The 114,899-nt window shown below is 67.8% G+C and carries 101 protein-coding genes, 1 tRNA gene and 2 pseudogenes (2 of these 104 cut by a window edge); 32 read left to right on the top strand and 72 right to left on the bottom strand.

The window, feature by feature from the left end:
• The 4 genes from RVF83_RS12780 to RVF83_RS12765 form a co-directional block, all read left to right on the top strand.
• A protein-coding gene (locus RVF83_RS12780; protein ID WP_005194039.1) for a 4Fe-4S binding protein crosses the window boundary here: on the top strand, nt 1–1,326 show its 3' portion. Its footprint begins 270 nt before the window's first position; only the last 1,326 of its 1,596 coding nucleotides appear in the window; its start codon lies beyond the left edge, outside the window; the stop codon is at nt 1,324–1,326.
• Nucleotides 1,247–1,720: a hypothetical protein gene (locus RVF83_RS12775; protein ID WP_039879806.1), complete on the top strand. Its 474-nt coding sequence runs from the start codon at nt 1,247–1,249 to the stop codon at nt 1,718–1,720. Before RVF83_RS12780 ends, RVF83_RS12775 begins: the two co-directional genes overlap by 80 nt.
• A complete protein-coding gene (locus RVF83_RS12770) occupies nt 1,717–2,661 on the top strand; it encodes an EamA family transporter (protein WP_341261941.1) in 945 nt (314 codons plus the stop codon). Before RVF83_RS12775 ends, RVF83_RS12770 begins: the two co-directional genes overlap by 4 nt.
• A gap of 166 nt (nt 2,662–2,827) precedes the next feature.
• Nucleotides 2,828–3,634, top strand: coding sequence for a maleylpyruvate isomerase N-terminal domain-containing protein (locus RVF83_RS12765; protein ID WP_005194032.1), 807 nt, complete (start codon nt 2,828–2,830; stop codon nt 3,632–3,634).
• A gap of 36 nt (nt 3,635–3,670) precedes the next feature.
• On the opposite strand, the gene RVF83_RS12760 is transcribed toward RVF83_RS12765, so the two are convergent.
• Complete coding sequence (locus RVF83_RS12760; protein WP_005194030.1) at nt 3,671–5,311, bottom strand: DEAD/DEAH box helicase; 1,641 nt, start codon at nt 5,309–5,311, stop codon at nt 3,671–3,673.
• Between the two features lie 300 nt (nt 5,312–5,611).
• A pseudogene (locus tag RVF83_RS12755) lies at nt 5,612–6,175 on the bottom strand (helix-turn-helix domain-containing protein).
• Nucleotides 6,176–6,232: 57 nt separating this feature from the next.
• Between RVF83_RS12755 and RVF83_RS12750 the strand changes: the two are divergent.
• Both RVF83_RS12750 and RVF83_RS12745 read left to right on the top strand, forming a co-directional pair.
• Complete coding sequence (locus RVF83_RS12750) at nt 6,233–6,961, top strand: AzlC family ABC transporter permease (protein ID WP_005194026.1); 729 nt, start codon at nt 6,233–6,235, stop codon at nt 6,959–6,961.
• The gene (locus RVF83_RS12745) at nt 6,958–7,281 is read left to right on the top strand and encodes an AzlD domain-containing protein (protein ID WP_005194024.1); all 324 of its coding nucleotides are present in this window, start codon (nt 6,958–6,960) and stop codon (nt 7,279–7,281) included. The genes RVF83_RS12750 and RVF83_RS12745 overlap by 4 nt, the downstream gene beginning before the upstream one ends.
• 86 nt (nt 7,282–7,367) lie before the next feature.
• Here RVF83_RS12745 and RVF83_RS12740 read toward each other — a convergent pair whose 3' ends face one another.
• Together RVF83_RS12740 and RVF83_RS12735 are read right to left on the bottom strand one after the other, a co-directional pair.
• Nucleotides 7,368–8,672: a family 1 glycosylhydrolase gene (locus RVF83_RS12740; protein WP_005194022.1), complete on the bottom strand. Its 1,305-nt coding sequence runs from the start codon at nt 8,670–8,672 to the stop codon at nt 7,368–7,370.
• Nucleotides 8,673–8,674: 2 nt separating this feature from the next.
• Nucleotides 8,675–9,619, bottom strand: a complete 945-nt coding sequence (locus RVF83_RS12735; RefSeq protein WP_005194021.1) for an esterase/lipase family protein — start codon at nt 9,617–9,619, stop codon at nt 8,675–8,677.
• Between the two features lie 174 nt (nt 9,620–9,793).
• On the opposite strand from RVF83_RS12735, the gene RVF83_RS12730 reads away from it, so the two are divergent.
• From RVF83_RS12730 to RVF83_RS12720, 3 genes are read left to right on the top strand one after another with little or no spacing between them, the layout of a single operon-like run.
• Nucleotides 9,794–10,153, top strand: a complete 360-nt coding sequence (locus RVF83_RS12730) for a nuclear transport factor 2 family protein (RefSeq protein WP_005194019.1) — start codon at nt 9,794–9,796, stop codon at nt 10,151–10,153.
• Nucleotides 10,154–10,199: 46 nt separating this feature from the next.
• The gene (locus RVF83_RS12725; RefSeq protein WP_005194018.1) at nt 10,200–11,123 is read left to right on the top strand and encodes an LLM class F420-dependent oxidoreductase; all 924 of its coding nucleotides are present in this window, start codon (nt 10,200–10,202) and stop codon (nt 11,121–11,123) included.
• Complete coding sequence (locus RVF83_RS12720) at nt 11,120–11,959, top strand: mycofactocin-coupled SDR family oxidoreductase (protein ID WP_005194017.1); 840 nt, start codon at nt 11,120–11,122, stop codon at nt 11,957–11,959. Before RVF83_RS12725 ends, RVF83_RS12720 begins: the two co-directional genes overlap by 4 nt.
• A gap of 594 nt (nt 11,960–12,553) precedes the next feature.
• Here RVF83_RS12720 and RVF83_RS12715 read toward each other — a convergent pair.
• The 8 genes from RVF83_RS12715 to RVF83_RS12680 form a co-directional block, all read right to left on the bottom strand.
• Nucleotides 12,554–13,606: a ferredoxin--NADP reductase gene (locus tag RVF83_RS12715; protein WP_039879804.1), complete on the bottom strand. Its 1,053-nt coding sequence runs from the start codon at nt 13,604–13,606 to the stop codon at nt 12,554–12,556.
• A gap of 121 nt (nt 13,607–13,727) precedes the next feature.
• Nucleotides 13,728–14,549, bottom strand: coding sequence for a MaoC/PaaZ C-terminal domain-containing protein (locus RVF83_RS12710; protein ID WP_005194013.1), 822 nt, complete (start codon nt 14,547–14,549; stop codon nt 13,728–13,730).
• The gene (locus RVF83_RS12705; protein ID WP_005194012.1) at nt 14,546–15,724 is read right to left on the bottom strand and encodes a lipid-transfer protein; all 1,179 of its coding nucleotides are present in this window, start codon (nt 15,722–15,724) and stop codon (nt 14,546–14,548) included. Before RVF83_RS12705 ends, RVF83_RS12710 begins: the two co-directional genes overlap by 4 nt.
• Nucleotides 15,724–16,167 carry a MaoC family dehydratase gene (locus RVF83_RS12700; RefSeq protein WP_005194011.1) on the bottom strand — a complete coding sequence of 148 codons (444 nt, stop codon included), beginning with the start codon at nt 16,165–16,167 and terminating at the stop codon, nt 15,724–15,726. Before RVF83_RS12700 ends, RVF83_RS12705 begins: the two co-directional genes overlap by 1 nt.
• Nucleotides 16,164–17,276 carry an acyl-CoA dehydrogenase family protein gene (locus RVF83_RS12695; RefSeq protein WP_005194003.1) on the bottom strand — a complete coding sequence of 371 codons (1,113 nt, stop codon included), beginning with the start codon at nt 17,274–17,276 and terminating at the stop codon, nt 16,164–16,166. Before RVF83_RS12695 ends, RVF83_RS12700 begins: the two co-directional genes overlap by 4 nt.
• A 3-nt stretch (nt 17,277–17,279) precedes the next feature.
• Nucleotides 17,280–18,263, bottom strand: coding sequence for a bifunctional MaoC family dehydratase N-terminal/OB-fold nucleic acid binding domain-containing protein (locus tag RVF83_RS12690; RefSeq protein WP_005194001.1), 984 nt, complete (start codon nt 18,261–18,263; stop codon nt 17,280–17,282).
• On the bottom strand, nt 18,260–19,426 hold the full coding sequence (locus tag RVF83_RS12685; protein ID WP_005193999.1) for an acyl-CoA dehydrogenase family protein: 1,167 nt from the start codon (nt 19,424–19,426) through the stop codon (nt 18,260–18,262). Before RVF83_RS12685 ends, RVF83_RS12690 begins: the two co-directional genes overlap by 4 nt.
• A 102-nt stretch (nt 19,427–19,528) precedes the next feature.
• Complete coding sequence (locus tag RVF83_RS12680) at nt 19,529–21,244, bottom strand: AMP-binding protein (RefSeq protein WP_051989223.1); 1,716 nt, start codon at nt 21,242–21,244, stop codon at nt 19,529–19,531.
• A 152-nt stretch (nt 21,245–21,396) separates the two neighbouring features.
• On the opposite strand from RVF83_RS12680, the pseudogene RVF83_RS12675 reads away from it, so the two are divergent.
• Nucleotides 21,397–23,059 (top strand): annotated as a pseudogene (locus tag RVF83_RS12675) (class I adenylate-forming enzyme family protein).
• Between the two features lie 87 nt (nt 23,060–23,146).
• On the opposite strand, the gene RVF83_RS12670 reads toward RVF83_RS12675, so the two are convergent.
• The 5 genes from RVF83_RS12670 to RVF83_RS12650 all read right to left on the bottom strand — a co-directional run bounded on the left by RVF83_RS12670 (nt 23,147) and on the right by RVF83_RS12650 (nt 28,930).
• Nucleotides 23,147–23,803 (bottom strand): PaaI family thioesterase, encoded by a 657-nt coding sequence (locus RVF83_RS12670; protein ID WP_005193994.1) that lies wholly within the window; start codon nt 23,801–23,803, stop codon nt 23,147–23,149.
• The gene (locus tag RVF83_RS12665; RefSeq protein WP_005193992.1) at nt 23,800–24,669 is read right to left on the bottom strand and encodes a MaoC/PaaZ C-terminal domain-containing protein; all 870 of its coding nucleotides are present in this window, start codon (nt 24,667–24,669) and stop codon (nt 23,800–23,802) included. Before RVF83_RS12665 ends, RVF83_RS12670 begins: the two co-directional genes overlap by 4 nt.
• A gap of 2 nt (nt 24,670–24,671) precedes the next feature.
• A complete protein-coding gene (locus RVF83_RS12660; RefSeq protein WP_005193989.1) occupies nt 24,672–26,885 on the bottom strand; it encodes an acyl-CoA dehydrogenase in 2,214 nt (737 codons plus the stop codon).
• A 25-nt stretch (nt 26,886–26,910) separates the two neighbouring features.
• A complete protein-coding gene (locus RVF83_RS12655) occupies nt 26,911–28,074 on the bottom strand; it encodes a steroid 3-ketoacyl-CoA thiolase (RefSeq protein ID WP_005193988.1) in 1,164 nt (387 codons plus the stop codon).
• A gap of 241 nt (nt 28,075–28,315) precedes the next feature.
• Nucleotides 28,316–28,930 (bottom strand): TetR family transcriptional regulator, encoded by a 615-nt coding sequence (locus RVF83_RS12650; RefSeq protein ID WP_005193986.1) that lies wholly within the window; start codon nt 28,928–28,930, stop codon nt 28,316–28,318.
• A gap of 163 nt (nt 28,931–29,093) precedes the next feature.
• Between RVF83_RS12650 and RVF83_RS12645 the strand changes: the two genes are divergently transcribed.
• Nucleotides 29,094–30,632 carry an FAD-dependent oxidoreductase gene (locus tag RVF83_RS12645; RefSeq protein WP_005193985.1) on the top strand — a complete coding sequence of 513 codons (1,539 nt, stop codon included), beginning with the start codon at nt 29,094–29,096 and terminating at the stop codon, nt 30,630–30,632.
• 27 nt (nt 30,633–30,659) lie between these two features.
• On the opposite strand, the gene hsaA is transcribed toward RVF83_RS12645, so the two are convergent.
• The gene (hsaA, locus tag RVF83_RS12640; RefSeq protein WP_005193984.1) at nt 30,660–31,826 is read right to left on the bottom strand and encodes a 3-hydroxy-9,10-secoandrosta-1,3,5(10)-triene-9,17-dione monooxygenase oxygenase subunit; all 1,167 of its coding nucleotides are present in this window, start codon (nt 31,824–31,826) and stop codon (nt 30,660–30,662) included.
• 203 nt (nt 31,827–32,029) lie between these two features.
• Between hsaA and RVF83_RS12635 the strand changes: the two genes are divergently transcribed.
• From RVF83_RS12635 to RVF83_RS12620, 4 genes are all read left to right on the top strand, one after another.
• Nucleotides 32,030–33,193, top strand: coding sequence for a Rieske 2Fe-2S domain-containing protein (locus RVF83_RS12635; protein ID WP_005193983.1), 1,164 nt, complete (start codon nt 32,030–32,032; stop codon nt 33,191–33,193).
• Nucleotides 33,171–33,431, top strand: a complete 261-nt coding sequence (locus tag RVF83_RS12630; RefSeq protein WP_005193982.1) for a hypothetical protein — start codon at nt 33,171–33,173, stop codon at nt 33,429–33,431. Before RVF83_RS12635 ends, RVF83_RS12630 begins: the two co-directional genes overlap by 23 nt.
• Nucleotides 33,432–33,465: 34 nt before the next feature.
• Complete coding sequence (locus RVF83_RS12625; protein ID WP_005193977.1) at nt 33,466–34,254, top strand: SDR family NAD(P)-dependent oxidoreductase; 789 nt, start codon at nt 33,466–33,468, stop codon at nt 34,252–34,254.
• Nucleotides 34,255–34,543: 289 nt separating this feature from the next.
• Nucleotides 34,544–35,995, top strand: coding sequence for an MFS transporter (locus RVF83_RS12620; protein ID WP_005193970.1), 1,452 nt, complete (start codon nt 34,544–34,546; stop codon nt 35,993–35,995).
• A 265-nt stretch (nt 35,996–36,260) separates the two neighbouring features.
• Here RVF83_RS12620 and bphC read toward each other — a convergent pair whose 3' ends face one another.
• From bphC to RVF83_RS12600, 4 genes are read right to left on the bottom strand one after another with little or no spacing between them, the layout of a single operon-like run.
• Nucleotides 36,261–37,187 carry a biphenyl-2,3-diol 1,2-dioxygenase gene (gene bphC / locus RVF83_RS12615; protein ID WP_005193966.1) on the bottom strand — a complete coding sequence of 309 codons (927 nt, stop codon included), beginning with the start codon at nt 37,185–37,187 and terminating at the stop codon, nt 36,261–36,263.
• 34 nt (nt 37,188–37,221) lie between these two features.
• Complete coding sequence (locus tag RVF83_RS12610; protein ID WP_005193964.1) at nt 37,222–38,400, bottom strand: acyl-CoA dehydrogenase family protein; 1,179 nt, start codon at nt 38,398–38,400, stop codon at nt 37,222–37,224.
• Nucleotides 38,401–38,438: 38 nt separating this feature from the next.
• Entirely contained in the window at nt 38,439–40,178 is a 1,740-nt protein-coding gene (locus RVF83_RS12605; protein ID WP_005193962.1) for an FAD-binding protein, read from the bottom strand.
• The gene (locus tag RVF83_RS12600) at nt 40,178–41,050 is read right to left on the bottom strand and encodes an alpha/beta fold hydrolase (RefSeq protein WP_005193960.1); all 873 of its coding nucleotides are present in this window, start codon (nt 41,048–41,050) and stop codon (nt 40,178–40,180) included. Before RVF83_RS12600 ends, RVF83_RS12605 begins: the two co-directional genes overlap by 1 nt.
• A 208-nt stretch (nt 41,051–41,258) precedes the next feature.
• Here RVF83_RS12600 and RVF83_RS12595 point away from each other — a divergent pair, with 208 nt between their 5' ends.
• Nucleotides 41,259–41,762, top strand: a complete 504-nt coding sequence (locus tag RVF83_RS12595) for a flavin reductase family protein (RefSeq protein ID WP_039879802.1) — start codon at nt 41,259–41,261, stop codon at nt 41,760–41,762.
• A 56-nt stretch (nt 41,763–41,818) separates the two neighbouring features.
• Here the strand turns inward: RVF83_RS12595 and RVF83_RS12590 are convergent, their stop codons facing one another.
• The gene (locus RVF83_RS12590; RefSeq protein ID WP_005193955.1) at nt 41,819–42,712 is read right to left on the bottom strand and encodes an IclR family transcriptional regulator; all 894 of its coding nucleotides are present in this window, start codon (nt 42,710–42,712) and stop codon (nt 41,819–41,821) included.
• A gap of 175 nt (nt 42,713–42,887) precedes the next feature.
• Here RVF83_RS12590 and RVF83_RS12585 point away from each other — a divergent pair, with 175 nt between their 5' ends.
• The 3 genes from RVF83_RS12585 to RVF83_RS12575 all read left to right on the top strand — a co-directional run bounded on the left by RVF83_RS12585 (nt 42,888) and on the right by RVF83_RS12575 (nt 45,663).
• On the top strand, nt 42,888–43,376 hold the full coding sequence (locus tag RVF83_RS12585) for a nuclear transport factor 2 family protein (RefSeq protein WP_005193953.1): 489 nt from the start codon (nt 42,888–42,890) through the stop codon (nt 43,374–43,376).
• A gap of 124 nt (nt 43,377–43,500) precedes the next feature.
• Nucleotides 43,501–44,436, top strand: a complete 936-nt coding sequence (locus RVF83_RS12580; protein WP_005193951.1) for a 3-oxoacyl-ACP reductase — start codon at nt 43,501–43,503, stop codon at nt 44,434–44,436.
• Nucleotides 44,437–44,499: 63 nt separating this feature from the next.
• Nucleotides 44,500–45,663, top strand: a complete 1,164-nt coding sequence (locus RVF83_RS12575) for an NADH:flavin oxidoreductase (RefSeq protein ID WP_005193949.1) — start codon at nt 44,500–44,502, stop codon at nt 45,661–45,663.
• Nucleotides 45,664–45,773: 110 nt separating this feature from the next.
• Here the strand turns inward: RVF83_RS12575 and RVF83_RS12570 are convergent, their stop codons facing one another.
• From RVF83_RS12570 to RVF83_RS12560, 3 genes are all read right to left on the bottom strand, one after another.
• On the bottom strand, nt 45,774–47,834 hold the full coding sequence (locus tag RVF83_RS12570; protein WP_210735628.1) for an FAD-dependent oxidoreductase: 2,061 nt from the start codon (nt 47,832–47,834) through the stop codon (nt 45,774–45,776).
• A 138-nt stretch (nt 47,835–47,972) separates the two neighbouring features.
• Nucleotides 47,973–48,398, bottom strand: coding sequence for a DUF5994 family protein (locus tag RVF83_RS12565; protein ID WP_005193946.1), 426 nt, complete (start codon nt 48,396–48,398; stop codon nt 47,973–47,975).
• 209 nt (nt 48,399–48,607) lie between these two features.
• Nucleotides 48,608–48,683 (bottom strand) — tRNA-Ala (locus tag RVF83_RS12560).
• 90 nt (nt 48,684–48,773) lie between these two features.
• On the opposite strand from RVF83_RS12560, the gene RVF83_RS12555 reads away from it, so the two are divergent.
• Complete coding sequence (locus tag RVF83_RS12555) at nt 48,774–49,523, top strand: hypothetical protein (protein ID WP_083877489.1); 750 nt, start codon at nt 48,774–48,776, stop codon at nt 49,521–49,523.
• A 60-nt stretch (nt 49,524–49,583) separates the two neighbouring features.
• Here the strand turns inward: RVF83_RS12555 and glpR are convergent, their stop codons facing one another.
• The 5 genes from glpR to RVF83_RS12530 form a co-directional block, all read right to left on the bottom strand.
• Entirely contained in the window at nt 49,584–50,771 is a 1,188-nt protein-coding gene (gene glpR / locus RVF83_RS12550; protein ID WP_005193943.1) for a gephyrin-like molybdotransferase receptor GlpR, read from the bottom strand.
• Between the two features lie 126 nt (nt 50,772–50,897).
• On the bottom strand, nt 50,898–51,551 hold the full coding sequence (locus RVF83_RS12545) for an SIMPL domain-containing protein (protein ID WP_005193942.1): 654 nt from the start codon (nt 51,549–51,551) through the stop codon (nt 50,898–50,900).
• Nucleotides 51,552–51,564: 13 nt separating this feature from the next.
• Complete coding sequence (locus RVF83_RS12540) at nt 51,565–52,221, bottom strand: GNAT family N-acetyltransferase (protein ID WP_005193941.1); 657 nt, start codon at nt 52,219–52,221, stop codon at nt 51,565–51,567.
• Between the two features lie 38 nt (nt 52,222–52,259).
• Nucleotides 52,260–53,564: a gephyrin-like molybdotransferase Glp gene (gene glp, locus RVF83_RS12535; RefSeq protein ID WP_039879800.1), complete on the bottom strand. Its 1,305-nt coding sequence runs from the start codon at nt 53,562–53,564 to the stop codon at nt 52,260–52,262.
• A gap of 111 nt (nt 53,565–53,675) precedes the next feature.
• On the bottom strand, nt 53,676–54,617 hold the full coding sequence (locus RVF83_RS12530) for a UTP--glucose-1-phosphate uridylyltransferase (protein ID WP_005193939.1): 942 nt from the start codon (nt 54,615–54,617) through the stop codon (nt 53,676–53,678).
• A 134-nt stretch (nt 54,618–54,751) separates the two neighbouring features.
• Between RVF83_RS12530 and RVF83_RS12525 the strand changes: the two genes are divergently transcribed.
• Nucleotides 54,752–55,330 carry a 5-formyltetrahydrofolate cyclo-ligase gene (locus RVF83_RS12525; protein ID WP_005193937.1) on the top strand — a complete coding sequence of 193 codons (579 nt, stop codon included), beginning with the start codon at nt 54,752–54,754 and terminating at the stop codon, nt 55,328–55,330.
• 101 nt (nt 55,331–55,431) lie between these two features.
• On the opposite strand, the gene RVF83_RS12520 is transcribed toward RVF83_RS12525, so the two are convergent.
• The gene (locus tag RVF83_RS12520) at nt 55,432–55,749 is read right to left on the bottom strand and encodes an FmdB family zinc ribbon protein (protein WP_005193935.1); all 318 of its coding nucleotides are present in this window, start codon (nt 55,747–55,749) and stop codon (nt 55,432–55,434) included.
• 239 nt (nt 55,750–55,988) lie between these two features.
• On the opposite strand from RVF83_RS12520, the gene RVF83_RS12515 reads away from it, so the two are divergent.
• Nucleotides 55,989–57,539, top strand: coding sequence for an alanine/glycine:cation symporter family protein (locus RVF83_RS12515; protein WP_005193933.1), 1,551 nt, complete (start codon nt 55,989–55,991; stop codon nt 57,537–57,539).
• A 35-nt stretch (nt 57,540–57,574) separates the two neighbouring features.
• Here RVF83_RS12515 and nhaA read toward each other — a convergent pair whose 3' ends face one another.
• A complete protein-coding gene (gene nhaA, locus RVF83_RS12510) occupies nt 57,575–58,801 on the bottom strand; it encodes a Na+/H+ antiporter NhaA (protein WP_005193931.1) in 1,227 nt (408 codons plus the stop codon).
• Nucleotides 58,802–59,023: 222 nt separating this feature from the next.
• Between nhaA and RVF83_RS12505 the strand changes: the two genes are divergently transcribed.
• The 3 genes from RVF83_RS12505 (at nt 59,024) to RVF83_RS12495 (ending at nt 60,994) form a co-directional block, all read left to right on the top strand.
• Nucleotides 59,024–59,695 (top strand): SAF domain-containing protein, encoded by a 672-nt coding sequence (locus tag RVF83_RS12505; RefSeq protein WP_247602445.1) that lies wholly within the window; start codon nt 59,024–59,026, stop codon nt 59,693–59,695.
• Nucleotides 59,696–59,895: 200 nt separating this feature from the next.
• Nucleotides 59,896–60,732, top strand: a complete 837-nt coding sequence (gene mscL, locus RVF83_RS12500; protein ID WP_005193927.1) for a large conductance mechanosensitive channel protein MscL — start codon at nt 59,896–59,898, stop codon at nt 60,730–60,732.
• A gap of 133 nt (nt 60,733–60,865) precedes the next feature.
• Nucleotides 60,866–60,994, top strand: a complete 129-nt coding sequence (locus RVF83_RS12495) for a hypothetical protein (RefSeq protein WP_255220615.1) — start codon at nt 60,866–60,868, stop codon at nt 60,992–60,994.
• A 98-nt stretch (nt 60,995–61,092) separates the two neighbouring features.
• Here the strand turns inward: RVF83_RS12495 and RVF83_RS12490 are convergent, their stop codons facing one another.
• From RVF83_RS12490 to RVF83_RS12460, 7 genes are all read right to left on the bottom strand, one after another.
• On the bottom strand, nt 61,093–62,838 hold the full coding sequence (locus RVF83_RS12490) for an ABC transporter ATP-binding protein (RefSeq protein ID WP_247602449.1): 1,746 nt from the start codon (nt 62,836–62,838) through the stop codon (nt 61,093–61,095).
• 214 nt (nt 62,839–63,052) lie between these two features.
• A complete protein-coding gene (locus RVF83_RS12485; protein ID WP_005193923.1) occupies nt 63,053–63,715 on the bottom strand; it encodes an MspA family porin in 663 nt (220 codons plus the stop codon).
• A 71-nt stretch (nt 63,716–63,786) separates the two neighbouring features.
• On the bottom strand, nt 63,787–64,431 hold the full coding sequence (locus RVF83_RS12480; protein WP_005193919.1) for an MspA family porin: 645 nt from the start codon (nt 64,429–64,431) through the stop codon (nt 63,787–63,789).
• A 694-nt stretch (nt 64,432–65,125) separates the two neighbouring features.
• The gene (locus RVF83_RS12475) at nt 65,126–65,794 is read right to left on the bottom strand and encodes a MogA/MoaB family molybdenum cofactor biosynthesis protein (protein ID WP_005193917.1); all 669 of its coding nucleotides are present in this window, start codon (nt 65,792–65,794) and stop codon (nt 65,126–65,128) included.
• A gap of 92 nt (nt 65,795–65,886) precedes the next feature.
• Nucleotides 65,887–67,350, bottom strand: a complete 1,464-nt coding sequence (locus RVF83_RS12470; protein WP_174351865.1) for a S1C family serine protease — start codon at nt 67,348–67,350, stop codon at nt 65,887–65,889.
• Nucleotides 67,351–67,521: 171 nt separating this feature from the next.
• On the bottom strand, nt 67,522–69,027 hold the full coding sequence (locus RVF83_RS12465) for a sensor histidine kinase (protein ID WP_005193912.1): 1,506 nt from the start codon (nt 69,025–69,027) through the stop codon (nt 67,522–67,524).
• Nucleotides 69,027–69,713, bottom strand: coding sequence for a response regulator transcription factor (locus RVF83_RS12460; protein ID WP_005193903.1), 687 nt, complete (start codon nt 69,711–69,713; stop codon nt 69,027–69,029). Before RVF83_RS12460 ends, RVF83_RS12465 begins: the two co-directional genes overlap by 1 nt.
• A gap of 255 nt (nt 69,714–69,968) precedes the next feature.
• Here RVF83_RS12460 and RVF83_RS12455 point away from each other — a divergent pair, with 255 nt between their 5' ends.
• A complete protein-coding gene (locus RVF83_RS12455; RefSeq protein WP_039879807.1) occupies nt 69,969–74,072 on the top strand; it encodes a bifunctional nitrate reductase/sulfite reductase flavoprotein subunit alpha in 4,104 nt (1,367 codons plus the stop codon).
• Between the two features lie 265 nt (nt 74,073–74,337).
• Entirely contained in the window at nt 74,338–75,123 is a 786-nt protein-coding gene (locus RVF83_RS12450; protein ID WP_005193899.1) for an endonuclease domain-containing protein, read from the top strand.
• 68 nt (nt 75,124–75,191) lie between these two features.
• Here RVF83_RS12450 and RVF83_RS12445 read toward each other — a convergent pair whose 3' ends face one another.
• From RVF83_RS12445 to RVF83_RS12420, 6 genes are all read right to left on the bottom strand, one after another.
• Nucleotides 75,192–75,512 carry a Rieske (2Fe-2S) protein gene (locus tag RVF83_RS12445; RefSeq protein ID WP_005193897.1) on the bottom strand — a complete coding sequence of 107 codons (321 nt, stop codon included), beginning with the start codon at nt 75,510–75,512 and terminating at the stop codon, nt 75,192–75,194.
• Complete coding sequence (gene nirB, locus RVF83_RS12440) at nt 75,509–78,007, bottom strand: nitrite reductase large subunit NirB (RefSeq protein WP_005193895.1); 2,499 nt, start codon at nt 78,005–78,007, stop codon at nt 75,509–75,511. The genes RVF83_RS12445 and nirB overlap by 4 nt, the downstream gene beginning before the upstream one ends.
• A complete protein-coding gene (locus RVF83_RS12435) occupies nt 78,007–78,354 on the bottom strand; it encodes a hypothetical protein (protein ID WP_005193893.1) in 348 nt (115 codons plus the stop codon). Before RVF83_RS12435 ends, nirB begins: the two co-directional genes overlap by 1 nt.
• Nucleotides 78,355–78,464: 110 nt before the next feature.
• Nucleotides 78,465–78,815, bottom strand: a complete 351-nt coding sequence (locus tag RVF83_RS12430) for a DUF2834 domain-containing protein (RefSeq protein WP_005193884.1) — start codon at nt 78,813–78,815, stop codon at nt 78,465–78,467.
• 5 nt (nt 78,816–78,820) lie between these two features.
• The gene (locus tag RVF83_RS12425; protein WP_005193881.1) at nt 78,821–80,437 is read right to left on the bottom strand and encodes an FAD-dependent oxidoreductase; all 1,617 of its coding nucleotides are present in this window, start codon (nt 80,435–80,437) and stop codon (nt 78,821–78,823) included.
• Nucleotides 80,437–81,360, bottom strand: coding sequence for an AurF N-oxygenase family protein (locus tag RVF83_RS12420; protein WP_005193878.1), 924 nt, complete (start codon nt 81,358–81,360; stop codon nt 80,437–80,439). The genes RVF83_RS12425 and RVF83_RS12420 overlap by 1 nt, the downstream gene beginning before the upstream one ends.
• Nucleotides 81,361–81,549: 189 nt before the next feature.
• On the opposite strand from RVF83_RS12420, the gene RVF83_RS12415 reads away from it, so the two are divergent.
• Together RVF83_RS12415 and RVF83_RS12410 are read left to right on the top strand one after the other, a co-directional pair.
• The gene (locus RVF83_RS12415; RefSeq protein WP_005193876.1) at nt 81,550–82,320 is read left to right on the top strand and encodes an SDR family oxidoreductase; all 771 of its coding nucleotides are present in this window, start codon (nt 81,550–81,552) and stop codon (nt 82,318–82,320) included.
• Between the two features lie 123 nt (nt 82,321–82,443).
• The gene (locus RVF83_RS12410; RefSeq protein WP_039879793.1) at nt 82,444–83,394 is read left to right on the top strand and encodes a hypothetical protein; all 951 of its coding nucleotides are present in this window, start codon (nt 82,444–82,446) and stop codon (nt 83,392–83,394) included.
• A 55-nt stretch (nt 83,395–83,449) separates the two neighbouring features.
• Here the strand turns inward: RVF83_RS12410 and RVF83_RS12405 are convergent, their stop codons facing one another.
• The 4 genes from RVF83_RS12405 to RVF83_RS12390 form a co-directional block, all read right to left on the bottom strand.
• The gene (locus tag RVF83_RS12405) at nt 83,450–84,058 is read right to left on the bottom strand and encodes a trimeric intracellular cation channel family protein (protein ID WP_005193868.1); all 609 of its coding nucleotides are present in this window, start codon (nt 84,056–84,058) and stop codon (nt 83,450–83,452) included.
• A gap of 125 nt (nt 84,059–84,183) precedes the next feature.
• Nucleotides 84,184–84,357: a 50S ribosomal protein L32 gene (rpmF, locus tag RVF83_RS12400; RefSeq protein WP_005193867.1), complete on the bottom strand. Its 174-nt coding sequence runs from the start codon at nt 84,355–84,357 to the stop codon at nt 84,184–84,186.
• A 179-nt stretch (nt 84,358–84,536) separates the two neighbouring features.
• Nucleotides 84,537–85,529 carry a DUF4190 domain-containing protein gene (locus RVF83_RS12395; protein ID WP_005193864.1) on the bottom strand — a complete coding sequence of 331 codons (993 nt, stop codon included), beginning with the start codon at nt 85,527–85,529 and terminating at the stop codon, nt 84,537–84,539.
• Between the two features lie 147 nt (nt 85,530–85,676).
• A complete protein-coding gene (locus RVF83_RS12390; RefSeq protein WP_168432638.1) occupies nt 85,677–86,429 on the bottom strand; it encodes a DUF4190 domain-containing protein in 753 nt (250 codons plus the stop codon).
• A gap of 61 nt (nt 86,430–86,490) precedes the next feature.
• Here RVF83_RS12390 and RVF83_RS12385 point away from each other — a divergent pair, with 61 nt between their 5' ends.
• Entirely contained in the window at nt 86,491–87,426 is a 936-nt protein-coding gene (locus RVF83_RS12385; RefSeq protein ID WP_005201232.1) for an AEC family transporter, read from the top strand.
• A 16-nt stretch (nt 87,427–87,442) separates the two neighbouring features.
• Here RVF83_RS12385 and RVF83_RS12380 read toward each other — a convergent pair whose 3' ends face one another.
• Nucleotides 87,443–88,081, bottom strand: a complete 639-nt coding sequence (locus tag RVF83_RS12380) for a DUF1707 SHOCT-like domain-containing protein (RefSeq protein ID WP_039881270.1) — start codon at nt 88,079–88,081, stop codon at nt 87,443–87,445.
• A 132-nt stretch (nt 88,082–88,213) separates the two neighbouring features.
• Here RVF83_RS12380 and RVF83_RS12375 point away from each other — a divergent pair, with 132 nt between their 5' ends.
• Nucleotides 88,214–88,831, top strand: coding sequence for a hypothetical protein (locus tag RVF83_RS12375; protein ID WP_005201228.1), 618 nt, complete (start codon nt 88,214–88,216; stop codon nt 88,829–88,831).
• Nucleotides 88,832–88,846: 15 nt separating this feature from the next.
• Here the strand turns inward: RVF83_RS12375 and RVF83_RS12370 are convergent, their stop codons facing one another.
• The 21 genes from RVF83_RS12370 to RVF83_RS12270 all read right to left on the bottom strand — a co-directional run bounded on the left by RVF83_RS12370 (nt 88,847) and on the right by RVF83_RS12270 (nt 114,101).
• A complete protein-coding gene (locus RVF83_RS12370) occupies nt 88,847–90,850 on the bottom strand; it encodes a vWA domain-containing protein (protein WP_005201227.1) in 2,004 nt (667 codons plus the stop codon).
• A gap of 11 nt (nt 90,851–90,861) precedes the next feature.
• Nucleotides 90,862–92,307: a sigma 54-interacting transcriptional regulator gene (locus tag RVF83_RS12365; RefSeq protein WP_039881269.1), complete on the bottom strand. Its 1,446-nt coding sequence runs from the start codon at nt 92,305–92,307 to the stop codon at nt 90,862–90,864.
• A gap of 38 nt (nt 92,308–92,345) precedes the next feature.
• Nucleotides 92,346–92,921: a TIGR03086 family metal-binding protein gene (locus RVF83_RS12360; RefSeq protein ID WP_005201219.1), complete on the bottom strand. Its 576-nt coding sequence runs from the start codon at nt 92,919–92,921 to the stop codon at nt 92,346–92,348.
• Nucleotides 92,922–92,925: 4 nt separating this feature from the next.
• Nucleotides 92,926–93,420, bottom strand: a complete 495-nt coding sequence (locus RVF83_RS12355; protein ID WP_005201217.1) for an SRPBCC domain-containing protein — start codon at nt 93,418–93,420, stop codon at nt 92,926–92,928.
• Nucleotides 93,417–93,800 (bottom strand): ArsR/SmtB family transcription factor, encoded by a 384-nt coding sequence (locus RVF83_RS12350; protein ID WP_005201215.1) that lies wholly within the window; start codon nt 93,798–93,800, stop codon nt 93,417–93,419. Before RVF83_RS12350 ends, RVF83_RS12355 begins: the two co-directional genes overlap by 4 nt.
• A 154-nt stretch (nt 93,801–93,954) precedes the next feature.
• Nucleotides 93,955–94,878, bottom strand: a complete 924-nt coding sequence (locus tag RVF83_RS12345) for a TauD/TfdA dioxygenase family protein (protein WP_005201213.1) — start codon at nt 94,876–94,878, stop codon at nt 93,955–93,957.
• A gap of 280 nt (nt 94,879–95,158) precedes the next feature.
• The gene (locus RVF83_RS12340) at nt 95,159–95,989 is read right to left on the bottom strand and encodes an ABC transporter ATP-binding protein (protein WP_005201211.1); all 831 of its coding nucleotides are present in this window, start codon (nt 95,987–95,989) and stop codon (nt 95,159–95,161) included.
• Complete coding sequence (locus RVF83_RS12335; RefSeq protein ID WP_005201209.1) at nt 95,970–97,040, bottom strand: ABC transporter substrate-binding protein; 1,071 nt, start codon at nt 97,038–97,040, stop codon at nt 95,970–95,972. Before RVF83_RS12335 ends, RVF83_RS12340 begins: the two co-directional genes overlap by 20 nt.
• Before the next feature lie 6 nt (nt 97,041–97,046).
• Nucleotides 97,047–97,916 carry an ABC transporter permease gene (locus tag RVF83_RS12330; RefSeq protein WP_005201206.1) on the bottom strand — a complete coding sequence of 290 codons (870 nt, stop codon included), beginning with the start codon at nt 97,914–97,916 and terminating at the stop codon, nt 97,047–97,049.
• A 142-nt stretch (nt 97,917–98,058) separates the two neighbouring features.
• Nucleotides 98,059–98,802, bottom strand: coding sequence for a sulfite exporter TauE/SafE family protein (locus tag RVF83_RS12325; RefSeq protein ID WP_083877571.1), 744 nt, complete (start codon nt 98,800–98,802; stop codon nt 98,059–98,061).
• Complete coding sequence (gene purH / locus RVF83_RS12320) at nt 98,789–100,363, bottom strand: bifunctional phosphoribosylaminoimidazolecarboxamide formyltransferase/IMP cyclohydrolase (RefSeq protein WP_005201204.1); 1,575 nt, start codon at nt 100,361–100,363, stop codon at nt 98,789–98,791. Before purH ends, RVF83_RS12325 begins: the two co-directional genes overlap by 14 nt.
• On the bottom strand, nt 100,360–100,983 hold the full coding sequence (gene purN / locus RVF83_RS12315) for a phosphoribosylglycinamide formyltransferase (RefSeq protein WP_039881268.1): 624 nt from the start codon (nt 100,981–100,983) through the stop codon (nt 100,360–100,362). The genes purH and purN overlap by 4 nt, the downstream gene beginning before the upstream one ends.
• Nucleotides 100,984–101,028: 45 nt before the next feature.
• Nucleotides 101,029–102,618: a DUF6350 family protein gene (locus RVF83_RS12310; RefSeq protein WP_039881273.1), complete on the bottom strand. Its 1,590-nt coding sequence runs from the start codon at nt 102,616–102,618 to the stop codon at nt 101,029–101,031.
• 144 nt (nt 102,619–102,762) lie between these two features.
• Nucleotides 102,763–103,881, bottom strand: coding sequence for a DUF5336 domain-containing protein (locus RVF83_RS12305; protein ID WP_005201201.1), 1,119 nt, complete (start codon nt 103,879–103,881; stop codon nt 102,763–102,765).
• 212 nt (nt 103,882–104,093) lie between these two features.
• The gene (locus RVF83_RS12300; protein ID WP_005201199.1) at nt 104,094–106,061 is read right to left on the bottom strand and encodes an acetoacetate--CoA ligase; all 1,968 of its coding nucleotides are present in this window, start codon (nt 106,059–106,061) and stop codon (nt 104,094–104,096) included.
• Complete coding sequence (locus RVF83_RS12295; RefSeq protein ID WP_005201197.1) at nt 106,058–107,713, bottom strand: AMP-binding protein; 1,656 nt, start codon at nt 107,711–107,713, stop codon at nt 106,058–106,060. Before RVF83_RS12295 ends, RVF83_RS12300 begins: the two co-directional genes overlap by 4 nt.
• 81 nt (nt 107,714–107,794) lie before the next feature.
• Nucleotides 107,795–108,709: an HpcH/HpaI aldolase/citrate lyase family protein gene (locus RVF83_RS12290; RefSeq protein ID WP_005201196.1), complete on the bottom strand. Its 915-nt coding sequence runs from the start codon at nt 108,707–108,709 to the stop codon at nt 107,795–107,797.
• A 5-nt stretch (nt 108,710–108,714) separates the two neighbouring features.
• Nucleotides 108,715–109,215 carry a MaoC family dehydratase gene (locus RVF83_RS12285; protein ID WP_005201194.1) on the bottom strand — a complete coding sequence of 167 codons (501 nt, stop codon included), beginning with the start codon at nt 109,213–109,215 and terminating at the stop codon, nt 108,715–108,717.
• A complete protein-coding gene (locus RVF83_RS12280) occupies nt 109,212–110,357 on the bottom strand; it encodes an acyl-CoA dehydrogenase family protein (RefSeq protein WP_005201192.1) in 1,146 nt (381 codons plus the stop codon). Before RVF83_RS12280 ends, RVF83_RS12285 begins: the two co-directional genes overlap by 4 nt.
• A gap of 49 nt (nt 110,358–110,406) precedes the next feature.
• On the bottom strand, nt 110,407–112,464 hold the full coding sequence (locus RVF83_RS12275; RefSeq protein WP_005201190.1) for an acetyl/propionyl/methylcrotonyl-CoA carboxylase subunit alpha: 2,058 nt from the start codon (nt 112,462–112,464) through the stop codon (nt 110,407–110,409).
• A 59-nt stretch (nt 112,465–112,523) separates the two neighbouring features.
• Entirely contained in the window at nt 112,524–114,101 is a 1,578-nt protein-coding gene (locus RVF83_RS12270; RefSeq protein WP_005201189.1) for a carboxyl transferase domain-containing protein, read from the bottom strand.
• A gap of 213 nt (nt 114,102–114,314) precedes the next feature.
• Between RVF83_RS12270 and RVF83_RS12265 the strand changes: the two genes are divergently transcribed.
• Nucleotides 114,315–114,899, top strand: the 5' end (the start) of a protein-coding gene (locus RVF83_RS12265) for an indolepyruvate ferredoxin oxidoreductase family protein (RefSeq protein WP_005201187.1). Its footprint extends 2,994 nt past the window's final position; only the first 585 of its 3,579 coding nucleotides appear in the window; the start codon lies at nt 114,315–114,317; the stop codon falls past the right edge of the window.

Below are 114,899 nucleotides of genomic sequence, written 5' to 3'. Positions count from 1 at the left end.
CGTTTCCCGGTTGACCCCGCGCGCCGGCTGCCGCTCGCCCCGATCGACCGGCCACGTCAGCTCGCGGTCGACGCAAAGGTGTCGATCGGCATCGTCGGGTCGGGTCCGTCGGCGATGTACGCCGCCGACGAACTACTGCGGCAGCCCCAGGTGTCGGTGACCATGTACGAGCGCCTCGACCGGCCGTTCGGCCTCGCACGCTTCGGCGTCGCCCCGGATCACCTGCACACCCGCAAGGTGATGCGCCTGTTCGACGACATCGCACGCAACCCGAACCTGGAAATCCTGCTCGACACCGAGGTGGGACGCGACATCACACTCGACGACCTGCGGTCCCGCCACCAGGGCGTCATCTGGGCCGGCGGCGCCCCCACCGACAAGACGCTGGACCTGCCGGGGATCGATCAGGCGGGTGTCACCTCTGCCACGTCGTTCGTCGGTTGGTACAACGGCCATCCGGACTTCACCGACCTCGACGTCGACCTGTCCACCGACCGCGTGGTGGTCATCGGCAACGGCAACGTCGCGCTCGACGTCGCTCGTATCCTCGTCGCCGACCCGGCGGCACTCGCCGACACGTCCATCTCGCCGGCCGCGCTGGCCGCGCTGGCCGAATCGTCGGTGCGCGAGGTGGTCGTGCTGGGACGACGCGGACCCGCCCACGCCGCGTTCACCCTGCCCGAGCTGATCGGGCTCGTCGATTCGGGTGTCGCGGTGACCGTGGATCCCGCCGATCTCGAATCCGCCCAGGTGGACGGCGAACTCGACGCCACCATCCGCGCCAAGCTCGACATCCTGGCCGAGTGCGCCGCCGCCGAACCGAAGGGGCGTCGAATCCGCTTGGCGTTCTTCGGTTCTCCGCTCGAGGTGACGGGCGACCACGGACGCGCGACCGGCGTCGTCGTGGGCCGCAACCGCCTGACGGTCGACGATGCGGATGTCGTGACCGGGATCGAACCCACCGGTGAGACCACCACCGTCGACGCCGGACTCGTGCTGACCTCGGTCGGTTACCGCGGGGTCGCCGTGCCCGGTCTGCCGTTCGACGACGCGACCGGAGTCATCCCGCACCGCGCCGGCCGGGTCATGGACGGTGGGCAACCGGTGCCGGGCGTCTACGTGACCGGGTGGATCAAGCGCGGACCGTCGGGCTTCATCGGGACCAACAAGACCGACTCCGCGGAGACGGTGGCGTCGTTGCTCACCGATCTCGAGACCGGTGCACTCTCCGATAGATTGATCGACCATGGGGCCCGCATACCAGCGCACCACCGTGCGCGCCGATTTGTCCGCTCTGCCGGCCGACGTCGCGGCGGCGTTGCGTGACCATGCCGAGTCGCGGCAACTGACCGTCACCGACGACCTTCCCGCCTGGAGCACCCGGAGCATCAACCCGCCCGCTTCCTCCGCGATCGGCAGAGTGCTCGGCCGGCGCGCGAACCCCGTCGACCCCGACTCCGAGAACCAGACGCTCGTCGTCCTGCATCCGACGCACCTCGTCATCGTCAACTCGGGGGCGAAGCGCGGGATCTCGGCGCTGTCGGTGCCGCTGGGTATTGCCTCGATCGAGACGCCGGAATCCCCGGACGGATTCGCGGTGGTCGGCTTCGCCGGCGAGAGCGGCCGTCCGGGCAGCTACTACCTGGGCGTCGGGGAACCTCACGGCGAGGAGTGCCGAGAAGCGGTACGTGCGGCGATCGTGGCCGCGAAGAATCCGTGAGCGGCCCTGTCCAGACCCGTGGTCACCGACCGTCCGTCGGTATCGCGCTGGCGCTGATCTCGTCCGCCTGCTTCGCCATCTCCGGGGTCCTGGCCCGGGCGATGATCGAGTCCGGGTGGTCGGCGGGAGCGACCGTGACCGTGCGCATCGCGGTGGGTGCTGCCGTACTCGCGGTTCCCGGGTTGCTCGCCTTCCGAGACCGACAGCCCCTGCTGCCACCGCCGGTGCCCCCACAATCCTCCGCCCGATCCTGGTGGGTGCTGATCGCCTACGGACTACTGGCCGTCGCGGGATGCCAGCTGGCCTACTTCTATGCTGTGACCTACCTGCAGGTCGGCGTGGCTCTGCTGATCGAGTACACCGCACCGGTCGCGGTCCTGGTGTGGATGTGGCTGCGGCACGCTCAGCGACCCACCCGCGTCACCGTGTTCGGGGCCGCTCTCGCGATCGCCGGCCTCGCCCTGGTCCTCGACCTCACCGGGGAGGTCTCGATCAGCGTCGTGGGCGTCCTGTGGGCTCTGGCCGCGATGGTGGGTGCTGCCGCCTACTTCGTGATCTCGGCGGACGAACGAACCGGCCTGCCGCCCCTCGCGCTCGCGGCCGGCGGTCTCGTGATCGGTGCGGTCACGCTCGCCGCGGCCGGGCTCGTCGGAGCACTGCCGATGACGGCGTCGACCTCGGCGGTCCGCATCGGTGACCTCTCGCTGCCCTGGTGGGCGCCCCTGCTGATGCTGGGTGTCGTGTCGGCCGCGATGGCGTACGCCTTCGGGATCGCGGCCGGCCGGATGCTCGGCGCCCGGGTGATGTCGTTCGTCGCCCTGTCCGAGGTGTTGTTCGCGGTGTTGTTCGCCTGGCTCGCCCTCGACGAACTCCCGGCGCCGATCCAGCTCCTCGGTGGCCTGCTGATCGTCGCCGGTGTCGTGTTGGTCCGATTGGGGTGAGGCACCCTGAACCTGGACTCCAGACCTGGGATCAGCGCGAGTCGATGTCGGATGCCGTTGTGCGCGTTCGGTATAGCCACCGGAATCCGGGCCGGTTCCAAAGTATGTGTCGCACGTCGCATTACGCACGAGTAGTCTTGCGCCCCATGTGGGGGAGGAACCACGCGTGACAGGGATGTTCTCGAGGTTTGACTACACCGACGCCGCGCTGACCACCGGGGAACGCTTCCTGGAGCTCGTCGAGGGGGTCGACGAGCCGGAGACGCGTGTCCCGGACACACCGGGATGGACGCTGGTCGACTGTCTGGGACACGTAGCCCTGGCGCCGACGCGGTTTCTCGAGCTCGCGCGCGGCGAGGGGGACTGGTGCCGCCAGGCGGTCGACGTCCCGGATTTCAACGCGAAGCAGATCGCGAACCTACCGACTCGTGAGATCTCGGTCCTCGCCCGCCAGCTGAGAGAAGACCTCGACACGCTGGTCGACGCCGTCTCGCACTTCAACGCGCAGGTCCCGAAGATGCGATTCGACGGTGACCGGCTGATCCGCGCCGACGCCGCATTGGGCATCCTCATCGGCGAGTTCGTGGTGCACGGCTTCGACGTCGCGCGTGCGGTGGGCGCCCGCTGGCGGGTCGAGCCCGAGGTCGTGCTGATGATCATCCGCGGACGACAGCAGATCCTGCCCAGCTGGGTGGACCCGACAATGGCGGCCGGACACCAGGCCACCTACGACATCCGGCTGCGCGGATGTTCGGAACGCTACTTCTACGAGTTCACCGACGGTGAGCTGGTCATCAACCCCGACGAGCCCCGACGCCCCGACGTCCACATCAGCGTCGACCCGACTGCCGCGCTGCTGACCGGCTACGGTCGGCTCTCCCCCACCTGGGCCGCACTGACCGGACGGGCCTTCGCATGGGGAAGCAAGCCGTGGCTTGCGCCACGGCTTGCTCAGAAGTTCCTACCCGCCTAGTTCGGCGGGCTTTGTTCGGTAGGGAACCGCGTCAGTTCAGCGGTTGGTCGGCGAACCGGCCGGACGGCTCGAGGAACGGCGTCCGCCCTGTGCGCGTCCACCGGCACGATGCTGCTGATCGCCGGTGCGGGGCTGACCCGCAGAGCGACCCTGCCCTGCCGAACGCGACTGCCCTGCCGAACGCGACTGGCCGGCCGAGCGGCCGTCGGTGGAACGCTGTCCACCGGAGCGGGACTCGCCGCCCTGACCGCGTGCGCCGCCACGGCTCTCACCGCGCGCAGCACCGTTACCACGGCCCTCACCGCGGGCACGTCCCGGGCGTCCGCCGCCTCGACGGCCACCCTGTGAACGACCACCCTGAGAGCGGCCGCCCTGTGAACCACCACGTTGGGCGCCACGAGCGGCCTCGGCGGCCGCACGCTCGGCAGCGGAGACGCGGGGTGCTCGCTCGCCGACGAGCTCGTCGACGGCGCCGGCCTTGGCGTCGACCTGCTTCGGGGTGACCTTGATCTTGGCCTTGCGCAACAGCTGCGAGACCTCACGACGCTGCTCGGGCAGGCACACGGTGACGACGTCGCCGGAGCTGCCGGCACGCGCGGTGCGACCCGAGCGGTGCAGGTATGCCTTGTGCTCGGCGGGCGGATCGACGTGGACGACCAGCTCGATACCGTCGACGTGCACACCGCGGGCGGCGACGTCGGTGGCCACGAGGACGCGGACGTCTCCCTCACCGAAGGCGGCGAGATTGCGGTCACGCTGGGCCTGACTCAGGTTGCCGTGCAGGTCGACGGCCGGGATGCCCTGCTCGGTCAGCTTCTTCGCGAGCTTCTTGGCCTGATGCTTGGTGCGCATGAACAGGATTCGGCGACCGGCGCCGGACGCGAGTTCGGCGACCAGGTCGGCCTTGCCGGCCGAGGAGACCTCGAAGACGTGGTGGGTCATGGCGGCGACCGGGGACTCGGCGGAGTCGACCGAGTGCAGGACCGGGTTGTCGAGGAAGCGCTTGGCCAGCTTGTCGACGCCGTTGTCGAGGGTCGCCGAGAACAGCAGGCGCTGACCGTCGGACGGGGTGGCGGCGAGGAGCTTGGTGACGACCGGGAGGAAGCCGAGGTCGGCCATGTGGTCGGCCTCGTCGATGACGGTGACCTCGACCTCGTCGAGCTTCACGATGCCCTGGCGCATCAGGTCTTCGAGGCGTCCCGGGCAGGCGACGACGATGTCGACGCCACGGCGGAAGGCCTGTTCCTGACGCATCTGCTTGACGCCACCGAAGACGGTGGTCACGGTGAGGCCGACGGCGGCCGCGAGCGGCTCGACGACAGCAGCGATCTGGGTGGCCAGCTCGCGGGTCGGAGCCAGGATGAGGCCGGTCGGCGCACCGACGTAGCGCTTGACCTCCATCTCGGCGAGTCCGGCGACCAGCGGGATGGAGAAGGCGAGGGTCTTGCCCGAGCCGGTCTTGCCTCGGCCGAGGACGTCCTTGCCGTCAAGGGTGTCGGGGAGGGTGTCGGCCTGGATCGGGAAGGCGTTGGCCTTGCCCTGCGATGCCAGGACCTCGACCAATTTGCTTGGCACGCCGAGGGATTCGAAGGAAACCTGGGGGGCGGCGGTGTCGGCGGGAATGGTCTCGACGATCTGGCTTGCAGTGGCCGAGGGGGTCTCGAGGACAGCAGTCATTATGTGAGCGGAGCTCTTCCTGTGCGTGGCACGCGAGCAGGACGGCAGATCACTGCCGAAGGTCGGTGCCGATGGCGAACACGCGGGTACGCGGGCTCGTTCGCCGTACGAAGTCAATGGCAGGCGGTGGACATCTGATGTGTCCGACCTCGGCGACCACGTGGGTGGGCCCCGACCTGCGAGAGAGGCGTTCTACGACGCGAGATGCATCAATCAAGGCGCATCACTGCGATCGACACTACGCGCCGGTAACGAAAGAAGCGAATTGTTGTGACCGACGTCGCGACCCGGGGCGTTCCGCTAGAACGCCTCACTCAACATCACTGCGACCGTGCCGGGCTCCAGCGCGTCGAAGACGTGCTCGACATCGCCCGGATAACAGATGTAGTCACCGGGGCCGAGAACTTCTGCAGCGTCGCTGGGTCCTAGACGGGCGCGACCTGCACTGATGACGACGTGTTCGAGGATTCCGCGGGCATGCGGGGCGGAGATCCGCGGTTTGCCGGGCTCTGCCCGGATGACCTACATATCGCGACGGGAGCCGGGTGCGGCGGTCGACAGGAGCGTCGCCGAGTAGTCGGCATCGGCGGCCGGGATCACCGGCCCCTCCCCGAATCGGACGACCTCGACGGTCGGCGCCGGCGAGTCCAGCAGCGCCGAGAACTGCACGCCGAGGGCCGTGGAGAGCGCCCACAACGTCTCCACGCTGGGGTTTCCTTCCCCTGACTCGAGCTGGGACAGCGTCGACTTCCCGATTCCTGCACGCCGAGCCAACTCGGTCAGCGAGAGACCCGCACGGGTGCGCTCACGCTTCAGCGACGCGGCGACCAGCGCTTTCGGGTTCACCTGTCCGGCATTGTTCATCAAACCGTCCGATCGTCCATCTTGACGAACACTCGTCGTATGTTCACTATGATAGTCATGCGTTCGGCATGGAGAACACTCGATTCGGCGACTCTGCGCGCCGTGGTCGTGATGTGCGTGTCGGTACTCGTGATCGGCGCCTCGTATGGCGTCGCTGCGAACAGCGCCGGGCTCGCCCTGTGGCAGATCGTGCTGATCGCAACCGTCGTGCTCGCGGGGTCGTCGGAGTTCGTCTTCGTCGGCATGCTCGCCGCCGGCGGCGTGCCCATCGCCGGAGCCCTCGCCGGACTTCTGGTCAACACGAGGAACTTCGGCTACGGACTCGCGGTGGGCAAACACCTGCGCGGACTTTCGGAGATCCTGCTCGGTGCGCATCTGATCAACGACGAGACCGCCGCGGTGACCACCGCGGAATCCGAGCCGCGTCGCGCCCGCGCCGCATTTCTCCTGTGCGGATTGGGAATTCTCGTCTGCTGGCCGGCCGGCGCCGGCCTGGGCGCTCTGCTCGGCAGCCGCGTCGCAAGCCCCGAGGCCGTCGGACTCGACGCCGCGTTCCCCGCCCTGCTTGCCGCACTTGCCGTTCCGGCGCTGCGCACGCGCGCCACCTGGGCGGCGGTCGCCGCCGCCGGTGCCATCGCGCTGGCGTCGACACCATTTCTTCCTGCCGGACTGCCGATCCTCTGCGCGCTGGCGGGTTTCGCCGCCGTCGAAGCCGTTCGGAGCCTCGTGTCACATCGGACCCCCGCACCACCCCGCGCTCTCGTCGACATCGAGGCACCCCGATGACAGCCGGACTGTCCCTTGGCATCGGCATCGCGGTTCTCGCCGTCGGCACCTACGTGATCCGGCTGGCCGGACCTCTGCTCCGTAACCGCCTGTCCGTGTCGGCGAATGCGGAGAAGCTGATGGACCGCGCCACCGTGGTGCTGTTGGTCGCGGTGGCGCTGACCGGCGCGTTCTTCGTCGACCACGACTTCGCCGGATGGGCGCGACCGGCGGGCGTCGCCGTCGGAATCCTCGCGGCCGTCCTGCGCGCACCGATCGCGGTCGTGGTCGTCCTCGCCGCGGCAACCGCTGCCGGTCTACGCGCCATCGGGATCGCCTGACCCACAAGAAAACTCACCCATTTTCCGTATTTCCACCCTCCATCGGGGTGGTGGGAATACGGAAAAGCGGTGGGTTTGCGGAACACTCAGCGGACGGTGGCGGGCTCGGCGCAGCTGTCCGGGACGTCGACCAGCGAGCACGCGACCGGAAGCCGCGTCGGACGGTATCCGGCGGGCACTCCCCCGGCTCGTGTGATCTCCCGATACGCGGCCACGGCGTCGGTAGGGCGTCGGGTCAGCGTCGGATCACTTTGAGCATCAACGGTGTACAGACCGAACCGGGAGTCGAAGTCACCCCATTCGTAGTTGTCGGTGAGGCTCCAGTAGTTGTAGGACCTCACATCGATGCCGTCCTGCTTGGCGCGCTGCACCCAGTACACGGTGTCGCGCAGGTGGTCTGCGCGCCGGTAGCCGTCGGGGCGTCGACCGTCCGGGCCGGTGGCCAACCCGTTCTCGATGACGCGGATCGGCTTGCCCGGGAACTGCCGCGCCACGTGCCGAAGCACGTAGTAGATGCTCTCCGGAGCCTGCGAACTCTTCCAGAACTCACCGAGGGCTCCGTAGGCCACCGACGCATCGGTGACCGAGAAGGAGTAGTAGTGGTCGACGCCGACGAAGTCCAGGGTGTCGCGCATCCGTTGCGGGAAGAGGGATTCCAGCCACGGCTGCAGGCCCACGATCGGATAGTAGGCGAAGTTCGACGACACCTGCGCACCCGGCTGTATGCGATGGATGTGCCGGTAGATCGCTCGATGAGCCGCGACGATGCCGTCGGCCATCCGGCCCATGTTCTGTGGTGCGAGCCCGCCGTACTGGGCCTCGCGTCGAACGTATTCGGTCGGTTCGTTGAAGGTGATCCACAGCGGGTCGGCCCAGGCGTACCGGTCGACGACCCGCCCGGCGAACGCCACCGTGTCGTCGGCCATGCCGGGCCGGTTCCAGCCACCGAGATCCACGGCCCACCCGGGATGCACCCAGTGATTGAGGGTGATCATCGGCCGCATCCCGGCATCCACGACCTTGCGGATCACACGGTCATAGAACGCCCAGCCCGCCGGATCATCTCGCCCACGCGTGGGTTCGACCCTCGACCACTCCACCGACGTGCGGTAGATGCCCACGCCCAGCGACGCTGCGCGATCGATGTCCTCGGCGTAGCGGTGGTAGAAGTCGACGGCGTTGCCGACAGGTTGATCGACCTTGCCCTGCTTGCCGTACCGCAGCCAGTTCGAATCCCGGTTGTATCCCTCGGACTGGAAACCGGATTGGGCGACGCCGAAGTCGAAGTCGGGGCCGAGCGGCGGAACCGCTGCCTGCGCAGGCGAAGTGACGCCGACGAGCAGCAGCACCGCCGCCGCCGCGATCACGGGATGGACGGCTCTGCGCACCACGCTCAGAACGGGCTACCGGTGAACGGTGCGACGCGTTCACAGGGCACGCGACGTGGATGTTCGGGGTCGAGCGCGTTCAACACGAAGTACGCCGTGCGTCGCGACCCGGCCATCCCCGCATGCTCGGTGTAGTCGACCGAACATCCGTCCTGCACAACGATGTTGCGGACGTTCTTGCCACCCGGCGGCAGTCCGTACCAGTACGGGACGACGAGTTCGTCGTGGCGGGTGGCAATGTTGGTGTACTGGATGCCCGGCTCGTAGTACCCGCCGTCGGCGACCTTGCGGAGGAACGCAGCACCCGGATCGAGGTCGAAACACGCTTGGCACAACGGAACCTGCTCGGGTCGCACGCCGAGACCCCGGACGAACGGGCCGATGGCATCGGCAGCGGCGACGGTCGTTCCACGCCACACCGGTGCCAGCGACACGTACTTGTCGACGCTGTCCTTACCGCCGAGGTACTTGACGTAGTAGGCCGGGACCACGGTCCCCTGCGAGTGCCCGATGATGTCGACCTTCGACGCACCGGTCGTGCTCTTCACCTTGGTGATGAAGCCGCCGAGTTCGCGCGCACTCTCGGACATGAGGCCCATTCCGCCGATCGCGCTGATCGGCCACGGGGCTCCCTTGATCGCACCGTACGTCGTCGTGAAGACGCAGTAACCCTCGTTCTTCAGCAGCGGGACATACGTTCCCCAGTTGGTCTGCTGCGATCCACCGGTTCCGTGCACCAGGATCACCGGGTTGGGATGACGGGGCGAGGGCTTGCAGTTCCAATCGTTCGCCCCGGGCAGCGAACCGCCCGGGTTGGTGAGTTCTCCGGGGATACCGGAGAGGAAGTTGTAGGTGACGGGTAGGTCGGCCCGCGCGGGTGCGGCGGTGGCGACGAGCAGTCCGGCCATCGCCGCCACGACCAGCCCCAACAGCAGCTTCGAGGTCCTCATCGCTGGAAGCTAACAAAACGGCCCGCACCGGGTAGGGCGTTTGACGCAGACCGGTCGCGCGACTCCCGATCGACGGACTCCCGATCAACGGGAACCGACTGGCCGCACCGCGCCGATTTCTGATGGCGTGGGACGGTGACTGGAACCCAGAAAGCTCAGTTGGACCCTGCCGCGATGGCCGACGTCGTAGCCCGGTATCTGTCATTCCTCGGCGCGGGCACCGGTGAGGACATCGCGGGCCTCTTCGCCGCCGACGCCGTGGTCGAGGATCCGGTCGGCGGGCAGATTCTGCAGGGACGCGACGCCCTCACGTCGTTCTACTCGCGGGTGACCGCCGCCGAGAACTCTGCGGAGTTGCTGACCCTGCGCGTGGCCGGCAACTCCGCCGCGTTCCATTTCCGGGTGGTCACCACGACCGCGGACCAGGTGATCACCATCGAACCGATAGACGTGATCACCTTCGACGACCACGGTCTGATCACCGGTCTCCGTGCCCACTGGTCGGCCGAGGACGTCCACACCGTCGCACGATGAGAGAGTCACGTCGCACAATGAGAGGTCGACGGGAGGCGATGCGGACATGCGCCTAGGGATCACCAGTCCGGTCCTGGTCCAGCACCCGAGCACGCGCTCGGAGTGGGAACGGACGGCGACCATCGACGACGTCGCCCGGATCGCGCGACGTGCGGACGAACTGGGCTTCAACCACCTCACCTGCAGCGAACACATCGCCGTACCCGTCGAGGTGGCCGAGGTCCGGGGCGGAACCTATTGGGATCCGCTGGCCACCTTCGGATACCTGGCGGCCGCCACCAACCGGCTGCGCCTGGTCACCAACGTTCTCGTGCTGGGTTACCACCACCCGCTGGAGATCGCGAAGCGATACGGAACCCTCGACCGGATCAGCCGCGGCCGATTGGTGCTGGGGGTGGGCGTGGGCACGCTCAAGGAGGAGTTCGACCTCATCGGGGCACCGTTCGACGACCGCGGCGCCCGCGCCGACGACGCGATCGCGGCCCTGCGCGCCTCGTTGTCGAGTGCCCGGCCGGAATACCACGGCCGCTTCTACGACTATGCGGACCTGGTGGTGGAGCCGCACGCCGTGCAGGATCATGTGCCGATCTGGGTCGGCGGCCGCACCGGGCGATCGCTGCGTCGGGCCTGCGCGCACGGCGACGGCTGGGCCCCGTTCGGCCTCGGCACCGACCAGTTGCGCACGATGCTGGCGGACGCCCCGATTCCTCCGTCGTTCGACGTGGTCCTGTCCTCGCCCCGGGCGCTCGATCCGCTCGGGGCGCCCGACACCGTGACCCGGACTCTGAACGATCTGCGCGACGCGGGCGCGACCATCGCCGGCACGTCCGTGGCCGCCCGCGACGCGGGACACTACGTCGATCAACTCGACGAGCTCCACCGCCTCGCCCACCTCGAAGGCGTGGACTTCGACGGACCGGCGGAACCACCGGGATCGGACACACACCACGAACAGGAGTCGAGGACATGACGAACACATACGAGGGTCAGGTCGCCCTGATCACCGGCGCCGCCCGCGGTCAGGGACGCAGCCACGCGGTTGCCTTCGCCGAACGTGGGGCCGACATCGTCATCTGCGACCGCTGCGAGGACAGCTCCGCCGTCCGCTACCCTCTGGCCACCGACGCCGACCTGGCCGAGACCGCGCGTCTGGTGACCGCGACGGGCCGTCGATGCATCGCCGTCCGGGCCGACACAGCCGACCGTGCCGCGATGGATGCACTGGTGGCACAGGCGCATTCCGAGTTCGGCCGCATCGACATCGCGGTCGCCAACGCCGGCGTGTCGGTCGCGGCACCCGTGCAGTCCATGACCACCGACCAGTGGTCTGAGGTCATCTCCTCCAACCTGACCGGGGTCTTCAACACCGTCGGCGCGGTGGCGGGCGGGATGATCGAACGGAACTACGGACGGATCGTCACCATCTCGTCGATGCTCGGCCGGGCCGGCAACACCAACATGACGGGATATGCGGCATCCAAGTGGGGTGTCATCGGTTTGACCAAGAGTGCAGCCCTCGACCTCGCCGGCCACGGAATCACCGTCAACGCCATTGCGCCCGGCAACATCTCGACGCCGATGATCCACAACGACGCGCTGTACTCGATGCTGCGCCCCGACCTGGAATCCCCGACGATCGACGACGTCGCACCGGTCTTCGAGTCACTGCACGCCCAACCGGTCCCCTGGCTGGACGCCGCGGAGATCACCCGGGTCGTGTTGTTCCTGACCGACCCGGCCAACGCCCACATCAGCGGAACCGTGATCCCGGTCGATGCCGGCAACGCCGCTCGCGTCACCGGCTGACGCCGGCTCCCTTCAGGCGCATCCGGAGCCTGCGGAGGACGCGACGCCGCTGCGGCTGTAGGACCACGGCCGATGTCGTTCACCCTGATCGACGTCGCACGCGACCTCGATCAGGGTGCCGTGAACTGGACGCGGGTGCGGATGCTGTGCAGCGGGCCGGGCAGGACAACTTCGCGTCCCCGTCAGTGGGTTTCGAGGGCAATGTGCCCTTCGACGGTGCTCACGGGGACGGAGCCTGCGGAGGATGCGTCTCGAAGGGCCGGCGAGGACATCCAACACGCGAGTGAAGGAGACACCACCACGAGGACCCCAACCATGATCGATACGCAAGTGGTGGTCCTGGGGTGTTGATACCCGCCAACGCACCCACCACGCCGCCATCGTTGCTGCCGACGGCCGCCCACTGGCCGACCGTGAGTTCCCTACCACCAGTAGCGGCTACCGCCACGTCGAACGCCGTTCCGCGGAACACAAGACGAAGAAAGACATCATCCGCTGCCTCGAACGCTACGTCGCCCGCGAAGTCTTCAACGACCTCACCACCGACCTCGGGCGGATTGACAAGCTATAGGACCATCTCGTCGGTCCGGGACCTCAGAACTCGACGTCGAGACGATCGCTGAGCGGACGAGCCTGGCAGGCCAGGATGTAACCGTCGGCGATGTCGTCCTCGTCGAGGATCGAGGCATTGCCCATGTCGACCTTTCCGTCGACCAGAGTGCAAGCGCACGAACCACATTCGCCCTCGCGGCAGGAGAACGGGACGTCGACGCCCTGGGAGAGCAGGACGTCGACGAGGGTCGCCGACCGCGGCCAGCGGTACTCGTTGGATTCTCCGTCGAGGGTCACCGACACCGTCGCCGAGTCGGCATCGTCGGCGGTGGGGTCCGGCAGCACCACCTCGGCGAAGGGGTCCCCCGACAGGGAGGTGAACACCTCGGCGTGGACGCGATCCCGCGGAATGCCGGCCTGGGCGGCGGCGCCGTGGACGGCATCCATGAACGGTTTCGGACCGCACATGTACACCCGGTGATGCGCGAAAGCCCCTGCGAGACCGGCCAGTTTCTCCGCCGACGGCTGACCCTGGACACTCTCGAGCCAGTGCACGACGGTCAGACGATCGCGGTGCTCCTCGGCGAGCTCGCGGAGCTCCGCCGCGAAGATGACGGCGTCCTCGCTCCGGTTGGCGTAGAACAGAACGACCTTTCCCCGGCCCTGAGACAGCGCCGACTTGAGGATCGAGATCACCGGCGTGACGCCGCTCCCGGCGGCGAACAGCAACAGGTCGTCGTCGAGATCGGCGGGGGTGAACACACCGGCCGGCGGCAGGACCTCGAGGATGTCACCGACCTCCACGTTGTCGCACAACCAGTTCGAGGCATAACCGCCGGCGGTCCGCTTCACGGTCACCTTCGGCCGGGCATCGGTGAACGGGGAGCTCGCCAGCGAGTAGCACCTCGCGACCGACCCGGTCTGATCGCTCGGGACACGCAGCGTCAGGAACTGGCCCGGCTTGTAGCGGAAATCGTCGCCCCGGTCACCGGGGACCTCGAAGACGAGCGACCGCGCATCCACGGTCTCCTCGACGATGGCCGCCACGGTCACCTTGGCGGAACGCGACCTGGCCGACGCTTCAGCGGTTGTCATCGCGGATCATGCCTCTCCATACGTGAATCGAACTGCGAGAAAACCTAGGTCCGTGGGACCGTTCCCGGACACCCCCTTCTCGCTGACCGGGATCGTGCCCGCGGCACCCTCGCGGAGCTTTTCAGGCACCGAAGGTCGCGCGGCCACCGGTGATGGTGGGCTCCCCGTCCTTGCGGAGTTCGAACTCGTATCCCGAGCCGCCGTCCCAGACATTCAGGTGCGCGGACTCGCCGGGATGGATGGGTGCCGCGAACCGCCCTTCGAGCCTGGTCAGGTCTGCGGGATGCGCCCCGACCGCACGCCCCAGCTCCACCGCCGCCATACCGAGCGTGCACAGCCCGTGCATGATCGGGCGCGGCTGCCCGATCCGCGCGGCAGCCGCCGGGTCGATGTGGATGTGATGCCGGTCGCCGGTGAGCCGGTACAGGGCGGCCTGGTTCGGAGCCGTCTGTATCGGACGGCTCGCAACCGGCTCGCCCTCCGGACCTGCCGGACGCGACGGGCCGCGATCACCGCCGAACCCCCCGGCGCCGGGCGCGAAGATCGACCACGTCGCGGTGAACTGATCACTGCGCACGACGACCTCGAACACCGCGGCCGCACCCTTGTCCCAGACTCGTCCGACCGACGCGTGCAGGGTCAGTTCGCCGCGGCGCGGGAGCGGTGCCGCCACCGACAGTTCCTGGGACCCGTGTACGGCTGTGGCGGTGTCGAAAGCGCCTCGTCCACCCAACTCGTCGGGCGCCCACTGCGCCAGGGTCAGCGCGAACGTGGGCAGCACCCGGAGACGATCCTCGAACACGAGATCCAATTCGTCCGCGGCGGCTCCGACCGCGATTGCGTAGAGGATGGCGTCCCGCTCGTCGTAGGTGACGGTGCGGGTGCCGAGGTCGATCCCCTCCCAGCGCGAGGTGCCGCGGATCGCGGCGTCCTGCGTACTCATGCGGCACCCAGGATCAAGCCGCTCGTGGGTACGGCGGTACCCGCGGTCACGAGCACGTTCTCGACACCCTCCGGTTGGTTCGTCGAGGTACCGCGGATCAGGCGGACCGCCTCCGCTATTCCGTTCACGCCATGCAGGTATGCCTCGCCGACCTGGCCGCCGTGGGTGTTGGACGGAAGACGCCCGCCGATCTCCAGGTTGCCGTCGGCGATGAAGGCGGCCGCCTCACCCGGTGCGCAGAACCCGAGTTCCTCGAGTTGCGGCAGCACCAGCGGGGTGAAGTGGTCGTAGAGGATCGCGGCGTCGACGTCGTCCGGACTAAGACCGGCCTGCGCGTACAGCTGCCGGCCCACGAGACCCATCTCCGGGATGCCGGTGATGTCCGGCCGGTAGTAGCTGGCCATCATGTGTTGGTCCTTGCCACTTCCCTGCGCGGCACCCTTGATGAGAGCCGGTGCGGAGGAGAGCTTCCGGGCGCGTTCGGCGGACACGACGACAAGGGCCTGGCCGCCGTCGGTCTCCTGGCAACAGTCGAGCAGGTGCAGCGGCTCGGCGATCCAGCGCGAGTTCTGGTGGTCTTCCAGGGTGATCGGCTTGCCGTAGAACCACGCGGCGGGATTGTTCGCGGCGTGCTTTCGCGCCACCACCGCAACCCGGCCGAAATCCTCACTGGTGGCACCGTATTGGTGCATGTAACGCCGGGCGAACATCGCCACCCACTGGGCGGGCGTCGCCAGTCCCTGCGGGGTCAGCCACGCATACGCCGCGCGGTCGGCGGTCGAATCCATCGGGCGGTCGTGCTGCCCGGTGCCGAAACGCATGCCGGAGCGCTCGTTGAACGCACGGTAGACCACGACGACCTCGGCGACACCGGTCGCCACGGCCATCGCCGCCTGCTGCACGGATGCGCAGGCCGCGCCGCCGCCGTAGCCGACCCGGGAGAAGAACTTCAGCTCGCCCAGTCCGCAGTTGCGGGCAACGAGGATCTCACCGTTGGTCTCCATCGTGAACGTCGTCAGACCGTCGACCTCGCCGGGGTCGATCCCGGCGTCGGCGAGCGCAGCGGTGACGGCCTCGCAGGCGAGCTGCAGCTCGGAACGCCCGGACTTCTTGGAGAACTCGGTGGCGCCGATACCGACGATCGCGGCGGCACCCGAGAGCGGACTCACTGCCATCAGGCGTCCCTTCCTTGCGCGGCGGGGTAGACGACCGTCACAGTGCCCGACAGGTGGTTGCCCAGGCTGTTGGCGCCCACCACCTGCACCTCGACGTGCCCGTTCGCCTTCGCGACGACCTCGCCGGTCATCGTCATCGTGTCGCCCGGATAGTTGGGCGCGCCCAGCCGGATCTTGACACGACCGACCGTGGCGGACGGCCCCGCCCAGTCCGTCACGAACCTGCCGGCCAACCCGTTGCTGGTGAGGATGTTCATGAACACGTCCTTCGACCCGCGCTCGCGAGCCAACTCGGGGTCGTGGTGCACATCCTGGAAGTCACGGGTGGCGATGGCGGTGGACACGATGAGAGTCCTGGTCAGCGGGATCGCGAGTGCGGGGAGCGTCTCGCCGACCGCGATGTCCTCGTATCTGCTGACCCCCAGGGCGACGCCGGCCGTCACGCGACCACCTCCGCACCGGTGGCGAGCTTTGCGCCCAGCCGTGCCAGATCGGACGCGGAACCGCCGAGCGTGGCACCGATCTGCTTTCCCCACAACAGGTGTCGATGCACCGGATAGTCGGTGTCCACCCCCATCCCGCCGTGCAGGTGGGTCGTGCGGTGCACGATGTTCTGGCCGCCCTCGGTGGCCCACCACTTGGCGACGAGGACCGAGGTCCCGGGATCGGTTCCGGCGGCGAGCTTCTGCGTGGCCTGCCACAGGGTCACGCTCATCGCCTCCAACTCGATGTAGCAGTCGGCGAGCTTGTGCGCGACCGCCTGGAACGTCGCCAGCGGTCGGCCGAACTGCTGTCGCCCGTTCAGGTAGGTCACCGACTGCTGCACGGCGCCGGCACCGACGCCGAGAGCGAGTGCGGCGAGAGCGAGTTCGACACGGTCCCGGAGCCACTCGACCGCAGTGCCGTCGGTGGGGCCGAGGAGTTCGGCGGCCGCCGAATCGAAGGTGAGGTTGCCGCAGATCTCCCAGGTGGTGGACTGGGTCTGCTCGATCGACACGCCGTCGGCGGTCAGGTCGACGAGGAACAGCGCCGCACCGGTGTCGGTGGTCGCCGACACGACCGCGCGGTCGGCGACATGGGTGACCGGGACGACTGCCTTCGCACCGGACAACGTCCACCGACCGTCGGTCTCGGCGGCGGTGGTCTGCGGGTCGCGGTCGACGTACGGACCGAACTCCTCGAGACCGATCGTGAGGAACCCTCGGCCCTCCGCAACCGCCGGAACGTGGGCGGATTTCTGTGTGTCCGAACCGAATTCGACGATGGCGAGAGCGGCGAGCACCGACTGCCAGATCGGCACCGGGGCGACATGTCGGCCCTGCTGCTCGAGCAGGACGTACAGTTCCGGCAACCCGAACCCGCCACCGCCGAGGCCCTCGGGCAGGGCGACGCCGAGCAGTCCGGTGGTGGCGAGTTCGCGCCACAGGTCCCGGTCGATGCGCTCGTCGGAGAGTTCGATCTGTTTGACCCGGTCGATTCCGGCTCGGCCGGTGAACACGTCGGCGGCGAGCGCTCGGATCGCGTCCTGCTCTTCGCTGTGGGTGAAGTCCATTGCTCAGTCCTCCAGTACGGCCGGCCGGAACGCGGGCAGCGTCAGATCCGGGTCGGCGTCGATCCAGTCCAGTTCCACCGGCATGTCGATCTCGACCTCGTCGGGGGCGACCCCGGTCATGTTCGCGATCAGGCGGGTTCCCTCGTCGAGTTCGATGGTCGCGACGACGAGCGGATACTCGAATCCGGGTATCTGCGGGTGGTGGTTGACGACGAAGCTGTAGACGGTGCCGCGCCCGGACGCCTCCACGGTGTCCCAGTCCAGGGAACGACACTGTCCGCACATGGGTCCGGTGGGGTGTCGCAGGGTGCCGCAGGCGGTGCAGCGCTGGATCACCAGCCGGTGCTCCTTGGCGGCCTCGAACCAGAAGGCGTTGTCGGCGTTGATCGCCGGCCGCGGCCGCAGACCCGGGACGGGACCCGACGGCCGGCCGGGAGTGTCAGCCGCCGGTTCTGCGACCGGCGGCGCGCTGTCCTTCGGCCGGAAGCGGAGCGTGCGCCACCGTTGTGTCGCGACGGTGTCGCCGTCGCCGTTGCGGTAGGTCTTGAGCGTGGTGACGAAGTGACCGGTGCCCAGCCCCGTCTTCTTCTCCTCGGAGATGGTCTCGATCACCTCCGTGAGCGACACCCGTTCTCCGGGAGACAGTTCGGCGAAGAACTCGAAGTCCGAGTCGGTTGCCACCACGGAGGTGAATCCCGCGGCGTCGAAGCTCGCGATCAGGTCGGTCCACACGTCCGACGGGTCGTTGTTCGCCATCTTGTCGGTGAACGTGCGCATCGTCCACACCTGCATCATCATGGCGGGTGCCACCGCCGCGTCCCGACCGGCGGCGCGGGCCGCGTCGTCGTCGAGGTAGATGGGATTGGTGTCCCCCATGGTCTCGACCCAGTGCCGGATCATCGGGGTGTTGACCTCGTCGGGACCCCAGGTCGTAGGGGTCAGGGTCTTTCCCTCGAATTCCCTGAGCGCGGTGAGGAAGTCGCTCACTTGACCCTCTTCTCCCGGACGAGGCCCAGGCCCATGGTCGCGACCATGTCACGCAGGACCTCGTTGACGCCTCCGCCGAACGTGTTGACCATGCCCTGGCGGGAGATCTGCTCGATCTGTCCGGCGAGCAGCGCTCCGGGTGAGTCGGGGCGTATCCGGCCCGCGGCACCGAGGATGCCGAGCAGGGTCCGGTAGACGTCGACATGGGTCTCGGTGCCGTAGGCCTTGGTGGCACCGGCATCCGCACCCGACAGGGTGTCGGCGGCGACGGCCGCGGTCACCTTCCAGTTCAGCAGGCGCATGGCTTCGAGCTTCGCGTGGGTACGCGCGAATTCCTGCTGTACCCAGGGGATCTCGATGACACCGTGTTCCTTGGCCCAGTCCAGGACCTGATGCCACAGTCCGTAGGTGCGACCACCGATGGCGGCGAGCCCGATGCGCTCGTGGTTCAGCTGGGCGGCGATCAGCTTCCAGCCGCCGTTGACCTCGCCGACGACGCCGGACTGCGGAACCCGGATTCCGGTGTAGTAGGTCGAGGTCACCGTGAGTCCGCCGACCGTGTTGATGGGCGACCACGAGAAACCCTCGTCGTCGGTGGGGACGACCAGGATCGAGATGCCCTTGTGCTTGGGCGCGTCGGGATCGGTGCGGCAGGCGAGCCAGACGTAATCGGCGGTGTTGGCGCCGGAGGTGAAGATCTTGTTGCCGTCGATCACCCATTCGTCCCCGTCGAGGACGGCACGAGTCTTCAGCGACGCCAGGTCGGTGCCCGCCTCGGGCTCGGTGTAGCCGATGGCGAAGACGATGTCACCGGAGAGGATGCCCGGAAGGAAACGTTCCTTCTGTTCCTCGGTGCCGTACTTCATCAGGGTCGGGCCGACGGTGTTGACGGTGACGAACGGGAACGGCAGGCCGGCTCGCTGAACCTCGTCGAAGAAGACGAACTGTTCCTCGATCGACCGACCCTGCCCACCGAACTCCTCGGGCCAGCCGATGCCCAGCCACCCGTCCTGGCCGAGCATCTTGACGACCTCCCGGAAACGCGGACCGCCGACACCCTGTTCGCCGGCCGCACGCCGCTCGTCCTCGGGCAGCAGTCCCGCGAAATACTCCCGCAGCTGCATCCGAAGAGCCAGCTGCTCGGGCGATTCGGTCAAATCCATCGTGTTGCTCCTAGTGACAATGGTGGCAAGAGACAGCCTGGGTGCGAACGCTAACGAGCCGCCGGGGACGCCACGGCGACAGTCTCACCCAGCGGGAGATACTCAGGACGAGACAGGCGCTGCCGGAAGGAATCTCGTCCGCCCATGCGTGTGGAACTCACGCTCGAGCGCGTCCACGTCGTCGGCGGTCATCAACGTGTACACCGGTTCGCCACGGCCCACCCACCAGTAGACCGGCTCGTCACACACCCACGCCTGCGCCTGGAGATCCCGCTTGAGCACCTTGTTCGATCCGGTGACCGGCAGCCGGGTGGACACCCGGACGAAGCGCGGCGTCGCCTTGGTGCCCAGATCTGCCTGTGCCGCAAGGTAGGCCGCGAACTCGGCGGGGTCGAAATCGGCCAGATCGGCAACCTCGACGGCAGCCATGACCTGATCCCCCGCACGCGGGTCGGGGACGGCGAACACACCAGCGGCGATGATCTTCGGGTGGCGCCGCACCACGTGTTCGATCATCAGCGCCGAGGTGTTCTCGCTGTCCACCCGAATCCAGTCGCCCTTGCGCCCGGCGAAGTAGATGAACCCCGCCTCGTCGATGTAGCCGAGGTCGCCGGTCCAGTACCAGCCGTGACGGATCCGCTCGGAGTTCGCGGCGTCGTTCTTGTAGTAACCCTCGAACCGGGCCGCCCCCGCCTTGTCGATCATCTCCCCGATCGCCTCGTCCGAGTTGAGCACGTGCCCGTGTTCGTCGAGGATGGCGCGCGGGCATTCCTGCAGGGTTTCCGGGTCGACCACGACGATGTTCTCGTTGGCCGGGCGGCCGAGCGCTCCGGCCGGGGCCTCGGGGTCCAGTCGGACCGAACCCGCGCCTTCACTGGATCCGTAGGTCTCGTACAGGATCGCACCGAACCGACGATGGAATTCGGCCTTGTCCCCCGGCGACGCCTCCGTCCCGAACCCGTGCGTCAGGGTGTTGTCGCGATCGTCGGACGCCTCCGGGGTCGACAGGAGGTAGCCGAGCGCCTTCCCCACATAGGTGAAATACGTTGCGCTGTAACGACGGACGTCGGGAAGGAATCCCGAGGCACTGAACTTGGGCACCAGCGCGATGGTCGCTCCCTGCGACAGTGCGGGCGCCCACAACCCCATCAGTGCGTTGCCGTGGAACAGCGGCATGCAGCAGTAGCAGACGTCGTCGCGGTCGATGTCGTACTTGGCACAGTTCGCGTAGGCCAGACGGGTGAGCCGTCCCTGTGAACAGCGCACCGCCTTCGACATGCCGGTGGTGCCGGAGGTGAACAGCAGCAGGAACAGGGTCGACGGGTCGACACCGTCGGCCACCTCGGGTTCGACCGCGTGCGCGGCCACCGCATCCGCGTAGGCGGGATCGTCGACCATCACGAAGCGGTCGTCGGTGAGGCCGAGGTCGAGACCGGCCAGCTTCTCCCGGCCGGCACGGTCGGTGACGATCAGCTGGCAGTCGACGTGACGGACCTCGAGTTCGAGCTCACGTCCGCGGCGCGTCGGGTTGATGCCGACGATCGTCGCACCGGTCAGCGCCGCGGCTCCCAGCCAGAAGACGAACTCCGGGGTGTTCTCCAGCAGAACACCGATGTGAAAGGGCCCGGGCGTCCTGTGCGCTTGCGCCAGGGCACCGCGTGCGGCGGACTCCCGCACGACCTCGTCCCAGGTCCAATCCCGTTCACGAGTGCGCAAACCCAGGTGCTGGTCGCCCACTCGTGCCATCAGCATCCGGGCGACGTCGGCTCGCGGCTCAAGGGTGCCGGTGGTGGTGTCGTTCACGTCATCGTTCCTCATGGTGCGCCTTCGTCCGTCGATGTCGCTGCGTACGCTAATCCCGCACCGAACGTCGGAAAGGCGTAGTCCCGGTGAGCGGTAACCGTCACCATGGAGGTGACCCGACGTGAGACTTTGTGGCGTACGTCGCAGTAGGAGATGAAAGGTTCCCGATGGCTGCCCCCACCGATCCACAGTTGCGGTCCACCGCGGTGATGTCCAGTCTGACCGGTCGTGGCGGACCGTTCGAGCTGGTCGAAGAGGACGTTCTCGGCGCCCGGATGCAGGTGATGAAGCACCGGCGACGGGCAGTCGCCGAACTCGTCGACCATTCGGTGAAGTGGGGAGATGCCGACTACCTCGTCACCCTCGACGGCCGGATCTCCTTCACCCAGCACGCGCGAGCCGTGGCAGCACTCGCCGAGGCCCTGCGGTCGCGGTACGGCGTCGGCAAGGGCGATCGCGTGGCCATCCTGGCCGCGAACACCCCCGAATGGGTGATGACCTTCTGGGCGACGCAGACACTCGGTGCCGTGACGGTGGCACTGAACGGCTGGTGGGTCCCGCGCGAGGTGGCCTACGGGGTCCAACACAGCCGGCCGACCGTACTCGTCGTCGACGCCAAACGCGGTGCGGCCCTTCCTCCCCTGCCCGACTCGGTCACGGTCCTGACGATGGAAGAGGACATCCCGGCGCTCGTCGCCGAGTTCGACGGCGCAAAGCCGGCGATCCCCGACGTCGACGAAGACGATCCGTCGACGATCCTGTACACGAGCGGCACGAGCGGTCGCCCCAAGGGCGCGCTGCACTCGCAGCGCAACCTGCTGGCGGTCGTCGACTACCTGCGCTTCGGCGATGCCTTCGCCGCGGAGATGAGCGGACAGGGATTCGACCCGGACGTGCCGCACCCGTCGCGCCACCTGTTGACCTCTCCTCTCTTCCACATCGCCAGCCTGCACAATCTGGTCGTTCCCCGGCTGGCCAACGGCGGCGCGGTGATCATGAACCAGGGCGCCTTCGACGTCGACACAGTGTTCGGGCTCATCGAACGCGAACGCGTCACCAACTGGGGAGCCGTGCCGACCATGGCGGCGCGCATGATCGAGCACGAGAACGTCGAGCGCTACGACCTGTCCTCGCTGAAGGGCTTCGCGCTCGCGTCGGCGCCGTCGTCGCCCGCGCTCAAGGAACGACTCCAGGAGAAGTTCCCGTTCGCTCGCGGCGTGCTGGTCGACAGCTACGGACTCACCGAGTCCAGCACCGCCATCGCGGTGGCCCTTCCGTCGGACCTCGAGGAGTACCCGGGCACCCTCGGTCACCCGATCATCACCGTCAGCCTCGAGATCCGGGACCCGCTCGGAGCGGCGGTACCCGAGGGGACCGAGGGCGAGATCTGCGTGCGCAGCCCGTTCGTCATGCTCGGTTACTGGGAGGACGAGGCGGCCACGGCCGCCGCGATCGGCCCCGGCCGCTGGCTACGTACCGGCGACTACGGCAGGCTTGTCGACGGTCGCCTGCAATTGACCGGACGCCGCAGCGACCTGATCCTGCGCGGGGGCGAGAACGTCTACCCGACGGAGATCGAGCAGTGCCTCGACGAGCATCCGGCGGTTGCCGAATGCGCAGTCCTCGGCGTCCCGCATCCGGATCTGGGCCAGGAGGTCGCGGCGGTGGTCGTCACCCATCCGGACGCGACGGTGACCGAGGACGAGCTGCGCACCTTTGCCGCCGAACGCCTTTCGTACTTCAAGGTGCCCACCCCAATGGCGGATCACCGGTGAACCCCTGCCCCGGAACGCGACCGGCAAGATCATGCGGCGCAACATCTCGGCCTGACCATGCACGAAGGACGCCCGGCCACGTGGCCGGGCGTCCTTCGCCGTCTCGTACTGTGTCTCGCCGGGCGACGAGGGTCCGTTGCCGCTACCGGGGTCGCGGCACCGTCCGGTCGACGAACAGCGCTTCGACCGACACACAGACCGTTCCGTCCGCGGTGCGGATGTCGCCCACGGTGGTGATCTTCCGGCCGTCGACGGTCTCCAGACGGCCCCGCACGGTCAGCGGTTCGAACAGCGGAGTCGGACGGTGGTAGCGAACGTTGAGCTGGGCGGTGGCGCCGGATTGTCCGGCCCAGGCGTTGGCCACCCCCAGTGTGTGGTCGAGCAGCAGCGCCGAAACCCCGCCGTGGACGTGTCCCGGCGGGCCCTGGTACGGAAGTGACAGCGTCACAACACCTTCGACATGTCCCTCACTGCGGCCGACCAGCCGTAGCGGTGGCGCGATCGCGTTCTCGCGGCCGGTCACCGGGTCGTGCCCGGTCACGCCCTCACCCTTCCACATGTCCAGCAGGCGGTCGGCGACCTCGGGAGCATGCTCTTCGAGCTGGTCGGCGATGCCGTCGAGAACCTCGGTCACCCGAATGAGATCCGCGGCGCCGCGGTCGGTGCGCAGCAACGCATCCACGACCCGGCGCGCCGCAGCGGTGGCCGCGTCGATGGGTTCGTCACGGGGCAGCGTGGTCAGGACGATGCCGTCGGGAGCCTCTCCGACGGTCGGGTGGGTGGTGAGGTCAGCGGTCATCGGATCTCCATCGTGGCGTGGGTGAGAAGCGGCAGGCGGTCGCGTTCGACGCACACGGCGTGCAGGGTGAGGCGATTGTCGTTGCGCCACACCGATGTCTCGATCGTCTCGCCCGGGGACAGCGAGCCCGCGAACCGGACGGAGTAGGAACCGATCGCCGTCGGGTCGCCGTCGAGCACACCGTCGACGACGGCCTTGCACACCGTGCCGTAGGTGCCGAGGCCGTGGAGGATGGGCTGATCGAATCCGGCCATCGCGGCGAAGGCCGGGTCGGCGTGAAGGGGATTCATGTCGCCGCTGAGCCGATAGATCAGCGCCTGCCGGCTGCTGGTGCGGGAGACGAGTACCGCATCCGGGTCCCGGTCGGGTGTCTCCGTCGCCGTCTCCGGCCCGGGCCGGCCGCCGAAGCCGCCCTCACCGCGCGCCCAGATCTGCATCGAGCTGGTCCAGAGTGCCTGTCCGTCAGCGTCGTGCGCGGCCTGTTCGAGCACGATGACCGCAGCTTTTCCCTTGTCCCACACGTCGGCGACACGAGACGAGATCTGCGCGCGACCCGACGGCGGTATGGGCGCGTGGACGATCAGCGACTGACCGCCGTGCAGGATCTTGCGCAGGTCGATGTCGATACCCGGCAGGTTCATGCCCGGTGCGGGCAGTTCACCGGCCGAAATGCCTTGTCCGGCAACCATCCCGAAGGTCGGTAACACCTTGGGGTGTTTCTCGTGGACCCAGGCGAGCTCCACCGGATCCAGATGATCGGCACCGGCTCCGATTCCGAGGTGATACAGCAGGACGTCTCGTTGCGTCCACGACACCTCACGAACGGACGGCTCGGCTCCCAGCGCCGCGTCGACGTCGATGGCCATCGTCAGGACTCCTTCGCTGCCGACGCCGCGGGGGTCGGCTCGGGATCGCGCGGCAGGCCCAGCAGTCGCTCACCGATGATGTTCAGCTGGACGTTCGTCGTGCCGCCGGCGATCGAGAAGGCCAGCGAACCCAGGAACTGCTGCGTGGGCGCCCAGCGGTCCTGCCCGCTGATGAGGGACGCGGGACCGGTCCACTCCATCGCGACCTCCCACACCTGCTGGATGTGTTCGACCCCGAGTAGCTTCGCGACCGAGGACTCCGCACCCGGTTGCCCGCCGCTCAGCGATCGCATCGTCGTACGCAGGCCCATCAGGCCGCCGGTCTGCGCGTCGCACAAGACCTTTCCGAGAATGCTCAGCTGCTCGTCGTCGGGACCGCCGGGCATGGCGGCGGCCAGTTCGAGGAGGGCCTCCCCGCCGGTTCCCAGGGTCGAGTCGTTCGACAGCGACACGCGTTCGTTGGCGAGGGTGGTGCGCGCCAGTTTCCATCCGTCCCCGGGGTTTCCGACCAGGCAGTCGTCGGGGACGAAGACGTCGTCGATGAAGACCTCGTTGAACAGCGCCTCACCGGTGATCTCCCGCAGCGGCCGGACGTCGAGACCCTCGCTGTTGCGGACGTCGATCAGGAAGTAGGAGAGCCCTTTGTGTTTCGGCACGTCGGCGTCGGTGCGCGCCAGGCAGATACCCCAGTCGGCGACGCGTGCCATCGAGGTCCACACCTTCTGGCCACGCAGCCTCCAGCCGCCGTCGACCTTCGTGGCCTTCGTACTGAGTCCGGCGAGGTCGGAACCCGCACCCGGCTCGGAGAACAGCTGACACCAACGGATCTCGCCCCGCAGTGACGGACGCACGAAACGATCCAGCTGCTCGTCGTTCCCGTGAGCGAGGAGCGTGGGCACCACCCAGTTGCCGATGATCATGTCGTGCGGTTCGAGTCCGGCGGCCCGCAACTCCTCGGCGATCACGAGTTGCGTGACCGCGTCGGCACCCTTGCCCCACGGGGACGCGTAATGCGGTGCGGTGTAACCCCGGTCGGCGAGGTACTCGGTGCGCTGCGCACCGTCCAGCGCGACGGCGCCGGCGAGTTCGTCCCGGACTTCGGCGCGGATGACCTCGGCTTCCGGCGGCAGGTCCACGCGCAGGACGCGCCGGGCGCCGTCCATGGTGAGCGCGGCCACACGCCGACGCCACCCGGCGGTCGAGCCCAACAGGATTCGCAGCGACTGGGCGCGGCGGAGATACAGGTGTGCGTCGTGCTCCCAGGTGAAGCCGATCCCCCCGAGGATCTGGATGCAGTCCTTGGTCACGGCGAAGGCGGCCTCGGGCGCGACGGCAGCGGCGACCGCCGCCGCGAGCGACGCCTCGGAGTCCGCGGTGCCCGGAGTGAGGGCACGTGCCGCGTCCCACGCGCTGACCCGCGCCTGCTCGGTGAGGCTCAACATGCGCGCGGCCTTGTGCTTGACGCCCTGGAACTGGCCGATGGGACGGCCGAACTGTTGCCGCACACGGGCATAGTCGGCCGCGGTGGTGGTCGCCCAGCCGGCCAGTCCGGCCGCCTCGGCGGCGTACAGCGTGGCGGCGATGTCGAGTGCGCGCCGGAAGTCGAGGTCGAGGACATCGCTGTCGGCGAGTTCGAGTCCGTCGACCTCGACCTGGGCGTTGCGCCGCACGAGGTCGTGGCTGGGCAGCTCGGTGATGTTCAGGCGGTCCCGGGCGAGGACGACAAGTGTGGGTTCGCCGCCGTCATCGGCGGCGAGGAGGAACAGATCGCCCACCTGCCCGCCGAGGATGTGGCTGGACGTCCCGGCGAGGGTCAGGCCGTCGGCATTCCGGTCGATGCGGAGCGAACCGGCTTGCAGCGCAACGGCACCGGTGACCGAACCGTCCGCCAGGCCGACGAGTTCGGCGGTACGTCCGGCAGCGTGCAGGACGGCCGAGACGACGACGGTCGGCAGGAACGGTCCCGGCGCCATCGCGCGCCCGAGTTCTTCTGCAACGATGGCCGTCTCGAGCAGGGTCGCACCGCCGCCACCGAACTCCTCGGGAAGATGTAGACCCAGCATCCCCAGGTCGGCGAGGGACTGCCAGTACAGCGGGCGCACCTCGGTCTTGGCCTCGACGGCCTCCCGGATCGCGGGCGATGTCGCGTGGCGTCGTACCCACCCGTGGACTGCGTCGCGCAGTTCCCGGTCGTCGGCGCTCAGTTCGATTCCCATGTCTTCCTATCGTTTCCGCGAGTCGTCAGAGACGTTCGATGATGGTGGCCGTCGACTGGGCACCACCCGCGCACATCGTGATCAGTGCGGTCGTGGAGTCACTGCGCTCCAGCTCGTGTAGGGCGCTGGTGATCAGTCGCGAGCCGGTGGAGCCGACGGGGTGGCCCAGCGCGATCGCGCCTCCGTTGACGTTGACGCTGGCCATGTCCGCGTCGAGGACCTGCGCCCAGGACAGGACGACCGACGCGAAGGCCTCGTTGATCTCCACGAGGTCGATGTCGCCGAGGGCCATGCCCGAACGGTGGAGCACGGCCCGAGTGGCGTCGATGGGACCGTCCAGGTGGTAGTAGGGGTCGGCGCCGACCATCGTCGCCGACACGATGCGGGCTCGGGGACGCAGTCCTTCGCGCGCTGCACGCTCCTCGCTCATCAGGAGCACCGCGGCCGCACCGTCACTCACCTGTGACGAGTTGCCCGCGGTGTGGATTCCGCCGTCGATGACGGGCTTCAGAGCGGCGAGCCCCTCGGCGGTGGTCTCGCGCAGACCACCGTCGCGGGAGACGGTGACCCAGTCGCCGTTGGGCGTGCCGGCCTTGTCGACCACCGGAGCGTTTACCGGCACGATCTCCCGGTCGAAGCGCCCCTCGGCCCACGCGACGGCGGCTCGCTGCTGGGAGGCGAGGCCCAGAGCGTCGACGTCGCCTCGTTTGATGCCGCGCCGCTGGGCGATCCGCTCGGCGGAGGTGAACTGATCGCCCATGTCGATGGACCAGTCGTCGGGATAGGGGTTGCCGGTCTCGGGGGTGTTCGCCTGGCCCAGGAACACCCGGCTCATGACCTCGACACCGCAGGCGATCCCGGCCTCGATCTGCCCCGCCGAGATCAGACCGGCCACCATGTTGACCGCCTGCTGCGACGAACTGCACGCGCAGTCGATCGTGGTCGCCGCGGTGGTATAGGGGTGGCCCGCATGCAACCAGGCCTGCCGGGTGACGTTGTTGGACTGCTCGCCGGCCTGCGTCACACAACCGCCCACCAGCTGATCCACCGCCGACGGGGCCAGACCGGTGCGGTCGAGGACGGCGGTCTGGGCGGCTCCCAGCAGGACGGCCGGATGCAGACCGGACAGCGCTCCGCGACGACGGCCGATCGGCGTACGCGCCGCGTCCACGATGACGACGTTGTTCATGCTCGCTCCTTCATGCGGCGGCGCGACTACCTCGGCGCCAGGCAATTTCTAGAATGTATTCTATTTCTTGCGGACCGGCAACGCCTGAGTGTGGCGACCATCGAAGGATGCAGAACAAGGGACACTCGCCGAGAATGCCTCTCTCAGAGGGCATGACAGAGATTCACGCGACAGACTGCGAAGAGACGAAGGTGACCAGCGTCGCCGATTAGGGTCAACGACCGAAAAACAGAAACGTATTTCAGTTCGTGATGGACATGCGTGCCAGCAGCAGATCGCAGGCGGTACGGATGTCGGCCTCGGCATCGGGGATCGAGATCCGGCCGTTGAGACACGACTGGATGACACCGAGCCAGAGCTGCATCAGCAACCGGATCGCGGTGACGTCGTCATCGGTGGGATCCTCGATCCCGGCCGCGGACATCAGGATCTCCTGGAAGACCCGGTCGACCTTGGCCGCGTCGGGCACCAGGGCCGCGTTCGCGGTGCTGCTCGACTGGATCATCGCGGTGGACAGTGCCGGTCGCCGCAGGAGCGCCCGGGTGGCCCGGACGAGCACCTCGTAGATCGCGTCCCGGCCGCCGCCGGCAGCCGTCGGTCGGCGTCGCAGGCTCTCACCGATCTGGTCCACCTGCTCGACCATCACCGCGACGAACAGATGGGTCTTCGACGGGAAATACCTGTACAGCGTGCCTATCGCGACACCGGCTCGCTTGGCGACCTCGGCCATCTGCACCCGCGCGAGTTCCTTCTCGGTGGCGAGCTCGGCAGCCGCCTCCAACATGCGCACATGTCGGGCTCGCTGCTCCTGAGAGCTGGGTTCCGCGGCGTCCCTGGCCTCGGCAATTCTCGGCACCGTCGGTCCTCCTGCTCTGGCGCTCACCGGTGGTCAAGTCTGACTGTCTCATCCCACGCGCACAAGCGAGGACGAACGCGTCCACTCAGTGGGATCGGCACTGGCGACCGGACCCGGGATGCGCTTGCGTGGTGGACCGATTCGAGCCGATGGAGGAATGACGATGCAGGACTGGACCATTCGATGCGACGTGCTGGTCGTCGGCTCCGGCGGCGGCGCCCTGACCGGCGCGTATGCCGCCGCGGCGAGCGGCCTGGACACCGTTGTCGTGGAGAAGACCGCACTTCTCGGCGGCACCTCGTCGTACTCGGGCGGGGCGATGTGGCTCCCGGGGACGGCGGTTCAGGAACGTGCCGGGCTCGACGACTCGACAGACCAAGCGCGGACCTACCTTCGAGCCCTGCTCGGCGAGGCCGAGTCCGAGCGGCAGGAGGCCTTCGTGGCCACCGCACCCGTACTCGTCGACTTCCTGGAGCGGGATTCCCACATCGAGTTCGAGTACCGGCCCTTCCCCGACTACTACCGGGCACCCGGACGCAAGGATGCGGGCCGTTCGATCAACGCGGTCGACCTGCCCGCCGGCGAACTCGGCGAGTTGCGGGAACTGATCCGCCCGGAGCCGAACACCGATCGCGCAGGGAAACCGCAGCCGGACACGACGCTCATCGGCGGACGGGCACTGATCGGACGCCTCCTCCTCGCCTTGACGAGTACCGGTAGAGCCGACGTCCGCACCCGGACCGCGGCCCGGCGTCTCATCGTCGAGGACGGGCGGGTGGTCGGGATCGAGGCCGCGACCGCGGACGGCGGGAGTCTCACGATCCGCGCCGAGCGCGGCGTGCTGCTCGCCGCGGGCGGCATCGAGGGAAACCAGGTCATGCGGGACGACAACCGCACCCCGGGCGACGCCCGCTGGACGATGGGACCCGCCGGCGCCAACACCGGCGACCTCATCGCGGCAGCAGTGGAGATCGGTGCCGACACCGCACTACTCGACGAGGCCTGGTGGTGCCCGGGAGCCGAGATGCCCGACGGCAGTGGATCTTTCCTCGTCGGTGTGCGGGGCGGGATCCTCGTCGACCGTACCGGCGTCCGCTATCTGAACGAGGCGCAGCCCTACGATCAGTTCGGTCGCGCCATGATTGCGCACGGCGTCGAGCGATCGGTACCGTCGTACCTCGTCTTCGACTCCGCCGAGGGCGGTCCCGCACTCCCGTCGATCGCGATCCCCGAAGCGCCGGCCCGCGACCACCTCGACGCCGGGACCTGGGTCACCGCCGCCACCATCGAGGAACTCGCCGATCGCATCGGGGTCCCGGGCGACACCCTGGGCGACACCGTCGAACGGTTCAACGACTTCTCGAAACGCGGCACCGACGAGGACTTCCACCGCGGCGAGGACCCGTACGACGCCTTCTTCTGCCCGCCGAACGCCGACCTCGCGAATCCGGCGCTGCGCCCGGTCGCGACCGGGCCCTTCTATGCCGCGCGGATCATCCTCAGCGATCTGGGCACCAAGGGCGGCGTCCGCACCGATGTGGACGCACGGGTGCTCCGCGCCGACGGCACCGCGATCGACGGCCTGTACGCGGCAGGCAACACGAGCGCCTCACTGAGCGGCCGCGTCTACCCCGGCCCCGGCGTGCCCCTCGGCACCGCCATGACCTTCGCCTACCGAGCCGTGGGACACATGATCGGCTGACCGGCAGCCGACGCCGGAGGAGATCACTCAGACGAGATTGTCCTCGATCGGCAACCCGAAGGCACCCTTGCCGTACAACGCGAGGGCGCGAGCGGGCTCGTTGGCGACATGCACGCTCCCGGCGTGCGCGTCCCGCCAGGCCCGCTCGATCGGGTTGCCGCGCGACAACGAATTGCCGCCGGCGGTCTTGAACAGCATGTCGATCGCCTCCAGGCAGCGTTCGGTGGCGCGGACCTGGTCGCGTCGTGCGCGTAGGCGCATCCACATCGGCAGGTCCTCCCCCGCACACGCGAGATCCCACATGTCGCGGACGTTCCGATCCATCTGGAGTACCGCGGCATCGACCTCCGACGCCGCACGGGCGACCGCGATCTGCGCGACCTGGTCGTCGGCGAAGCGCCCGCCACCGAGGCTGACACGTACGCGTTCCCGCATCATCTCCAGATACGACTGGTGGCAGCCGGCGACCACACCGACGATCGGCGCCGCGACCGCGTAGGTGAAGATGGTGGCGAACGGCAGCCGGTAGAGCGGGCCGGTGTTGACCTTCTGCCCACGCCCGCGCAGCTGTGCGGTGTCGTAGTTGCGGATCGTCCGGTACTCGGGCACGAACGCCTTCTCCACCACGATCTCGTTGCTCGCGGTCCCCCTCATCCCCACGACGTCCCAGACATCGTTGATCACGTAGTCACCGCACGGGACCAGCACCGTCATGAAGTCCACCGGCCGCCCCTCGGCGCCGAACACCATCGCACCCAACAGAGCCCACGTCGCATGTTCGCATCCCGAGGAGAAACGCCAGCTCCCCGAGAGTTCGAAGCCGCCGTCCACCGGGTCGAGCCGGCCCACCGGGGCGTATGCCGACGAGAGCAGCTCGCTCTCGTTCTCACCCCACACATCGTCCTGGGCACGCTCGTCGAACAAGGCCAGATGCCACGGGTGGACACCCAGCACCGAGGTCACCCAACCCGTCGACCCACAGGCCCCCGCAATCGCCCGGATGACCTCGTAGAACTGCACCGGATCACCCTCGGCCCCGCCGAACCGCCTCGGCTGCAGCATCGTCAGCACGCCGGTGGCCTGCAGCTCCGCGATGGTCTCCGGCGACACGTGCCGTGATTCGTCGACCTCACCCGCTCGCCGTGCGATCGCGGGGAGTATGCCGCGGACGGACTCCAGGACATCGTTGGCCATGATCGGTGCTCCATCGGGTGCGTGACGGACCGTACCCCGCGATCGTAGGCCGACCCCGGTACCCGGCCGGCACCCGAGGTACCGCGAGACCCGAGCGCGGAGTCCCGGTTAGTGGGACATCGACAGTCGCTGTGGCAGCGATCACCTAGCGTTTGTCGACAACAGCCCCTGTCACAGCTCTTTGATGGAAGGACGGCCATACCGTGACCACCACGCAGTCCGACGCAGTCGAGGTCCGCGAGATCGACGCCGGTACCCCGCCCACCCGATTCGCCCGCGGATGGCACTGCCTGGGGCTTTCCGACTCGTTCCGTGACGGCAAACCGCACTCGGTTCAGGCCTTCGGGACGAAACTCGTCGTCTTCGTCACCAGCAAGGGCGACTTCGCGGTTCTCGACGCGTACTGCCGGCACATGGGCGGCGACCTCAGCAAGGGAACCATCAAGGGTGACGAGGTCGCCTGCCCGTTCCACGACTGGCGCTGGGGCGCGAACGGTCGGTGCAAGCAGATCCCCTACGCGCGGCGCGTCCCCCCGGTTGCCAAGACCCGCGCCTGGAAGGTCCTCGACCAGGACGGGATGCTGTTCGTCTGGCACGACCCCGAGGGCAACCCGCCGCCGGCCGACGTGACGATCCCCCGCGTCGAGGGCGCACTCAGCGACGAATGGTCGGACTGGGTCTGGTACCAGGTCACCGTCGACACCAACTGCCGCGAGGTGGTCGACAACATCGTCGACATGGCCCACTTCTTCTACGTGCACTACTCGTTCCCGACATACTTCAAGAACGTCTTCGAAGGCCATGTCGCGAGCCAGTTCATGCGCGGACAGGCCCGCGAGGACGCCCGCCCCCATTCCGCCGGGCAGCCCAAGATGCTGGGAAGCCGTTCCGATGCAACCTATTTCGGCCCGTCCTTCATGATCGACGACCTCGAGTACCAGTACGAGGACCACAGCGTCGAATCCGTTCTGATCAACTGCCACTACCCGGTCAGCGCCGATCAGTTCGTACTGCAGTACGGCATGATCGTCAAGAAGTCCGACCGGCTGCAGGGTGAGGCCGCCGACGAGATGGCCAAGAACTTCGGGCAGTTCATCGCCAAGGGTTTCGAGCAGGACATCGAGATCTGGAAGAACAAGACACGGATCGAGAACCCGCTGCTGTGCGAGGAGGACGGTCCGGTCTACCAGCTGCGCCGCTGGTACGAACAGTTCTACGTCGACGTCGCCGACGTGACACCCGAGATGACCGAACGCTTCGAATTCGAACTCGACACGACCCGGGCCGTCGAATCGTGGAAGAAGGAAGTGGAAGCGAACATCGCGCGAAAGGCCGCGGAATCCGATGCAGCCGTTGCAGTGCACTGAGTGCCACGCCCGCGTCCAGGTCCAGAAGAACAGCTGGGAACACACCTCCGTGCAGTGGGACACCGCAGCGCGGAGCCGATGTCATGAGCTCTCCGGCGGCGGCGAGGCGAGCCGCCGGGCCGGAGCACCACGGGAGCGCTGTTCCATCCTGTCCGAGGTGATCGAGGATGCGGCCCGCGCCGGGTCGGTCACGGTGCGCGACCCCCGCCCGGTCCGCCCGCTCGGCATCGCGCATTGAGAACTCGGACGAAGCACAGTTGAAGGAGCAGAACTTGATCGACAAGAACCACTACGGACCGTGGGCGGTCATCGCCGGCGGCTCGGAAGGCGTGGGAGCATCGTTCGCCGACGAACTGAGCTCCGCCGGCATCAACCTCGTGCTCATCGCACGTAAGGCCGGACCGCTCGAGGAGACCGCGGCCCGAGCCCGTGCGAACGGGGTCGAGGTCCGCACGCTGGCACTCGATCTGCTGGCGCCGGACGCAGTCGACCGAATCCGTTCGGCCACCGACGACCTCGAGGTCGGACTGCTCATCTTCAACGCCGGGGCCAACAGCTACGGGCACGAATTCGTCACCGGCGATCTCGCCGGTTTCCAAGGCGTCATCGACCTGAACATCACCTCGCAGATCACGCTGACACACCACTTCGGCGCCAAGATGAAAGAACGCGGCCACGGCGGCATCATGCTGCTCGGGTCGCTGTCGGGCTACATGGGTGCCGAACACCAGGGCATCTACGCCGCGACCAAGGCGTTCAGCCGCATCTTCGCGGAGTCGTTGTGGCTCGAACTCGAGCCGTTCGGAGTTCATGTCGTCGAACTCGTCCTCGGGGTCACCCGCACCCCGGCCATGATCCGCGCCGGCCTCAACTTCGACATCCCGGGTATGAACGTCGCCGAGCCGGAAGACGTTGCCCGCGAAGGCCTCGAACATCTCGCCGACGGGCCGGTGTGGGTGGCCGGCGGCAACTACGAGGCCTCCCAGAAGCGCAACGGTTATCCGCGGGACAAGCTCGTCAAGGGTGCCGCCGAGGCGATGCGCAAACTGACCGGACGCTGACCGGCACATCCGTACCGGTTTCCTCTCCTCGGCCCCCCTCCCCGAGGAACCGACGCCCCCGGGCTCCCGAACTATCGGGAACCCGGGGGCGTCGGCATGTGCACACTTCTCCACGCCGGTGCTGGTATCCACTCAGTGGGACTCGGGGCCGACTGTGGGGTAGCTCACTATAGTTTGGCATCCGGCTGCTGGTCACGCCCCCGAACCAAGCCGGCGTGAGTGCTGAAGAGATTCGAGACAACCAGCGCCGCAACCCCTTTCATTTCCCCCTCTTACCCCGAGGACATCGATGACCACGATTCCCAACCCGGTGGCCGTGACACCGGATCCGATCGCCCGACGATTCCGCCGCCGCCGCTCCCCGACGACGATCATCGTCATCCTGACCCTCGTCGAGATCATCAGCGCCTTCGAGACGTCGATGGTGTACGCCGCCGTCCCGACGATCATCAAGGACTTCGACAGCGACGCGTCGACCGTCGGGTGGGCGATCACCGCCTTCCTGCTCGTCGCCGCCGCCTCGGCCGCCGTGTGTGGTCGCCTCGGTGACATGTTCGGCCGCGAACGCGTCCTGGTCGTGCTCCTCGTGGGCGCCATCGTCGGCTCGTTGATCAGCACGATCGGTGACAGCGTCACCTGGATCGTCGTCGGGCGAGCCATCCAGGGTGTCGCCGGCGCCATCTTGCCTCTGCTCATCGGTATGGCGCGGGAACACCTGCCGCAGGACAAGGTCCCCGTCGCCGTCGCCATGATCTCCGGTTCCGCGGTCGCCGCCGGCGCCGCGTCGGCATATGTGGCCGGCGTGGTCATCGACCATGCGAGCTGGCACCTGCTCTTCATCATCGCCGCGGTCTACGCCGCCTTCACGTTGGCACTCGTACTGTTCGCCCTGCCGTGGAAGATCCCGGCAGGTACCACGAAGAAGATCGACTACATCGGGACCATCGCCTTCGCACCCGCGATCGCAGGAATCCTGCTCGCTGTCAACAAGGCTCAGACGTGGGGTTGGACCGACACCAAGACCCTCGGGCTCCTCACCGCCGGGATCTTCGTCCTCGTCCTGTGGGTGATGTGGGAGCTGCGTGTCACCGATCCCATCGCCAATGTGCGCCTGTTCACCAAGCGCAAGGTGACCCTGACCATGCTCATCACGTTCATGCTCGCCGCCGGGCCGTTCGGTATCGCCCCGATGATCAACCCGATCATCCTGCAGTCAACCGAAAGTGGGGCCTTCGGTGTCGGCATGTCGCCCACCGATGCGGGACTGCTGGCCCTGGCCGGCGCCCTGATCGGCTTCTGCTTCACCCCCATCAGCGGCCGGCTCACCCGCGCCGTGGGATCCCGCGTGGCGCTGTTCGTGGGATGCGCCCTGTACATGGTCTCGTACGGGCTCATGCTCTTCACCTACCACTCGGCATGGGGCATGTTCTTCGTCGTCGCCACCGGATCGACCGCGGTGGCCTTCTCCTACACCGCGATCCCCAACCTCGTCGTGGAGGCGGTACCGGCCGAGAACACCAGTGAGGCAAACGGATTGAACTCGGTCGTGCGATCGACCGGCCAGGGCATCGGTACCTCCATCGCCTCCACGATCCTGGTCGCCTCGGCGGTCGCCGGCAGTGTCGCACCCACCCTGGGCGGACTGCAGGCCGTCATCGCGATGATGGCGATCGGCACCCTCGTCACATTCGTTCTGGCGCTTCGCCTCAAGCCGGGAAGCGTCTACACCGACGCCGGCTGACGGCCATCGCCGCGGCCGTCGAACCGGCCGTGCGCAACATCACGACCCAGAGCCTCCCGGCACCGGCGGAGTCGACCACTCCCCCGGTGCCGGGAGGTTCTTTCGACTGTGTCGGTCCTGCCGCGACTCTCGGCGACCACACGGCTGACGACCACACGGCTGACGACCACACGGCGGCGGCCGGGACCAGACGTGGTGTCTGATCCCGGCCGCCGCCGATCGGTGTTGCCTGTGCTGTTGTGCCTAGCTCTGTGCTGCAGGGTTCTCAGTTCGAGACCGGAGGCGCGAACGCCGCCAGCGGCTCCGAACCCGACCAGTCATGACCCCAGTAGCTGTCGGCGGTGATCTCCTCCGCCGTGTAGTGGGATTCGTCGACCAGCACGCCCTCGGTCCCGAACTCGATATCCCATCCGCCCGGAGCCCGTACATAGAACGACACCATCTTGTCGTTGGTGTGGCGACCGAGTGTGGAGGACAGACTGAATCCGAGCTTGTTGACGCGATCCAGAGCCTGCCCGACCGCGTCGAGCGAGTCGACCTCGACCATCATGTGCACCATGCCCGGATCCTGGCTCGCCGGAGCCGGACACAGCGCGAGACTGTGATGGCGCTGGTTGACTCCCAGGAACCGCACGCGCCGCGCCGGTCCCGGAGCGTCGGCGCCGCCGACCCGGATCGCGCCGCGAGGAAGGAACCCCAGAACCTGGGTGTAGAAGGCGTAGGTCTCGTCGAACGCCGGTGTCGGGAGCACGACGTGTCCGAGACCCTCGGTGCCGGTGACGAACCGGCCACCGTGCGGCGTGACGACGGGGCTGTGGTCCAGCACCGGCCCGAAGAACACCTCGGTCCGCGTCCCCGACGGATCATCGAAGGCGATGACCTGCTCGGCATCCCGGTAGCGTGCGTCCTCGGCGGACAGGACCTCGACCTCGATGCCGGCCTTGTCGACCGCTTCTCGCACCCGTTGCAGCGCAAACTCGTCGCGCACCTCCCACCCGACCGCAAGTGCCCGGTCGCTGTCGCCGGGCAACACGGCGAGTCGGGCACGCCGTTCGTCGAGCCGCAGGTAGAGGCCATCGGGTTCGGGACCGGTCCCGACCGCCATTCCGAGACCGTCGACGGTGAGTTCTCTCCAACGGTCGATGTCGCGGGTCTGGACTCGGAGGTATCCGAGTGCCCGGATGTCGGTCATGAAAGTGCCTTTCGGTGAAACACGTTGAGGTGGACTAGATCATCGAGCGGTGCGGACCCTGGGGTTCGCCACCCATCTGGGTCAGCGCGGAGGCGTAGAAGATCGAACCCGGCACATGGATGGCGTGCGCCAGGCCCGCGTGGGCGTCGCGCCAGAAGCGCTGCATGGGAGTGTTGAGCTGCAGCGCACCGCCGCCCGACCGGGCGAAGATCTCATCGACGGCCCGAACCGCGCGCCAGGCGGCGGCGGCCTGGGTGCGACGTCCGATGGCGCGGAGTTCGAAGGAGACCTCCTCGCCCTTCTCGGTCATGTCCCAGAACCGGTCGACCGTCTCCAGGATGGCCGCGCGCGACGCGGCGATCTCGGCGGCCGCCTCACCGATGGCGAACAGCACGTGCGGATCTTCCTTGATTGCGACGCCCGAAACCGTCACGCGTTCGCGCTGGGCGTTGATGTGGCAGGCCAGCGCGCCCTCGGCGATACCGATGAGCGAGGAAGTGATGCCGAGCGGGAAGATGCACGAGAACGGGAAGTTGTAGAGCGTCTGCGTGCGACCGAACTCCTTGGGCGCCGAACCGTCGAAGACCTTCTTCGCGGACAGGGTCCGGTAAGCAGGGATGTAGGCGTCCTTGACGATCAGGTCCTTGCTACCGGTTCCGCGGAGACCCACCACATTCCAGCTGTCCTGGTCGATGTCGTAGTCCGACCGCGGGAGAAGGACGTGGAGGTGCTGCGGCGGGGTCAGCGGCTTGCCGTCCTGATCGCCGACGGTCGCACCGATCATCACCCAGCCGCAGTGATCGGTGCCCGAGGAGAAGGCCCACCGTCCGTTCAGGATGTACCCGCCGTCGACCGGCTTGGCGACGCCCATCGGGGCGTAGGGTGAGGCCATCCACATGTCCGGGTCCTCGCCCCAGATCTCGTCCTGTGCACGGCGATCGAAGAACGCCAGCTCCCAGGGATGGACGCCGACGATGCCGCTCACCCATCCGGTTGCGCCGTCGACGGCGCCGATGCCCATTGCGGTCTCGGCGAATTCACGCGGATGTGCTTCGAATCCGCCGTACTCCTTGGGCTGCAGCATCCGGATGACCCCGGAGTCGCGCAGTCTCTTCGCGGAGGTGTCGGAGAGGCGCATCAGCCTGTCGCCCTCGGCACCTTCGGCGCGCAGTTCGTCGGCGAACTGCAGGATGTTGTCCAGAACCTGGCCCATGTTGTACTCGGCTTTCTCGATGGGTACCCGGCAGACGCCTAGGCAGAAGTGGTGTCGACGAGGGATTCGTCGGACAGGTCGTCGTCACCGTCGTTGGCGGCGACGTGATTGGCTGCGATGTGGTTGGCGGCGATGTGGTTGGCGGCGATGTATCCGAACACCATGGCCGGGCCGATCGTCGCGCCGGCGCCGGCGTACTCGTGGCCCATGACCGACGCGGAGGTGTTGCCGGTCGCGTAGAGGCCCCTGATGACCGAGCCGTCCTCGCGCAGAACCCGACTGTCGGCGTCGCAGACCAGACCGCCCTTGGTGCCCAGGTCGCCGGCCTCGCAGCGAATGGCGTAGAAGGGCCCCTTGACGATCTCGTCGAGGTTGGGGTTCTTCATCGTCGGGTCGCCGTAGTAGCGGTCATAGGCGCTGTCCCCGCGTCCGAAGTCGGTGTCCACGCCGGCGCGGGCGAAACCGTTGAAGCGCGCGACGGTCGCGACGAGTCCGTCGGCGTCGATGCCCGCCTTCTGTGCCAGCTCCTCCAGCGTGTCGGCCTTGTGGATCACCCCGGAGTCGTAGAAGCCCTGCGGGAACGGCACATTGGGCAGCACCTGCGCGAAGGGATACCGGTTCTTGGCCTTGGTGTCCATGATGAACCAGGCCGGGACGTGACCGCCGTCGAGCTGGTCGTGCACGAAGTTCACGTAGGGTGCCGACTCGTTGGTGAAGCGCCTGCCGGCGGTGCCCACGATGACCGACGCGGGGATACACCGTTCGGACACCAGCGGGATCACCGCACCCATCGGATGGAAGACCGACGGCATCCACCACGCATCGTCCATCAGATCGACTGCCGCACCCAGCTTCTGGCCGGCGATGATGCCGTCACCGACGTTCTCCCGCGCGCCGGCGCTGATGTCGGGCGCGCCGAGTGCGGGAAGGTACTGCTCGCGCATCTCCCTGTTGTGGTCGAATCCGCCGGTGGCGAGCAGCACGCCTCGGCGGGCGCCGATCCGGATGGTCTCACCTTTTCGCTGTGCCACCACCCCGGTCACCGTGCCGTTGCCGTCGGTGATCAGCTCGACCATCGAGGTCTCGAGCCACAGCGGTACACCCGCGTCCTTCAGGATCATCCGCATCCGCGCGACCAGCGCCCGGCCACCGGTGGCCATGTGACGACGGCGGATCAGGTTCGACGACACCCGCCAGGCCGCGACGAGAGAGGCCTTGCGACCGCGCCACGTCCGTTTGACCATCGCCAGGTCGTGGTAGTCCTTCGAGGTGACCCACAGTCCCAGCGGGCCTTTCATGCTGTTCGGGCGCTGGTATTTCTCGTCTTCCTTCAGCGCACGCGTGTCGAAGGGTTTGCACTCGATCGTGCGGCCCAGCGGGCGACCGCCGTCGAGTTCGGGATGGTAGTCGGCATATCCCTTGACCCAGTACATCTTCATGTGCGGGCTCGCCTCGAGCATCTTCATCAGCTTCGGCCCCTCGTCCACGAAGGCGTCGAGCCGGTCGGCGGGAACCTTTTCCTCGGTGAGGATGTCGAGGTATCGGCGGACCGATTCACGGCTGTCGACGACACCCTTGTCGACCAGCGTCGGCGCGTTGGGGATCCAGATCCCGCCACCCGAGATCGCGGTCGAACCACCGTAGGTCGCACCCTTGTCGATGATCAGTGTGTCGAGACCGTTGTGGGCCGCGGTGATGCCGGCGGCCATGCCACCACCTCCGCTCCCGACGATCAGGAAGTCGACGAGGTGGTCGAAATCGTTGGCGGCGTCGGTCATCACGCGGTCCTGTCTGTGCGGGTGAGGAATGCCAGCACTGCACTCAGCCAGGCCTCGCGGGCCTCGATCATGGTCCAGTGCCCGCATCGGGGGAATACATGGAGTTCGGCGTCGGGGATGTCACGCATGGGCAGCAGCGCCATGTCGACGGGGCTGACGCGGTCGTCACGGCCCCACGTGAGCAATGTAGGTGCGGTGATCCGGTTCAGCCTCGACCAGTACGGCGGCGCATCGCTGGCTGCCGCGGCCGCCATCGTGGCCGCGAACGCCTTGCTGCCGTACATTCTTCGCGCGATGTCGAGGGTGGTCGGATCGGTGGCGAGTTCCCATCGTTCGGCGATCAGTTCCTCGGTGACGAGTGCCGGATCGTGCACCATCGACGTCAGCCACCGGACCAGCCGGTCCCTCGTCGGGTCGTCGGTGAACTCCATGAGCAGCTTGATGCCCTCACTCGGCCCGGAGGACAGGACGTTCTTGCCCATGCCCCCGATCGTGACCAACTTCGACACCCGGTGCGGTTCGTCGATCGCGACGCGGGCGGCGACAATCCCGCCCATCGAGTTACCGATCATGTTCACGGCGCCGAGTCCCAGACCGTCGAGGAAGAGTCCGACAGATGTCTGCGCCATCACCATCGGATGCCCGTCGCCCGGATCGCTCACCCCGAACCCCGGGAATTCGAGTACGAGGCAACGGAAATGCTCGGCCAGGTCGGCCAGCACTCCGCGGTAGTTGCGCCAACCGGTGACGCCGGGCCCGGAGCCGTGCAGCAACAGCAGGGGCGGACCGTCACCGGCCTCGTGGTATCGCAACACGCCGAGGCTCGTCTCGAGTTCCCTTCGCGTGCCCTCGTAGCTGACGTCAGTGCTCATGCCCGAGACGTTGCCAGGAGGTAACGGCGCTCACAGGGGGCATCCCGATGAGCGAGATCGGGTCGCGGCGGCCCGGGCGCAGACCTGCGCAGCTTCCACTGAGCGAGACGGCGGAGTCATCCCGGATGGGCCGACCGTACGCTCGCCGTGTATCGCCGGTCGCATCGTCGACCTGCGAGTGAACATGACTAATCGGAGGTGGGACGGCATGTCGATCGAAGCAATGTCACAAGCCGAGATGCGTGCGGCCCTCGGCCAGTTCGCAAGTGGGGTCACGGTTGTCACCGGCCTCGACGATGACGGGCCGGTGGGGTTCGCATGCCAGTCGTTCGCGTCGGTGTCCCTCGACCCGCCGCTGATCCTCTTCTGCGCCGACCACCGGGGCCGGTCGTGGCCGCGGATCCGGAACGCCGGCCGGTTCACCGTCAACGTGCTCCATGAAGAGCAGACCGATGTGTGCGCCCGATTCGGTGGCAGCTCGGGCCGCAAGTTCGACGGACTCGAGTGGTCGATGTCTAGATGGTCGACACCGTCATTGCCAGGAGTGCTCCTGCGCATTCATGCCGACATCCACACGGTGCACGTCGCGGGCGACCACGACGTGGTCATCGGCAAGGTCCTGGAGTTCGAACGGGTCACCGACGAACGGCCGATGATCTTCTTCCGCGGGCAGTTCGGGATCTCGTCATCGAAGAGCCTGCAGAGCGCTTGACGCGCGCAGCGTTGTCGAAACCCACGCGCAGCGTCTCAGAGCCGATGCGCAGCGTCTCAGAACCACTGGCCGGACTCGACGGCAAGGAGCCGATCGAGGGCCTCCGACGACCAGGTCTTCTGCGGCGCGGGGACGGGCCGGCGGCCACGACGGGCGGTGTCGACGTCGGGGTACATCGTCCTCGACACCTCGCGTGTGGCGCGAACCAGCAGCGGCGCAACTCGTTCCAGCTGCACCGTGCGGGCGTCGCCGCACAGCGATATCGCGCCGACCGGGCCGTCGTAACTCCGGATGGCCGTGCCCACGCACGCGACATCGCGCACCGACTCGCCGCGTTCGAAGGCCACCCCTCGTCCCTGACGGATCCGGTTGAGCTCCTGGTGCAACGCCGACAGGTCGTCGATGGTGCTCTCGGTCCGGCGGGACAGGAGGTCGGGGTAGAGCGCGTCGACGTCCTCGGGTTCCATCAGCGCGAGCATGGCCTTGCCCCCGGCGGTCGAGTAGGCCGGTGCGCGTCCTCCCACCCGCGACGGCAGTGCTGCCGCGAACCGGCCACCGATCTTGTCCAGGTACACGCTCTCGCCGCCGTCGAGGACCGCCAGGTGAACGACCATCCCGGTCTGCATGTGCAGTTCGTGGAGATACGGCGCGGAGGCGGCCCGGAGCTGGGAGTGGCCGCGGTCGGCGCCACCGAGACCGACGGCCCGTCGTCCGAGGCTGTACCCGGTCGAGGAGTGTTCGACCCAATTGAGCCGCACGAGCTGGTCGAGGATGCGATGGACCGTCGAACGCGGAAGACGAGTATGGGAGGCGACTTGTTCGAGTGTCAGCCGGGCCTGCGGCCCGTCGAACGCGTCCAGAATGAGGGTCATCCGCTCCACCATCGAGGGCGGGAGGTCCTTCTTGGTCGACTTGGCCGGATCCACGGACACCGAGTCAAGCACAGTCATCATGCCTCCTAACACCGGACTCGGAACCCGCCCGGTGGTAAAAACTGAAATCAATTCTTGTAATGGTAGCAGCCTTCCCGCTGACCGGGATGCGTACGTCGCAACACATGGTGCCCCCACCCGGGACCACGGCCACGACGACACGCACGACACACCGAAAAGAAAGGTCAACCCCGTGAACGAGACCACGAAGGATCCCGAGAACCTGCTCCGCTCGCTGGCCGAGCGGGTTGCGGCGCTCGAGGACAAACTCGCCATCAGCGAGCTCATGACCGCCTACGGTCCGGCGATCGACAGCGGCTCGGTCGAAGCGGTCGCCCGGTTGTGGACCGAAGACGGCGTCTACGACGTGGACACCGGCGTCATGCGCGGACATGCGGAGATCAAGGCAATGGTCCGTTCCCAAGCACATCAGGCGTGGATCGACGGAGGATGCGGACACATTCTCGAGCCCGGTCACACGCGCATCGACGGTGACACCGCGGTGGCGACCTGCAAGTCGCAGCTGATCATCCGCGACGGCGACGGGTTCCGAGTCCTTCGTGTGACCGCGACCCGCTGGGAGCTGGAGAAGATCGACGGACAGTGGAAGGTACGCACGCGGATCAGCCGGATTCTCGACGGCCGCCCCGAGGCGCGCGACCTGCTCGCGGCCGGCGTCTGAGACCCGCGCCGCCGCGGCCAACTGGGCGATCCCGCTCACCGGGAGCACATCGAGCACGACCCGCCACCCCGAAAACTAGAATGAATACTAGTTACGGGATGTTCGCCTGGAAGAGGAGTTCAACATGGTGGAAACGCTTGACCTGTCCGGCCGTACCGCGGCGGTCACCGGCGCCGGCGCGGGCCTCGGGCGTGCGGAGGCGCTGGCGCTCGCTGCCGCCGGCGCCGCGGTCGTCGTCAACGACATGGGCGAGGCGGCACACGGAGTGGTGGACGAGATCAAGGCCGCCGGCGGTGCCGCCGTCGCGGTGATCGGGGACGTCTCCGACTGGTCTCTCGGTCAGCGTCTCGTCGACGAGGCCGTCGCCGCCTTCGGATCCTTCGACATCTTGGTCAACAATGCCGGGATCGTTCGGGACAAAATGCTGTTCAATCTGACCGAGACCGATTGGGATGACGTGATCCGTATTCATCTCAAGGGTCATGCGGCGACGTCACGCGCCGCCGCGGTGCACTGGCGTGCCGCGAGCAAGGCGGCCGGCGGTCCGGTCTTCGGACGGGTCGTCAACACCTCATCTGAGGCGTTCCTCTTCGGTGCGGCAGGCCAACCCAACTACTCGGCCGCCAAGGCCGGGATCACCGCGCTCACGTTGTCCACCGCCCAGGGACTGTCCCGCTACGGCGTGCGGGCGAACGCGATCTGCCCGCGGGCGCGCACCGCGATGACCGCCGAGGCCTTCGGCGAGAACACCGCGGCCACCGCTGATCTCGATCCGCTCTCCCCGGAACGCGTGGCGACGTTGGTGCGCTACCTCGCCTCGCCGGCATCCGACGAGATCAACGGTCAAGTGTTCGTCGTCTACGGCAAGATGGTCGCCCTGATGGAGGCACCCCGGGTCGAGCACCGCTTCGACGCCGCGGGTTCGGCGTTCACCGTCGAAGAACTGAGCGATCAGCTGACGCCGTACTTCTCCGGTCGTGGCGAATACGAGACCTACGCCGCCTACGGGGTGGCCGCGCTCGAGAAAGCCGCCCTGGCCACCGACACGGTCGGCGTCTGACACCCGTCACCACTGAGTGGGACGCGGATTGACCCCACCTCGCGCCGGCCGCAAGCTCTGGTCATGCCGCAGGAGTCAATTCTCGTGAACGACACCAACTCCGCACTCTTCGAACCGCTGACGGTTCGTTCCCTGGAGATCGCGAATCGTATCGTGATGTCCCCGATGACGAGGTCCCACTCGCGGGCGGGTGTCCCCGGACCCGATGTGGCGCAGTACTACACGCGCCGCGCCGCGGGCGGGACCGGTCTCATCGTGACCGAGGGTGTGGCGATCGATCACCCGTCCGCGGTGGACAACCCGAACGTGCCGCACATGTACGGCGCTGCGGCGCTGGCCGGATGGCGGACGGTCACCGACAGCGTGCATGCCGCCGGCGGCCGGATCATCCCCCAGCTCTGGCATGTCGGACCTCTGTGGGGTGCGATGAGTACGCCCGACCCCGCCATCCGGCCGATGCGTCCGTCCGGCGTATGGGGACCGGTCGGGGTCACGTCGTACCCGGACGATTACGTCACGCGGGCCGCCGTTCCCACCGAGCCGATGACCGCCGAGGACATCCACGAGGTGATCACGGCCTACGTGCGGTCGGCGACCAATGCCGTGGAGGCCGGCTTCGACGGCATCGCACTCCACGGCGGTCACGGCTATCTGCTCGACTCCTTCGTCTGGCACGGAACCAATCAGCGCGAGGACCGGTGGGGTGGCGACCTCGCGGCCCGCACGCGTTTCCCGGTCGCCGTGGTCTCGGCGATCCGTGCGGCGATCGGCGACGACCTGCCGATCTTCTACCGCTTCTCCCAGCACAAGCAACAGGACTACACCGCTCAGGTGGCGACCACGCCGGCGGAGCTCGGGCTGGTGCTCGGCGCACTCGCCGAAGCGGGTGTCGACGTGTTCGACGCCAGCAACCGGCGATTCGACGTACCGGCCTTCGAGGGCAGCGAGCTGTCCCTCGCCGGGTGGGCCAAGAAACTCACCGGCGCCCACGCCATGGCCGTGGGCAGCGTCGGGCTGGGTAAGACCCTGCGCGACAGCCGCATCGAGGGCGCAGCACCCGTCGTGGACAACATCGACGAGGTGGCCCGGCGGATCGCCGCCGACGAGTTCGACCTCATCGCCATCGGCCGGATGCATCTGGCCGATCCGGCCTTGGCGACCACCCTGCGCACGGGCGCTCCGCTGACGCCCTTCGATCGCCCACGCCACGAGGGCAGCCTGCACTAGGGCGTCGGGCGCTCACGGTCGCCGGGGATCGCGCGTCGACGACGCATCGACCCGGGTCACTCCTGCGGGCTGAACATCGATCCAAGCTGCGAGCTGGTAGACCGCCGGACTCACACCGCGGTGGCAACTCTCCAGGCCGTGTGGATCGCTCCCTCGATGTAGTCGACGCTGGCTGCATCGCCGACCACGTGCACGTCCGGACCGGTACCGGCCAACGCATCGACGAGCGGAGCCCGCGCAGAAACCCCGGAGGCGACGACCACCATGTCGGCGGCGGCGGTCATCAGCTGGTCGTCGACGCGAAATACGACGTGCCCCTCGGTGATGCGCGTCACGGTGGCGTTACGGTGGATCCGCACGCCCTTCTCGCGCGCATGCCGCACTGCGGTCCATCGGCGCGGCAGGGCCATCGGTACGCCCAGCTGCTGTCCGGCTTCCACCAGCGTCACGTTTCGTCCCCGCTCGGCCAGGAACTCCGAGAGTTCCAGTCCGACAAGGGAACCACCGACCACCACCACGTCCTTCCCCATCGGCAGGAACGCGCGGGTCACGGTCCGGACGGCCTTCGGACTCCTGGTGATGCCGGACAGTCGGCCCAGTCGGCCGGCCATCCGGAGGAACCACGACACCTGCGACAGGTCCCCGCTCCCGGTCATCACCGCACGCAGCGAATCGCCGGTGTGCACATGAGGCAGATGTCCACCGGGCACGTCCGGCCGGTCGCGCACCGCGCCGGTGGCCACGATCACGACGTCGGGGGCGAGGGACCCGACCAACTCCTTGGTGGCCTCGGTCTTCAACCGGATGTCCACATCGAGTCGCTCGACCTCGTTCTTCAGCCATCGCAGCAACCGATGATTGTCCGGGGTGGTCAGGCTCGAGAACCACAGTGTGCCGCCCAGACGATCGCCCTTGTCCAGCAACGTCACCCGGTGACCGCGTTCGGCGGCCACCCGCGCGGCCTCGAGACCGCCGGGACCGGCACCGACCACCACAACATGCTTCGGGTTCGCGGTGCGGACCAGTGGGAGGACGGTCTCGTTGCCGAGCGCCGGATTGACAGCACAGACCGGGGTGCCGTCCCAGAAGTTCTCCTGCACACAGACATAGCAGTTGATACACGGGCGAATCCGCTCAGGGCGGCCGGCACGAAGCCTCGACACCAGGTCGGGGTCGGCGAGCAGTTGCCGACCCATCGCGACAAAGTCGGTCTTACCGTCGGCGATCGCGGCCTCGCCGACCTCGGGAAGCATCCGGCCGACCGTGATGACCGGGATGGACACCGCTTTCTTGACCTCCCCGGCGAGCTCGACATAAGCCCCGACCTTGTCCGGCAATGGGCCGTCGGTGAAGTTGGAGAACGGGTTTCGGCCCCAACCGGTGACGTGGATGGCATCGGCACCGGCGGCCTGGAAGAGCTTGGCCGCGCCGACCGCCTCCTCGGTGGTCAGCCCGTTCTCCTCGCCGAACTCCCGGCCGGCGACGCGGACGATGACGGCCAGCGAGTCGCCGACCCGCTCCTTCACCGCGGCGATGACCTCGCACGCCAACCGCGCCCGGTTCTCCAGCGGTCCGCCGTAGCCGTCGGTCCGCTGGTTGTCGGCGCGGCTGAGGAAGCCGCCGAGCACATAACCGTGGGCGCAGTGGATCTCCACCGCGTCACCGCCCGCGGCCTGCACCCGGCCGGCGGCGTCGGCGAAACACCTTACGAGCCAGTCGATGTCGTCTTGCGTGGCCTCGTGGTAGGTGGCCGACTTCCCGCCGGACACGGCGGCCATCTTCTGCAGTTCGCCGGGGGTGTTGTCGGCCAGCGCCGACATGTCGCGAGTACCCGACGGCGTCGTGGGGACCAGGAGCGGACGGTCGTCGATCGTGTCGATTCGCGCCACCCGGCCGTGATGCGTCATCTGCACACACAGTTTGCTGCCTTCCGCGTGAACCGCGTCGGCCAGAGCCGCGAGACCCGGGATGAAACGGTCCTCGGACAGTCCCGGTTCCTTGGTGCTGGCGCACCCCACCGGATAGGCCACCGCACAGCAACCGGTGATGATCAGGCCGGTCCCGCCGGCGGCGCGAGCCGCGAAATGGGCGACATCACCCTCTTCGATCTCGCCGTCGACGCACAGGTTCATGTCCATCGCAGGCAGAACAACGCGATTGGGTACCGCCATCGGGCCGATGACGCCGGGCGCGAGCAGGTGGGCATACCCGCTGGATCGGATCTTCACCACCGCACGGTAAATCGTGGTCGCAACGTCCGGCGCGAACGGGTCCCGGTCATCGGGACGCCCAGGGGCAGACCTCGGGCGTCAGGACGTGGACAGCGACCGACGTGCGAGTTCCAGAATCCGTTCCGCACGACGAAATTCCAGCGAATGCAGCTGACTGTCCGGGGACACGGTGTTGCTCGCCTGACGCAGCAGGATCGCGGCCAGCGACGATGCGGTGCGCGGTGGGATCACCAGAAGCGTCACGACGACTCCTCCTGCGGTCAGTGTCATCAGCGGGGGCGTCATGGGAGAGTCCGGGGAATCCAAGCCGGGGAACCGGCGGAAGCTGCTCCAGTTGACGTCCATCCCGGTGACGTCGCCGATCTGCGGTCGAGCCGCGGCGAGCACGCCGGGCAGTTCGTCGGCGAGCTGGACCGTGTACGGGTACCACGCGCCGCCGATCGGAGCCGACGGATCTACACCGAACCGCACCCGGGGCGGTCCCAGAAGCGGAGGGACGCTCATCGTCGCGCCTCCTCGACGACGGCAACGATGCTGAGGGACTCGGAGGTCACATTCCCACCTGACGTGTTCATCAGACGGAGAGTGGATTGTCTACGGTCTGACACCGGAGAGGCCGACAGAGATCTGTCGGATGTTCGAACCGGATACTGAGAAGGTTACCCCGGCAGCGCGACGGCGCGTCCGGCGGCTCGGCATGACCGGCGTGAGAATGGTGGAGCTAAGGGGAATCGAACCCCTGACCTACTCGATGCGAACGAGTCGCGCTACCAACTGCGCCATAGCCCCGGAGGGTCGTCGTGCGACCAACCGGGAGCCACTCTAGCAGCCCCACCGCGGTGGATCCCAAACGCCCGGACTCATGGCTAGGCTGGGCCGGTGCCTCGGATGTCTGATCAGCAACTGGCCGGTGTTCTCAGCAACGTCGTGGGGGTGATCAACCCTGTTCTCGACGTGCTCGCCGAACGCGACCCGCTCGGCCTCAAGGGCCATACATTCCATGAGCATGACCACTCCGATTCCCGCATCGAGCAGGCCCAACACGCGGCCGCCAAGCTCCTCGACGTCGCCGACTGGCCCGGAACCAAGGGCTGGAGCGAGCGGTCGATGCACAAGCGAGCGAGCTGGTGGGTGACCCGCATCGGGACCCTCAACACCACCGCGGTCGCCTTCCCCGGGGTCTTCGGCATCTGGGCGAAGCGCCTGCCGATCACGCCCTACCTGGGGTTCGCCAACCAGGCGATGGTGCTCGTCGCGATCGCCCGCGAATACGAGGTCACCGACCGTGGCCGCCAGGTCGCACTGCTGGCGTCGGTCCTGTGCGGACGGGACATCTCCACACCCGATCTGTCCTCCGAATCAGGTGCTCCCCTGCCCAGCGAACTCGAGGAGCGCAAGAAGTCGTTGCTCGGCGGGATCTGGGATGCCGCGAAGCTGCTGCGGGCCGTCGACGACGAGTTCGAGAAGCGACCCCAACCGATGATCCTGTTCCGCATGCTCGGGTACATCCCGGTCATCGGCGCGCCGGCGACCTACCTCGGTGAGCGTTTCGCGCTGTCGACGGCCGCCAAACGCGGTCAGGCGTGGCTGGATTCGCACGGGAAGGCGTCGGTGACCACAGGTCACTGAAACGAATCAGCAGTAGGTTTCGGTGGGCGAAACCTACTGCTGGTTCGTGTCTGCTGCGGGTCAGCCGACCCGGCGGTACTCCAGGTCCTCGCGGTCCATGCGGCGACGCTGGAACGGCGGCAGGTGGTCGAAGACGGGGTCCTCGTCGTCGATCTCGAGAACCACGGCGCCACCGGGACGGCGGAGACGCGGGGGCGGCGGTGCGGCGGCGAACTCGGGCACCGCGGCGGCGCGTCGACGACGCTCCTCCTCGGCGCGCTGCGCACGCTTGGCGCGGGCGAGTCGCTGAGCCCGGATCTGCTGCTCGACCTTCACGGCTCGACGCAGGTACGCGAGGTATCCGACCAGCATCAGCCCGACGACACCCGTCGCGACCCAGCCGGGCGTCCCGATCAGGAAGCCCGACACCAGCGACAGGACGAAGAGCACGAACAGGCCCAGCGTGACCCGCTGACGCTCGCGGTATTTCAGCTCGCGTTCCTTCTCGGACGAGTACACGCTGCGTCGAACGCGCTCGGACTGCGGCTTCCGCGCAACCGGTTGTTCGTCTTCGAGTTCGTCGACGACCGACTCCGGTTCGGCCTCGGTGGGCCGGGACGCGCGGGCGTAGTCGTCGTATTCGTCCTCGTCGAGATCGTCGGCCGCGTCCTCGTACTCGGTGTCGGCTTCGTACTCGGCGGCTTCCGAATCATCTTCGTATTCGGCCTCTTCGGAGTCCTCGTACTCGGAATCCTCGAACTCCTCAGCCTCTGTGTCCTCAGCCATTGCGTCCGCGGCCTCGTCGACCAGGTCGTCGTCGGTCTCGGCGGCTTGGTCGTCCTCGACATCGTCGGTCTCGTCGGCGACATCCTCGAGGTCGGTGTCCTCGGCGTCGGTGTCCTCGGTGTCGGTGTCATCCGTGGCCTCGACGGTCGGCTTCTCCGCCTCGACATCTGCGACTCGCTGGACCTTCGTCGTGACGTCGGCGTCCTCGGTCTCGGTTTCGGTGTCGTCCTCGACCTCGTCGACGACAGCGGTCGCGGTCGCCTTCCGGGAGGACTTCCACGACGGGTCGTGCGGGTGGCGGGCCGACGAGCGGCGTCGCGCGGTCGACGGTGCCGTCGCGCGAGATCCACCGCGATGCAGCAAGCGCGTCTTCTTCGCGGCCTCGGTCGATTTGAGGATCTGGGGACGACCCTTGATCACCATCGGGACCAGCACGAAGAGCCAGACCGCGACGAGACAAACCCACAGTACGGAGTTGGGCATGCGACTCTCCCTTCATTCACTCTGGTCACACGAGGCCACTCCACAATCTAGGGCCCGAAAGTCCCAGTTCTGCGCAGACGCGCCGGAGCGCGACCATGTCGGCGCGGATTCACATGCCGCTCTCAGTCACTCGGCGCGAAAACGCGCGTCCACCGCGACGCGGATCTCGATGTCATCGGCCCGCAGCTCGAGGCTCGGCGACGGCGCCGACCCCGGGATGGCGGCACTCATCACCCGCCCGCGCGGTGACGGTGCATGGTCGACCATGCCCGGGTCGGACAGGAGGGTCGGTATCACCGGCCCGCGCCCCACGGCGTCGGAGTAGGCCTGCGCCTTGGCTATTGCGTCCTCGACCGCCTCCCGACGCAGCTCGCGTTCGTGTGCGCGGCGACTGGTCTCGTGGACGTCCCAGTGAACGTTTTCGACCGCCACCCCTTCTTCCCCGGACCAGGTGTCGATGAACTCCGACAGCTTCTCGAAGTCGCCGAACTCGGCGTCGATGCGAATGCGGGTGTTGTACATCGGATCCCGCGGCTCTCCGTCCCGCGAGTAGGCCCGGGACGAGTACACCCGTACCGATTCGGCGGTCCACCGGTTCACCGCACCGGCCGACTCGAGTTCGCCGAGAGCACCGGTGATCCGCGAATGCAGTCCCACCGCAGCCTCGTACACCGCCGCCTTCACGGGACCTTCGAGATGGACGGCGAGGTCGATCACGCCGCGTTCCGGGGCGTACCGACCGCGTGCGTTACCCCGAACCACGATTTCGAGAGCAGTCATGCCGCGATCCTAGCTACCGGAAGGACGCCCGCCCCGAGCGAACCAGCGCCTCGGTCGCCGACCCGACGACCTCCTCGGCCGTCAATGCGAAGAGCATGTGATCGCGCCAGCGCTTGTTGACGTCCATGTACCGGACCAGCAGCCCTTCCTGCCGAAAACCGATGTTCTTCAACACCTTCTGAGAGGCCTCGTTGGCCGGTTGTACCGTCGCGTCGAGGCGGTGCAGTCCGACCGGCCCGAAGCAGTGGTCCACGCCGAGCGCGACGGCCGCCGTCGCGATGCCCTGACCGGCGTGCGCATTGTCGACCCAGTAGCCGATCCACGCGCTGCGCACGGCTCCGCGCTGGATGTTGCCGACGGTCAGCTGCCCCACGTACTGATCGTCGAGCTCGATCACGAACGGCAGGATGGTGCCGCGCTTGGCCTCCGACTTCAGCACCGCGAAGAGCGGCGGCCACGACGCCGGCTGATGGCGATCCGCCCAGCTCCCGACACCGGTGGGTTCCCAGGGCAACAGCGAGTTCTGGTTACGGATGCGCAGTTCGCTCCAGGTCTTGCCGTCGCGGACCTTGACCGGGCGCAACGTGACCGTCCCGGCCCTGGTGCGCAGCGGTCCGAGGGTCGCCGGCCAACCCGGGCTGCCCCCACTTCCGCTCAACCACCTGAACACGATGAGTCAGTTTAGGCGCATCAAGGGTCTCGACGGGATCACCCGCGCTGAGCGAGGAAGGCGACCTCCACCTCGTCGCCGGTACTCATCTCCTCGACCTCGGGGTCGACCATGATGAGACAGTTCGCCTCGGCCAACTCGGCCAGCAGATGCGACGACCCGGTCGGTGACGCACCGAGCACCTGGACGAGGTAGTCCCCCGTCCGTTCGTCGCGCATGAGCTGCCCGCGGAGGTACCCCTTGCGACCGCGCACCGACGCGATCGGCCCGATGGTGCGGGCCTTGATCACCCGGCGCATCGGCTGCCGCTTGCCCAGCGCGATGCGGATGAGAGGGCGCACCATCACCTCGAAGGTGACGAGGGCGCTCACCGGGTTCGCCGGCAGCAGGAAGGTCGGCACCTCATCGCGACCGAGCCGGCCGAAACCCTGGACCGAGCCGGGATGCATGGCCACGCGGACGATCTCGAGTTCACCGAGGTCGGCGAGGGCGTCGGCGATGGCCTTCGACGCGCTGCCGCCGACCGCGCCGCAGATCACCACGATCTCGGAGCGGATGAGCTGCGCCTCGACGACCTCACGCATCCGGGAGGCGTCACGTTCGGCGATGCCGACCCGGTTGACGTCGGCGCCGGCGTCGCGCGCCGCGGCCGCCAGCGCATAGCTGTTGACGTCGTAGATCTGTCCCGGTCCGGGAGTGCGATCGATGTCGACGAGTTCGCTGCCCACCGAGATCACCGACAGGCGCGGACGCGGGTGCACCATCACACGTGACTGCCCGACCGCGGCCAGCAGCCCCACCTGAGCAGGGCCGATGATCGCGCCGGCACGGACCGCGACGTCACCGGGCTGAACGTCGTCGCCGACCCGGCGCACGTAGTTGCCACTCTCGACGCCGTGACCGATCTTGACCTTCTGGTCGCCGCCGTCGGTCCAGCGCAGCGGCACGACCGCGTCGGCGAGCGTCGGCATCGGCGCACCGGTCTCCACGCGGACGGCTTGGCGAGGTTGCAGCCGGGTCGGGGTGCGCGACCCCGGGCCCACCTCCCCGACCACCGGCAACGAGACGATCATGGGCTCGCCCGCTTCGAGGTCGACGAGTTCGGCACCGTTCGGATCGAACTCCTCGCGATCCTCCGGGGCGAGGACGCCGGCCAGTGCCACGTCGACTGCACGCACCGCGTAACCGTCGATGGCGGCCTGGTCGAAACCCGGCATCGGATGCTCGGTGACCACTTCTTCCGCGCACATCAGACCTTGCGCCTCGGAGATCGCGACACGCACCGGCCGCGGCGCCACCGCGGCGGCGGTCACGAGCGTCAGATGATCTTCTACCGACCGCATCTCACCGCACTTCCCGTACTGCTCGACACACCCGCACTGCTCGATACAACACAGACAAACGGTATCGGGCCCGCGCGCCGGGACGGCCGAGGCGCGCGGGAGCCCGGGCGATCAGCTCTCGGCGAGACGCTTTTCGAGCCACTCCCGCAGATCAGGGCCGTAATCATCCCGATCGAGCGCGAAGTCGACGGCGGCCTTGAGGTAGCCGCCCGGGTTGCCCAGGTCGTGGCGGGTGCCGCGATGGACGACGACGTGCACGGGCTCGCCCTCCTCGATGAGCAGCGCGATGGCGTCGGTGAGCTGGAGTTCGCCTCCCGCGCCCGGCTTGATCCGACGCAGCGCGTCGAAGATCTTGCGGTCGAGGATGTAGCGGCCGGCCGCCGCGAGATTCGACGGCGCGTCCTGTGGCTCCGGCTTCTCGACCATGCCCTTGAGCTTCATGACATTGGGGTTGTTGGCGTCGGGCAACGGCTCGACGTCGAAGACGCCGTAGGCGCTGATGCGGTCCTCGGGGACCTCGATCGCGCACAGGACCGAGCCGCCGCGACGCTGCCGCGTGCGGGCCATGACCTCCAGCACGCCACCGGGCAGGACGAGGTCGTCGGGCAGCAGGACGGCGATGGCGTCCTCGTCGTCGTCGAGGCGGTCCTCGACACATCCGACGGCATGGCCGAGTCCCAGGGGTTTGTCCTGGACGACCGACGCGACCTCGAGTAGGTTGGGCGCCTTGCGGACCTTGGCCAGCATCGCTTCTTTGCCGCGCTTGGCCAGGGTGCTCTCGAGGACGAGGTCCTTCACGAAGTGCGCGACGACGCCGTCCTTGCCGGGCGAGGTGACGATCAGGAGGCGCTCCGCACCGGCTGATTTGGCCTCCTCGGCGACCAGCTCGATGCCGGGGGTGTCGACCACCGGCAGCAGCTCCTTGGGCACCGTCTTGGTGGCGGGTAGGAAGCGCGTCCCCAGACCGGCGGCCGGGACCACCGCGGTTCGCGGGATCGGCGGGGTGTTGGGCACCGACTCGTACTCGCTGAAGCCATCTTTGGACGCAGTCATGGAACCACCCTAGGACAGGTGTCCCCGGGCGGCCGGACGGACAGGAGTGACTCCGACCTCACCCGCGCCGGGGCCTGCGTCCGATACAGTTCGGGCGTCGGCGAGCCACCCACGGCATGAAGGACGGTCGCGTCGTGCGAACCCTGAAGGACCAGCGGCGAGAGAAAGCTGCGGAACGCCGGTCGGGCATGTCGGCGGCCGCGCGCGAGCGGGCTGCCGAAGACCTCGCCGAGTGGATGCACACCTGCCCGTTCCGGCTCGAGTACGACGTCACGGTCGCGGCCTATGTACCGGTCGGCGACGAGCCGGGTTCGACGGCGATGCTCGACGCGCTCATCGATCGCGGCGTGACGGTGCTGCTCCCGGTGGTCCCTGCCGGCAAACCCGCCCCGCTCGACTGGGCGCGCTACACCGGTCCCGCCTCTCTCGCCCCGGGGCGCTGGGGCCTGCTCGAACCCACGCACGACCGTCTCGGCGTCTCCGCGATCCGCGCGGCGTCGGTGGTCCTGATCCCCGCGCTGTCCGTCGACAAGACCGGCGTCCGCCTGGGCCGGGGGGCCGGATACTACGACCGCACCCTCGTCGGACTGTCCGCGGAACTCGTCGCCGTCGTCTACGACGAGGAGCTCGTCGATTCATTACCCGCCGGAGACCACGACGTCGCCGTCGGCTGGGCCCTCACCCCCGGCGGCGGGTTTCAGCAACTGAGCTGATCCCCGACACCCCGCTCGGGACAACAAAACCCGGGCGGAGCGTCCGGCGTGTACCGGAGGGGCTCCTGCCCAGGTTCTGGTGTGCAGTTGTGCGGACCCGCTCAGGCGGGAGTCGCGGCCTTGCTGTCGCTCTTGGTGGTGCTGCTCGAGCTCGACGACGACGAATCCGACGAGGCTGAGGAAGTGCTCGACGACGAGCTGTCCGACGACGAGGACGACGCGGTGTCCGAAGAGGACGAACCCGACCGCGAGTCGGTGCGGTAGAAACCGCTCCCCTTGAACACGATGCCGACCGAGTTGAACAGCTTGCGCAGGCGACCGGTGCACTGCGGGCATTCGGTCAACGAGTCGTCGGAGAACGACTGGACGATGTCGAACTTGTTGTCGCACTCCGTGCAGGCATACGAGTAGGTGGGCACCTAAACCTCCGAAAGTCAGTAAACGCTGACAAGTATAACCGATTTTGGCACTCGCTCATTCCGAGTGCTAACGCCGGGTCCGGTGACGACGTCGACGATTCTCGCCGAGAGAGTTCGCGCGACATCAGGCAAGGTGTTTTTCACACCACGGCCACACACCGGTCGTTCACCTGACAAACTACCGACACCTTCCGATGGCCTGAAGCAAACAGGGCTGACGACATCCTCATTGGAGTGCGATGACCGACTTCCTCACCAAACTCAACGACATCATCTGGAGCGATCCGCTGGTGTACCTGTGCCTCGGCGCGGGCGTGTTCTTCTCACTGCGGTCTCGATTCCTGCAGGTCCGCCACATCCCGGAGATGATCCGCGCGATGGTTCACGGACACAGCTCGCCCGACGGGGTGTCCTCGTTCCAGGCGCTGATGATCTCCATCGCCGGCCGCGTCGGTACCGGCAACATCGCGGGTGTCGCCACCGCCATCGCCTTCGGCGGGCCGGGTGCACTCTTCTGGATGTGGCTGGTGGCCTTCCTCGGGGCGTCGACCTCGTTCGTGGAGTGCACCCTGGGCCAGATCTACAAGACGCGTGACCCGCTGACGAACGAGTACCGAGGCGGGCCGGCGTACTACTTCAGCAAGGCGTTCGCCCACACGAAGTCCTCGAAGTTCTTCAAGATCTACGGCCTCGTCTTCGCGGCGGTGACGGTGCTCGCATGCGGCATCCTGCTGCCCGGAATCCAGTCGAACTCCATGACCGTCGCGATGAGCCAGGCCTGGGACGTCGCCGACTGGGCCGTCGCGATCGGCATCGTGATCGTCCTGGCGTTCGTCATCATCGGCGGCGTCAAGCGCATCGCCACCTTCGCCTCGATCGTCGTGCCGTTCATGGCCGTCTGCTACATCCTGTTCGCCCTGGTGGTCGTGTTCACCAACGCTTCGCAGATACCCGAGGTGTTCCGGCTGATCTTCTCGAGTGCCTTTGGCACCGACGCGGTCTTCGGATCGATCATCGGCGCTGCGATCATGTGGGGCGTCAAGCGCGGGATCTACTCGAACGAGGCGGGTCAGGGCACCGGTCCGCACGCCGCGGCCGCTGCGGAGGTCTCCCATCCCGCGAAGCAGGGTTTCGTCCAGGCCTTCGCCGTCTACATCGACACCCTCTTCGTCTGCTCGGCCACCGGCTTCCTCATCATCACCACCGGCGCGTACCGGGTGTTCGAAGGTGAGAGCGCCGACGGTTCGGTCCTCGGCGAAGGTGGTCTGCTCCCCAGCGATGTGAGTGTCGGCCCGACGTTCGTGCAGGTCGGTTTCGACAGCATGTGGAGCGGCGCGGGCTCGACGTTCGTCGCCATCTCGCTCGCGTTCTTCTGCCTGACCACGATCATCGCGTACTACTACATGGCCGAGACGAACCTGCGGTTCCTCATGGGTCAGTCATCGACGATCTACCTTCGTCCGCTGCGCAGCACCCTGGGGGCGAACCTCACGCTCCTCCTGCAGGCCGCGATCCTGATCTCGGTGGCCTACGGTGCGGTCTCCACGGCCGAGGACGCCTGGACTCTCGGCGACATCGGCGTCGGCCTGATGGCCTGGCTGAACATCCTCGGCATCCTGATCCTCCAGCAGCCCGCGTTCAAGGCGCTGCGCGACTACGAGCGCCAGAAGAAGCAGGGCAAGGACCCGATCTTCGACCCGGTCGCGCTGGGCATCGTCGGTGCCACGTTCTGGGAGACCTACGACCCCGACACGAACAGTCGGCCGAGGGAGGAAATCACCAGCTCCTGAACCGACCGGCTCTCTCGTGTCGATTGCCTTCGTGACTACCCGCCGATGACATCCCGGTTGATGTCCGGGATGTCATCGCGGTTCATGTCGGCGTCGCGCGCTTGCCGGGCATCCCAGCGCAGGAGCACCGCGGCGAGTGCCGCCGAGATGACCGAACCGGCGAGGATGGCCGCCTTGGCGGCCGCGGCGTGGTCATCGGAGCCCCCCTCGAAGCTGAGTTCGGCGATGAGGAGGGCAACGGTGAATCCGACGCCGGTGAGCATGCCGATCGGCAGCAGGTCACGGAGTCCGATGGCGTCCGGAAGGCGTAGGGGCGTGAACTTCGTCATCAGCCACGTCGATCCCAGGACGCCGACGAGTTTGCCGACCACGAGTCCGAGCACGATGCCGATCGACACGGGCTGCACGATCGATCCCTCGCCACCGATCACGGTGACGCCGGCGGCCGCGAACGCGAAGACCGGGAGCGCGATCGCCGCCGAGTACGGACGCACCGCCTCGTCGAGCCGTTCCGTGCGCGGCATCTCCTCCCCGCGGATCGCGACGGCGGGTACGACGAAGCCGAGCAGGACGCCGGCGACGGTGGCGTGCACGCCGGATGCGTGCATGAGCGCCCAGGCGACGACGCCGACCGGGATGAACAGCGGCCAGAGCCGCCACGAGCCGCGCACCAGAACCGCGAACACCGCGACCGTGACAAGTGCGCCGCCGAGCATGACGAAGTCGATCTCGTCGGTGTAGAAGGTCGCGATCACCACGATGCCGAGCAGGTCGTCGACGACGGCCAGCGTGAGCAGGAACGTCCGCAGCGGCAGGGGCAGGCCACGACCGAAGATGGCGAGCACGGCGAGCGCGAAGGCGATGTCGGTGGCGGTCGGGATGGCCCATCCGCGTAGGGCTTCGGGATCACCGGCCGCAACGACGACCACATAGCAGAGCGCGGGCGTCACCATCCCGCCCACGGCCGCGGCGATCGGCACTCCGGCGAGTCTGAGGTCGCGGAGACTGCCGGCCACGAACTCGTGTTTGAGTTCCACACCGACCACGAAGAAGAAGATCGCCAGCAGTCCGTCCGACGCCCAGTGCGCCAGCGAGAGATGCAGGTGCAGTGCCTCGGGACCGATTTCGGTGTGCAGCAGGGACGAATAGCTGTCCCGCCACGGCGAATTGGCCCAGACGACGGCGATGGCCGCGGTGATGAGCAACAGGACGCCGCTGGTGGTGTCGAGTGCGGCCCACTGCCGAAGACGGTCGCGTGTCATGGGGCTCCTCTGTCCGCTGGGCACAAACGTGCCCTCATCACGCCACCCGGGACCGGGCAACGGCCGACCAGACTTCCCGGCACACCATGGTTGTTTCCGTGGTCACCCTAGCGGAGGTCCTGTCCGGCGGCGGGTTGTGCATAGTGCGCCACCTGAGCGCCGGTTGTCCACAACAGGCCCCGGCCGCCGTGTTCGGGGTGCTCACCGCCCTACCGTCCAGTCATGCCACGCACTCGGATGTCGCTGCCGCTCGACCGACTCGGTCCACGCCTCCGCGACCGGCTCGCCTCCGCCGTCCGTCCCGGGTGGACGCGCACGCTGGCGGTCCGACGCCTCGTTGCGGCAGTACTGATCATCACGGCCGCCGTGATCGCCCTCGCCGGGACCCGGGCCGACGGCGAGTTAGAGGTGCTCGTCGCGGCTCACGATCTGCTACCGGGGCGAGTTGTCACCGCAGATGATCTGACGCCCCGGCTCGTCGTGGTCAGCGCCGTTCCCGCGGGAGCCCTCTCCGACGCCGCGCTCGCGACCGGGCGGACGGTCACCGGCCGGGTACGAACCGGCGAGATGCTGACCGACACCCGGCTGTTGTCCTCGCGTCTGCCGGCCGACCTGACCGGCGTCGACGACGCCCGCCTCGTGCCGGTCCGGCTGTCCGACGAGGCGGTCACGTCGCTACTTCGGCCCGGCGACGTGGTCGACGTCCTGACCGACTCCGCGGACGTCCTCGCTCGACGCGCCGTAGTGGCGATACACACGGGCCAGAACTCGCCGACCGGGATATCTGCTGGTCGCAGCACGGTGGCACCGGTTCTTCTCGCGATGGATGCCGCTGCGGCGCATCGCGTCGCGGCTGCCGGGCTCGATTCTTCGCTGGCGGTCGTGCTGCATTGAAGTCCTGTACGGAGGGCATGCCGGATCGGATATGACGGCAGTCGTCAGCGGCGACACTCGGGAAAAATCAAGGCAAATGGATCGGATCGTCCACGATCGTGGATAGGGTAGTGCGAGTTCGCACAGCAAATGTCGGTTTTGCACCGACTGAGATCGAATCATTGAAACAAGAGCGGAAGACCAAGGAGAGGCCGCACACCGTGCTCAAGGGATTCAAGGACTTCATACTCAAGGGCAACGTCGTCGAGCTGGCTACCGCAGTCATCATCGGTGCGGCCTTCACCGCGATCGTGACCGCGTTCACCGACGGCATCGTCCAGCCGATCATCAACGCCATCCCGGTCGGCTCGGATGCCGCGCAGGGACTCGGATTCCAGATCACCGACAAAGCCTCGACGTTCGTCGACATCGGCAGCGTGATCACCGCCGTCATCAACTTCCTGATCATCGCGGCGGTGGTGTACTTCATCATCATCCTGCCGTACAACAAGCTCGCGGAGCTGGGCGGCTTCGGCAAGAAGGCCGAGGTCACCGAGGTCGCGCTGCTGACCGAGATCCGCGATCTGCTCGATCCGGAGGGGACGTCGAAGGCCAAGGCCGAGGCCGAGAGCGACCTGCCGCCGCATCTGTCCGAGCCGGGTGCGCCGGCCGGTGAGGCGTACGCACCCCAGTCCGGGCCGCTCGCGCCGTACGAGTCGCCGTCAGGTGCCGGTACGACGCAGCGCATCTCGGCTCCCCCGCAGCCGGGTCAGCCGTCCCAGCAGGGGCCGTCCCAGCAGGGTCCCTCCCAGTCGGGACCCCAGTCGTCGCCGCTGTTCGGCTCGCCGCAGGGTCAGCCCGGCGGTCCGGGAGGCCAGCCGTACCCGACACCCCAGCCGGCCCCGGGCAACTACCCGCCGCCCGGCAACTACCCGCCCCCGGGTAACTACCCGCCGCCCGGTTCCCAGTACCCGGGCGAGCAGTACCCCGGTGAGCAGTACCCGGGCGAACAGTTCCCGGGTGACGGTCCGGACGCTCCGGGACGCCACTCGCGCTGAGCTCGCAGGAAGCTGACAGCGCGCACCATCTGTATCCCAAGAATGCGCTCCTACTTTGGGATTCGTCGCACAGAGACGTTGCGACCCGCCGGAGCCGATGCCCCGGCGCGTCACTCGATGCAAGGATGGACGAATGCCGAACAAGCCCCAGAACCGCAAGCCGCAGCAGCCCAACGGCGGCCGGCCCGGCCCGCAGCAGCGCAAGCAGTCGCCGCGTCCCCAGGCCCGTCCCCAGCGGCTCCCCTGGTTCTTCGGTAGCTGACACGTAGACAACGAGCCCCTGCCGCCTCGCGCGGCAGGGGCTCGTTGCATCTCTCCGGATGCCGAGTCGCGCCGGGAAGGCGACGGTTCGGCCCTCGCTCAAGCGATCCGCACCACGGTGTGAAATCGTCCGTCGCGCAATTCGATCCGCCGGTCCGCGATCGCCAGGACACGCGGATCGTGGGTGATCATCACCGTCGTGCGGGAGGACGCCAGCTTCGCGAGCGGTTCCAGCACCTCGCCGACGGTCTCGGCGTCCAGCCCGGTGGTCGGCTCGTCGAGGATCAGCAGGGGTGCGTCCCGTAAGAACGCTCGGGCCAACGCTATTCGTTGTTGCTGTCCACCGGAGAGATTGTCCCCGCGTTCGACCACCTCGGCGTCGAAGCCACCGGGGAGTCGCCGGATGAACGGCGTCGCGCCGGCCAGGTCGGCAGCCGCGACGATCTGCTCGCGCGTGACGTCCGCCTGTCCGAACGCGATGTTCTCGGCGATCGTGCCGCTCATCAGTGCCGGCCGCTGCTGGAGCACCGACATGTGTGCGCGCAGGGTCGGGGTGTCCATGGTCCGGATATCGTTGCCGTTCAGGAGTATCGCGCCCGCGTCGGGGTCGTAGAACCGCAGCAGCAGGTACGTCAACGTGCTCTTGCCGGCGCCGCTGGGTCCGGTGATGGCGACGAGATCGCCGGCGTCGATGTCCAGCCGCACGTCGTCGAGCACCGTCGAATCCGTCTGCGGGTAGGCGAACGAGACGCCGTCCAGGGTCAGGCTCACCGCCGACGCCACCGGGCCCGGCGGCACGTCATCTCCGTCGAGCGTCTCGGCCACGCCGACCGGCGCATCCAGCACCTGCGCGACGCGTTCGGCGCTCGCGGTCGCCGCAGTGACCTCCACGACGAGTCCGCCCAGTGTCTGGATCTGCGGGTACAGGTAGCCGAGATAGCCGGTCAGCGCGATGAGGGTGCCCAGTTCCGCTGTGCCGGCTGATATCTGCCAGGCACTGAGGACGATTACCGCGATCATGCACAGCACCTCGACGACGGTGACGGCCTCGGAGAAGGCGGCGTCGGCACGGATCTCCGACATCCGGGCATCGCGCCATCGTCGACTCTGCCGCCCCACCCTGCGCCGGTCTCGATCGAGCTGACCGGCGGCCTGGATGGCGGGCGCATTGGCGACGCCCTCGGCGACCAGGGAACTGATCCGGCCGGCCGCCGAACGTTCCCGGCGCGACGCACGCTTGACGATGACGCCGAAACGGCGGGCGATCAGCCACAGCAGGGGTGCGAGGATCGCGGCAGCCAGGGCGAGCTGCCACTGGGTCACGAAAACCGCGACGGCATAGACGATCAGGCTCACGACGGCGACGGCGGCGGTGACGGCCCCGGAGGAGAGCAGACTGTCGACCTCTTCCACGTCGGAGGTGTTGCGGGACACGAGATCTCCCGTGCCGAATCGATGTCGCGCATGCGGTGCGAGCCGTTGCGTGTGCACGTACAACCGGTCGCGCAGCCGGAGAAGGAGTTTCTCGGTGACCCCGCCGGTCAGCACCGCTCCCGCGTACGAGGCCGCCGCACCGATGAGGGACGCGGCGATCCACACCAGCAGCGGATCGAGCAGGGCCGACAGATCGCCGGTGATGAGGACGTCGTCGACGATGTGGGCGAACACGGCGACGGTGACGACCGTGGTCGCGACGTGGACCAGATAGCAGAGGATCGCGGCGGCGAGTCGCCACCTCAAGCCGGTGAGCAGCGGGCGGAAACGACGAATGGCCATCCGGAGAGACAGTGCGGTGGGATGCCCGGGGACCTGCCCGTCCGCGGTCGTTTCGTCCACTTCGTGCATCATCTGCCACTCTCCCAGCGACGGCATCCGCACCGCCGACGCCGAGGCTAGCGCGCGAACCTGGGGAAACCCCTGTCCGACAGCCGATCACAGGAGCCTCACAGAACATCGGCAGGCGCCGGACAGCCGTCCCCCACCGAAACGAACACCGCGGGGTGGGAATCCTGGTCGGATTCCCACCCCGCGGTGGTGATGCTGAGTGCCGGCTAGACGATCAGCCGATGCTGAACGGCTTGCCGTACAGGGTGATGACACCCTTCACGGCGTCGGTGCTGACGGTCACCTTGATCTTGGCCTTCGCCGAGGCGTAGCCCGCGCAGCCGTCCATGCCGAACTTCTCCTGGCTGTAGACGACGCCGCCGGACTTGCCCTTGAACGAGTACGAGTTGACCTTGTAGTCGCTGTACGCGGTGTCAGTGCCCGAGGTGGTCTCGATGATCGGGAAGTAGCTGGCCTGGCCGGGTCCGAGGGTGAAGCCCGCGCCCACCTCGCCCGACGGGGCGGCGGTCTGGTCGATCGCGTTGCCGCTGACGCCGGCGCCGCCCTCGGCGCTGGCGCCGAAGTTGACCTGGCAGCCGACCAGGTAGCCGGCGTTGACCGAGCCGCCCTCGGCCTTGCCGCCGACGGTGACCTTGACCTTGCCCGAGACCCAGACCTCACGGCTGGTCTGGACGTTGGTGACGGCGCGCTGGACGTTGACGTACTCGTCGAAGAGCTGGACGGTGACGGGGGTGCCGTCGACCAGGGTCCGGGTGACGGTGCCGCCCGGCAGCGGACCTGCGGTGGCGCCACCGGCAGCCAAGCTGGTCAGCCCCATCGCGACGGCGCCGGTGAGACCGGCAGCCGCAACCACGCGACGCGTGATGTTCTTCTTCATGATTCCCCTTCGTGGAATATCAATCTGCGCTGGGCAGATAAGTCAGGAAGTGCTAGTTATCTGCGCCAGAGTCAGTTGAGGCTGAAGGGCTGGCCGTACAGGGTGGACTGGATGAGGGAGCCTTCGCCGCTGACCTTGCCGTCGTCGGTGCTGTAGCCCTTGGCGCCGATCACCTTGGTGATGGTGCGCGCCGAGGCGAAGCCACCGCACTGCTGGACGGAGACCTCGAACTGCGACAGCTGGATCGCGGCCTGACCGTTGTCGGCGAGATCCTTGTCGGTGATGTCGACGACAGCGACCTGTCCGGGCGACAGCGGGATGCTCAGCGCACCGCTGGCCTCGAAACCGCCGGCGATGTCGAGAGCACCCCCGAGACCGCCGGAGAGACCGGTGATGTCGACCTGGCAGCCGACGAGCAGCTTGACGGCGAGGTTGCCGGAGACACCCTTGCTGGCCTTGGCCTGGTACACGCCGGAAACGACTGCGGAGCGGCCCGCGCCGTTGTTGGCGACCGACGGGGCCGGGAGTGCGAACTCACCGGTGCGCCACGTCTGGATGGACTCGCCCTCGATGCCCGAAGCCTTCTTGTATCCGTTGGCCAGCTTTCCTGCTGCCGCATCACCGGCGCCCATGCCGGCCAGGCCCACGACCGCGGCCGAGGCGATCGCGACGGCGCCCGCGGCGCGGCGCAGCCCAAGCTTGCTGAACTTGCTCATTCGTTCCCTCTCACAGGATTCGGCTGTTACCCCGCGGAATGCATCCACATCCGCAAGTCATGACCCTCGACGTTCGATGGTGTTCCACACAGTAATGCTCAGCCTGCTCACACGCAGGACTTGGCTTGCGTTAAGGATCCATCGAATTCCTGGTCACTGCTGCGTTGTCACTCGCGACAGATCGCAGGACGCTGCTCAAGCCCCGTTCAAGGGGACCGAGCGTTGTCGAGGCGAACGTTATCGGAGGGGTCTCAGAACGGGCAACAGCTGGACTCGACCGTGTCACAAACCGGATACGCACCATCACAAATAGTGAATACGTGATCTATCGACGGACGAAAGTTAACGGTAGATAAACACGCTGATGCGGCTATGTACAGCTTGTCGCATTTCACTCGTAATGGGGTGGCCGCTGGGCCTCGAACCAATCCTGAGAGTGACCTTTGTGATCTTCGCCACACTCGTCACTTGTAATGTCCGGGAGGTCGTCCCCGAACACCGAATCAAGCTTCGCGCGACGGGCAGCACGATGAGCAGCAGCGTCATCGCTGCTGCTCACCGCAGGTTTTTCGGGGTTACTTCGGGCACCCGTCATGGGTGGGATCGCCCCATTTCCTCTCGGTCGACCGTCCCTGTCGAGGGCGCGATCGTTAGCTCTGCTCAACAATACCGGCCTGGGTAACGTCCACCACCATCAGAACTCGCTGATGGACTCGATCACATACTTCGCGAGAGGGGCGGCGGTCGCCATTCCGTCGCGCACCGCGGCGCGAGAATTGGCGATATTGACGACCAGGGTCTGCCCGGAGATTCCGGCCAGCCCGCGCGAAAGTCCACCGTCGGTCGCCCCGGCGGCGAGCCCGGAGCTACGGATCGCCTCCTCGATGCCGCGCAGCCGGCGGTCGAGCAGCGGTTCGGTGGCCTCCGGGGTCACGTCGCGGGCGCCGACGCCCACACCGCCCACCGACACCACCAGGTCGACGCCACCGATCACCGCGGTGTTCAGAGCGTTCCGGATCTCCACCTCGTCGCCGGAAACGACAACGGCGGCGTCGACGTGGAATCCTGCCTCGGCGAGCAGTTCGCCGACGAGCGGCCCGAGCAGGCGCTGGTCTTCACCGTGCGCCGCCTCGTCGTCGACGACTACGACCAGTGCCCGGCCGATCTCCTCGCCCTGTGGGCGGTGGGCGGCCTGCTCGTGGCGCGCGACGAACTCGCGCGCCGCGGCATCGGCGGCCACCACGTCGGCCGGATCGACCCGACCCGCATCACCCGCGAGACGGACGTCCAGCGACTCCCCTTCTCCTACGGTGTCGCCGGAGATGGCGGTGCTTCCGGGAACGGTGGATCCGGCATCAGACATGGCAGGCCCTTTCTCTCTCGTCTCTGACCGACCGCTGGACGGTCGTGCGGGGCTGTGTAGTTGTGTATGTGCTCCGGCGGTGGCGCCGCGTGTCACTTCACCTCGAGCGTGCCCAACTTGACCTGTGCGGTCTTGGTGTTCCCGCCGTCTGTGTAGGTCACCGTGACCGTGTCCCCCGGCGCATGCGACCGGATGGCCGCCACGAGTGCGTCGCCCGACGGGATCGGACGGTCGTCGACCTTGGTGATGACCGCGTCCTTCGGGATGCCCGCGCCCGCCGCAGGTCCGCCCGGGGTCACATCGGTGACGACGGCGCCGGGCGCGTCGGAGTCACCGCTCGGGCGCACGGACACACCGATGTTGGCGTGGCTGGCCTTGCCCGTGGACTCGAGCTGCTTGGCCACGCGGATCGCCTGGTCGATGGGGATCGCGAACCCGAGTCCGATGCTGCCACCGGCCTGCTGCTCGCCTCCACCGAGGGTGGCGATGGCGGTGTTGATGCCGATCAGTGCTCCCCTGGCGTTCACCAGCGCACCGCCCGAGTTGCCGGGATTGATCGCGGCGTCGGTCTGGATGGCATCGATCACCGAGGTGGTGTTGGTGCCCGGATCGCGGGAGGTCAGGACAGGTCGGTTGAGCGCGCTGATGATGCCCGTGGTGACCGTTCCGGCGAGTCCGAGCGGCGAACCGATGGCGATGACGTCCTGCCCGACCGCGAGGTTGTTCGAGTTGCCCACCGTGACCGGGGTCAGATCGTTCCGGTCGACCTTGATGACCGCGATGTCGGAGATCGGGTCGGCGCCGAGCACCCGGGCCTGCGCACGCGAACCGTCGGAGAAGTTGACCGCGACCTTGGCGGCGGGGCCGTTGCCGCCGGCGCTCACGACGTGGTTGTTGGTCATGATTACGCCGTCCTCGCTGAGGACGACGCCCGATCCCGACCCCATCGCACCGGCCGAGGCGACCTCGATGGAGACGACCGACGGAAGCACCCGGGACGCGACCTCCTGGACCGAGCCGGCCGGGGCCTCGACGGGCTTGTTGTTGCCGTTCGCGTTGGGGTCGCCGCCGAGCGGACCACTGCTCGTGCTGCTCGACGACCCGTCCGAGCCGTCGGCCAGCGTGTAGCCGATCGCGCCGCCCGCACCGCCGGCGACCAGAGCCACCACCAGGGCACCCGCGCCGAGTGCGGCCAGGCGTCCGCCGCCACCCTTCTTCCCGGGGGCCTGCGGGGGCAGTTCGCCCCCCGGACCGCCGAATGCGGGCCGCGCACCCGTCTGCGGTCCGAACGCAGCCGGACCGGGCTGCGAGTAGGCGCCCGGCTGCGAGTAGGCGCCGGCGCCGGGACCGCCGTAGGGGCCTTGCGACGGAAGAGGGCTGGTTCCCGGATTGCCATACGCCGACGTGGGTGCGTTGTTGCCGCCGTAACCGGGCTGGCCACCCTGCGCGGGGAACGCTCCCGAGGCCGGCCCCTGATGGGCCTGGTGGCCCGCCTCATGCTGACCCTGCCGGCCATCTCCGTACGGACCGCCACCTTGCGAACCGCCAGTCGTCATCTTCGTCTCTTCCTCGTCGTCTAACCGGCACCGTGCCGGCACGCTTCGATCCCGTACAGCGCCTTCGGTCAACCCTAGGGGATCGATCAGCAGGTCACACCGGGTGACCACACAGTTGTCGGCGATGTGGACGACGGCCGTCGTGACCCGCCGATGCACGGCGCTTCATCCTTATTGACGAATCACTTGCGGAGATGGTTCCGCAGGAGTTGCCCGGCCCGGCAAAGTCATCCGGATGAGTGCACCGCCGCGCGGCGAGGTGTCGGCGACGACCGTGCCGCCGTGACGCTCGACGACCTGCCGCACGATCGCCAGTCCGAGACCGGAACCCGGCATCGACCGCGACTGTGTCGAACGATAGAAGCGTTCGAAGACGAGACCGCGGTCCTCCTCGGGGATTCCGGGACCGGAGTCGGCGACGGTCAGCTGCGCGGTGGACATCCCCGTCTGTGTCAGCGCGACGGCCACCGAGGTGCCCGGCGGGCTCCACTTCGCCGCGTTGTCCAGCACATTCAGTACCGCGCGGGACAGTCCGTGCTGCTCGCCGAAGATGTACCAGGGCGCGACGTCGAGTTCGAATTCGACGTCGTTGCGACGGCGTCGGACGCGCTCGAGGGCCTGCTCGACGATCTCGGCGAGGTCGACCTCCTCGTAGACCACCTCGGGCGCGTCCTCTCGGGCCAGGTCGACGAGATCGCCCACCAGCGTCGACAATTCCTCGATCTGGGCCATCACGTCGGCACGCAGGTCGACCATGTCCTGTTCCGGAACGGCCGGTGCCCCCGGCCTGCTCGCCGCGATCAGGAGTTCGAGGTTGGTACGCAAGGAGGTCAACGGAGTTCGCAGTTCGTGCCCGGCATCGGCGACGAGACGTGCCTGCCGGTCCCTGGATTCGGCGAGTGCCCGGAGCATCGCGTTGAAACTCGCGGTGAGTTTGGCCAATTCGTCGTTCCCGGTCACCGGGATGGGGGTCAGGTCATTCGTTCGCGCGACCCGTTCGACGGCCCGGTTGAGCCGGGCCACCGGTCTCAGTCCCGCCCGTCCGACCGTCGTGCCGGCCAGTGCCGCCAAAGCCACTCCGCCGCAACCGACCACGAGCAGGACCCAGGCCAGGCGTTTGAGCACGCGGTCGGTCTGGATGAGACTCTGAGCCAGGACGAGGGTGTTGCCGTCGTCGAGTTTGCGCGTCAGCACGCGCTGGTTGCGCGTGGTGCGCAGACTCTGCGGATTGGTCCCGGGAACCGATGGCGCGCGGACGATCTCGCGTTCGGGGTCCTCGAACGGGACCTGCCCGATGAGGTAGGTCTGACCGCTCGGCGTCACCAATGCCACCGAGATGTTGGTGGAGAACACGGTTCCCGCGACCAGCTGCTCTGGCTGGCTGCGGAGCACTCCGGCACGCGCGAGGGCGGCCATGCCGTCGGCACGGCTCTCCAGCTGCTGGTCGACCTCGTTGTACATCGCCCGGTACACCACGAAGTAGGCGGCCGCGGCCATCAGACTGACCGACACGAGCACAACGGTCGCCGACAGGATGGTGACCCGCGAACGCAGGGACACTGCCCGCGTCAACGGCATCGGCGCCCGCATCTCCTTCTCCCCGGACGCTTCGGATGCTCCGGAGCCACCGGCGAGTACGCGCGTGAGCTGCTCGCGCAACCGCGAGAACGACGCCACTAGGGCGGGGTCTCCCGGAGCACGTATCCGACGCCGCGCACGGTGTGGATGAGTCGCGACTCCCCGTCGGCCTCGGTCTTACGGCGCAGGTAACCGACGTACACCTCGAGGGCGTTGCCCGAGGTCGGGAAGTCGTATCCCCACACCTCCTCGAGGATGCGGCTGCGGGACAGCACGCGGCGCGGATTGGCCATCAGCATCTCGAGCAGCGCGAACTCGGTGCGGGTGAGGCTGATCGGCCGCTCGCCGCGGGTGACGTCGCGCGTCACCGGATCAAGGGAGAGGTCGGCGAAGGTGAGCGTCTCCGAGTCGGCGTCGTCGTCGGGCGCGGCCCGCCGCAGCAGCGCCCGCAACCGTGCGAGCAGCTCTTCGAGGGCGAACGGCTTGGGGAGGTAGTCGTCGGCGCCGGCGTCGAGTCCCGAGACGCGCTCGGAAACGGAGTCGCGGGCCGTGAGTACCAGGATCGGCAGGTCGTCACCGGCGGAACGGAGTCGGCGGCACACCTCGAGGCCGTCGAGGCGCGGCATCATGACGTCGAGGATGACGACGTCCGGACGATCGGCGAGGATCTTCTCGAGTGCCTCGATGCCGTCGCCCGCGGTCTCGACGTTGTATCCGTTGAAGGTGAGCGACCGTCGCAACGACTCCCGGACCGCCCGGTCGTCGTCTACCACGAGGATGCGCATGGCATACAGTCTTATCCACCTCGGCTGAGATCCGCCTGAGCAACGCCGCAACTCCGACGATCCGGTCCCGGAATTGCGAGCGACCTGCCGTTTCCTTCGCCTTCACACCTTGGCCGATTGGCTGTGAGATCAAGTTGATAGCCGCGTAACGCCGGCCTTCGGGTTGCGAAACATCCGACTTCGACGCTGGAGAACGTGACCGCCTCCCCCACCACGCACCCCGTCATGTCCCCCTCGGCCATGTCGCGGTCGGTGATGTCGCTGTGCGCCTACTGCGGCGTCGGCTGCGGAATGGAGATGCGGCTCGACGAGTCCGGCGGACTCACCAAGACCGTCGGCCGCGCCGACCATCCGACGAACTTCGGTCGGTTGTGCACCAAGGGGTCGACCACCGCCGACATGCTCGCCTCCGGCGGCCGGCTCGACGCACCCCTCGTCCGCGACGACCGGGGCGGCCGGCCACGTCGCGGCGACCTCGACACCGTCATCACCGACACCGCGCAACGGTTGCGCGCCATCGTCGACGAACACGGTCCCGACGCCGTGGCGCTGTACGTCTCCGGCCAGATGTCGCTCGAGGCGCAGTACCTGTCCAACAAACTGGCCAAGGGTTTCATCGGCACCAACCAGATCGAGTCGAACTCGCGCCTGTGCATGGCCAGCGCCGGCACGGGATACAAGCTGTCGCTGGGCTCCGACGGTCCGCCCGGGTCGTATCAGGACTTCGACCACGCCGACGTCTTCCTGGTCATCGGATCGAACATGGCCGACTGTCACCCCATCCTCTTCCTGCGGATGATGGACCGGGTCAAGGCGGGCGCCAAGCTGATCGTCGTCGACCCGCGGCGCACCGCGACCGCCGACAAGGCCGACCTGTTCCTGCAGATCGAGTCCGGTACCGACCTCGCCTTCCTGAACGGCCTACTGCACCTGCTGATCTCCGGCGGTCACACCGACGACGAGTTCATCGCGTCGTTCACCGACGGTTTCGAGCAGATGCCCGAGTTCGCGGCGCAGTATCCGCCGGAGGTCGTCGAATCCATCACCGGCATCGCCGCCGACGACCTGCGCACCGCGGCCACGATGATCGGCGAAGCGAGCAACTGGATGAGTTGCTGGACAATGGGTCTCAACCAGTCGACGCACGGCACCTGGAACACCAACGCTCTGGTCAACCTGCACCTCGCGACGGGCGCCATCTGCCGCCTCGGCAGCGGACCGTTCTCCCTGACCGGGCAGCCGAACGCGATGGGTGGCCGCGAGATGGGTTATATGGGGCCGGGATTGCCGGGCCAGCGGTCGGTGCTGTCCGAGGCGGACCGCACGTTCGGGGAGACCGCGTGGGGCATCCCGTCCGGCACGCTGCGCACGGACGTCGGTGGCGGCACCATCGACATGTTCCGCAGGATGGCCGACGGCGACATCAAGGCCTGCTGGATCATCTGCACCAATCCCGTTGCCTCGGTTGGCAACCGGAAGACCGTGATCGAAGGTCTGGAACGAGCCGATCTCGTGATCACCCAGGACGCCTTCGCCGAGACGGAGACCAACCAGTACGCCGACGTCGTGCTGCCGGCGACGCTGTGGTCGGAATCGACCGGGATCATGGTGAATTCGGAGCGGAACCTCACCCTGTTCGAGCCTGCTCTCGCCGCACCCGGGCAGGCGATCCCGGACTGGGAAATCATCGCGCGCATCGCGTCGGAGATGGGGTACGCCGACGCGTTCTCCTACTCGAGTGCCGAGGAGGTCTTCGACGAGATCAAACAGTTCGCCAATCCGAACACCGGCTACGACCTGCGGGGCGTCACCTACGACGGTTTGCGCCGGACTCCGATGCAATGGCCGTGCCCGCCGTCGTCCGACGGAGCCGACCTTCTCGCCGACGGTGCGCGCAATCCGATCCGGTACCTGAACGACGGCCGGAGTCAGACCCTGCATCGTCTCGACGACGGGACGGTGCCTCGGCTGGCATTCGCCACACCCACGCGCCGCGCCCAGTTCTTCGCACGGCCCCACCTCGACGCCGAGGAGCTACCGGACGCCGACTATCCGTTCCTGCTCAACACCGGTCGGCTGCCGCATCAGTGGCACACGATGACCAAGACCGGCCGGGTCGCCAAGCTGAACAAGCTGAACCCCGAACCGTTCGTCGAACTCCATCCGGAGGATGCCGCACGCCTGGACATCGGAGCGAAGGACAAGGTCGAGGTGGCGTCGCGTCGCGGACGAGCGGTGTTGCCCGCCAGGATCTCCGACCGGGTGCGCCCCGGGAACTGCTTCGTGCCGTTCCATTGGAACGACGCCTTCGGCGAACACCTCTCCATCAACGCGGTCACCTCAGATGCCGTGGATCCCCTGTCGCAGCAGCCGGAACTCAAGGTGTGCGCCGTGACGCTGACCAAGGTCGCGGGGTCACCGTCGGCGGTGCCACCGGTCACCGGTTCGTCCGAGTTGGCTGATGCACTCGGCGTTTCGGGGGTCCCCGTTCCGGAGCTGTCACCGGCGGAGCAGCTGTATCTGGCCGGGTTGGCCACGGGTGTCTCGACCGCCGGCATTTCCGGAACTCCACCGGGTGTTCCCTCGGTCCCGGCCGACGCGCCGCTGCGCGCGGAGGTCCGACTGTGGGCGTCCGGCCTGCTGGCCGGGATGTACTCGCGCGCCGGCGCCGCGACGCCGCCTGCGCCGTCACCGGATTCGGATGATTCGACCAGCACGATCACCGTGCTGTGGGCGTCGCAGATGGGCAACGCGGAGGAGCTGGCCGCCGAGACCGCTGAGCGCATGAAGGCGAACGGTCTCCGGGCCGACGCGAAGTCGATGGACGAGGTCGAGGTCGGCGAACTACGGGGTACCGCACTCTTCGTCACGTCCACCACCGGCGACGGCGATCCGCCGGACAACGGCACAGCGTTCTGGGATGCGCTGAACGGTGCTGAGGCACCGGACCTTTCCGAGGTCGACTATGCGGTGCTCGCCCTCGGCGACTCGAACTATGACGACTTCTGCGGCCACGGACGCAACCTCGACGAACGGATCGGCGAGCTCGGCGGTCGTCGGATCGTCGACCGGGTCGATTGCGAACCCGACTTCGAGGAGACGGCCGGGAGCTGGCTCAACGACGTGATCCGCGCGATCAGCACCGGCAACCGTGCACCGGTCTCCGGCGTGACCGACGATCGGGTCACCGTGGTCAGCGAGCCCGCGGACTCCGCGGCCGCCCCGTCGGTACGGACCGCGCCTGCCTACTCCCGCAAGAAGCCGCTGGCCACCTCGCTGGTTCGGAACGTGAAGCTGAACGCCGAGGGCTCGCAGAAGGATGTGCGCAACTTCGGGTTCCGGCTGCCGGCGGACACCCTGACCTACCAGGCCGGCGATGCACTCGGCGTGTGGCCGTTGAACAATCCGTCCCTCGTCGAGGAGTTCCTCGACCGGACCGGACTCGACGGCGGACACACGGTGACGGTCGGTGGCGACGACATGCCGCTGTACCAGGCGCTACGCGAACGGCTCGAGTTCGCGCGGGTCACACCCGACCTCGTCCGATTCGTCGGTGAGCGTTCGGGTTCCGACGACCTGAAAGCCCTGGCCACTGCGGGCAACAAGTCGGAGTTCAACGACTGGTCCTGGGGACGACAGTCGGTGGATGTCCTCGCCGAGCGCCCGATCCACGCCGACGTCGACGAATGGCTCGCAGTCCTCAAACCGCTGGCCCCGCGGTCATATTCGATCTCGTCGAGTCCGCTGGAAAGCCCCGGCGAGGTGCAGCTGACCGTGAATGCGGTGCGCTACAACCGATGCGGCATCCAGCGCGGCGGCGTGTGCTCGACCTTCCTCGCCGACCACGCCGAGGACACCGAGGTCGGGGTCTTCGTCACCTCGACCACGCACTTCCGCCCGCCCGCCGATCCCGACACCCCGATGATCATGATCGGGCCCGGCACCGGCATCGCCCCGTTCCGCGGCTTCCTCCGCGAGCGGGAGGCGTTGGGCCACAACGGCAAGAACTGGTTGTTCTTCGGCGAACAGTACTCGGCCACCGACTTCTACTATCGTGACGAGCTGACGACGATGCTCGGCGACGGCCTGCTGACTCGCCTCGACGTCGCCTTCTCCCGCGACCAGGACCGCAAGATCTACGTTCAGGACCGCATGGTCGAACACGGCGAAGAGCTCTATCGGTGGCTGCACGACGGCGCCCACGTCTACGTCTGCGGTGACGCGTCCCGGATGGCCAAGGACGTCGACGCGACATTGAAAGGGATTGTTGCGCAGCATGGTCGCCGCTCCCCCGCGAGTGCCGAGGCCTACGTCAAGGCCCTGGCCGCCGACAAGCGGTACGTGCGGGACGTGTACTGACGCAAACCCCACACGGGTTCAGTGCCACGTGGCATGTGCCGGGGGTGGGCACCGTGTGCGGGGTTTGTGTCGTTGCCTTCGTGTCAAACCTGCGCTCCACCGCCGCTGATCTGTCCACAAGCGGACGTTCATCATCGTTGACACGCCGTCGCGCTGGCATGCTCCCTGTATGGATCTCTCCTCTGCCCTCCGTGCCGAGTACGGGGTGATGTCGTGGTCGGCCCTCCAGCGGGCTGGAATGACACGGAATGAGCTTCGACGATTGGTGAACGCAGAGGTTCTACGACAGCTTCGTCGGGGCTGGTATGCCACGGTCACCGCGAACCCGACAGTCGTCGCCGCGATCAAGGCCGGTGGAGTGCTGAGCTGCGTGGCGGCGCTCAAGCTGCACAAGGTGTGGATACCACCGATGGACACCGCGACTCATGTTCGCGGAACAGAGGATTCACACCGTCGCTCGTCGGGCTTCTGCCGACGTTACGGACGCCCGCCCGCAGCGACAAGCGCAGTGGATGATGTCGTCACCGCGCTGCAGCACGCCGTTCGATGCCTGGATCACGAGGGCGTTGTGGTCGTACTGGATTCGATTCTCGATCGGCGCCTGATGAATCGCGCTGAGGTGATCACCGCGCTGGCAGACTGCCCTCGCGAGATCCGAAACCTTCTGGACAAGTGCGAGTGGGCCGAATCCGGCACGGAGACCATGGTCCGCATCCGACTCCGCGCCCGCAACATCAAGGTGTCGTCACAGGTGACCATCGACGGTGTCGGCCGGGTCGACTTCCTCGTGGGTAAGCGCCTGATCATCGAAGTCGACGGCATGGAGTACCACGCCAACCGGGCGCAGTTCGAACGCGATCGCGAACGCGACCGTAAGGCCGTCGAGCTCGGTTACCTCGTTGTCCGACTCACCTACAACCAGGTGGTCTACCAGTGGGAACAGGTCGAGGAGTCGATTCTGACACTCATCCGGCGGCGTGAGCACCTCGCTGATCCGGCAGAGCCGTCGACGGTGTCGCAAACCCCGCACTGGGCAGACGAAATTGAGTAGTCGTCGACGACTCCGCCGGCAAGCGGGGTTTGCGGCAGTCGCCAACCGGCGGACTTCGAGCGAGCGGCTCAAACCCAGACGACGATTCCCCCGTCGCGCTCTTCGACGCGGTACACGGCAATCGAGCCGATCCCCTCCGACGTACACCCACCATCAGCGAACGTGAAGGCGTACTGGTGCAACGGACAGACGATCTTGGCTGCGTCGAACTGACCATCGGCCAACGGCCCTCCCCGATGCGGGCACACCGCTTCGGTGGCGCGCAGTGTGCCGTCGGTCATGCGGAACACCGCGATCTGTCTGCCGTGCACCGCATATGCCCGACTCTCCCCGAACTCGAGGTCGCTCACCGACCCCACGACCACACCCGGTTCGGCGATGCTGGTCATCGGACCGGCACCTGAGGGAGCGGCAACAGGGGTAGAGCAGGGGTGAACTGAGCAGGCGACTTGGGTTCGGCCCGATCGAGCCAGGGGTCGACGTACGCGGCGACCGCCTCGTCGATGCGCTCCTGCAGCCCCGCCACCAAGCCGTCACGGTCGTCGACAATGATCGCGCGCAACTCTTCGATGCCGATGCGCGGGACGAACGCATACGTCCGCTCGAGCCACTTGCCCTGCTCGCGGTAGTACTGGATGAAGATGCCGCACAACCGGATCACCTCGTCGGGCGAGTCGACGGTCGCGAGCAGGTCGCCCTTGCGGACGTGGGCCCCGGCGGCACCGCCGACGTAGATCTCCCACTTGCCGTCGCCGATCGCGACCACGCCGAAATCCTTGCACAGCGCCTCGGCACAGTTGCGTGGGCAACCGGTCACGGCCAGTTTGAGCTTCCCCGGCGACTCCAGACCCTGATAGCGGGTCTCGATGTCGATGCCGAGCTGCGTCGAATCACCGAGACCGAAACGGCAGTAATCGGTTCCGACGCAGGTCTTCACGGTCCGAAAGGACTTCCCGTAGGCGTACCCCGACGGCATGCCGAGGTCCTCCCACACCTTCGGGAGGTCTTCCTTCTTGACGCCGAGGAGGTCGAGTCGCTGACCGCCGGTCGCCTTGATCATGGGAATCGAGTACTTCTCCGCAACGTCGGCGATCTTGCGCAACTGCTCGGGGGAGGTCACCCCGCCCTTCATCTGCGGCACAACGGAGAACGTGCCGTCGCGCTGGATGTTCGCGTGCACACGGTCGTTGACGAACAACGCGCCCGGCTCACGCTTCCAGTCCGATCCCCAGATGATCCGCAGCAACGAGGACAGCGGCATCTTCGCGGTCGCGTCCTCCCCCTCCGGAGCCAGCTTCTCGAAAACCTCGCTGACCGACCGCAGGTTCTGCCGCCGGATCGCATCGATGAGTTCGGGTTTGGTGAGCGGGATCGCGGGGACATACCAGTCCGCCGAGGCGTCGGCCGTCAAGGCATCGCCGGCCGCGAACTCGACGATGTCGGCAACAAGACCCTTGCACGATCCGCATCCCTTGCCCGCCCGGGTCTTCGCGCACACCTCGCCGACACTGGTACAGCCCGACGCCACGCAACTCGTGATGTCACCCTTGGTGACCCCGTTGCAGTTGCAGACCTGGACGTCGTCCGCGAGTTCGGCGGCACCCGTCTCCACACTCGGCGTCCCCATGTCGAACAGCATCGAGATGCGCTCGTCCGGCAGCGGCACCTTCTCGTCGAAGGCCTGGGTGAGGAAGTTGGCCTTCGAGATGTCGCCGAGCAGCATCGCGCCGATCAGCTTGTTGTCGCGCACCACCACGCTCTTGTAGACACCGCTGCGCGGCTCGTAGAACTGGACGAACTCGTCGTCATCCCGCTCCGGTCCCTTGACACCCATCGCCGCGACGTCGACACCCGCGACCTTGAGCTTCGTGGTCAACCGCGAACCGTGGTACTCGGCCCGGGGATCGGCGCCGGTCAGCACATCGGCGAGGACCACCGCCTGCTCCCACAGCGGGGCGACGAGTCCGTACACCTCACTGCGATGCTGGGCGCACTCCCCCACGGCATAGATGAATGCCTCGTCCTCGCAACGCATCTGATCGTCGACGACGATCCCGCGTTCGACGACGAGTCCCGCCCCGCGCGCGATCTCGACATTCGGCCGGATTCCGGCGGTCACCACGATCATGTCGGCGGGCAGCGAATCCGCGTCGGTGAAACCGACTCCCGCGACCGCCCCGTCGTCGTTGCGCAACACCGACGTCGTGCGTTTGCCGGTGTGGACACCCACGCCCAGAGACTCGATCTTGTTGCGCAACACCCGACCACCGCGCTCGTCGAGCTGCTGGTTCATCAGGTGCCCGGGCGAGTGCACGACGTCGACGGCCACCCCCTGCGTCTGCAGGCCGTACGCGGCCTCGAGACCGAGCAGGCCACCGCCGATCACGACGGCGCGCATGTGGTCGCGCGAGGTCGCCATCTGCAGCATGCCGTTGGTGTCCTCGATGGTCCGGAAGCCGAACACACCCCGGGCGAGCTTGCCGTCGGGTTCGCGGAGGCCATCCATGTTCGGGAAGAACGTGTGGGAGCCGGTGGCGATGATCAGGACGTCGAAGTCGATGGTCCGGCCCGACGCGCACGTCACCGTTCTGGCGAACCTGTCGATGGATTCGGCGCGGTCGCCGGCGTAGAGGGTGACGCCGTGCTCTCGGTACCAGGCCATCGGGTTCAGCATCAGATCGTCGTCATCGACCGTCGCCTCGCCGGCCAGGACATGGCTGAGCATGATGCGGTTGTAGTTGCCGTACGGTTCGTCGCCGATCATCGTGACGTCGAACTGGTCGCCGCCACCACGGGCAAGAATCTCCTCGACCGTGCGCGCACCGGCCATACCGTTTCCGACGACCACCAGACGTCGTCGTTGCCGATCCGAGGGGTCCGCCATCAGAAGACGACCATCCCGAAGTCGACCACGATCTCGCCGCTCGTGCCCTCGGGGGCCGCGATCACGAGTTCGAGCGTCGCGTCGGGGTCGACGTCCTCGACCACCCGCAACGGCACGTTGACCGATGCCCGCGCCCCCATCGGGAACATCCGCATCGGTGTCCCGTCACGCATCAGCGTCACGCAGATCAGCTCGTCGGAGCTGTTGCCACCACGGAAGTACAACGGCTGGGCCGTCATTCCCGGCGGCACCACGAACGTCAGCGCCGGGTCGATGGGCCCGGACTTGGTCAGGCCCGATCCGGTGAACGGGAAGACACCCTGCAGGAAGTGCGGAGTACTCGACATGCCGCCACTATCCGCGTGCCGCGTGAAATGCGACTTGCCCCGGTGTTACGGCAGCGTTGTCTGGTTCTCACGGCGAATCCGGGACGCGGAGAGCGGCCCCCGAGACGGGTTCACCGCCTCAGCGCGCGTTCGCGGGCGAGGAAGAAGAACGGGATCGCCGTTGCGATTCCGACACCGAACGTGAGGATCACCGACGCGAACCACCACGGCATGATCCGCAGGCGCCTGGCCTCGCCGAACGCCCACAGATGGAAGGCGATCACGACGAAGAGAAGATCGACCATCGCGAAGCGACCCGGAGTGGTCTTCATGATGTCGCCGATGAAGAAGTCTTTCACCGACTCCGGCCCGTTGCGCCGCACATACGGGATCGCGATGGCGTTCTGGGTGACCAGCGCGGTCACGAACACGGCGAACAGCGAACGCTCCCGCCACTTCTGGGTTGGTTCCCCCTGCGTCATCGCGTCTAGCTCCTCCGCCGCCCTGCGGCACCGACCATCTCGGCGACCTGCGTGAACTTTACTCGCGGACGGCCCTGCTCGACGCCGCGTCGGCGTTCATGCCGGTCGATGGCGCGCATACCGCGGTAGCCGATGACGGTCCGAACCCGTTTGCGCACCAGGGTGGTGAACTCACCCGTGGCGTGCTGGGTGCGCTGCAGGCGACCCGACGCGGCGTCGGCGATGAAGTCCTCAACCGTTTCGATAGCGCACTTCTTGTTCGCGCCGATCCCGCCGCTGGGTCCGCGCTTGGCCCAGCCCAGCACGTAACCGCCGGGAACGATCTCGCCCGACTCGTCGACGAGCCGGCCGTCGACGTTCCGGAAGATGCCGCGGTCGTCGTCGAACGCCAGACCCGGGATCGGGGTCGAGCGGTATCCGATGGAGCGCACGACGAGGTCGGCGGCGACGTGGTGCCGGCCCTCGCCGGTTCGGACGGTGACCGCCTGCACCTGCGGATCGCCGACGATTTCTTCCGGCGTGCTGTGGAACAGGAACACGATTCGACGCCGCGACGGGTCGGCGGGTGCATTCAGCGACGGCACCTGCCCGTCGGCCCCGTCGAACACCTCGACCTCGACACCCGGGATCTCCGACAGCGCACGGTATTCCGCTGCCGTGTAGGCAGCTGCGGCCTGGTCACGACGACCCAGCAGAACCACTTCGTGGACGTTCTGTTCGCGCAGGATCTCGAGCGCTCGATCGGCGATGTCGGTGGTGGCCAACAAGTCCGGCGGCGACACGAGAATGCGTGCGACGTCGAGCGCGACGTTGCCCGTGCCGACGACGACCGCGCGGCCCGTCGCCGGATCGTCGGCGGTTCCCCGACCCAGCGGCGGCCCCTCGTCGACACCGGGCACGCCGTTGTACCAGGCCACCAGGTCGGTCGCCGACGTCGAACCCGGCAGACCCTCTCCCGGAATACCCAGGCGCCGTGACTCACTGGCTCCCACGGCATAGAACACGGCGTCGAAATGATCGGCCAGTTCGGCCGGGGTGATCTCGTCCGGCCCGTCGCCGACCGACACGTTGGTCATCATGGTGACGCGGGGGTCGCGGTAGAGCAGGTCAAAGCCGCGGAGCACTCCCTTGGTGCCGGGATGATCAGGTGCCACACCGGCGCGGACCAGTCCGCCCGGCGTCGGCAGCTTGTCGATGACGGTGACGGTCGCCTCGGTGCGGTCGAGCAGGGTCCGCAGCGCGTATCCGCCCGACGGCCCGGTCCCGACCAGCGCAACCCGTAGGCCGGCAGGCAGTTTCGGGATGTCCGGGTACGTGACGCCCGCCGACTCGTCGTCGGTCGGTGCGACCCATCCGGACCGGACGTCGGGGTTGCGCTTGTAGTAGTCGGCGTTGATGTCGATGAACACCTTGTCGCGCGTGCCGAGCTTGTCCGCGGGATAGATCGCGTCGACAGGGCACGCATCGGCGCAGGCGCCGCAGTCGATGCAGGCCTCCGGATCGATGTGCAGGATGTCGGAGCTGCCGAAGCCGCGCTCCTCAGGTGTGGGGTGGATGCAGTTCACCGGGCACACGGACACGCATGCCGCGTCGCTGCAACATGATTGGGTGATGACGAACATCAGAGCATGTGCGCTTTCCGGTAGTACCGCATGGCGGGCTTGGTGAGCAGGCCGACCTCGTCGAGGAACTCCATGAGGTGGACGCAGCTCGAGCGGATCATCGAGTGGAAGTGCGAGTTCGAGCGCATCTCGCGGACGGCACGGTCGGCGTCGAGGCCGGCGTCGGCAAAGGCCTTGCGCTGAACCAGACTCGTGACGATGTAGTACGCGCCGATGGAGACCGCCAGAGCACTGAACTGGCGTCGTGCCCAGCTCACGCCCTCCAGCGAGTCCCGCACCTCTTCACGCGCGAACTTCATGTGGCGCGATTCCTCGAGGACGTGGATCTCGTTGACCGTGCGGATGAAGTCGAGCACCCGGTCGTCGCGCATGCAGCCGCGCTGGAAGACGTCCAGGACTTCTTCGGCGACAAGGATTCCGGCGTAGGAGACCTCGTTCTTCGCGGTCTGCATGAAGATCTTGCCGAGGCGGGCGACCTTCTTCGACGGCCGGTAGGAGGTACCGACCATCTTCTCCGACGCCTTGGCGAACATCAGCGAGTGCCGGCATTCGTCGGCGACCTCGGTGAGTGCGAACTGGAACTCGGAGCCGTGGTAGTCGCCGAGGTACTGATCGCGGATGACCATCTCCTGCAGGATCATCTCGAACCAGATCCCGATGTTCATGATCGAGGCGAACTCGTGGCGGGTGACCGAGATCCGCTGCTCCTCGGTCAGTTCGTCCCAATAGTCGGTTCCGTAGAGCGACGACCACTCGGGGCTGCACCCGTACTTCGTCGGGTCCATCGGCTGGGACCAGTCGATCTCGGTCATCGCATTCCGGGACAGACGGGCAGCCGACGCCAGGAGACGTGCGGAAACCTCCTCGGTGCCCTGGTCACGCATGCTGATGACGTTCTCGGTTCGTTCCATCGCGGCAGTCATGCGAACTCGCCTTCCGATCGTCGACCATGACAATGATCGATGTAATGACAATGTGTGTTGTCAAGATAGCACCGCGGTGTGACCCAGTAAACGAATCGATGAATATACTGACGAGTAAGTTCGGCGCCTGAAACGGTTGTCGCAGGTCAGCGCCGTCGATGCCGTCACCGATCAACCATGGGGGTTCGCATGTCATCCATCTTCATCACCGGCGGAGCGGCCGGGATCGGCCTCGCCACCGCCGAGCGATTCGACCGCGAGGGCTGGACGGTCGGCGTCTACGACGTCGATGTCGACGCCCTCGCGAAGGTGAAGGCCGACCACCCCGACTGGATCACCGGCACCCTCGACGTCCGCGAACCGGAACAGTGGGCCGACGCTCTCGCCGAGTTCACCTCGCACACCGGTGGCACGCTCGACGTCCTCGACAACAACGCCGGAATCCTGCACGAGGGCAAGATCGACGCCATCACGCCCGAGCAGATCAAGCGCCAGATCGACATCGACGCACTCGGCGTCGCCCTCGGCGCGCAGGCCGCCTACCCGTACCTGAAGAAGACCCCGGGTGCGCACCTGGTGAACATCGCATCGGCGTCGGCGATCTACGGCCAGCCGGGCATCGCCGTCTACTCGGCCACCAAGTTCTTCGTCTGCGGATTCACCGAGGCCCTGGAACTCGAGTGGGAGCACGACGACATCCGCGCCGTCAGCATCTGGCCGCTGTGGGCCAAGACCGCCCTGGCCACCGGCGGCTCCAAGTCCACCAAGACCCTGGGCATCCGTATCACCCCCGAGCAGGTCGCCGACAAGGTCTGGGAGTCGGTGCACCCCACCCGCCAGGACAAGCTGCTGCACCGCACCAGCTACTCCGTCGGCGCGCAGACCCTCTTTCTCGGCAACGCCGCGAAGTTCATCCCGAACTTCCTGAACCGGACCGTCAACAAGTTCATCGCGCAGTAGCCCGCTTCCCCAAGCCCACCCTTTTTCCGTAAACCCAACCGTCGCGAGCCGGGCGCGTTTACGGAAAATGGGTGGTTTTGTCGGAGAGTGGGTCCGGACCGGGCGCTCGTGCGTCTTATCCGTATGGACCTACCCACCGATCGGCACGGCCTGATCCTGCGCCGGGAAGTCGCCGGGACCCACATCAGTGACGAACGGCTGCAGGACATGGTCGACGCCAAGGCCCTGTACCGACTCTGGCCCGGTGCCATGGCCGACTCCACTGCGGTGAGCGATCTCGACGCCGTCGAGAAGCACCGGCTGACCGTCGTTGCCGCATCGAGAGCCGGACGCCCCGGACGTCTCTTCAGTCACGTCTCCGCGGCCGCGATGCACAGGTTGCCGATGCTCTGGCCGGACCTTTCGCAGATACACGTCACGTCACCGAAGGTCGGGAAACGGGCAACCAACATCATCAAGCACCAGGCCGTTCCAGCGCCACAGGACATCGAGGTCGTCGAGGGCGTCACCGTGACCACCGTCGAACGCACTGCGTGTGATGTCGCGAGACTCGGAACCAGTCGCCAGGAGCTCGTCGTCCTCGACGCAGCACTGCGACGCGACGCCGACCTCGAACGGATGCAGGCGATCCTGGACTCGTGTCGGGGGTTCAAGGGCGTCGAGATGTTGCGGCGGATGCTGCCGCACGCGAACACACTGTCCGAGAGCGTCGGCGAATCCCTCAGTCGTGCAGTCATGCTGGAGCTACCCGATCTCCCCGTGCCACGGCAGCAGGTCGAGATCTTCGACGACGACCGCAAGTTGATCGCCCGCGTCGACTTCCTACTGGCGGACAAGATGGTCGGCGAGTTCGACGGCATGGTCAAGTACAACGGCACCTTCGGTGAGAAGCCGGCATGGCAGACCGTCGTCGAGGAGAAGATCCGCGAGGACCGTTTGCGTGCACAGGGGTACACGGTCGTGCGGTGGACGTGGCAGGACCTGGCCGACAAGGCCCGCTTCCACGAACTGTTGAAGAAGGCTCTCCGCACGGCCGGCGTCGCCGCCGCCGACAAACCCTCCCCTTTTCCGTAAACCCGCCTTCCGACCCCGGGGCGGGTTTACGGAAAAGGGGAGGGTTTGTGGCGGATCAGTTCCGGGCGGTCGGGAGGCGCCAGCCGAACTTGAGGCCGAGCAGGCGCAGCCCGGTGGCGAGGATCGATCCGACGGTCAGCCAGACCCACTGGGGCACGGGGGTGTGGTACGAGCCGACCGCGACGACCGTGGCACCGATCAGTGCCGGGATCGCGTAGAGGTCGGCGGGCTGGAGGAGCAGCGGGATCTCGTTGGAGATCACGTCACGCAGCACGCCTCCACCGATGGCGGTCATGAGCCCGACGGCGGTGGCGGCGAAAGAACTCACGCCGACGTCGACCGCGATCGACGCCCCGGTCGCGGCGAACAGGCCCATACCGAAGGCGTCGAGAACGAGGATCGACTTGCGGAGTTTGGTGAACGCAGGGTGGAAGGCGAAGACGAGCAGGCTCGCGATCGTGGCGGTCAGCGCGTTGCCGTAGTCCTCGACCGAGGTTGGCGGGTTGATGCCGAGCAGCACGTCACGAAGGACACCACCACCGACACCGGTGAGCACTCCGACCGTGACGATGCCCCACATGTCGAAGTCCTTGCGAACACCGACCATCGCACCCGAGGCCGCGAACACCGCGACACCCGCGAAGTTCAGGATGTCGAGAAGCACCTTCCACTCCTCTCAGGGCCCGGGCGCCCTGGGCCCCGCGGACCACACACGAATGGCCGCCCCCGGTTACCGGGGACGGCCGTCCATGTGAAAATTCGCGGTGCCGAGGCGGCAACCGGAAAAGGCTAGCGACGATCCAGATCGATGATGCCCGCGCGAGCGGCCTTCACGAGTCGACGCGGAATCCGCACGGGGACGCCGTTGACCTTTTCTTCCTGCAGTGCGGGGTTTTCCGCCTTCCACTGCGAACGACGGCTACGGGTGTTCGCCCGCGACATCCGGCGCTTCGGTACAGCCATGGTTGAGCCCTTCTCCTACTGTGGTCTGCGTGGCCGTTGGCAACGCAGAGCGCCACCGATCGACCCGAGTCAGTGCGCCAATCGGCCCCCGCGGGCGCGGCACACAACCCGACCAGACTACCTGGCGAGACCGCCCAGCTCCAAAATGGCGGTCGACCGCCACGGTTCGCGAGTCCGCGTCAGAAGTATGACCAGGGACTTTCGACGCCGGTGAACAGTACAACCAGCCAATACGCCACCCACATGACGATGATGAACAGGCCGATGATGATGGCGGTCAGCGCGAGGCCGTCGCCGGTCTCCCTGCCGCCCGACGCCGCGATCTGCTTGCGTGCGACGACACCCAGTACGAGCCCGATCAGGCCGCCGATGCCGATGCACACGAGACCGAGCAGCGAGGCAACCAGCGCAGCCACCGCGAGAGTGTTGGTCTTCGGGGTCCCGTCGGCCTGATTCTCACCGTAGGGACCATCGCCGGCGTGCTTCTCCCCCGCCGGCGACTGGCCGTGCGACTGCTGCCCGTACGGCTGATGCCCCGGCGGCGGGCCGTACCCGGGCCGGCCCTGCGGCCCGGGTCCTGGTTGCCCATAGCCCGAGGGTCCGGGCCCGCCGTACCCGGGCGGCGGCCCTGGCTGTCCGGGACCCGGCTGCGCGTAATACTGCTGCCCATATCCCGACGGCGGGCCGTACCCCGGCTGCGGGGGGCCACCCGGCGGCCGCGTGGAGATGACACGCGTCGAGTCGTACCCCGACGGCGCCGGACCGGGCGGGGCCTGCGGCGGCGGAGGGCCGGGCGGAGCGGCAGACTCAGGAGGAGCGGCAGACGCGGGCGGAACCGGAGGCGTCTGGCCCGGTGCGCCGGCTGTGCTGATGACGCGGGTGACACCGTCGGCCGGGCTGTGCGACGGCGCCACCTCGGTGCCCTCCGGACCGGCGCCCGGCGTGGAGGTCAGAGGTGTGGCCGTGCCCGGGGTCGACTGCACCGGCTCGGTGGTCTCTTCCGAACCGGCTTCGTCGGGCTGGCCGAGGAGTTCCGCCCGCGACACCTTCTGCGTCGGCTCGTACGGAGACTGGGTCGGTTCGGGCGCCGAACCCGGCGACACCTGATCCGACGGGGACTGGGGTGTGGAGGACGGATCCTGTGGATCCCCGCCTCCGGTCGGGTTCGACATCAGATGCCTTTCACAAGCCGTGCGTCGTCGCGGCGCGAGGATCGTTCGTGCGCGGCGCGTTGGCTGCGCAGGTCACAGAGTAGTGAGAGAACGCCTCGAACTGGGCAGAAGTCGACGATCGCAGGCTCAGATCGGCCCGAAATTCGTTCAGTAGTAGTAGACGGAGTCCATCGAGTTGCCGGCAGCGATCAGGATGACGAAGAGCACGATCCACACGATCGCACCCAGGATTCCCAACCCGCCGGTGATGATCCCGGCCAGTCCCATACCCGTGCCGGTCTGGGTTCCTGCCGACTGCTCGACCTCGCGTCGAGCCATGAATCCGAGGACCACGCCTGCGATGCCGAGCGGCAACGCCAGCGGGAAGCAGGCAGCGAGCATCACCAGGGCGACGATGCCGCAGATCAGTGCGCCGATCGCCTTGCCGTTGGTGGACGTCTGCGGGGCGCCGTAGCCATAACCGCCATAAGGCGCAGCGCCGTAAGGATTCTGGGCGCCGTAGGCGGCCGACCCGTACGCGGGCGCCGAACCGGCTTGATACGGATCGCCGTACTGGCCGTAGTTCGCACCCGGCGGCTGGCCGTACTGATTCGGGTTGTACGGGTCCTGGCCCTGAGGCTGACCGTACGGGTTCTGCTCATATGGGTTCTGCCCGTAGGGATTCTGTCCGTAGGGGTTCTGACCGAACGGATTCTGGCCCTGCGGATCCGACGAAGGGCCCGGTTGGTAGGTCTGAGCGAACTCGGTCGGCGCTTGGTCCGGGGAGCTCTGCCCCTGATCGCCCTTGCCGAGGTTCGGACCCGATGCGCCGGACTGCGGTCGTCCAGAGGACCCGGAACTCGGCACCGTCCCCCAGTCGTCCTGGCCCTGGCCTGATCCCTGCCCTGGTGGATATGACACCCGCAACCCCCTCGTTCGATCCGATAAATCCGTTTCTCACCCTGATGAATAGACTCGAGCGGTGTCTGGCGTCATCTCCGGCTTCACGGTGATCTTCATAGTAGTCGGGGTCGGTTATCTACTCGGCCGGACACACGTGCTCGGCGACCACGCGCATGAGGTCCTGTCCCGCCTGGTGTTCTTCGTCTTCACTCCGGCACTGCTGTTCCATTCGCTGGTCACCTCGGATCTGTCGGTGATCTTCTCCTCGACTCTGGTCATCGCCGGCGGCAGCGCGTTTCTCATCGCCGGCATCTATCTCGTCATCGCCAAGCTGTGGCTACGACGACCCGTGCCGGAACTGGTCATCGGATCACTCGCGTCGTCGTACGTGAACAGCGTCAATCTCGGACTGCCGATCGCGATCTTCGTCCTCGACGACGCGTCGTTCATCGCACCGCTGCTGATGTTCCAGATCCTCATCTTGTCGCCGATCGCCCTGGTGACCCTCGACCTCACCGCACTCGAACCCACCGCCGGCCGTTCCCTCGTCCGCAATTCCCTGATCGCCCCGATGACCAACCCGATCGTCGTCGGCGGGATTGCCGGACTGATCGTGTCGGTGCTCGGGCTGATGCCGCCGGCGGCCGTGATGTCGCCGCTGAAGATGCTCGGCGACGCGTCGGTGCCGGCGGCGCTGCTGGCCTTCGGTATGTCGCTCACCGGCGTCCAGGTGTTCAAGAAGGGCGAGAGTCCGCGTCGCGACATCGCGCTCGCGGCGGTGCTGAAGATGGTCGCGATGCCGCTGACGGTGTACGTGATCGCGCGCTGGGGATTCGGTCAGACCGGTCAGGCCCTGTTCGCCCAGGTCGTGATCGCCGCGCTGCCGACGGCCCAGAACGTCCTCGTCTACGCCACCCGCTACCGGCGGGGACAGATCATCGCCCGGGACACCGCGCTGATCACCACGCTCGCCTCGATCCCGGCGATCGCCGTCATCGCCCTGCTGCTCGCCTGAGCCCTGCCGCGCTCCGTCACTCGTCAGGATGTTCGCGCGGCAGGACCTTCACCTCGACGCCGCCCATCAGCGCGAACCCGGTCACGCGCACGACAGGTGCGCCCGGGCGCGACGCCTTCTGCGACTTGCCGCCGAAACCGCCCATGATCCCCAGTCCGCTCACCTCGACGGTCACGCCCTCGGGAACCTTGACCTCGACGCCACCCATGATCACAACACATTCGACGGTGAGAACCGGTGCGGTGAACTCGACCTCGCGCAGGTCGATCTCGACGCCGCCCATGATCGCCGTCGCGGTGAGGGCGTCGGCGACCACCGCCGTCCCCGACAGCTCGCTGCCCGACATGATCGCCAGCCGATGACGCACCGCGGCGTCGGGGCTCCCGCCGGTCACCCGCGGGCCCGGTGACATCGACGACGCCGGCATCGCCACGCCGAGCTGTGCGACCGGGAGGTCGTCGGTCAACTCGTCGAGGTCACCGAAGGTTTTGGCCATCACCGCTTTTCCCGCACGCTCCTCGTACTCGACGAGCGACAGGCTGCCGTGGGCCATGGCGGCGGACAGGATTTCGTGTACCAGTTCCCGGTCGGCGTCGGCAGCACGCAGACGCGCCCGCCGATCGTCGGGTACGGGTAGATCGCCGGAGGAGGTCACATCAGGAAACCCTAGTTGCCCCACCGCGGGCGGACCACCCTGATTTCCACCCTGAACCGACCCCGACGATCAGCCCACCGAGCGCCGGCCGGAGGGGCATAATTCACTCACCCCTGAACCTGGAGGCGACCCATGGGCCAGCCCTACGATCCCGGCCGGTACGGCCCCGGCAACCCGTACGAGCCCGGCCCCTACGGGCCTCCCGGCGGTTATCCACCGCCCCCGCCGCGCAAGGACCGCACAGGGATGCGGCTCTGGGGAAAGATCCTCACCGCCGTCGGCATCGTCATCCTCGTGGCCTCGCTGGCGATCGGCGTCGCCCTCGCCGTCGGCGGGATCAGCCAGGTGGTCGATCAGGCGGACCAGGCCTTCGTCGTCGACCCGACCGGCGAGCAGAACTACGACGCCGGTGACACTTTCGCGCTCTTCACCCCCGAATCGTCGGCCGGCGAGCCCTCCTGCGAGATCACCGGGCCCGCGGCCCCGGAGCGCACGTCGGGGGTGACCACCGAGTTCACCTACGACGGCACCCAGGTGAAGTCCTTCGAGTCCTTCGAGGTGAAGGAATCCGGGACGTACTCCTTCATCTGCAGCGGGCGCGTGGTCGTCGCATCCATCGACCTCGGCGGGATCTTCAGCGGCGTCGGCGGTGTACTGCTCGCGGTCTTCGGCGGCGGCTTCGGCGCCGTTCTCCTGCTGATCGGAATCGTGCTGTGGGTCATCGCCGGACGGAAGCCGCGCACCGCCTGAGCCGATGCTCGACGATCAGCCGCGTCGACGACCCTTGCGCGACTTCAGGTAGTCGCCGACCACCGCAGCACCGAGACCGTCGACGTCGGGCGCGACGACGCGACCACCGATCCGGCGGGCGATCTGGTCCATGAAGTGGGCCAAGCCGGGGTCCTCGCCGAGGCGGAAGAACGTGACCTGCGCGCCGAGCCGGGCGACGTGGTCGAGTTCACGCACGGTCAGGGCGATCGTCTGCGGGTGGGGCGGGTAGAAGAAGAACGGTTCGCCGCTGGGGTCCAGGTGGGCGGTGGGTTCGCCGTCGGTGACCACCAGGACCACCGGTTGTGCGTTCGGGAAGCGACGCAGGTGTCGCTGCGCGAGCAGCAGAGCGTGGTGCAGGTTGGTGCCCTGCTCCATCCGCGGTTGCAGCCCGGTCAGTTCGGCGATGTCGATGGACCGCGCGTAGCGGCCGAAGGCGATGAGATGCAGTTCGTCGCTGCGGAACCGGGTGGAGATGAGGTGGTTCAAGGCGATCGCGGTGCGCTTCATCGGTGTCCACCGACCCTCCATCTCCATGGAGAACGAGGTGTCGACGAGGAGAACGACCGCCGCCTGGGTGCGGCTCTCCGTCTCGGCCACCTCGACGTCGCGCACATCGATGCGCACGCCTGAACGCGCCATCTCCGACGTCGCGAGCGACGGTTCGGTGGTCTCGGAGACGGTACGCAACACCGCATTCGACACCGTCCGGGTGACGTCCCAGGGGTCGGTGTCGCCGAACTCCCATTCGCGGCTGGCACCGGTGGGTTCACCGAGCAGACCGGTACGCCGGGTCTGACGATCACCGCGACGGCCCGACAACTGCTCGGCGATGTCCCGGAAGATCGACTGGCCGAGCTGACGCATCGCCTTGGGACTCAACCGGAGCTGGCCGTCGGCGGTTCGGTCGAAGAACCCCTCCTCCGACAGCGCCTTCTCGAGTTCGGCCAGCATCCGCGCATCGACGGCCGCCTCGTCACCGAGCTGCCGGGCGAGCGCGTCGAGGTCGATGTCGTCCATCTGGGCACCGGCGTACTGCTGGGACAGCTGCTCGGACAGCTGTTCCAGTTCGGAGATGTCACGCAGTGCGGCAGCACCCTCCCCCAGTCCCATCGGCTGGTCTCCCGAGAACGACTGCGCGTTGTCCCAGTCGAGCCCGGGCCGCGCCGCGCGCAACTGCGAATCCATCTGGGAGAGTTGGCTCATCAGGTCCGGCGAACCGAAGGCCTGCTGCGCCAGCTGATCCAGTTCGGCCTGCTGCTCCGGGGTCAGCGAGTTGTAGAACTGCTGAGCAGCCGCGGCGCGCTGTGCCAGCGAGTCGATGAGTTCCTCGGTGTTGCGCGGGTTCTCCGGGAAGAAATCCCCGTGGGAGTCCATGAACTCGTCGAACTTCTCCGAGGTGTCCTCGCCGCGGTTGTGCGCCTCGAGCAGCTCGTTGAGATCTTTGAGCATGTCCGAGACCCGTTGCCGGTCGGCCTCGGTGGCGCCCTCGAGGGCCTCCTTCATGCCGGCGAACCGCTGGTCGAGCAGCTCGCGGCCGAGGAGGTCCTTGATCTTCTCGTAGTCCTCCCGGGCTTGCGGGCTGCGCCAGTTGTACTCCGACAGCTCTTCGACGGCCTGCGCGGTCGACGGCGGCAGGCTGCCGATCTGCATCTCCGCGAAACGCGCGTCGTCGTCGAGGTCGCGGGCGAGTTGCTTGCGCTCTTCGAGGACGGCGCGGTCGAGCAGTTCGCGGATCTCGGCGAACGTGCCGTCGAGGTTGCGCTTCTTCAGCAGTTCCTGCCGACGCCGGTTGACCTGCTCCCGGAGCTTGTCGAGACCGCGCATGTTCGGGGTGCCACGACGCAGCAACTCCCGGAGGGCACGCTGCGGCGACGCACCGGCCATGACGTCGTCGCCGATCGTCTCCAGCGCCTCACGCAGATCCACCGGCGGGGCGAGCGGATCGGGACCGCCGGTGTACCGCTGGTAGCGCGAACGATGGAAGCTCTTGCGCGCCAATGTGTTCTCCCTCAGCCGTAGATGGTCTGGCCGGCCTCGTCGGCTTCCTTGCCGATCCGACGCGCCAGGAACAGACCCTCGAGTGCCAGTTCGACGGCACTCGCCCGCTCGCCCTCGATGTCGGCGTCGAGACGCTCGGCGATCGCGTCGAGCACGGTGCGGGTGGTCTCCGGGGACGGAATCGAACCCAGGAAGTCGCCGGCCCGGACACGGTCGCCGGTCACGACCGGTTCACCGTTCTCGAGCGCGTCGACGAGCGCGGCCATGTCGATGCCGCCGAGATGGGCTCGCACGGTGTCGGCGACGGACTTGCGCATGAGGTGCTCGAGGATCTCCAGCTCGCGCCCCTCCTCGCCGGACTCGAACTCGATCTTGCCGCGCAGCACCTCGACCACCGACTCGAGATCGACGACGCGCGCGACCGCCTGCTCCTCACCGGTGACCGCTGCGCGGTGAAGTGCCGCGGCGGCAACGGTTTCCGCAGCCGCGATGGAGAAGCGTGCGGAAACACCCGAACGCTGGTCGATGGACGGATGGTCGCGGGCGTAGCGGGTGAAGCGCGCCAGGATCTCGGTGATGAAGGTCGGGACGCTCGCGGTGAGGTCGGCCTCCTGCTCGATGACGGCGACCTCGTCGTCGAGTTCGAGCGGGTAGTGCGTGCGGATCTCGGCGCCGAAGCGGTCCTTCAGCGGGGTGATGATGCGACCGCGGTTGGTGTAGTCCTCCGGGTTGGCGCTCGCCATCACGAGCACGTCGAGCGGAAGCCGCAGCGTGTAGCCGCGGACCTGGATGTCGCGCTCCTCCATCACGTTGAGCATCGACACCTGGATGCGCTCGGCGAGATCCGGGAGCTCGTTGATCGCGACGATGCCGCGATGTGCGCGCGGGATGAGTCCGAAGTGGATGGTCTCCGGATCACCCAGACTGCGACCCTCGGCCACCTTCATGGGGTCGATGTCGCCGACGAGGTCGGCCACCGACGTGTCGGGGGTGGCGAGTTTCTCGCTGTACCGCTGCGAACGGTGACGCCACTCGATGGGCAGATCGTCGAGCAGGTTGGCGGCCTTGCGGATCGACGCCGGGGTGATCGGCTCGTACGGGTGCTCGCCCAGCTCGGATCCGGCGATCACCGGCGTCCACTCGTCGAGGAGCCCGACGAGGGTACGCAGGATGCGGGTCTTGCCCTGGCCGCGCTCGCCGAGCATCACGACGTCGTGGCCGGCGATGAGTGCGCGTTCGAGCTGCGGGATGACGGTGGCCTCGAAGCCGACGATCCCCGGCCAGGGGTCGCGGCCCTCGCGGAGAGCGGTCAGCAGGTTGTTGCGGATCTCGTCGCGCACGCTGCGCTGCACGTGGCCGCTGGCACGCAGTTCACCCAGGGTGCGGGGTGACGGGTGGCGGGTTTCGGTCGACTGAGAACCATGGGTGGTGAAGTTGTCCTCTGGCACGTGATCCACGCTACTCCGAGTTGTGATGTGCGTGCGTGCGGTCGAGCTCAGGCAGCGTCCGGCGACCAGGCCGGGTCGCGGCCGACGAAGCCCATCAGGCGGCTGACGGCGTCGGCGTCGGCGGGCACCTCTACCGCGGGTCCGTACTGTCCCGAGTCCCGCAGGAGTCCGTCGATGGGCATCATCCCGTCGAGGAGCATCCTGGCGTAGTCGGGGTCGAGGTCCGGGGTGACGCCCTGCGACCGGGCGAGGTCCCAGGAGTGCATGAACACGTCCGCGGTGTAGAACCGGTCGACCGCGTCGGCGAGGCGGTGCTCCCCCGCCATCGGGTGGGTGAACGTCTCCTGCGCCGACGGGCCGTCGAGCAGTTGCTGGACCGCAGCCGCATGCGCCGACCATGCCCCCGCGGGGTCGTCGTCGACGTCGGGTCCACCCGGCAATCGCACGCCGCCGGCGTCGAGGAATCCGGTGAACCAGTCGACGAGGTGGGCGACGACATCCCGTGCGACCCAGCCGTCGACCGGCGTCGGTGCGTCCCAGTCGGAGACGCCGGCGATCGCGTCGGCGAATCCGCCCGCGACCTCTCGATGCCGAGCGGTGGGGTCGAGTTCGGTGAGGCCCATCGGCCTACAGCTCCCCGGATGCGAGCAGCTTGTCGATCCCGGCGTACCCCTCGTTGACGCCGACCTCCATGCCCGACGACAACCAGCCGTCGCGTGCTTCGAAGCTGTCGCACAGGGATTGGGCGTGCAGGCGCGTCGTTCCGTCACCCAGGTCCTCGAACCAGAGTGTCTCCAGCGACACCTGATCGGGCATTCCCAGCCAGGTGAAGGTCTGCACGATCTTGTCCTCGCCCACGGTGTGGAAGCAGCCGCGGAATCCGTGCTCCTGCCCCTCATGCGTGGAGATGTAGTGCCAGCTGCCGCCGTCGCGGACGTCCCATTCGACGATGCGGTTCGCGACCGAGTCCGGACCGTTCCAGCGAACGAACAGTTCGGGATCGGTGTGCGCCTTCATGAGCTGAGCCGGCGTACCGCGGAAGTCGCGGGTGATCCGGATGATCGGCACCTCCTTGTCGGCTTCGATCGCGGCCTCGGGGTAGCGGGTTGCGGTGGTGCTCATGACACCTTTCCTTTCCTGATCGTCTTCTCGTCCTCGACCTCGGGACGTTCCGCCTCGGGTCCGTCGTTCATCTCCGCGAGCAGGACGTCGAGGCGCTGGTAGCGCTCCTCCGCCCGCTGCCGGTACCGCTCGATCCACCTGGTCATGAGGTCGAACACCTCTGCTTCCAGATGGACCGGACGTTTCTGGGCCTCCCGGGTTCGGGTCACCAGACCGGCGTCCTCGAGCACCTTCAGATGCTTGGAGACCGCCTGGATGCTGACGTCGTACGGCTCGGCGAGCTGGGAGACCGTCGCGTCGGACACCGCCAGCCGCGCGACCATGTCGCGCCGGGTGGGGTCCGCGAGTGCGGCGAACACCTTGGACAGCTCGTCGGCCATTCGCCCTCCTCAACCGTTCGGTTGAATACGACGATGCGCCTGTCCGCGCACCTTGTCAACCCCTTGGTTGAATACGCGGGGCAAAAGAAGATCCGTATGACGTTGCGCCCGACTACCGGGCACAACGTCATACGGACCTCGGGTAGGGGGCGGCTCAGGCAGGTCCGACAGGCGCGTCACCGCGCAGCGTGATGCGGTGCATGACCCGACGGTTGTCGCCGTAGTCGCGGTTGGCGTAGTGCAGGGTGTTGCGGTTGTCCCACAGCACCAGGTCGCCGAGACGCCAGCGGTGGCGGACGATGTGCTCGGGCTTGGTGATGTGCGCGTAGAGGAGGTCGAGGATGCCGCGACTCTCGGCTTCCGAGACGCCCTCGATGTGCGAGGTGAAGCCCGGGTTGACGAACAGCGATCTGCGGCCGGTTTCGGGATGCACACGCACCACCGGATGGCTGACCGGCGCGAGTTCGGTGACTTCTTTTCCGTCCCAGGTATTTCCGCGCCCGTTGCGGCGCTGCTTGAGGTAGTAGCCGAATTCGCGGCTGCCGTCGTGCACGGCGGTCAGCCCGTCGACGAGGCGTCGGATCGGCTCGGACAGGGACTGATACGCGAGTTCGGCGTCGGCCCAGTTGGTGTCACCGCCGGTGCGCGGCAAGACGACCGGGCGCAGGATCGAACCCATCGGCGGACGCGGCATGAACGTCACGTCGGTGTGCCACACGTCGGCGAATCCGTTGTCGGCGCTGTCGAGTTCATAGACCTCATCCGGCACGTCCCCGCTGTCCCACACCGGATGCCCGAAGGTGAGGTCGCCCAGCCGATTTCCGAACTCGATGTGCGACGCGTCGTCGAGCTGCTGATTCCGCAGCACGATGACCTTGTAGTCGATCAGCGCCTGACGGACGGCCCGCACCTCATCGTCCGACGCCGTGGCGACGTCGAGGCCGCGGATCTCGGCTCCGAAGCTGGGCCCGAACTCGTCGACGTCGAGTTCGACGCCCGAGGAGACGATGCCGGCAACGGGAGCGGCGGTCCGAGCAACAGAGGTGCGGACGTCAGAAACGGGATGGGAGATGGTCATGAGGGTTCCTTCTCGAGGATGACTGGTGGGGGCGAGGAGCGACAGCCGCCGGCGGGGACCCATGGTGGGATCCGTCGGACCAGTTCATCGAGTGGACCGTCATCAGACGCATCGACTCCGTTCCGTCCGCCGGCCCGGTACACGACTTGCTCGACGAGCAGTCGTGGTGCGGGGCAGACGGCACGAAAACGGACACCCGTACTTTCTAATCCCCCGTCACCCGCTCGGACAGGGTTGCGCCCAGGGTGAGGAAAACACGGCCTCGGCTCCTGTTTCTCCCCTACACCGCCGCCGCCTTGACCGCGGCGCCGATCTCCGCACGCAGCGCGGCGTACTCGGGCGAACCCCGCAACTCGTCGGGCGACGCCCCGGTCCGCGGCAGCGGCGAGGCGAGGTCGAGGGCAACCCGCCCCGGACGCCGGCTGAGCACGACGATCCGGCTGCCGAGGAAGGCGGCCTCGTCGGCACTGTGGGTGACGAACACGTTGGTTCGTCCCGAATCCGTGCTCACCGCCCGCAGATCCTCCTGCAGCCGTTCGCGCGTCAAGGCATCGAGCGCGGCGAACGGTTCGTCCAGCAACAGCAGCGATGTCTCGGCGGCCAGTGCCCGCGCGATGGCGACACGTTGCTGCTGCCCACCCGAGATCTCCCAGATCTTCCGGTTCGCGGAGTCGTCGAGCCCCACGCGATGCAGCAGTTCGTCACGACGAGCCGCGCGTTCCGCCTTGGGAACCCGCGCGTACTTGAGTGCGAGGTCGACGTTGCCGCCGACGGTCCGCCACGGGAACAGACGGGGTTGTTGGAAGACGACGCCCGCGGTGACGCCCGGGACGGGCGCTCCCCCGGACACCTCGACCTGTCCCGAGGTCGCGGGCTCGAAGCCCGCGATCAACCGGAGCAGCGTCGACTTCCCGCATCCCGACGCCCCGGCCAGGACGAGGAACTCGCCCGGTGGCACTTCGAGGTCGACCGGACCGACGGCGGTGACCGCGTCGGACCCGGAGCCGTAGGTCTGCGTGACGTCTCGCAGACTGATCGATCCGGTCTCCCCGCCGATCGGCGCCGCGACTTGGCCGGCCTCGACGACCTGGCTACTGCTGTTCGACGACACCCGGCAGGCCCTTGGTGTAGATGGCGTCCTGGAAGGTCTTCAGCGGCGGCGCCGACGGGATCTGCTGCTGCTCGGCGAGGAACTCGGCGGCACTGTGCAGGTTCTCGGCGAGGTTGCCCGGGTTGCCCTCGGTGCCGAGCCAGGTCGGCGAGGTGAGTTCGGCGACCGTCAGATAGGTGCCCCGCTTCAGCTGGTTCGCCGCATCCTCGGGCGTTGTGTTGAGCTGCGCCGCAACCGCTTCGGCGGCAGCCTGCGGGTCGTCCTTGATCAGTGTCAGGGCGCGCGCCTGGACCTTGCGCCAGGTGTCGACGACCTCCGGATGGGCGTCGGCGAAGTCCGTCGAGACGACGCCGAGGTCGAGCGTCGGCTTACCCGCGGTGGCGAGCTGGCGGCTGGCGACGATCGTCGTGCCGTCCTTGCGCAGTTCGTCGAGTGTGGGCAGCCAGGTGTAGACCGCGTCGACGTCGCCGCGCTGCCAGGCGGCCAGCGAGGCCTGCGGCTGCAGGTCGATCAGGTCGACGTCCTCGGGGTTCACGCCGGCCTGGGTCAGCGCGGCGAGCAGGCTGTAGTGCGCGGTCGACGCGAAGGCCGTGGCGACGCGCTTGCCCTTCAGATCGGCGACGGTGGCGATGCCGGTGCCGTTGCGGGCCACCAGCGCCTCATTGTCGCCGGCGACGTCGAGCACGAAGACGACCTGGTACGGGATGTTCAGCGGCGCGGACAGGCCGCGGGCCACCGGGCTCGAACCGATCGCGCCGAAGTCGAGCTCCTTGGCGACGAAGGCGGTGTTGATGTCGGCGCCGGAGTCGAACTTGGTCCACTTGATGTTGTATTCCGGCAGTGCTTCTTCGAGCCAGCCGTTGTTCTTGACGATCAGGTCGCCGCTCGGGAACGACTGGTAGGCGAGACGGATCGTCGGTTTGCTGCTATCCCCGGAGTTGTCCACCGAGCACCCGGCGAGCACGAGCATCACGGCTGCCACCATGCCGAGAAGTGCGCTCACCGAGCGCGCTCCCCTACGGTTGCGCACCTTCTCGGAGTTGATTGTCATTGCGTGTCAGACCTTTCCGCGCCACGGCACCACTCGGTGCTCGATTGTTCGAAGGAGCCCGTCGATGATCAGTCCGGACAGACCGATGGCGATGATGCCGACCAGGACGACGGGGGTGTTGTTGTAGTTGCTGGCGTCTTTGACCACGCCACCGATTCCGGGGATGCCGTTGAACAGTTCGGCGGCCACCACCGACGAATAGGCGATGCCGACGGAAAGCCTTATGCCGGTGAAGGTCTCGGGAAGCGCCGACGGGACGACGACGTCGCGGATCACCTCGGCCCGGGAGGCGCCCAGCGCACGTGCGGCCTCGATCAGGGCCACGGGTGCGGCGGAGACCGCGGCGGTCGTCGCGACCGCCGCGGGCGGCAGCGCGGCGAGTGCGAGCAGAGTGATCTTGGGCGCCTCGTCGATGCCGAGCCAGATGACGAGCAGGAAGAAGTAGGCCAGCGGCGGCAAGGCGCGCAGGAACGTCAGCCACGGCTCGAGGAGGCGCCGCAGCCAACCGACTGTCCCCATGGCCAACCCGAGCAGGACGCCGAGGACGACTCCGATCACCACACCCGCGAACACGCGGCGCAGCGTCATGTACAGGTGTTCCCACCAGTAGTAGTCGGCGTACCCGCGAATCCCGTTGTGCGTCGTGGACATGTCGACGAACGCCTGCCACACGGTCCCCAGACGCGGGACGAAGGTCTCGCTCCAGATGCCGCTCACGGCCACGAGCTGCCAGACGATCCCGAACACGACCACCGACAGCAACGGCAGTCCGACACGGGTGGCGATCGAGCGCAGGCGCGACGATCCACCGGCTGATCTCGGTTCCGAACGGCGCCCCGGCGCGTCGTCGGGAACGATGTCCACGAACAAAGTCACCGTGCATGTCTAGACGTCCCGGGGCACCCGGAGCCAGAGTTATCGCCGCGGCGAGGAAAAAGGCTTCCGGATGGGTGACTTGCGGTCTCGGTGTGCTTTCATCCCACGCACCGGACCGGCCGGCAACAGGTGACGAGGACGCTCAGCCGACCGCGAGCCACACCGCGAGGCCGAGACCGCACAGTCCGACGACGATCCGCAGCGGGCCGGCGGGCAGGCGTTTCACGACCGGCGGTCCGCACCAGCCGCCGAGGAGGCAGCCGATCGCCATCGCGAGGGCCGCCCACCAGTCGACGGGCCCGAAGATCATGAAACCGACCGCGGCGACCGCGTTGGCGACGCCGAGGAACAACGACTTCGACAATGCTGCACGCCAGAGCGGCTCGCTGGTGACCACCAGCATCAGAGCGAGGATCATGATGCCCGCGCCGGCGCCGAAATAACCGCCGTAGATGCAGATCAGCGTCAGCCCGACGACGAACACCCAGGGGCGTTCGGCGTGCGAGGTCGCCCACCGCCGCAGGACCGGTTGCACGAGAAGCGCTGTCGCGGCGACGGCCACCAGGAACGGAACCAGCGCCTCGAAGGCCTCGGCGGGCGTGAGGAGTAGCAGTACCGCGCCGATGGTCCCGCCGATCAGGGCGGCGATCAGCCCGATGACCAGGCGGCGTCGGTCGCCGTCGAGCAGGGCCCTCCCCGACTGGGCGGTGCTGCCCACCCCGACCGCGACGAGTGCGACGGTGTTGGTCACATTCGCCGCGATCGGGGTGAGACCGACCGCGAGAAGTGCGGGATAGCTGACGATGGACGCCAGCCCGGTGATGTATCCGATCAGGCCCGCGCCGAAGCCGGCGACGACCAGTAGTGCGAGATCAGTGAGCGAAATGGCGTGCCCCGGTGAGGTAGAGCGTCACGCCCGCCTCGTCGGCCGCCTCGATGACCTCGTTGTCACGGATCGATCCGCCCGGCTGCACGACCGCCTTGACGCCCGCGGACAGCAGCACCTGCAGACCGTCCGGGAACGGGAAGAAGGCATCCGACGCGCCGACGGACCCGGCCGCGCGATCGCCGGCACGCTGGACGGCGAGGTGAGCGGAGTCGACACGGTTGACCTGACCCATGCCGACGCCGACCGAGGCGCCGTCGGAGGCCAGCAGGATGGCGTTCGACTTCACCGAACGACAGGCGCGCCAAGCAAATTCGAGGTCCGCAAGCGTCTGGGCGTCGGCCGGCGGACCGGCGACGAGGTTCCAGTTCTCCGGGGTGTCGCCCTCGGCGTCGATGACGTCGCGCTGCTGGATCAGCAGACCACCCGAGACCGGCTTGGTCTCGACCCCGGTGGCCGACGGCGGCGTCGCCACCAGCACGCGGATGTTCTTCTTACGGGTGAGGACCGAGAGGGCGCCGTCGGCGAAGCCGGGCGCGACGATGACCTCGGTGAAGATCTCCGCGACCTGCTCGGCCATCTCGACCGTGATCTCGCGGTTCGCCGCGATCACGCCGCCGTAGGCGCTGACCGGGTCGCAGGCGTGGGCCTTGCGGTGCGCCTCGGCGATGTCGGCGCCGACCGCGATGCCACATGGGTTGGCGTGCTTGATGATCGCGACCGCCGGGGCCTCGAAGTCGTAGGCGGCGCGCCACGCGGCGTCGGCGTCGGTGTAGTTGTTGTAACTCATCTCCTTGCCGTGCAGCTGCTCGGCGGTGGCGAGGCCACCTTCCCCGGCGTTGCCGACGTAGAGAGCGGCGGCCTGGTGCGGGTTCTCGCCGTAACGCAGGACGGCCGAACGGTTCCAGGTGGCACCGGCCCAGATCGGGAACTGCGAATCGTCCTCGGGCGCGACGACACTCGACATCCACGAGGCGACGGCCACGTCGTAGTCGGCGGTGTGGCGAAACGCCTTGGCGGCCAGCTTCTTCCGGTCGGCGAGGGTGAACCCGCCGGCCGAGATCGCCTCGGTCACCTGTCCGTAGTCATCGGGGCTGGTCACGACGGCCACCGACGGGTGGTTCTTGGCCGCGCCGCGCACCATCGACGGGCCACCGATGTCGATCTGCTCGATGCACTCGTCGGGGGTCGCGCCCGAGGCGACGGTCGCGGTGAACGGGTAGAGGTTCACGACGACGAGATCGAATGCGGCGACACCCAATTCGGCGAGCTGGGCGACGTGGTCGTCCTTGCGGGTGTCGGCGAGGATGCCGGCGTGCACCTTGGGGTGCAGGGTCTTCACGCGGCCGTCGAGGCATTCGGGGAAGCCGGTCAGGGTCGAGACCTCGACGACCGGGACACCGGCGTCGGCGATGGTCTTGGCGGTCGATCCCGTCGAGACGATCTCCACACCGGCGACCTGGAGTGCGGTCGCGAGATCGGCCAGGCCGCTCTTGTCGTAGACACTCACCAGCGCGCGCCGGATGGGTCGGCGGGCGCTGTCAGCGGGCTGTGCGTTCACGGGATGCGGGCCTTTCGTCCATCGATGACTACTCCACGGGTGACCAGTGCGGTCACCATTTCGGCGAGCAATACGCGCTCGACCGTCTTGATGCGTTCGTGCAAGGTGTCGACGGTGTCGTCGTCGTCGACCGTGACCACCTGCTGCGCCAGGATCGGGCCGGTGTCGACGCCTTCGTCCACGAGATGGACGGTCGCACCGGTGACCTTGACGCCGTAGTCGAGTGCCTCGGGCACACCGTGCGCCCCGGGGAACGCCGGCAGCAGGGCGGGATGGCTGTTGACGATCCGTCCACCGAAGCGTCCGAGGAATACGGGGCCCAGGATTTTCATGAAGCCCGCGGTGACCACCCAGCCGGGATCGACGGCGGCGACCGCCTCGGTGAGCGCGGCGTCCCACGCAGCGCGGTCGGCGTGGTCGGCGACGCGGCAGGTGATCAGCGGGATCTCGTTGCGATGCGCGATCTCCTGGGCCCGGCAGACGCGGTCGACCACGATGGCCGCAATGGTGAACGGGGCGTCGACGGCGGCGGCCCGGGCGAGCAGCGACTCGAGCAGAGAACCGGTACCCGACGCCATCACCACGACGGGTGTTCGTACGGGCGCGGTCTCCGATGTCACGCCTGCGAGCCTAATAGCAGCACGTCGAGCGGGAATCGGCGGGTCTCAGCGCCGACGTCCGGCACCGGGTGTTCCCGGGTAGAGGTCGTAGTCGGCATCGTCGACGAGGTCGCCGTCGTCGAAATCCTCGGCCGGGATCCGGTTGGCCGACGGCGCAGCGTCGTCGCCTGCGGCGCGCTCGAACCCCGCGCTCTCGTCCTCCGCGTCCTCGTACTCCGCGTCCTCGTATTCACCGTCCTCACCGACCGCCTCGACGTACTCGTCGGCGTCGTCGTCGGCGTCGGCGTCGGCGTCGGCGTCGGCGTACTGGACGTAGTCGTCGTCCTCGTCGAGGTCGGCGACGATGACGTATTCGTCCTCGAAACCGAGGTCGTCCGGGTCGTCGAAGTACTCGTCCCCGACGGCGGCGCGGGCGGCCCGGGTCGACGGCAGGAAGGCGTAGACGATCGCGAGGAGGATGCCGATCACCGCGATCCAGCCGAGCGTGAACACGCCGGCGGCGGAGACGGTCACCGCGACGTCGCCGAACTCGCCCAGCGTTCCGCCGGCGGCAGCGGTCAGGATCGCCATGGCCGACGCGGCGACGGCGGCGGCGACGCCGATCGAGCGCACATGCGCGACCGGATTCAGGTCGCGACAGCGCCAGGCCACGAAGGCCGCGACGGCAGCGGGGGCGATCAGCCCGAGTAAGCCCCAGCTACCCGCACCGGTTCCCTCGGGTAGGACCGCGAGTGCGGGCACGGGCGGGACCGCTCCACCGCGGACGGCGAACAGGTCGACGGTCATCGCGCCGATCCGGACGTCGGAGCCGACGAGGACCGCGGTCGCGCCGATCATCAGATTGGGCAGATACATCAGGGACAGCAGGCTGAGCCCGAGGAAGCCGTCGAAGTCGTAACCGGTGTCGATCAGCTCGCCGATCGCAGTGTGCCGCATCAGCATCCGTAGGCACACCAGCACCGCGCCTGCGACCACCAGGGCCAGCACGGCGACGAGGCCGTATCGGAAGCCGCGGCGGTCGGCGTAGGACATTCCCCATCGGGCCGCGAAGTCGTGCCGTCTCACCCACGTGACGCCGGCCAGCGCCGCACCACCGTGGATGCCGATCGTGTAGGCGAAGGCGATCAGCGCGTTGGGCGTCTGCACCGGCAGCACCGATCCGCCGTCCATGACGATGGCCAGCGACATCGCAGTGATCAGCAGCGGACCGACGATCGCCGAGCACACCACCGCGCCGACGTCGAAGAGATCATGTGCGGATCGTTGCGTGGGTCCGCTGCCACCGATCGCGCGGGCCGTGAGGCGGGCGGTGCCGATCGCGACGACCAGGGTCGGCAGCAACGGCAGGACGCCGATCGTGACCCCGCTGATGGTGACCGGCACCTGGTGGATCGCCAGCCAACTGGAGGCGATCGCACTGGGAAGGCCGGTGAGTCCGCTGCCCGCGAGCAGCAGCACCGTCAGCATCACGACGATGAGCGTGACCAGGGCGAGAGCGGGGACGGTGAACGCGACCACGGCCAGCTGCCGGGCCGAACCCTCGACGTCGTTGCGCTGGGCACGACGGGATCGTCGCAGTGCACGCAGCTGCGACGCCAGGTTCTCCGCGGTCGAGTCGGGCCTGAAGGTGGGCATCGTCATGAGCGTGGCACATCTCGGCCGCCGGGCCGTCGGGGACGCGCCGCGCTGAGACGGAAAGCGTCTCACGTCACCGACACGGTGCCGAGGAACGGGAGTGCCCCGCCGACGTGTGTCGGCGGGGCACTCCCGATGACTTGATCAGCTACCGCTGCTGGTGGGCGGTTCGGGCTTCTGGAAGACCGTGGTCGAGTGATCGGCGGCCGGGCCGGCCTCGGACTCACTCGCGGAGGCGCCACCCGACTGCGCACCGGAGGCACCTGCCGAGTACTGCCCCGGGGTGTAACCGCCGTAGCCGGACTCGCCCGGTGCCGACGCCTGGCCCGACTGTGCGCTCGGGTAACCGCTCTGGCCGGTGTCGGAGGCCTGCGAGTACGCGGACGGATCGTAGTTCGCCGAGGACTGCTGGCCGTACTGCGACTGTCCGCTGCCTGCGCCGTACGCGGAGGCCTGGGCGTCGCCGTGGGCCTGGGCCTGGCCGGCGGCCTGCTGGCCAGCCGATGCGTCGGAGCCCGACGTCGCAGTAGCGATCGGTCCCGTGGCCGACGAGGGCGCCGCGAGCGCGGGGGCCACCTTGACGACGCCCGCCTCGACGAGCAACCACACGATCGCGAGGAGCGCCGACAGCAGAGAGAAGATCAGCAGGACGATCGCACCCGAGGCGTTGTTGTCGACGCTGAGGAACAGGAACAGCGTGATCAGGAAGGCCGGGATGGTCAGCGCGGCGACGATCGGTGCCGCGGCGACCTTCACGCCCGGGATCAGCGATATGAGCGCAAGGACACCGGCGACGGCGACGAGCGCATACGGGGCGTTGAACGGCGTCTGGAACAGCTGCACCGAGAAGTCGTAGGCCCGTGCGGCGGCGAGGAAGCCGGAGAACAGCACGACGAGACCGAACAGCCCGATGACACCGGCGAGGATCGTCGGGGTGAACGGAGGCAGACCCTGGCTCGGCGGCTTCGCCGGCTGCTGCTGCTGGCCGTACCCGTACTGTCCGTAGCCCTGCTGCTGGCCGTACTGCTGCTGTCCGTAACCCTGCTGCGGATTCTGGCCGTACTGCTGGCCGTAACCCTGCTGCTGGCCGTACTGCTGCTGTCCGTAACCCTGCTGCGGATTCTGGCCGTACTGCTGCCCGTAGCCCTGCTGTGGGCTCTGCCCGTAGCTCTGCTGACCGCTCTGCGGGTACTGCTGGCCATACTGGCCGTGGGACTGGCCGGACTCGGGCTGCTGCCCGTAGCCCCCCGTTGGATACGTCATGGCGATCTCCTGGTCGGCTCGTCTGGGTTATCTGGCTCAGGTCGCGCGCCGGTGATGACGGCATCGGCCGTCACCGCCCCGACGGGCACAACACCCGGCCCACGGTAGTACATGTGACCGGCGGGTCACATGGACCGTTCGACGCCTGCCGTCGACGACACCGTCCACGCTACCGATGCCCGACGATGTCGCGCCGCGGCCGTGCACAGCCGTCACCAGCGATGAGCTCGGCCCTGTTCGGCGTACCAGTCGACGAGCGAATAGTCGTCCACCGACTTGGGATCGATGTTGACCTCCGACCGGCCGGCCAGAATCGCCGTGACCGGAACCTCGAGCTTCTTCCCGGTGCGCGTGTGGGGAATGCCCGGGGCCTCGATCACCTCATCGGGCACATGTCGTTTCGACAGCCGGTCACCGACCGCGGCGGCGATCCGCGCGGTGAGGGCGTCGTCGAGAACGGCACCGGGGACGAGGGTGACGAACAGGGGCATCCAGTAGGCGCCGTCGGGTCCGTCCACGCCGAGGACGAAGGCCTCCGCGATCTCGTCGAGCGACTCCACGACCTCGTAGATGTCGGCTGATCCCATGCGGATTCCGTGCCGGTTCAACGTCGCATCGCTGCGGCCGTGGATGACCAGGGAGCCGCGTCCGGTCACGGTGACCCAGTCGCCGTGTCGCCAGACCGGGCCGTCGGGATGGGTGGTCGGCCCGTCCCATTCGTGGTCGAAATAGGCGGAGCGGTAACGCGCGCCGTCGGGGTCGTCCCAGAAGTGCACCGGCATCGACGGCATCGGCGCGGTGACGACCAGCTCTCCGACCTCGCCGACGAGCGGCGTACCGTCCGGCGCCCAACTCTCCAGCGCTACACCGAGATAGCGCACCGACAGCTCGCCGGGTATCACCGGCACCCCGACCGATCCGCCGGCGAAGGCCGACACGATGTCGGTGCCGCCGCTGATCGACGAGATCGGCAACCCCCGCTTCACGTGGTCGTCGACCCAGGTGAAGAGGTCGGCGGCGAGCGAGGAGCCGGTGCTGCCCAGGGCCCGGAGCGCCGACAGGTCGTGGTCGCGGCCCGGTTCCAGCCCGGCCTTGCGCGAGGCCTGGAGCTGCCCGGGCGAGGTGCCGAAGTAGGTGACCTTCTCGTCGGCGACGATCTGCCAGAGCTTGGCGGCATCCGGATAGAGCGGCGAACCGCTGTAGCAGACGATCCGCGCGCCGCAGAGGAGTCCGGCGACCTGGTAGTTCCACATCATCCAGCTGAGCGCGGTCTGCCAGAAGAAGACGTCGTCCGACGACAGGTCACCGTGGAGCGCACCGGCTTTGAGGTGCTCGACGACGACGCCGCCGTGCCCGTGGACGATGCCCTTCGGGCGGCCGGTGGTGCCCGAGCTGAACAACACCCAGAGAGGATGGTCGAAGTCCACGAGCACCGGTTCCGTGTCGCCGGCCTCCGCGGTGAGCGCGTCGGCGTAGTCGATCCGCGTCGTGCTGTCCCCCGTCGGGTCGCCCGCGTCGCCGCCGATCGTGATGTGCGCGACGAGTTCCGGCAGCAGGCTCGCGAGTTCGGCGCTGTCCGAACGCTTGTCGATGTCCTTGCCGCCGTAGCGGTATCCCGCGGCGCTGAACAGGATCTTCGGCCTGAGCTGCCCGAGCCGGCTCGCGGCGCCCTGCGGCGCATAGTCCTGGCCGCAACCCGACCAGATGGCGCCGAGGCTGGCGGTGGCGAGGAAGGCGACGACCGCCTCGGGGATGTCGGGCAGGTAGGCCGCGACGACATCGCCGGTTCCGATCCCCTGTGCCCGCAGCGTCGCGGCCAGGGAGGCGACCAGGCCGGGGAGTTCCGACCAGGCGATCTCGGTCCGTTCCCCGGCCTCGTCGAGTCCGACGACGGCGGCGCCCGGAAGGTCGGCGTGGCGCAGGATCTGGCTCACGTAGTTCAGCCGGACACCCGGGAACCACTGGGCGCCGGGCATCCTCGGGTCGGCGAGAACGGCTGCGTCACCCTCGGCGAGGGGTTCGGCGGCCAGGGCGTCGAGGTCGAAGAACTCCCACACCGCTCGCCAGAACTGCGCGGGCTGTCGTACCGACCACTGCCACAGCTCGTCGTAATCCGCGGCGGCCGTGCCGAACCGGTTCTCGACGTGCCGGCTGAACCGCTCGATCGCGGCACCGGTCATCGCAGGTCCTCCAGGATGTGCGTGGCCTCTTCGCGCATCGCGACCTTGCGTATCTTCCCGGTGACGGTCATCGGGAATTCCTTGACCACGTGGACGTATCGGGGGATCTTGTGCCGGGCGATCTTGCCGTCGGCGAAGGCTCGGACGTCCTCGACCGTGAGGTCGGTGGCGTGATCGCGGAGCCGGACCCACGCCATCAGTTCTTCGCCGTACTTCTCGTCGGGGACGCCGATCACCTGGGCGTCGAGGATGTCCGGATGGGTGTAGAGGAATTCCTCGATCTCGCGCGGATAGATGTTCTCGCCGCCGCGGATCACCATGTCCTTGATCCGGCCGGTGATGCGCACGTACCCGGCGTCGTCCATCTCGGCGAGGTCGCCGGTGTGCATCCACCCGTCGGCGTCGATGGCCTCGGCGGTCTTCTCCGGATCGTTCCAGTAGCCGGTCATCACCGAGTAGCCGCGCGTGCACAGTTCGCCGGTCTCGTTGCGGCCGAGGGTCTCCCCTGTACCGGGTGCGACGATCTTGATCTCGAGATGCGGACCGACCTGGCCCACGGTGGTGACCCGGAGTTCGAGCGGGTCGTCGACCCTGGTCTGGGTGGACACCGGCGACGTCTCGGTCATGCCGTAGCAGATCGAGACCTCGCTCATGTGCATCCGATCGACCACCTGACGCATCACCTGCTCCGGGCACGGCGAGCCGGCCATGATCCCGGTACGCAGCGACGACAGGTCGGGTGCGTAGCCGTCCGGGGCGGCGTCGAGCAGTGCGAGTTCGGCGATGAACATCGTCGGCACGCCGTAGAGGCTGGTGCAGCGGTACTCGGCGACCGCGTCGAGCGTGGCCTTCGGGTCGAAGGCGGGACCCGGGATCACCATGGCCGCACCGTGACTCGTGGCGGCGAGGTTGCCCATCACCATGCCGAAGCAGTGGTAGAACGGCACCGGCAGGCAGATGCGGTCGTCGGCGGTGTAGTCGAGCAGCTCACCGACGAGGTAACCGTTGTTGCCGATGTTGCGATGCGACAGAGTCGCACCCTTGGGGAATCCCGTTGTGCCCGAAGTGTACTGAATGTTGATCGGGTCGTCGGCGGACAGCGAGGCCGCGATCTCGGCGACCCGTGCCAGTTCCTCGTCGGAGGGGGCCGCGGTCAGTTCGGTCCACGCCACGGACTCGAACGTCACCACCTCCCGCAGATCCGGACAGTCCGGACGGGCCTCCGCCAGCATCGATGCATAGCCGGAGTCCTTGAACCGTTCGGCCGCGAGGACAACGCTCGTGCCGGACTGTTTCAGGGCGTAGGAGACCTCGTTCTGCCGGTAGGCGGGGTTGAGGTTGACCAGGATCGCGCCGATCTCGGCGGTGGCGTACTGGACGAGCACCCACTCGAAGCGGTTGGGCGCCCACAATCCGACCCGATCCCCCTTCTTCACCCCCGACCGCAGCAGACCCGCGGCCAGCGCCCGCACGTCGCGGTGGAATTCGACGTAGGTCCACCGACGCCCCGAGGGGGCGTCGATGAGCGCGACGCGATCGGCGTACTTCTCGACGGTCCGCGCCAGGGTCACGCCGATGGTGTCCGTCAGCAGAGCAGGACTCTGCGGCCCGTGGGTGTGTGCAAGGTTCTGGGCGTGAGCGTCATTGCTCATGAGCGGGCTCCGGTCTCTCGGTGGTGTCGGGGGAACGAGGGGTGTCGGAAAGCGGTTCGGCGCAGCGGGATCAGGCGTGGATCAGGCGTCGGCGTCGGCGGGGCGTTCGGCCACGCGGGACAGCACGACCTCCGCCTGCCGGAGCACCGGGCCGTCGATCATCTGACCGTCGAGGCTGAAGACCCCGCCACCGTGTTCGGCGGAACCGTCGATGACCTTGCGCGCCCACGCAATCGACTCCTCGGACGGCTGGTAGCCGGCGCGGATGTGCTCGACCTGCGACGGGTGGATGCACGCGGTCGCGGTGTAACCGAGGGCCACCGCGTCGCGAACCTCGGCGACAAGACCGTCGACGTCGTCGATGTCGAGATGCACCGAGTCCACGGCGAACTTGCCGTGCGCCGCGGCCGCGATGCGGACCATCGACCGGACCCAGGCGGCGACGTCGCGGTACTCGCCTGCGCGCGGCTCCCCGGGCCCGAACCGGCTCGACGTCCCGCCGAGTCCGGCGACCAGGTCCTCGGCGCCCCACATGAGGCCGATGCAGTTCGACGTGGCGGCGATGTCGTTGGCGCGGGTGGCACCAAGCGGCGTCTCGATCAGCGCGATCGTCTGGAACGCGGTGTCGAGGATCGACGCCACATCCTCCGACTTGGCCTGCATGACGACGCGGTAGTTCGTCTCCGAGACCGCGGCGAGGTCGCGGCGGTAGTCGCCGGTACCGGCCGGGTTGATCCGCACGATGGTGCGGTCCGGGTCGATCGGGTTGGCGATCAACGCTTCCCGCGCGGCGGCACGATTCTCCGGCGAGACCGCGTCCTCGAGGTCGAGGATCACGACGTCGGCACGGTCGAGTGCCTTCTGGTAGCGCTCGGGCCGGTCCGCCGGGCAGAACAGCAGTGCGGGCCCGGCCGGCAGCCAGGCGTTGGACAGCTGGGAATCGCCCAGGCTCGATCCGCTCACGAGCGAATTGTCGGCGGGTCCGTCGAAGAACATCGTCGTCACTCCGTAGGTTTCTTGCGCACCAACGTGGCCCGCGCGGCTCGCGCGACGACCTCGCCGTGCTGATTGCGTCCGATGTGGGTCAAGTTCACCACGCCCTCCCCCGGCCTCGACCGGGATTCGCGTTTACCGGTGCACAGTGTCTCGGCGTAGAGGGTGTCGCCGGCGAACAACGGCGCGGGGAACGCAACCTCGGAAAAACCGAGGTTGGCCACCAGTGTGCCCTGTGTCAGCTGACTGACCGAGAGACCCACGATCGTCGACAGCGTGAACATGGAGTTGATCAGTCGCTGTCCACCGAAACCGGGCTGCTGCGCCGACCACGCGGCGTCGAGGTGCAGCGCCTGGGTGTTCATCGTGAGCGTCGTGAACAGCACGTTGTCGGCCTCGGTCACGGTGCGTCCGGGACGGTGCTCGTAGAGGGTTTCCTCGGTGAACTCCTCGAACCACAGGCCGCGCTGGACGACCCGGTGCACGGGTGCCTGTTCGTTCTCGCTCATGCGAAACCCAGCTCACGGGCGATGAGCATGAGCTGCACCTCGGTGGTGCCCTCACCGATCTCGAGGATCTTCGAGTCGCGGTAGTGACGGGCGACGGGGTACTCGTTCATGAAGCCGTAGCCGCCGTGGATCTGCGTGGCGACACGCGCGTTGTCCATGGCCGCCTCGCTGGCCACCAGCTTGGCGATCGACGCCTCCTTCTTGAAGGGCTTGCCCGCCAGCATCTTCGCGGCCGCGTCGTAGTAGGCGGTGCGGGCGACGTGGGCCCGGGCCTCCATCCGCGCGATGGCGAAGGACACCGACTGGTACTCCCCGATCGGCTTGCCGAACGACTGACGCTCCTTGGCGTATTTGACGCTTTCGTCGACGCAACCCTGCGCGGCACCGGTTGCGAGCGCCGCGATCGCGATGCGGCCCTCGTCGAGGATCGACAGGAAGTTGGCGTAGCCGCGGCCGCGCTCGCCGAGCAGATTCTCCTTCGGCACGCGCACATCGGTGAACGTGAGCGGGTGGGTGTCCGAGGCATTCCAACCGACCTTGTTGTAGGCCGGTTCGGCGGTGAACCCGGGCGTCCCCGACGGCACGATGATCGTCGAGATCTCCTTCTTGCCGTTCTCCTTGACCCCGGTGACCGCGGTGACGGTGACCAGCGAGGTGATATCGGTGCCCGAGTTGGTGATGAACTGCTTGCCGCCGTTGATGATCCACGAGTCGCCGTCGTCGCGAGCGGTGGTCGCGGTGGCACCTGCGTCGGAGCCGGCCCCCGGCTCGGTCAGGCCGAAACCGGCAAGCGCGGTGCCGGCGGTGAGGTCGGGCAGGTACTGCTGCTTCTGCTCCTCGGTGCCGAACCGGTAGATCGGCATCGCACCCAGGCTCACGCCGGCCTCGAGGGTGATGGCGACCGACTGGTCGATCTTGCCGAGTTCCTCGAGCGCGAGGGCCAGCGCGAAGTAGTCGCCGCCCATGCCGCCGTACTCCTCGGGGAACGGCAGCCCGAAGAGTCCCATCTTGCCCATCTGGGCGATGACCTCGTACGGGAAGGTGTGGTCGGCATCGTGTTTCGCGGCCACCGGTGCCACCACGGTCTGCGCGAAGTCGCGCACCGTCTCGATGAGGTCGGTGTACTCCTGCGTGAGTTCCATGAGAGTCCTGTTCACTCTTGTCGTTCGGTTCGGTTGAGTTCTTCGCACCTCAGGGAGCGGGAACGGGCTCCCGGCTCTCCGCGGGGGTGACCACGGCGAGGATCTGTCCGGCATCCACTTTGTCACCCACCTTCACCGTGATGTCGACGGTTCCGTCGACGGGTGCGGTCAGCGCGTGTTCCATCTTCATCGCCTCGACGACCACGACGGCCGCGCCGCTGCTCACCGCATCGCCGGACGCTGCTCCGACGGCGACCACGGTGCCGGGCATCGGGCTGGCGATCTCGCCGGCACGATCGTCGGCGGCCTCGTCGAGCAGCGGACGGGCGAGGTCGAGGACCCAGGCGCCGGACGGTCCGGACACCCACCAGGATTCGCCGATCAGCGTCGACGACCAGGACTGGCTGATCCCGTCGACGATGAGACGGTCGGATTCGCGGCCGTCGCCCGATTGTGCGGGGAGGTAGACCACCTCGGCTGTCCAGGACTCACCCTCGGCTCCGTCGTCACCCTCGGTGACCACGGTCGCAGATCCCGAGATCGACTGCGCATCAGCGTGTTCGACGCGGATCGCCACAGTGGAGTGGTGTCCGCCGCTCACGAGCCTGGTGATCACCGGGGCCGGTTCCCCGACGCGCCAGCCGACCGCCGACGACCAGACGTCACCGCGGTCCCGGACCCCGATTCGGGCGAGGCCGACGAGGGCCTGCGCCTCCGGGGAGGGTTGCGGCACCACGTAATCGGCGACCAGGCGGTCGAGCAGTTCGGTGTCGAGTTCGGCGTCGACGACGGCCTGCTGACGGAGTACGAAGCGGCAGAAGTCGATGTTCGTGACGACCCCGAGTACGCGGGTGTGTGCCAGCGCCTGGTCGAGGCGTTCGAGGGCCTCCTCGCGGTCGCTGCCGTGCGCGATGATCTTGGCGAGCATCGGGTCGTAGTCGCTTCCGACGCGCAGTCCCTCGAGCATGGCGGAGTCGACGCGGATGCCGCTGCCCGACGCCGTGTCCGGGTGGACGAGGTGCTCGATGGTGCCGCCCGTGGGGAGGAAGCCGCGGGCGGGATCCTCGGCGTACACGCGGGCCTCGACGGCGTGGCCGGTGAGCGTGATGTCGTCCTGGGCGAAGCCGAGGACCTCGCCGCGGGCGACGCGGATCTGCTGCTCCACCAGGTCGATTCCGGTGACGAGTTCGGTGACCGGGTGCTCGACCTGCAGTCGCGTGTTCATCTCCATGAAGAAGAACTCGTCCGGCTTGTGGGCCGAGACGATGAACTCGACGGTGCCGGCACCGGTGTAGCCGACGCTGCGGGCGGCGTCGCAGGCCGCCTCGCCGATCCGGGCACGGGTGACGGCGTCGAGCAGCGCCGACGGCGCCTCCTCGATGACCTTCTGGTGGCGGCGCTGCAGCGAGCACTCGCGTTCGCCGAGATGGATGACGTTGCCGTGTGTGTCGGCGAGAACCTGCACTTCGATGTGGCGCGGGGTGTCGACGAAGTGCTCGAGGAACAGGGCGTCGTCGCCGAATGCGGCGCCCGCCTCTCGTCGTGCACGTTGGAGTGCCGCGGGCAGTTCGGCCGGGTCGGCGACGCGGTGCATACCCTTGCCGCCGCCACCCGCGCTCGGCTTGATGAGGACCGGGAAGCCGATGTCGGGGGCGGCCGCGATCAGGTCCTCGTCGGTGAGACCGGGACGCGAGAGGCCCGGCACCACCGGCACGTCGCGCGCGGTGACCGCGGCGCGGGCGGTGATCTTGTCGCCCATCGTCGCGATGGCCTCGGCCGGCGGACCGATGAAGACGATGCCCGCCTCCGCCAGTGCGGCGGCGAACTTCTGGTTCTCCGAGAGGAATCCGTAACCGGGGTGGACGGCGTCGGCGCCGGCCTTGCGGGCCGCGTCGACGACGGCGTCGATGTCGAGGTAGCTCTGGGCGGCCGCTGCCGGTCCGATCCGGACCGCGACGTCGGCCTCGCGGACGTGACGGGCCTGCGCGTCGGCGTCGGAGTAGACGGCGATGCTGCGGATTCCCAGGCGGCGCAGGGTGTCGATCACCCGGCAGGCGATCTCGCCGCGGTTCGCCACCAGGACGCTGCGAATGGGTCTGGTGCTCACGGTCTGAAGGTCCTCTGTCGTCGTGGGTGAACTCGGGGATGGCATGTCGGTCTCCGCTCTCACATCCGGAAGACGCCGTAGCGCGGGTCGGCCAGCGGGGCGTACCGCGCCGTCTCGAGCGCGAGGCCGAGCAGCGTGCGGGTCTGGGCGGGGTCGACGATGCCGTCGTCCCAGAGGCGCGCGGTCGAGTAGTAGGCGTCGGACTGCCGCTCGAACTGTTCGCGGATGGGTGCCTTGAACGCCTCTTCGTCCTCCGCCGCCCAGGTGTCCCCGGATCGCTCGATCTGGTTGCGGCGCACCGTGCCCAGTGTGTCGGCGGCCTGCGGGCCACCCATCACGGAAATGCGAGCGTTGGGCCACATCCACAGGAACCGCGGCGAGTAGGCCCGGCCGCACATCGAGTAGTTGCCGGCGCCGAACGAGCCGCCGACCATGACGGTGAACTTCGGGACACGCGCACACGCGACCGCATTGACCATCTTGGCGCCGTTCTTGGCGATGCCGCCCTGCTCGTAGGCCTTGCCGACCATGAACCCGGTGATGTTCTGCAGGAAGACCAACGGGATTCGGCGCTGATCGCAGAGCTCGATGAAATGCGCACCCTTGAGGGCGGATTCGCTGAAGAGGACGCCGTTGTTGGCGATGATGCCGACCGGGTGGCCGTGGATGTGCGCGAACGCGGTCACCAGGGTCGTGCCGTAGTTGGCCTTGAACTCGGTGTATTCACCGGCGTCGCACATGATCTCGATGACCTCGCGCACGTCGTACGGGGTCCTGGAGTCGGTGGGCACCACGTCGTAGATGTCGGTCTGCGGACGGAGCGGCTCCCGCGACGGGATGGCCTCCCACTGCGGCGCCTCCCGCGGGCCGAGCGTGGCGACGATCTCACGGACCTTCGCCAAGGCCTGCTGATCGTTGTCGACGAGGTGGTCGGTGACGCCGGAGACCGACGAGTGCATCGCGCCGCCGCCGAGGTCCTCGGCCGAGACGTCCTCGCCGGTCGCGGCTTTCACCAGCGGCGGTCCGGCCAGGAAGATGGTGCCCTGGTTGCGGACGATGACCGTCTCGTCGCTCATCGCCGGGACGTAGGCGCCGCCGGCGGTCGAGGAACCGAGGACGGCAGCGATCTGCGGGATGCCCGCGGCGCTCATGTTCGCCTGGTTGTAGAAGATGCGGCCGAAGTGGTCGCGGTCCGGGAAGACCTCGTCCTGCTGAAGCAGCATCGCGCCGCCGGAGTCGACGAGGTAGATACACGGCAACCGGTTGGCGGCCGCGATCTCCTGCGCGCGCAGGTGCTTCTTCACCGTGACCGGATAGTAGGTGCCGCCGGAGACCGTGGCGTCGTTGGCGACGATCATGCATTCCCGGCCGGCCACGCGGCCGACACCGGCGATGACGCCCGCGGCCGGCGCCTTGTCGTCGTACATCCCGAACGCGGCGAGCGGCGCCACCTCGATGAACGGTGAGCCGACATCGAGGAGGCCGTCGACGCGATCACGCGGCAGCAGCTTGCCGCGCGATACGTGGCGCTCACGCGCCTTGGCCCCGCCGCCGGCGGCCACGGTCGTCAGGCGCTGGTGGAGCAGGTCGAGATTCTGCTGGTGCGTGGCCCGGAAGCCGTCGAGCGTGCTGGTCACCGTCGACCCTTCAGTTAGTTGGGATTAACTGAACGGAATGGTACGCCATCGAGTGGCGCGTGTCACGCCCACGACTCGCGACCAGTCTGCGTGACGCGCGTCACGCCATCTCGTAGGGTGGTGGCAGGCCCACCACCCCCGGGCTCTCACAACCGATGCGTCGATCCGGCACGACCGGAGAAGGCCACCGCACATAGAAGGCCAGGTAATCCCATGACCCTCGCAGACGACCGCGCACGCTTCCAGCAGGTGCCGACCGCACAAACCGGCTTGTCAGCAACACGCTCGTCCGAGCCCCTTCCTGACGACTTCTCGCTCGACGATCGCTACGCCCGCGAGTCGGGCACCATCTACCTCTCCGGCATCCAGGCCCTGGTTCGCATGGTCCGCGACCGCGCTCGCGTCGACCGCCGCCAGAACCTGAACACCGCCTCGTTCATCTCCGGCTACGAGGGCTCTCCCCTCGCCGGTTACGACCTCGAACTCGCCCGGCGTCGCAAGCTGCTCGCGCCCTACGACATCACCCACCGGCCCGGCCTGAACGAGGAGATCGCCGCGACCTCGGTGATGGGCTCGCAGGTGGCCGCACAGGTTGCCGACCTTGCTCCCACCACCGACGGCACGCCCCGCGACGGCGTCGTCGGCTACTGGTACGGCAAGGCCCCCGGCCTCGACCGCGCCACCGACGCGATCCGGCACGCCAACCTCGTCGGGACGCATCCGTCCGGTGGCGCCGTCGCACTGGTCGGCGACGACCCCGGCGCCAAGTCCTCGACGGTGCCGTGCGCGTCGGAGATG

Origin of the sequence: Gordonia rubripertincta, assembly GCF_038024875.1 — a bacterium.
Classification (GTDB): Bacteria; Actinomycetota; Actinomycetes; order Mycobacteriales; family Mycobacteriaceae; genus Gordonia; species Gordonia rubripertincta.
The sequence above is the reverse complement of the archived record's forward strand: the minus strand, read 5'-3'. Positions and strand labels throughout refer to the sequence as shown.

What these genes read in the sequence shown, in the direction of transcription:
- RVF83_RS12775 (WP_039879806.1), top strand. Translation starts at nt 1,247, where the DNA reads ATGGGGCCCGCATACCAGCGCACCACCGTGCGCGCCGATTTGTCCGCT.
- RVF83_RS12760 (WP_005194030.1), bottom strand. Translation starts at nt 5,311, where the DNA reads ATGACTGCTGTCCTCGAGACCCCCTCGGCCACTGCAAGCCAGATCGTC.
- RVF83_RS12750 (WP_005194026.1), top strand. Translation starts at nt 6,233, where the DNA reads ATGCGTTCGGCATGGAGAACACTCGATTCGGCGACTCTGCGCGCCGTG.
- RVF83_RS12745 (WP_005194024.1), top strand. Translation starts at nt 6,958, where the DNA reads ATGACAGCCGGACTGTCCCTTGGCATCGGCATCGCGGTTCTCGCCGTC.
- RVF83_RS12735 (WP_005194021.1), bottom strand. Translation starts at nt 9,619, where the DNA reads ATGAGGACCTCGAAGCTGCTGTTGGGGCTGGTCGTGGCGGCGATGGCC.
- RVF83_RS12730 (WP_005194019.1), top strand. Translation starts at nt 9,794, where the DNA reads ATGGCCGACGTCGTAGCCCGGTATCTGTCATTCCTCGGCGCGGGCACC.
- RVF83_RS12725 (WP_005194018.1), top strand. Translation starts at nt 10,200, where the DNA reads ATGCGCCTAGGGATCACCAGTCCGGTCCTGGTCCAGCACCCGAGCACG.
- RVF83_RS12720 (WP_005194017.1), top strand. Translation starts at nt 11,120, where the DNA reads ATGACGAACACATACGAGGGTCAGGTCGCCCTGATCACCGGCGCCGCC.
- RVF83_RS12715 (WP_039879804.1), bottom strand. Translation starts at nt 13,606, where the DNA reads ATGACAACCGCTGAAGCGTCGGCCAGGTCGCGTTCCGCCAAGGTGACC.
- RVF83_RS12710 (WP_005194013.1), bottom strand. Translation starts at nt 14,549, where the DNA reads ATGAGTACGCAGGACGCCGCGATCCGCGGCACCTCGCGCTGGGAGGGG.
- RVF83_RS12705 (WP_005194012.1), bottom strand. Translation starts at nt 15,724, where the DNA reads ATGGCAGTGAGTCCGCTCTCGGGTGCCGCCGCGATCGTCGGTATCGGC.
- RVF83_RS12695 (WP_005194003.1), bottom strand. Translation starts at nt 17,276, where the DNA reads ATGGACTTCACCCACAGCGAAGAGCAGGACGCGATCCGAGCGCTCGCC.
- RVF83_RS12685 (WP_005193999.1), bottom strand. Translation starts at nt 19,426, where the DNA reads ATGGATTTGACCGAATCGCCCGAGCAGCTGGCTCTTCGGATGCAGCTG.
- RVF83_RS12680 (WP_051989223.1), bottom strand. Translation starts at nt 21,244, where the DNA reads ATGAGGAACGATGACGTGAACGACACCACCACCGGCACCCTTGAGCCG.
- RVF83_RS12670 (WP_005193994.1), bottom strand. Translation starts at nt 23,803, where the DNA reads ATGACCGCTGACCTCACCACCCACCCGACCGTCGGAGAGGCTCCCGAC.
- RVF83_RS12665 (WP_005193992.1), bottom strand. Translation starts at nt 24,669, where the DNA reads ATGGCCATCGACGTCGACGCGGCGCTGGGAGCCGAGCCGTCCGTTCGT.
- RVF83_RS12660 (WP_005193989.1), bottom strand. Translation starts at nt 26,885, where the DNA reads ATGGGAATCGAACTGAGCGCCGACGACCGGGAACTGCGCGACGCAGTC.
- RVF83_RS12655 (WP_005193988.1), bottom strand. Translation starts at nt 28,074, where the DNA reads ATGAACAACGTCGTCATCGTGGACGCGGCGCGTACGCCGATCGGCCGT.
- RVF83_RS12645 (WP_005193985.1), top strand. Translation starts at nt 29,094, where the DNA reads ATGCAGGACTGGACCATTCGATGCGACGTGCTGGTCGTCGGCTCCGGC.
- hsaA (WP_005193984.1), bottom strand. Translation starts at nt 31,826, where the DNA reads ATGGCCAACGATGTCCTGGAGTCCGTCCGCGGCATACTCCCCGCGATC.
- RVF83_RS12630 (WP_005193982.1), top strand. Translation starts at nt 33,171, where the DNA reads ATGCAGCCGTTGCAGTGCACTGAGTGCCACGCCCGCGTCCAGGTCCAG.
- RVF83_RS12620 (WP_005193970.1), top strand. Translation starts at nt 34,544, where the DNA reads ATGACCACGATTCCCAACCCGGTGGCCGTGACACCGGATCCGATCGCC.
- bphC (WP_005193966.1), bottom strand. Translation starts at nt 37,187, where the DNA reads ATGACCGACATCCGGGCACTCGGATACCTCCGAGTCCAGACCCGCGAC.
- RVF83_RS12610 (WP_005193964.1), bottom strand. Translation starts at nt 38,400, where the DNA reads ATGGGCCAGGTTCTGGACAACATCCTGCAGTTCGCCGACGAACTGCGC.
- RVF83_RS12605 (WP_005193962.1), bottom strand. Translation starts at nt 40,178, where the DNA reads ATGACCGACGCCGCCAACGATTTCGACCACCTCGTCGACTTCCTGATC.
- RVF83_RS12600 (WP_005193960.1), bottom strand. Translation starts at nt 41,050, where the DNA reads ATGAGCACTGACGTCAGCTACGAGGGCACGCGAAGGGAACTCGAGACG.
- RVF83_RS12595 (WP_039879802.1), top strand. Translation starts at nt 41,259, where the DNA reads ATGTCGATCGAAGCAATGTCACAAGCCGAGATGCGTGCGGCCCTCGGC.
- RVF83_RS12590 (WP_005193955.1), bottom strand. Translation starts at nt 42,712, where the DNA reads ATGACTGTGCTTGACTCGGTGTCCGTGGATCCGGCCAAGTCGACCAAG.
- RVF83_RS12580 (WP_005193951.1), top strand. Translation starts at nt 43,501, where the DNA reads ATGGTGGAAACGCTTGACCTGTCCGGCCGTACCGCGGCGGTCACCGGC.
- RVF83_RS12575 (WP_005193949.1), top strand. Translation starts at nt 44,500, where the DNA reads ATGCCGCAGGAGTCAATTCTCGTGAACGACACCAACTCCGCACTCTTC.
- RVF83_RS12570 (WP_210735628.1), bottom strand. Translation starts at nt 47,834, where the DNA reads ATGGCGGTACCCAATCGCGTTGTTCTGCCTGCGATGGACATGAACCTG.
- RVF83_RS12565 (WP_005193946.1), bottom strand. Translation starts at nt 48,398, where the DNA reads ATGAGCGTCCCTCCGCTTCTGGGACCGCCCCGGGTGCGGTTCGGTGTA.
- glpR (WP_005193943.1), bottom strand. Translation starts at nt 50,771, where the DNA reads ATGCCCAACTCCGTACTGTGGGTTTGTCTCGTCGCGGTCTGGCTCTTC.
- RVF83_RS12545 (WP_005193942.1), bottom strand. Translation starts at nt 51,551, where the DNA reads ATGACTGCTCTCGAAATCGTGGTTCGGGGTAACGCACGCGGTCGGTAC.
- glp (WP_039879800.1), bottom strand. Translation starts at nt 53,564, where the DNA reads ATGCGGTCGGTAGAAGATCATCTGACGCTCGTGACCGCCGCCGCGGTG.
- RVF83_RS12530 (WP_005193939.1), bottom strand. Translation starts at nt 54,617, where the DNA reads ATGACTGCGTCCAAAGATGGCTTCAGCGAGTACGAGTCGGTGCCCAAC.
- RVF83_RS12515 (WP_005193933.1), top strand. Translation starts at nt 55,989, where the DNA reads ATGACCGACTTCCTCACCAAACTCAACGACATCATCTGGAGCGATCCG.
- nhaA (WP_005193931.1), bottom strand. Translation starts at nt 58,801, where the DNA reads ATGACACGCGACCGTCTTCGGCAGTGGGCCGCACTCGACACCACCAGC.
- RVF83_RS12505 (WP_247602445.1), top strand. Translation starts at nt 59,024, where the DNA reads ATGCCACGCACTCGGATGTCGCTGCCGCTCGACCGACTCGGTCCACGC.
- RVF83_RS12495 (WP_255220615.1), top strand. Translation starts at nt 60,866, where the DNA reads ATGCCGAACAAGCCCCAGAACCGCAAGCCGCAGCAGCCCAACGGCGGC.
- RVF83_RS12490 (WP_247602449.1), bottom strand. Translation starts at nt 62,838, where the DNA reads ATGCACGAAGTGGACGAAACGACCGCGGACGGGCAGGTCCCCGGGCAT.
- RVF83_RS12485 (WP_005193923.1), bottom strand. Translation starts at nt 63,715, where the DNA reads ATGAAGAAGAACATCACGCGTCGCGTGGTTGCGGCTGCCGGTCTCACC.
- RVF83_RS12480 (WP_005193919.1), bottom strand. Translation starts at nt 64,431, where the DNA reads ATGAGCAAGTTCAGCAAGCTTGGGCTGCGCCGCGCCGCGGGCGCCGTC.
- RVF83_RS12475 (WP_005193917.1), bottom strand. Translation starts at nt 65,794, where the DNA reads ATGTCTGATGCCGGATCCACCGTTCCCGGAAGCACCGCCATCTCCGGC.
- RVF83_RS12470 (WP_174351865.1), bottom strand. Translation starts at nt 67,350, where the DNA reads ATGACGACTGGCGGTTCGCAAGGTGGCGGTCCGTACGGAGATGGCCGG.
- RVF83_RS12460 (WP_005193903.1), bottom strand. Translation starts at nt 69,713, where the DNA reads ATGCGCATCCTCGTGGTAGACGACGACCGGGCGGTCCGGGAGTCGTTG.
- RVF83_RS12455 (WP_039879807.1), top strand. Translation starts at nt 69,969, where the DNA reads ATGTCGCTGTGCGCCTACTGCGGCGTCGGCTGCGGAATGGAGATGCGG.
- RVF83_RS12445 (WP_005193897.1), bottom strand. Translation starts at nt 75,512, where the DNA reads ATGACCAGCATCGCCGAACCGGGTGTGGTCGTGGGGTCGGTGAGCGAC.
- nirB (WP_005193895.1), bottom strand. Translation starts at nt 78,007, where the DNA reads ATGGCGGACCCCTCGGATCGGCAACGACGACGTCTGGTGGTCGTCGGA.
- RVF83_RS12435 (WP_005193893.1), bottom strand. Translation starts at nt 78,354, where the DNA reads ATGTCGAGTACTCCGCACTTCCTGCAGGGTGTCTTCCCGTTCACCGGA.
- RVF83_RS12430 (WP_005193884.1), bottom strand. Translation starts at nt 78,815, where the DNA reads ATGACGCAGGGGGAACCAACCCAGAAGTGGCGGGAGCGTTCGCTGTTC.
- RVF83_RS12425 (WP_005193881.1), bottom strand. Translation starts at nt 80,437, where the DNA reads ATGTTCGTCATCACCCAATCATGTTGCAGCGACGCGGCATGCGTGTCC.
- RVF83_RS12420 (WP_005193878.1), bottom strand. Translation starts at nt 81,360, where the DNA reads ATGACTGCCGCGATGGAACGAACCGAGAACGTCATCAGCATGCGTGAC.
- RVF83_RS12415 (WP_005193876.1), top strand. Translation starts at nt 81,550, where the DNA reads ATGTCATCCATCTTCATCACCGGCGGAGCGGCCGGGATCGGCCTCGCC.
- RVF83_RS12410 (WP_039879793.1), top strand. Translation starts at nt 82,444, where the DNA reads ATGGACCTACCCACCGATCGGCACGGCCTGATCCTGCGCCGGGAAGTC.
- rpmF (WP_005193867.1), bottom strand. Translation starts at nt 84,357, where the DNA reads ATGGCTGTACCGAAGCGCCGGATGTCGCGGGCGAACACCCGTAGCCGT.
- RVF83_RS12395 (WP_005193864.1), bottom strand. Translation starts at nt 85,529, where the DNA reads ATGTCGAACCCGACCGGAGGCGGGGATCCACAGGATCCGTCCTCCACA.
- RVF83_RS12375 (WP_005201228.1), top strand. Translation starts at nt 88,214, where the DNA reads ATGGGCCAGCCCTACGATCCCGGCCGGTACGGCCCCGGCAACCCGTAC.
- RVF83_RS12360 (WP_005201219.1), bottom strand. Translation starts at nt 92,921, where the DNA reads ATGGGCCTCACCGAACTCGACCCCACCGCTCGGCATCGAGAGGTCGCG.
- RVF83_RS12355 (WP_005201217.1), bottom strand. Translation starts at nt 93,420, where the DNA reads ATGAGCACCACCGCAACCCGCTACCCCGAGGCCGCGATCGAAGCCGAC.
- RVF83_RS12350 (WP_005201215.1), bottom strand. Translation starts at nt 93,800, where the DNA reads ATGGCCGACGAGCTGTCCAAGGTGTTCGCCGCACTCGCGGACCCCACC.
- RVF83_RS12345 (WP_005201213.1), bottom strand. Translation starts at nt 94,878, where the DNA reads ATGACCATCTCCCATCCCGTTTCTGACGTCCGCACCTCTGTTGCTCGG.
- RVF83_RS12335 (WP_005201209.1), bottom strand. Translation starts at nt 97,040, where the DNA reads ATGACAATCAACTCCGAGAAGGTGCGCAACCGTAGGGGAGCGCGCTCG.
- RVF83_RS12310 (WP_039881273.1), bottom strand. Translation starts at nt 102,618, where the DNA reads ATGCCCACCTTCAGGCCCGACTCGACCGCGGAGAACCTGGCGTCGCAG.
- RVF83_RS12305 (WP_005201201.1), bottom strand. Translation starts at nt 103,881, where the DNA reads ATGACGTATCCAACGGGGGGCTACGGGCAGCAGCCCGAGTCCGGCCAG.
- RVF83_RS12300 (WP_005201199.1), bottom strand. Translation starts at nt 106,061, where the DNA reads ATGACCGGTGCCGCGATCGAGCGGTTCAGCCGGCACGTCGAGAACCGG.
- RVF83_RS12295 (WP_005201197.1), bottom strand. Translation starts at nt 107,713, where the DNA reads ATGAGCAATGACGCTCACGCCCAGAACCTTGCACACACCCACGGGCCG.
- RVF83_RS12290 (WP_005201196.1), bottom strand. Translation starts at nt 108,709, where the DNA reads ATGTTCTTCGACGGACCCGCCGACAATTCGCTCGTGAGCGGATCGAGC.
- RVF83_RS12285 (WP_005201194.1), bottom strand. Translation starts at nt 109,215, where the DNA reads ATGAGCGAGAACGAACAGGCACCCGTGCACCGGGTCGTCCAGCGCGGC.
- RVF83_RS12280 (WP_005201192.1), bottom strand. Translation starts at nt 110,357, where the DNA reads ATGGAACTCACGCAGGAGTACACCGACCTCATCGAGACGGTGCGCGAC.